Below are 115,343 nucleotides of genomic sequence, written 5' to 3'. Positions count from 1 at the left end.
CTCTTGCCGCAATATATACAGCCTTTTTATTTTCTAAAAGTCCTACAGCTCCTTCTTGTGTGTATTTAAACGAAATTCCTACTACGCTTATATAATCAACATATGCCTTTAATATAGCTGGAACGCTTAAATTCCACATTGGTGCTGCTATCACATATTTATCAGCTTCTGCAAATTGATATGCATATTTAAGTGTTGGATGAGTTTTACTTTCATCATTTTTAGGTCCGAATACTGTATCTAAATCCTTACTTCTTAAGAAATCTATATCTTCTTTATACAAATTTAATGTAACAATTTCATCATCGGGATTATTTTTTTTATATTCATCTATAAATCCATCTGAAATTTTAAAAGTTCTTGATTGACCTTCCGGTTTTGCATTTGCTTTAATATATAATACTTTGCTCATATATCTATCTCCCTTACTATGTTATTCATATATAAGTTTGCACAGCTTTTTCATTTCTATTACTAAAAAGTGAGAGTTTTCTTTTACCTTGATTTCTCCCTATCAGTTGCTCCAATATATTTCAGAAAAAGTGCTTTTATATTATATGTTATTTAGTTTAATGACAGACATATATGAAATATTATTTTTTGAATTTTGATTGATTAAATTATTAATATCTTTTAAAGTATTCTATATACAATTATTACTCTTATATACTTATTCTAATAAATTGAAATTCATCATAAACTAAGAAAATTATTATTGTGTGCAAAATTTTGTTGATATAAATCGTATTAAGTATTGGAGGGGGTAAAAATAAAATGGATGAGTTGGATAATAACAAAAGTTACATTCATTACTTAATAGAAACGTATTCCGATATGCTGATTCGAATTTCGTATTCATATATGAAAAATTTAAGTGATGCCGAAGATATAACCCAAGAAGTTTTTATAAAACTACTTGAAAAACGACCTGATTTTAAGAACGAAACACATGAGAAATCCTGGTTAATTAGAGTTGCTATAAATTTAAGTAAAGATAAATTAAAGTCTTCTTATTTTAAAAATACTACATCATTAGAAGATGATTTTGTTGATACAACTCAGGAGGATACTGATGTAATCGAAGCAGTACTTAGCCTGCCATTAAAATATAGAAGTATAGTTTTTTTATATTATTATGAGAATTATAGTATTTCTGAAATTTCTAATATTTTAAACATAAAGGAATCTACTGTAGGTTCACAACTTAGCAGAGGACGAAAATTGCTAAAATCTATACTAAAGGAGGATTTTGAATATGAATAAAATTAAGAGCTCTTTTTCCAAAATAAAAGCAAGTGAAGAATTTAAAGACAAGCTAAAAATGGAATTGCTAAATAATACTTCACAATTAGAGAAAAAAACAACTGTAAATTATTATCCATTTGGATTAAAAGTTGCTGCTGTATTATTAATATTTTTAGGCACTGCTAGTTTTAAGCTAATTATAAACAATACATATAAACCAAAAAATATAGATGCAGGAAATACGACGTATGTCTCAAAAGATGAAGTAAATAAATTCACTAATGATAATTCAATTTCTTCTCCTGTTTCTAACAAAAATGATAACCATGCTATTGATAATAGTAAATCAAATGTAAAAGCTGAAAACTCTGCTGGTATAAAAAATAGTTCAAGTTCTCATGATAATTCGCCAAGTACTAACAATAAATATAACAACAACAATAATAACAATAATAATAATAAAATTAAATATTCTAAAGAGACACCTTCTGGAAACTCTAACACTAATGAAAATATAGCATCAGTTTCCCAGAATTCTAATAATAATAATAATAACAATAATAATAATTTAACACCTTCAAATGATATAAATTCATCAGAATATGCAACAACTCCGACCACTACTAATAATAATTCTAACAAGAATGGGGCTTTGTCCATTAATTCAACCTTGAGAAGTTTTAGTTCGAATGCAGTATACATTCCAAAATTCCAGATACCAAATATTCAAGAAAAAACTAAATTAGCAAAAATGGTTCCGTTAATTATTTACAATGGAAATGTATATCTCAAATCCCCTATATCGCTAGATTCAAAAAGCTCAAAAAATATTTTAGGAAGAAAAATCGGTACTACGCTAGGTGCATTAAATGAGATTAATCCTGTGAACACCTATTCTAAAAATATAGTTTCTAACATAGGCTCTACTGATGTATATGCAGTAAACGGATATGATGAGGATTTTAGAATAATGACTAATATAACTTTAGCTGATGGGACAAGTCATTCGGAAATTTATGAGTGCCTTAATGGAATTACAATAACTACTGGCAATGACTTTTTCGGAAAACTTAATCTCCCGGGAAATATCGTAAATGCCAGAGTTCAAATTCAAACATTTAGTAATTCGAATAGTGAAAAAGAGAACTTTTATACAGCTAGTGATCCTAGTTTTCTTAATTCTTTTGTTCGAGAACTAGACAATTCAACTCCATATCTACCAGAAAATATAGAGAATTCTTTAGATGATTATAAAAATAATGATAAATGTAAAAAGATATTTTTGGATTTAAAAGATGGTAGTAAAAATATTCCTTTTACGATATTAAGGAATGGTTATATATACTACGGAGAATATCCTACAATCTACTTTAAAATTAGCACTAACTTTATAAATGAAATTTGGGGTACTCCTTCTATAATTGACGCTAATTAATCTGTGAATAAAAAAATAGTAGGGTCTGTCTGTTATATTCCCTACTATTTTTATAAAAGTCTTCTTAACATAATATATTTATCAATATTCTATTTGAACAACTCTATTCTAGTGGCTTTGAATTCATAAATTCTTTAACAATTCCATCACAATTTTCAATATTCACAAAAAATATCACACTATAATATATGTTATTTTCTTTCCAGACATAATTATCCTGAGGCACGATACCTTCTTGTGAACTTTTAAATACTTGATTATTTTCAATTCTTAATTCTTCAACTTTCTTCTCTACATTTCTTTCTTCATTAATTTTAATATACTTATTTTTCATTATTTCATCATAAACTGATGAATTCGCGGACTGGCTAAATGTTATCAAACCATTTTGGTTTGAATAAAAATTATTTATTTCATAGCATGTTTTTTCTTTGTTATTATTAAAATCTCCAACTAATCTAGCAGTAGAGTTAGTTATACTTATATCATCACTAATTCTAATTGGAAATTTAGGATCAAATCCGAGAGCATTTTTTGCTTCTTCTATATCTTCTCTATCATAAATGTTCATTTCTATATTTCCATCATTAAGATTCTTTATGGAATAATTTGAATATTTTGTATCTTCAGGATGCTTTAACGATTTCACTATATTTTTTATATCATCACTTGAAAGTTCTAATGAGTTATTACTACTCTTTTCGCTTTTAGACTCCGATTTATATTCTATGCTATACCATAATCCATCCTCTTTCCATGAAAAATAATTATTAACAGCTTTTATTTCACTTAATTGGTTTTCCATAGCTTTCTTTACCGGAAATGTAGTTGTTAAAATAACACTTAATCCGTTTATATCTCCTACTTTCATTGGTTGCTTGGAGATTTCCACCTGAGAATTTTCTAATGCCTTAGATTTCCCATTTTCTATCACTTTTAATGATTCTGAAGGATCTTGTTCCGATATTTGTAACGAATATATTCCATCTTTATTTCCGTAAACTATTTCTAAAACGTTATCTTTATTAGAAATCCTTTTCAATTGAAGCTCTTGAACTTTGTAGCCCTCTGGAAAAAAATCTGGAACTTTAAATCTAAAGTCCGATACCTGCTCCACTCTTTCTATATCATTATAAAATTTTATAGGTGCATCAATAATAAATTTATGTTGTTCCTTCATCTTATCCATGTTATTTGAACTTATTTCATAAAAACTATTTTCTTGCGTAGCTTTAGCAACTATAAAATTTGTAAAAAATACTGCTGTTATTGCAATGTAACTTAGAATAAATCTTGTTAATTTATTATTATATCTATTTCCCAACACCTTCCCCATTGTATTCCTCCTTTTATTCATTATTGTTTTCCTTTTAGTTATGCATATTTTAAATCATTCCAATAATCTAAGAGTATGGAACCAGACACTTCTTAATCGTAAATAATTTATAGAAATTATTTATAAAGAAATTGAGTTGTCCTTTAGCTTCTTATGATATAATTATTGTAATAATTTTACAATAATTATATCATAACTCTTGGTTTATTAAATTTGTTTTTTTAAAACATTTTTCCTTATTTTACAAACATTTAAGCTGAATTTTTACTTATTTCTTTATCATTATTGTCTCTCAGCGTATAAGTAAATATTAAGGATAATAACTATTCTCTAGTAGAATACACTTATAAAAGAATATAATTACTCTAATGTAATAAAGAACTATTTGTCTATTTATTTCTCCCATATTATAATTAGGTATAAAAATATCTATTATTAGAGCTTAAATACCTAAATAACTAAATTATTTTCGTGGAGGATGATAAAATAATATGATAGATTTACTTTATAAATTATTGCCTATGGTATTCTTACTAATACTGAGTCAAGCTATCTATTTAAAGTTCGATGAAAAATACAAATTTACAGATATAATAAATTCAAAAATTAAAGTTCAACAAAAATGGAAACAATCTATTTGTATACTCTTTTTAGCGATTTCTTTATTATTTATTGCCGCTATTGGTATTTATGTGATTGAAATTCCTACAATTGTTTACTCTATGTTATGTGGTGTTTTAACTGGTACAAGCATTGGTATTTCGAGCAAAATAAAAATTAAAAATAGTTTATAATATGTATTTTCTAAAAAATTTAGTTCATTGAAACTTATCTTAGGCTATTAATCTATATAAACTAAATAATTTTATAATGAATAAATTATCTTATTGAAAACTTATATATAAATTAGGGAGCTGCCGCTAACAGATTTTAATCTGATATCGCCAACTCCCTTTGTATTTTTATTTTTAATTTTCTGCTGAATTTAAATCTATCTTATCAATTTCAAACCAAAAATTAACTCCACCTTCAGCGTTTTCCACTCCATAAGCATTACTATGAAGATCTGCTATCGCCTTTACTATAGATAAGCCTAAGCCATAACCTCCATAAGATCTTGTCCTAGCTTTATCTACTTTATAAAAACTATTCCATATCTTATCCAAATATTCATCTGGTATATGCTTTCCTGTATTAAATACATTTATCCTTATTTTATCTTTAACACTAATCTTAGTTATCCCAATAATCTTATTATTGTCTACATGATTAATTGCATTATTAATGTAGTTTGTAAGTATTTGCTCTATACGAGTCATATCTCCATATACAATCACGCTTTCTCCGGGTTCAAATCTGATTTCTATGCTTTTTTCTTCGAAAGTTGATTTATATCTATTAAGTACATATTCTATTAGTGATACTAAATTAAATTCTGTTTTTTCTATATGAAAATAACCAGATTCAATTTGTGATAAGTTTAATAAATCTCTTACTAATTTGTTCATTTTATCAGTTTCATTCATAATAACATCACAGTAAAATTTCCTATCTTCATCACTTTCTGTAACATTGCTTACAAGACCTTCCGCATAGCCTTGTATTACTGATAGCGGAGTTCTTAACTCATGAGAAACACTTGAGATAAATTCTTTTCTCATTTCATCTATTTTTCTTTCCTTCTCTATATCTTCTTCTAATTTCTTATTCTTTATATTCAATTCCGTAATTGCCCGACTTAGCTCTCCAGATAGATAATTAACGCTTTGTCCAAGCTGCCCGATTTCATCTTTTCCATTTATGCTGCATTTTTTGCTAAAATTGAATTTAGACATATTCTGCGCTATACTATTTAATTCTAGTATTGGTTTTGTAAATCTTTTTGAAAACCAAAATGCCCATAAGCTCCCTAAAAGTATAATTACTCCTCCAATAATTAATATAAATCTATTTGCAATATCAACACTTTCACTTATTGAGACTAATGGAACTCTTATAGCAAGGATGTCACCATTACTTATTTTGGTTACAAGAGTTAGAAAGTCTATTTTAAGTTGAACATCTCTTCTATTTTCAAATGTATACTTGCCCTCACTATATGTATTGTTAATCTTATCATTTTGAACATCAGAATCTGGTGGTGGCTCCATATTAGGTTTAAATTTATTTCCCATATTATCAATTATGTTTTTTTCATTTGGCAGTCGTCTTGAAGATTTATATATTAGCTTACCATCTTTATCTCTAATATCAATGCTGCCACCTACTATATTAGCGGTTCTATCCAATTCATCTTGAATATCATTTGGATCTCCAGTATACATATCAACTAAATGCTTTGCATTATTTTCAAGCATATTTTCTTTATTCTTAATATAGTATTGCTGAAGATATAAGTTATTTAATACCCATAAAGCAGAGATAAAAAAAACTAGCAATAAAGTTATAGATAAAAAAAGTTTTGATCTTACTGACTTACTCATACCTATTCCTCAAATCTATAGCCGTAACCACGTACTGTTTGTATATAATCACTTTTTCTATCTAACTTTATTCTTAATCTATTTATATGTGTATCCACTGTCCTTAAATCTCCATAATAATCATATCCCCATACCTTATCTAATATTTGTTCTCTACTTAATGCTTTTCCATAATTTTCAGAAAGATAAATCAATAGCTCATATTCCTTAGGACTTAAATCAACAACTTCTCCATCTATAACTACTTGATGAGCACTATGGTCTATTGTCAATCCATTAAAATCTTTGAGTTCTTTACTTTTATCTTCTGAATTTGCCCTTCTCAGGACAGCATTAACTCTCGCGATTAATATATTAGGACTAAAAGGTTTTGATATATATTCATCAGCTCCAATATCTAATCCAAAAACTTCATCAAATTCCTCACCTCTTGCAGTTAGCATAATAATCGGAACTTTAGATTTCTTTCTTATCTCTCTGCATACAGTAAACCCATCATATTCTGGCAGCATTACATCAAGAATTATTAAATCTATATTTTCCTCACTAGAAAACAAATTCATAGCTTTCTTTCCATCATCAGCCTCAATTGTTACATACCCTTGTTTTTTTAAAAAATCTGTTACGAGTTTTCTTATTAATGGTTCATCATCAACAACTAATATCCTTTTCCCCTTCATTATATCCCTCCACAAAAATATCAATCATTCTTATTGTAGCTAATTTTTGTTACAAACATGTCACAGATCATTCTTATATCTTAAAATAAACAAATATTAAGATATGCATTATAAATTTTCTTGTCTTATTTAATATAACTAACTGTCTCTAATATTCACTAACTTTATCCTTAACTAGCGATAGCATATCATAAATTTCTGGATATTCAAATAATTCTCCAGATAAGAGCATATTATTAAATTCTTCTATAGATACAAATTTCACGTTACTAACCTCTTCCTTTTGAAGGATTAATTTCGATAATTCAACATTCTTATATACAAAATATATATCCCAAATAGAATTTTCACGAAATATTCTACGAATAAAATTTAATTCATCTTTTTCAATAGATAATCCAATCTCTTCCTTAACTTCTCTTAAAGCCCCTTCCGCTGTGTCCTCTCCACTAACCATACATCCTGTAGTTAGCCCCCACATATTAGGAAGTACATCCTTGTTACTTGACCTTTGTTGAATTAATATTTTGCTGCTGCTATTAATTATCCACACTTCAGTTGCTAAATAATATTCACCATCTTCTAACTTTTCGGACCGTTCTTTTCTTACTCCAGTTTTATATCCTTTACTATTGTATATATCTCTTAATTCCATATTGCATCTCCTATTTAATTAATATAAAGTTGATAATCAATTATATATAGCTTTATTTCTTTTTAAAATATTATAATAAATATACTATCATAAATTATAATATCATATTTCATTTAATGCGAATTTCTTCCATATAAATTATAAATTTTTAAAATAAATATCGCATAATTCAAATGAATTTGCGATATTCTAGCACCTTATGTTTATATGCAATAAATCTAAACTAATTAAATTTGATTTATCAATAGCTAAATACTATTTCATAGAATTTTTTAGCTTTATTATTTCATCAACTCCAACTTTATATCCTCCTGATTCCCTTAAGGATTCACCTATCTTCTCACTGTTAATCTTAAAGTTATCGTCTGATAGTATCTCAGCTACACATTTATTTAGTGCTTCCGGCGTAATTCTATTTTTTTCTATCACAATTCCTGCGCCAAGTTCAGCCACCCTATTAGCCACAAAAGGTTGATCAACCGATTGAGGTATTAAAATTAACGGTATGTTAAAGTATAAGCCTTCATTTGTACTATTCATACCACCATGAGTGATAAATACATCTGCATATTTTAATACTTCTAATTGTGGTACATAGTTACGAACTATAAAGTTGGATGGAATATTTTTAAACATACTTATATCAATTTTCCTGCCTACAGACATAATAACTTTTACATTCATATTGCAAAAAGCTTTAAAGCAACACTCATAGAATTCAATAGAATTATTGAATATAGTTCCTAGAGATATATAAATTACCTTCTTATCCTCATCATTTGATAAATCAAAGTCAATACTTTCTTTTCTATCTATTACTGATGACCCAATAAATTTATAACTTTCATCAAAACTTTCGCTATATGGTTGAAAGTACTTAGATGTATATACAATATTAAGCATTCCTTTCTTTCCAGATCTATCTACCATGCTAGGAAACTTTATATTATACTTCTCTTGTAATTCATTGACAAAGTCCACATAATTATGACTGCTTAGAATTTCTTTAATCTTTGGCTTAGCTCCTTCCATCTTTAACTTAAATTCTTGTGAGATTGGTAGATCTAACAAACTTTTTATTATTTTCTCATTTATTGCAAAAATGCTACTAGAAGAAATTGTTGGTATATTTAATACTCTTCCCACTTCTCCACCTAATACAAACGAAGAATCGTAAATAATATAATCAAATTTTTCATCTAATTTGAAGATCTCTTCGATTATTTCTTTAAAAGTATTAAGGGCATTCAATAGTTTTTCATTAGTTTCTAAATTTAAACTACTGGTAATTAAACTAGATAAATCAAATAAATTTTTATGCCCAATAAACTTAGCACCTGTTTTTTCTATTTTATCTCTAAACTCTTCTCCTTCTATATATGTAACATCTTCTCCCCTATTTATGAGCTCCCTAACTATTCCTATAGTTGGATTAACATGTCCGTGACCTAACATATTTACAAATAAAGCTTTTGACATTTTTTTCACTCCTTTGCCCTTATATATTTATAGTGATAATCCACAAATATTTGTTTATTTGCAAGACTTTCAATTTTAATTTTATATTATCTAATTTTTTATTTAAAAAATCCACGTATTACTAAGAAGTAATCCATGGATTTTTATTTTTAAGAAAGATTTAAAACCTCTTATTGGGTTGGATTTGATATGCTGCCATGCTTATATTTTGGCAATACTCCGCATCAAAGTCTGGTACATCCCAATCTATTTCAGATTTATGGAACACACCTTCATTGTGACTACCTTTTTCTATATATACTTCTCCATCCTGTATTATTGTAACTGGCATCAAGCTTCCAAACTTTACAGCTACTGGACCTTGTATAGTTTCATCGCTCATTTGCATAAATTTTCTATCCTTAGGAATAAAAATTCCGTCACATTGCCAATCACTAGGAATAGTTTCTCCTGAGTGGAGAACATACCATGAATTATCATAGTTTCCTCCATCTGTTTCTCTTCTTGGTCCATATACAATAATAGTTTCAGATGTTGAATTCGTTATTATAGCATTCTGATCCTTATGTTCTAACTTTTTTTTAGTCGCAATAGTCATAGTTGAACTACTCATATTTCTCCTACTTTTATTACTTTTTATCTTACGTTACTAATATACCCAACATTAATTAACTATACTCATACTATAAATTTGTTTTTCCTAACTATTGATATATTCATTTATTTATAAAATGCTTTTATACAAACGGAGAAAATTATATAAAGTTTGCATCATATAGACAATGTATTACGTTTTAATGAATCAAATCTAGATTAGCACTTCTGTCTCTTAAATCTGACAAGTAAGTTATAAAATCATCCCTTAAATCATCGCGTTTTAAAGTAAATTCTATATTAGCTTGAAGGTATCCTAACTTATCACCAACATCATACCTTTTTCCTTCAAAACAATAAGCATATACTGCTTCTTGTCTTGTTAATTCTTTTAGCGCATCTGTCAATTGAATTTCTCCTGATTTTCCTGGTTTGGTACTCTCAAGTATATCAAATATATCTGGCGTTATTATATATCTACCTAAAATAGCTATGTTAGATGGTGCCTCTTCAATTTTAGGCTTTTCCACCATATCACTAACCTTATAAAGTCCTTCATCAATCTCTATCCCTTTTATTATTCCATATTTCGTTATATTACATTCTGAGATTTCTTGAACTCCTAATACTGAAGTCTTATATTTATCGTAGCAATTTATCAATTGTTTTAAGCATGGAACTTCATTATCAACTATATCATCACCAAGCATTACTGCAAAAGGTTCGTTTCCAACAAAATTTTTAGCATGACTTATTGCATCGCCAAGTCCTTTGGGCTCTTTTTGACGTGTATAGTAAATATCTACCATATTAGATATACTTTGTACCATCTTAAGCAACTCGTCTTTTTTACTGTTCTCAAGCTCATCTTCAAGCTCTACAGATTTATCAAAATGATCTTCTATAGCCCGTTTATTTCTCCCTGTTATTATAAGTATTTCCTCAATGCCAGATTCAACGGCTTCTTCTACTATATATTGGATAGTAGGTTTATCTACTATAGGTAACATTTCTTTTGGTTGGGCTTTAGTTGCTGGCAAAAACCTAGTTCCAAGGCCAGCTGCAGGTATTACAGCTTTTCTTACGTTCATAACAATTCACTCTCCTTATTATCAATTTTTAAAGAAAATTTTTTAACAGTGTTATCTATAATAACTTTTACTAAATATAAAACTAATATTACATTAAATAATGAAGTTACTTTCAATAAAACCTCAAAAACTGATGTGTTTGTTTTGAATAAAACCGTGGATATGTTGATATAGCTAGTAATACTAAACCCGATAGCCATTATAAAAAATCTCCTGTCTTTTGAATATATAAATGCTAAAATTGATAATGCTACCGCTGGAAATAAATATCTTTCGTGCATTCCAACCGAAAACGTAAATACTCCTGAAATTTGAAGTAAAGATAATGCCGAAATATACTTTCTGTCATTCCCTTTTATATATAAAATCCATCCAATTAAAGTTGTTAGAATTATAAACATAATTCCAATTGTATGATAGCTAAATATAAAAAATGTAGTATTATCATTTTTATAATTTGCTCCTACTAAACCAAAAAAATTGAACGCATTTACAGAAGCATATGGATATTCTGATATCGTCCTTAAGTAAAGATTAAAAATCCAAATTGGACTTTGTTCGTTTATTGAAAAAGGAATTATAATTGCAATTATGGTTGCTACCGCTGAAACCGCAGCATATATAAAATTTCTAATTTTTCTTTGTCTAACTAATTCAAAGAAAAGTACTGGAAGAAATATAATTCCTTGTGGTTTCATAAGTACAGATAATGCAAACATTACTGATGAAAATACATATTTTTTTTCATATAACAGATATATCGAAATAACAATAAGTAATGTAAATAAAGAATCAACTTGTCCCCAAAATGTGGAATCTATAAAAATTGCTGGATTAAAGGTATAAAATGTAGCTAAAAAAATACTAGTTACTGTATTTAAAAACCTTTTCCCAATTCTATATATAAAATAAGCTGTCGCAACATCTGCTATTATAGATGGAATTTTAAGTAATAATATATAATACGAATTAAACACTTGTATATTTGCAATTCTTCCTATGCAACCTAATATGTATATATATACAGGTGGATAATCGGCTTGTCTAGCATTAGCATAAAATTGTGAAAAACCATTTGCCGCAGTTTCTGCCCAATTTTTAAATAAATTAATATCATTATGTCCATTTACAAGTGTAGAAGCTGAGATTCTCAGAAAAATTCCTGTAAATATTAATATAATTATCATGAATTTTTCATCTTTATAATTAAATTTTATATTTTTTCGTTTAATTAAACAGTAAGCGCTACATGATCCAATTAAAAATAATACTGAATATATAGTGATACTTAAAAGATATCTATCATCCACTCCCCCTCTTTGAATATTGCCATTTACCTCCCCTTGCTTAGCATTTTTATTGTTTCCTCTTTGTTTACTATTAGATCCAAATTTAGTATCACGACCCCCATTTATCCCTACATTTCCATCTTGCTGTGATTTATCATTCATTCCTTTATCAATAGAATCAGCATTTCGTGAACCTATTCCATTCGGACCATATTGGCTATTATCACTTTTGATCTCATTATTTTCTAAATTAGATCCACTATTGTTTAATGAAGGTATATTATCTGGTAAATTTTCGCCATCTCTTATATTTAATATTTTTTTTAATCCACCACTTTGTTCCATAACATTAATACTTTTATAGTTTCTTACCGCATAAATACTAGAAAACATTGATACTAATAATATAAAAATCAAACCTATTCTAAATATATACTTCTTAAAGTTTACTTCATTCATCACTATTGTTTCCTTTCACAATATATAAATATATGTTGCAATTAAGTTTCTATATTCTAGCCTTAATCGATTATTTGCTTTGCGAGAATTTTAATTTTAGATTTATTATTGGAATATATATTAATCATTTTCTTTAAAATTTTAAAAATTTATTCTACTAAAAAAGGGCTTGTTCTTGCAAATATTAAACTATAAGAATTAGTTCTAAAACTACTAAATAGTTAAACTCTTTAGTCTTTATGCAGCTAAATCTTAATAACTTGCACTAATACATGCCCTTTTTATTGTAAAAAACTTATTTTAAAATATTTGCTTCATCCTTTAAATCATATAATTGTTCCTGATTATTTCCTCCTGGGCCTCCCATATTCTGACTTATTGAATTTACATTCTGATTGTCATCTTTTGAATTATTTTTTATATCGTTACTGTCTTTAATATTTGGTTCATTACCTGATACAACATCCTTATATTGACTTTCCGGAACTAATGTTCCATTTTCAGCAACCCATTTTAGAATTTCACTACTTTCGCCTCTGCCCATGCCACCAGTAAGTACATATCTCACTTCTCCATTCTTAACCATCTCTTTAAATTCATCTAAAGAAAGAATCTTATCAGATCCTGAAAATCCACCAAGTGCCATTACTGATTCACCAGTTTGGATTATTATACTATCAGCGCTTTGTGATGATGGTACGACAAGTGAATATTTTTCAGTTGTTATATTACTTTTTAAGAAATCAAGTAACTTCGAATTTTTACCATTGTCACTTCTTTCCTTACCAAAACTTGCTCCGCCTCTTTCACTGTTTGAAAGAAGTTCCAATCCAGCAGTAGGAATAGTACTATTTACACTATGAGTAATTGCTGCACTTGATCCAATAAATGGTACAGTTAAAATACTGACTATAGAAATTCCTAGCAATATTTTTTTCAAATGTATGTCCTTATTATCACTTAAATTAGTATTATTTTTTCTTCTAATAAAGCTCAATAAATTTAATATTGCTAATATTGATGAAGTTAAAAAACACAATAACAAGGCTATTAAAATTATTTTTCTTATACTATCTGATAGATTATTTGAAAAATAAGATAACATCATCATATTAACAAGACCTTCTATAATTAATGATATTGGTAATAACCATGACGCCCATTTTTTTTCATTATATAGTTTCCACATTGTTACTATTCCTATTCCAGCTAATGCTGCAGCCGGAGGTGCCATCATTGTTAAATAATATGGATGGAATAAACCTGTTGTGTAACTGAAATATATGAATTCAGGTACCAACCATAAAATCCATAATGCTAGTGATATTTTTCTTTTATTATCTAACTTTAATCTTAGTTTTTCTTTTATAGCACCAGCTACAAAACCTAACAACGCAAGTGGTAAAAACCAAATTATTTGATCAGATAAACTATTTTTAGAAAATAATCTTGCTATTCCTGCTTTTGTCTGTCCTCCAAAGGTACCTTGAAGTCCACCTTGTCCTCCTAGGCCTCCTGGCATTCCTTCATTAGGTGCTTTCTGCATACTTCCGTCACCTTGTCCATCTCTATTTTCTGCTCCACTTACCATTCTATTAGTGCTTCCATTGTAATTTTCTTTATTCACTTGTTGATTCTGATCATTAATTACTTCAGTATTATTTTGAATTTGTCTATCATCTTTTTTATTATTGCTAGCATTAAATCCTTTATTTGATTTACTGCCAATTCCAAGTCTTTCTAATCCATTGTGACCAACTATAAGTTCCATAACACTATTATCTGTACTACTACCAATATAAGGTCTATTTTGTGCTGGAACTAAATCTACAATTAAAGCCCAAGATAATGATACTGACATAAGAACAAATGTGCCTATAACAATATGAACTATTCTCTTTTTTAATGTTATAGATGAAGAAAGAAGATATGTTATATAAATTGCTGGCCCAATCATATATGCTTCCAGCATTTTTATATTAAAACCAATTCCGACAAGTATTAAACTTAGATAAAGATATTTAGCTTTTCCTTTTTCAGCGGCTAGTGTAAGAGCTAAACATGCAAAGAGCAGTGTTAGAACAAGCAAGTTATCTATTGTATTGTTTCTACTTGCTGCTACAAAAACTGGAGTTACTGAGAGACATAATCCTGAAATAAGTCCAGCGGCACTTCCAAAAGATCTTTTCACTATAAAATATATAAGATAAACTGAAATTACTCCAGCTAATGCTTGTGGTAACAATATACTCCATCCGTTAAATCCAAGTATCTTAGCAAATAAGGCCTGTATCCAGAATCCCATTGGCGGTTTATCAATTGTAACAAAACTCCCTGGATCGAAGGATACAAAAAAGAAATTTTTAAGATTCAAAGTCATGCTCTTTACTCCAGCGGCATAATAACTATTCCCATATCCTTCAATTCCTATATTAGCAAAATTCAATACCGCAGATAATATTAAAATTAAAGATATACTTATATTCTCTTTAGTTAATTTTAGTTTCTTCAAATTTGTTCCCCCTCTATAAAGTCTTTTTCTCTAGATTAATAATATTATATTTTTTACTTGATCTATTATAATTTGTTGTACTAGAAATTACATAAATTGGCCTATCTTTACTTTCATCAAATATTCTTCCAATATACTGACCCATTATCCCAATACAACCTAAAACTACTCCAAACATCATCATGTTAATTCCTATCATCATAGTAAAATTCAACACGCTGCTTTTATTAATTATAGCTTTCGTAATATCAACAAACATTAAAATAATTCCAACCAGCAAAGCTATGATCCCAAAATGTCCTGCAATAATAAGTGGTTTATACGATAGTGCTGTTATACCATCACATGCCAGCTTAAACATCTTTTTTAGAGGATATTTAGTTTCTCCTGCAAATCTTTCCTGTCTTATAAATTCAACATAGGTTTGCTTATAACCAACCCAACTCACGAGTCCTCGTACATATCTATTCCTTTCAGGCAGAGCTATTAATGTATTACACACCTTCCTATCTATAAGTCTGAAATCCCCTGCATCTACTGGAACGTCAACTGTTGTCATACTTCTTAATAATCTATAATAAACTCTTGCCGTAAATTTTTTAAAAAAGGTTTCCCCTTCTCTCTTTACCCTCTTTCCATAGACAACTTCATAACCTTCTTTCCATTTTTCAATCATTTTAAGCATTACTTCTGGTGGATCTTGGAGATCAGCATCTATTACAATAATTGCATCTCCTAATGCTAAATCCATACCTGCAGTTATAGCCGCTTGGTGACCAAAATTTCTTGAAAAATTAATGAGTTTTATATTCTCATCTCTGCTACATATTTCTTCTGCTATTTCTCTTGTTCTATCTTTACTTCCATCATTCACAAATACAATTTCGTAACTTTCATTTGTAGAATCCATAACTTCTTTAAGTCTTTTATAACTTTGATTTATAACAAGTTCCTCATTATATAAAGGTACTATAACAGAATAAACTGTTTTATCATTCATATTTATCACCTCAAATATCTTTTATAAATTAAATGTTGAGTTATAAACTCTTTTAAATCTATATTTACATTCTAGAAAATAATTGTCACAGTTTTGTTACATTCCAATCACAAATTATATACATTTTAAATAAATATTATTATTAGAGATTTACCTATGAACTTATACCAATATATTTATGCGAGGAAGATTTCTCATTAAATGAAAAATAATTCACAAAAAAAGATAGCACCTCATCTTGAAAATGCTATCTTTTTTTCTTTAAATACTATAATTTTAAAGAGATCCTACTTATATATAATTGCTTATATCTTAAATTTGTTCACCACTTCATTTAATTTTTCTGCTAGCAGAGCCTGCTGCTCCGCAGCTTTCGCTAACTGCTCTATCTCAATTGTTGTTTCGCTTACACTATCTTTTATTGTTTCAGCGTTTTCAGATGATTTCTGTGCAATTTCAGCTGTATTTTGTACTGCATTAGTTATTTCATGAATTGTTGCTGTAAGTTCCTCTGACATAGAAGCTATTTCCTCTGACATATTTGCTACAAATTCTGCATCATCATAATATTGATTCCCCATATTCTTCATATCCTCAAATTTAGAATTTACATCTTCTTTTATAAAATCTAATACTTCTACGTTATTATCAGAAAGATTTCTAAACGCAGCTTGTACTTTTACTATTGTATCTTTTATAATAGTAACAGCCTGAGATGCCTCTTCCGCTAACTTCCTAACTTCTTCTGCTACTACCGCAAAACCTTTTCCATTATCTCCTTTACTAAAATACTAATATCATTTTTCATTAAAAATATTGAATTAGCTAGATCTCCAATTTCATCTTTTCGTTTTAAAATCAGTTCAGGAACTGATACTGTAAAATCTCTCTTAGCTAAAACTCTAATGCACTCTACTGATAATTTCAATGGGTTAGCAATTGTTTTAGATATAATAACTGATAAAGTAGCTGCTATCACTACTGACAAAAAACCTAGTATTATAAAAATCTTTCTAGAATAACTAAAACTATTGTTATTTTGAACATTTATTTCTTGTGCTTTATCAGCATTATATATCGCCAAAGCCTTTAAGTTTTTTTGAAATTCATCTACTTTCCCTGTTATTGATTTATATTTTTCTAAAGCCTCTTCTTGCTTCCCATCCATGGCTAACTTTATAATTTCATCTCTTGCTGCTCTATATTCTTTAAGATCATTCTCAACTAAAAGTATAATTTCTAATTCGAATTGATCAACCTCATTCCCTTTATAAGCCTGCCAGTTATTATCATATGCCTTTACTCTATCTTTAATATCATTTAATTTCTTATTTTGTTCTTCAGTATCTTTTACATTCAAAATAATATTATATGTATCTGCCTCTATTGCCCTTGATTGGTTTCTATTATCATTTAACCACTGTACAGGAAGCAATCTATCTTTATACATAGATGTTACATTATAATTTAATTGTAAATTATAATAATATCCAATTCCCCCCATAAAAATAATCAGTAAAATCATTATCCCCGAAAATAAGAAAATTTTCTGTTTAACTTTTAAATTATTAATCATATTTAGTCCCCCTTTAAGCATTAAAAACTAATTTAATCATTTAATCTTTAGCTGTTTAATATTTAATCTATTAAAATATAATAATAGACCAATTGAAACTATCAAGTTTGAACCGGTCTTTTGTAATGTTAACTGCAAACTACTATAATATTTACTAAAAACAGTTAATCACACTCTTTTATTTATTACACCAAATTACATTATGTGACTTTCATTCATCTCATAGCAATTGTTATTTTCTTAATATTAAAGTAATTTTATCATTTAAATAAAAAATAACAATAAATATTATAATTTTCCCATAATTTTTTCATAATAAAAAAGCCCTCAAAAGAGAGCTTTTTATTATGAAAATCAAAAACATTGATTTATACAATTATATTATTTTATTCTTATGTTATTAAATTTATACATCTAAGTACTATAGTTCAACCTTTGTCCCATAATATGTGCATTCAAATAATTTTTCCATTGTAGCATCATCTATTTCTCTAGGATTTGATCCTGTACATGCATCTAACACTGCATTATGAGCAATAAATGAAAGATTTGCCTTAAAATCATCCTCTGTAACCCCATATTCTTTCATTGAATGAGGAATATTTAAATCACTATTCATTTTATTAATCATTCCAATTAATGAATCAGTTAATTCTGAATCTGTACTTCCTTCTAATTTTAATGCTCTAGCAATATCAGCATATCTATCTTCGCATTTTGTTCTATTATATTGAATTACATATGGTAAGAATATAGCATTCGCACATCCATGAGGAATATGGAATACAGCACCAACCTTGTGAGCCATTGAATGAACTATTCCAAGTAATGCATTAGAAAATGCCATTCCTGCTAAACATTGAGCTTCATGCATTAAGTTTCTAGCTTCCTTGTCTCCTTCAAAAGACTTGAGTAAATTTTCTTGTACCATCTGCAATGCTTTAATTGCTAAAGGATCAGAAAAGTTTGATCTAAGCGATGCAGTATATGCTTCTATAGCATGAGTTAGTGCATCCATTCCAGTATGAGCTGTTAATGTTTTTGGCATGGTTTGAGCTAATACTGGATCAACTATTGCTATATCTGGAGTTATGTTAAAGTCAGCTAAAGGATATTTAATCTTTTCTGTGTAATTTGTTATAACTGAGAATGCTGTAACTTCTGTAGCTGTACCACTTGTTGATGGAATAGCTACAAATTTAGCTTTTTGTCTAAGCTCTGGTAAACCAAATGGAACAACCGCTTGTTCAAAAGTAAATTCTGGGTATTCATAGAATATCCACATAGCTTTTGCAGCATCTATTGGCGATCCTCCACCCATAGCAACTATCCAATCAGGTTCGAAGTTTCTCATTGCTTCGGCACCCTTCATTACTGTTTCTACTGATGGATCTGGTTCTACTCCTTCAAATAGCTCTACTTCCATTCCTGCTTCTGTTAAATAATCTTCAACTTGTTTAAGAAAACCAAATCTTTTCATTGATCCTCCACCAACAACTACAAAAGCTTTTTTGCCTTTTAAAGTTTTAAGTACTTCAAGCGCCCCTTCTCCATGATATAAGTCCCTAGGTAAAGTAAAACGTGCCATAAATTTATACCTCCTAAAATTCATCTGTCATATTTATTTGCTTTTAACCACATTAATTATGTAAAGCAATATTTATGCCAAATGTTATTATTTTATCAATTTATTATATAGGTTTATGTAATATTCTGGTATAATTTATCGCATAATTTTTATTTCATACTAATACAAATAAGGATATATTTCCCTGTAAATACAAGGTTCTAATTCATCAATCTACGTGAATTTTTCAAAATATATTAGTAGACTTATTTCTCCATTTATTGAAATTTTATAATCTAATTATTAACAATGTAGTTTTTCTAACACAAATTTACTGTATCAAAAAAATACAATTTATAAATAAAATGTTCAATTTTATTACACTGTATATTTTTAGGACATATATTCCATTCATTTTTTTATGTTTATATATTGTTCATTTTTGATTCATGATAGTTTATCTATTTAATTGCTTGTAGACACTAAAAATAATCCTTTACTTAAATGTTACATTTATATTTACTATCTCACATTTACTCCCAATCCTTATAGGCGGTCCCCACGTTCTTGTGCCACATGAAACTATTATTTGAAATTTATCCATTTTTAGATATCCATAATCAATTTTAAATACTCTTTTCGTTATTAAATTAAAAGGAAAAAACTGTCCTTTATGTGTGTGACCAGATAATTGTAAATCAATTCCTTCACTCACAGGTTCATTTAGGTTATTGGGCTGATGATCAAGCACTATTATAGGTAATTCTCCACTAATTTCATTTACAGTTTCTGATAGTTTTTTTCTTCTTATCCCGCTTATTCTTTCATAAGAGATATCTTCACGCCCTATAACATAAAAACTATCATCAATTTTTACATAACTATCTCGTAATATATTAACTCCTACTTTTTTGAAATTATTTATTCTATTTGATGAATCACCTTTATGATCATAGTCATGATTCCCCAAACATGCATAAATCCCATATTTACTTTTTATTTTTTTAAAATTACTTTGCATCTTAGAAAAATCATAATTTATCATATCTCTATTAGAATCAATTATATCTCCTGCAATTAAAACAATATCTGGTTGTATAGAATTAATTTTATCTATTAGTTTATCTATTCTTTTATCCATTAAATTACCAAGATGAATATCTGATAAAAGTGCTATTTGTAATTTACTTATCTTTCCTGCCTTTTTAGGTAAGTCTATATTATATGGTGTAATTATTGCGTTTTTAGCATTTATCGTTCCATATAGAATTATAATTATTACAGTAAAAAGAACTATCAAAGCAATATAAAATAAAACATTTGCGTTAAGTTTAATATCGCTAGGTATAAACTGTAAAGTCTTGCCTAAAATAAAAAAGCACTCAATCATGCCAATAAATATTGCAAAGTATAATATAACAGCAAGCCAATAAGATGCTATCAAGTAAATTCCATCCTGAAGAAATCTAGGTATATGGCGATTCCATATAACTCCAACTAAGCTTATTATAAATATAATAAAAAAGAAGCTAAAGTACATTTCACTATTAAAAAAAGGGATCATACTATATAAATTTTTCCAAAACCATATGCTAATGTAATAATTTATTCCAGAATATAAAATCAATATAATACTTATCATCATGTATATCATTCTTTTTTACTCCTTATGAATCATCGTAAAATACATTTACGATAATTTTATAAACTTCATTGGTAAAATAAATCTTATCTATTTATTTAGAATAATTATTTTATGTTTAACATTTAGTATATTTTGATACCTTTTATAGAATTGCATTTTTTTAATTAATTCATATAACTTTCGTAATTTAATCTAAATGAGTTGTATCATTTAAACTAACTAACATTGGCATTAAATCATCATTGAAAGTTATTTTATTAATACAAGTATTGCCAAGTGCTACTTTATGATACATTGTCATATCCCAGTCAAATATTCCTATAAGTCCAGCTTTTATTATTCCTCCATGAGCAACAATTACTATCTTCTCACCTTTATGTTTAGATACTATTTCTAGAATACACTTCTTAGCTCTACCTACCGCATTACGTATACTAGAATCTCCACCGCAAATATAACTTTCTTTTTTATCAGTTCTCCAAGCTTTAAAAACATCAGGATATTTTTCACTAATTTGCTTAACAGTTAATCCTTCCCATTCACCAAAATTAATTTCTCTTATCTCAGGCTCTATTATAACTTCTTTATTCGTAATTGATGCTAATATATTTGCTGTTTTAAAAGCTCTACTTAACGGACTAGCATATATCCAATCAAATTCTTCATTAAGTCTATTTTTTAATATTTGCGCTTGTTTTACTCCTTCCTCTGACAACTCTATATCTGTACACCCTTGAAATTTTCCTAAAGCATTCCATTCTGTTTCGCCATGTCTAATAAGTAATAATGTAGTTTTCATAATTTACCTCTTTCCTAACTTCATATTAAATAGATATCTTATCGAATGAATCTCTACTATAATTTTGTATATCTAATAAACTACTAATATTATATTTTTCCTTAATACTATCAAAATACTCTTGGATCAAACTTTTTTCAATCACAGTATTAAATTCACCATATTTGATATTCTTTCCATTAATAGAATTAGTTCTTGTTAATATCCAAGGAGCTTCGCTTTTAGTCATCTCCTTTAATATTTTCCCACTATAACAACCATAAAATTTTATTATACTTTCTACAATATTCCGTTCAAAATTCTCCAACCTTAACTTATCATTAGCCATTATATCTTTATTAACTTTTTCATATCCAAATTGTTCATATCTTTCATATAAACTTGGATAAAACGGACCATCCTTCCAAGCTTCGCAATCTTCTTCAAACATAAAATTACCAGTAAAGACATAATGAAATGCTTGTACATAATATAGAAGTTTTTGGATTGATAAAGCTGTGAAATCTTCACATCTTATCAACAAATATTTTATTACTGCGTCGATTTTTTCTTCTGTCTCATCTTGATCTAAAATATATCTAATAGCTTGTCTACTTTTATTGTAATCTACTGGATTTATTCTTTCCTTATTATTTTGCAATATGATAGAATAATAACTTGTATTTTCATATACTTTTCTTAGTAAATCACTATTGGAGACTCCAATCATATCCCCATCTAAATATCGTTCTATAGTCTTACTATTCCATCCTAATATTAGTGAAAGTGCTTCTGAATTAATTGAATACTTTATTTTAACTTTTTCTATTTCATCCGTACTAATAATATTATAATTCCTTCTATATTCTTTATATAAGTTCATCAAATTATACTCACATATGTCTGACACAAAAATCTCATTACCACAAACGTTACAAACAGCTTCTTTAGCCTTGTAGCTTACCTCTTCTTCTTTTAGTATGGATGTTCTTCTTACTTTATATACTTGATATTCTCTTTCGCTAAAACAATATTCACAAAATGCTGATTTCTTCATGAGTTTATCCCTCCTTTTAGAAATGAAGACAATTCTTTTTATCTAAAAAGATATGTAATAGGCTTGTTTCTTTTATGTAGAGAGACTAATACTCTACTACTATTCACTTCATTACATATTACATTAAATTTCAAATAAATATCTACTATTTCTCTCTTATCCTCAACATTATACAATTCTTTTTGTAAACAAAATACGTAAAGATCATTTTGCTCAACTCCATTTTTTACATTTTGGAGGCCATAACAAAAATCTTTGTAGTCTATACCGCATAGTATACTTATTCTCTTCTTTTCATTTATATTGTATTCTTCTATAAATTGAATATTTTCTGCCTTATTTTCTTCTAAAGATATAGTATACATATCTTCACGAACACAATCTTTAATAATTTCAACTAAATTCCTAATTTGTTCCTTACTATAATCCTTTAGCAGCAATCTTCTTCACCACCTTACTACTTCTAATAATCTAACAAAAGGTTATCATTTTATAGAATTGGTGTCAATCATAGCCAAGATTTCCTTCTAATTAACTATTAATGCTGTTACAAGGTAAATTCTTTAGACTAATCATAAAACATTCATTATGTAACAGCATTAACATGTAATCTGTAATTTTATTTATCCTTCTTGTGGTGCATATTCTGTTTGAATTGATTCTCCTTTTTCTTCCGATACTAAATCATCAGTATATACAACTATTATTTCTTGTATAGATTCATCACTTGTTTTATATACTTTACTTCTTATTTTACTTGAATATTTCCCATTTACCCCATCATTATATATGCTCTTTATCGCATCTACTATTTTAGAGTTATTTCCTTTTATTTTATTAACATCATATCCTTCCATTGAACTCCATATTGCTATCTGAGTAGCGAAATACGCTTCGTTTTCATTGTCTAAATTTAATTCAGCTACAGATCTATTTGGATATCCGGCAGCAATAACATTACGAACTGATTCACTTAAATTACTATTTGACGAAAAATTTTGCCCAGATGGATATTTTTCATTTATCTCTAAGCAATATGCAACATTGTTGCTTCCAGCAACTCTTATTCTTCTCGCTGTAAGATCATAGCCATCGTACTCAACTGTATATAATGGTTCCTTATCAGTAGTTATTTTCACAGTATTAGCATCAGCGCCAACGAAAGCCAAACTCATAAGTACGTTAAAAATAATAAAATAACTTAATACTTTTATGTATTTTTTTAATTTCATTTGTATTCCTCCTATACATTTATCTTCATACATAGTTTCTCTTTTAATACTCTTATATATTCATAAATTAACTATAAAAATATAAATAGTTAAATATATCTACTTTCTTTAATTTTATACTTCTTTTCTTTAAAATAAAAAATGCCATTAGTATTTTCATTAATACTAACAGCATTCTTATAATTAATTTCATTATTTATAAACTTTTATCTTATTCCGCTTCGTTCATTATACCTAATTTATCAAATATCATAAAACTTATACTTAACACCATAGCAACCACTGTTGCTAGCCCCATTCCTTTAAGTTCAATAGTCCCTAAAGTTAATTTTATGCCACTTAATCCTACTATAAATACTACCGAAGTTAATATTAAATTTCTTGATTTAGAAAAATCAACTTTTTCTTCAATAAAAGTTCTTAATCCTGAAGTTGCAATAGTCCCAAATAATAAGAAGCTTATTCCTCCAATAACAGGCGTTGGAATTGTACTAATAAGTGCTGACATTTTCCCAGAAAACCCTAGCAAAATTGATACTAAGCCGGCCCCACATATTACATATACACTATACACTTTAGTTAGAGCTAAAACTCCTATATTTTCACCATAAGTTGTTGTTGGTACAGAACCAAACATTCCCGAAATGATAGTTGATAGCCCGTCTCCAAGTAAAGATCTATGAAGTCCAGGATCTTTTGATAAATCTCTTCCAACAATGCTACTAGTAACTTTTAAATGACCAACATGTTCTGCAATTACTACAAATGTTGCAGGTAGTATAGTTAAAATTGCATTTAAACTGAAATGTGCAACCTTTATATTAGGTAAAACAAAATAATTTGCATTATTTATAGTACTAAAATCTACTAATCCCATAAAGAATGCTGTAATGTATCCAACTACTACCCCTATTAATATAGGTATAACTTTCAAGAATCCTTTTAATAAGATATTACATAAAATCACTGTAGCTAAAGTAACCATCGAAACAATTACCCATGTTATGTTTAAAGTTGGAGAATTACTTAATCCAACCGGAAAACCTGCTTGATCTGCTGCATTACTGGCTAATTCTAAACCTATAATTGTTATTATTGATCCCATAGCAGCTGGTGGAAATAATTTATTTATCCATCCCATACCTGTATATCCAACAATAATCGCTATTATTGAAAATGATATACCTACAAATACAAAACCGCCTTGTATAGTCTGAAAATCATATCCTTGACTATATAAAAGTAATACTGGTGATATAAATGCAAAACTTGATCCTAAATAAGCTGGAATACTTTTTTTAGTAATAAAGGCATAAAGTAATGTACCAATACCATTAAAAAATAGCACTGTTGTTGGATCAATTTTAAAAATAAGTGGTACTAAGACTGAAGCTCCAAACATTGCAAACAAATGTTGGATACTTAATGGAATTGCTCTCTTTAAAGAAACTTTCTCTTTTACATCTATAAAATTTTTTTCGCTTTTTAATGATTTATTATTCATCATATGTTCCCCCTTCTTAGCTTCTCTGAACTAAATTAAAAGTATGCTTTTACAAAAATATCATATATTCATGAGTTTTGTCAACAATTCTGTGCAATTTTTTTAAATATTATTGTTGAAATTTTAATATTAGTTTTTTATTGTTGTCATAATATTGCCACAATATATATTTATACTATTACTTGAAACAAGATAAAACATTATTTTACTCCTATTAAAAATACTATGACCCATATAAGAATAGTTCATTTCACCCTAGTGAACTATTCTTTTTTGTTATGTGAAATATTTTTTATGCTGCACTAATTATACTTTAATAACACTATATCTATTTTAATTATTTAGATTAGTTTCATATTCCTTCCCACAAAACGCCTTTATCAAGCTTACATTTCGTTATAAATTCTATTGCTGCCACACTATGTTCAAGATCACCGTATAATTTTTGTTTCTCTAGGCCTGATATATTATTATTACTTATTAGCAACATCTTGTAGTTTTCTACTATTGTTGTTATTGCGCTTTTTAATGCTTCTTTTTGTTGATCCTTTGTTAGCTTTTCATCTTTTACTTCTCCCATACCCTCACCCCTTTTCTATAACTAAAAATATTCTATAAATTATATAAAATCCCTTTTTCCAATTTGTAGTATTTATGTTATTCTGTATAAGATTTTTATTTATAAAACTGTGTTATCGATATTTTCTAATATAAAACAATTTTTTCATAAACTTAAAATTCAATAAGAATTAATTTATATACTAGCCTTGTCATAATCCTGTAGCAATCTTAAGTTATAATATCAATATAAACAATTTTCATTATTTTTTTTACCTCAAAAAAATATCGTCAACCAATTTTAAGATAGCTTATATTTCTAAATAAGCTATCCTTTTCATTGATTTTTCTTAATAATTTACCAAATTCAAATGATTGGATTTTTTATCTTGTAGTACAATTCGATTCCATCATACCTTCAGTAAATAGTACTATTTAGAACTTTCTATTAAGAATCCTCCTAGATCTCTATCCAATTCTCTAATATGCTTTCTCCACCAACTGGACATCTTTTGTTGTACATTTATAACAAACAATGCTGAGACACCAGCTTTTTCAAAAACTTTTCTTAATTCTCTAAGCTCCTCTTTGAATTCTTCATGTTGCTTATGTTGAATATCGTATTTAGGATAATTGCTCTTTCTTTGCATCTCTTCTTCATCATTAAAATGCTTAATAACGTACTCTTCTAGAAAGCTTAAAGTCTCTATAACCTCATCTTTTCCTTTTCCCTCTCTCATCGCACTTACTAACTTATTAATTCTATCAAACAATTCTTTGTGTTGATGATCTATTTTATCAATACCCACTGACCATTTCTTATCCCAATTAAATTCCATAAAAAACCACCCTTCATTAATGCATAAATTATTCTTAAGTTGATTCTCTTTTTTATAATACCTCCATAATATAATTTTAGTTAAATTGACTCGATATACTTATCAAGATCGAATCTCTTTTACCTAATCATATATTTCTACATTCTTATACAAATACCTTCTTTCTGTAATCTTTATTTTAACTTTTATTTCCACATTTTTCAGCATTAAAAGCATATTTTTCTCTTTTTTATACATGATGTATTGTAAATTTATAACATTGTATAAACTTTTGTGTCGTTAATAATTTACTATCGTAATATATTTCTTAATAGAAATATACTTATTCACTTTTTATTAACGCTTGTATACCATAGAATTATATTTTCACATACTATAATCTACTTTTGAAATATCATGACCTTCTTGTTAATTAATTTATTTTTTTACATAAAAAAAAGACCAAAGAATAATTATATCTCCTTAGTCTAAAATATCATATCTATTTATATACTATTATTCCAGTTATATAACCCAATATTCCCGAAATAGTTATCGCTAATATTTTTAATACTGGAATATTAATTTTTATTTCCATACACTTTAATCCTCTGTCTTTCTATATCTTAAATTCTAACACTTTAATTATAACATGTCCGCTTTAAATTTTCCACTTAAAAAGGATGGTTAATTTATGTTGCTTTCCTCTATAATCTTTTGTTTTTATTTTTGCATAAAAATAACCTTTTATTAGTTAGATTGTTACACCCAACTAATAAAAGGTATTAGTCTTACATAAATTTAGAGTATTAATTGATATGAAAAACTATTAGTTGCTATTAAAATATAGATGAAAGATATTTTCCATTACCTTCAACGTAGCTTTTCACATTACTTCAAGCCAATTAGCTAACTTTATTTTTAAGTCTTAATTTATCAGCTATTATAGCTATAAATTCACTATTTGTTGGCTTACCTTTATCATTATGCACTGTATATCCAAATAACCTGTTAATCGCTTCTATTTGACCTCTTCCCCATGCTACTTCTATTGCATGTCTTATTGCTCTTTCAACTCTTGAAGCTGTTGTATTGTACTTTTTAGCAATTGAAGGATATAACTCTTTAGTTACTGCTGATAATAATTCCATATCGTTTACTACCATTGTTATAGCTTCTCTCAAATACATGTAACCTTTAATATGAGCTGGTACTCCAACTTCATGTATTATATTAGTTATTTCCGTTTCTAAATCAATAGGCGCCTTTGTTTTATTTTCACTTGGAGTAGATATCATTGATGATGCATACGAATTTCTCATATTTGTTTCTTGAACTGCTGCAGAGCTATTAAACATTTCTCTGATTCTCTTTGTAAATACTTCCATGTCAAAAGGTTTTACAGTATAATAATCTGCACCAAGAGTTATTGCCTGTTGAGTAATCTTATCTTGGCCTACTGCTGATAATATTATTATTCTTGGAACCTTTTCCAATTGCATTGTATTTAATTTTTCTAAAACACCTAATCCATCTAAATGTGGCATAATTATATCAAGAATAACTAAATCAGGCTTTCTTTCTACTATTAACTCTAAAGCCTCTCTACCATCTTTTGCAATTCCTGTGACAACTATATCTTTTTGATTAAGTAGATAATCATTTAATATACTGCAAAATTCTTTGTTATCATCAGCAATTAGTACAGATATTTTTGAATCTTCCATATTTTTTCTCTCCTTTTGTCCATTCTTTTATTATGTTTGTATTTTAATATATTATTTAACCCCTATAACCATATCTTATTAAATAGTTCCATCATTGTACAATATAACACAATATATTACTTCTACAAATTATTGTAAGATCCTTGACATTAATAGGGTATGTACGTCTACATTTGCAATAGTAATTTTTCTATTAATATATTCCCTTTTACATAAATATCTCTTAAGTCCGATTAATATTACTTTATCATCTTCCACTATTTGTAAATTATACACTTTTTTTCTCAGAAAGTAAATAGGTTCTGACAAAATACTTTTAAAGTATTTTTTTAAGTAAAAATGTAACTATATATTTCCTAAATTCTCAATTATTAAGCGAATACATATTTATTATATAATTATATTTCTTTTTCTACAATCTATATCGAAATTATATATTAATAATTATTTTAAAATTATGTACTTTTATATAATATAACACTATAAATTAATACTATATTTTCCTATGTTTATTTTATATTCCATAAATTCAAATTATTTTATATCAGACTCAAAACAAAAGCAAATATAGGTAGCGATTTTTAAATACGCTACCTATCATTTGTTTTTATTTTATTATTCCTGCTTCTTGAAGCATCCACTCTATATAAATACCATATCCGGTATCAGGTTTATTTATTAGTACATGAGTGACCGCTCCAACTATTTTATCGTTTTGAATTATAGGACTTCCACTCATTCCCTGAACAATTCCACCTGTTTTTTGTAATAGCCTTGGATCAGTAATTTTTATTACCATGCTTTTCGATCCTGGAATAGATTGATTTAAAGTCTTTTCAATCTCAATGTCGAATTCTTGTGGACCACTCTCATCTACTGTTGTAATTATTTTAGCTTTTCCTACAGATATCTCATCCCTAAACCCAACTTTAAGAGGTTTAATTTTATTATTTAATACTTGAGTATTTTTGATTTCACCAAAAATTCCACTTTGCGTATTTTTTTCAATGTTTCCAGTTGGTGTCTCTTCGTTTAAAAAAATTCCTTTTAATTCACCTGGTGATCCTTTTTCTCCTTTTCTAACACTTATTATAGATGACTCTAATAAGTCTCCTTTCTTTACTAGAAATGGTTCATTTGTGTCTGCATCTGTTATCGGATGTCCTAATGCTCCGAACTTTTTAGTAGTTGGATCAAAAAAAGTCATTGTTCCCACTCCTGCAGTTGAGTCTCTTATCCATAATCCTATTTTATAATCTTTATTATTTTCTTTTTTTAGATGTATTGTTTTTGTGAGATTCTCACCATTTCTTAAAATATCAACCTTTATACTTTCATTATCGCATTCTTTAATTGTTTTTAATAAATCCATGGAATTCTCCATATTTTCACCATTTACTCTTAGTATTACATCACCAATTTCAAGTCCAGCAGCCTTACCAGGACTTTCTTCCTTCTTATTATTGATTTCAATTTCAGAATATCCAACAATAATCACGCCTTCACTATTCACTCTAACTCCGACTGGATTTCCGCCTGGACATATCTCTAAATCTTTAATTTTTTGTACTTCGACAGCTTTCAGAGGAATCATTCCTAAAAATTTTATCTCATACTCATTATCGTTATTACCAATCTTACTTATGGTGTTTCCTATGGGTGCAATTGATTGTACTGTCTTTTCATCTCTTGTATAAATCTTACTTGGTAATTTCCTTATGCTCATCGTGGTAAATAAAATTAGAATAAGGATTGGAGTCATAATTAAACTAGTAGCACATAAAATTTTTCTCTTCATATTTCTCTCCTCCTTTACTTACTAAATTTAATTTTCCCACTGCACTCAAGTCTTATCCTATAAGAACTTTGTTATTGTAGTCAAAAAATTTAGCTTATACTAAATTTTAAAAGTATATAACTTTATTTCTTTTACTTTATATATAAATTTCCAAAATTATAAAAATAAAAAAATAAAACCATGCAATTACATGGTTTTATTTTTACCAATTTTATTTTCTATATGTATTTATTTTTGAATTTCTAGCTTTTTTAGTTCACTTAATTTTATCATTTCCTTAACATTATTTAATGTAGCTTCTGTTACATCGTCTCCTGCTAACATTTTACTTATCTCAAGTTCTTTTTCTTCCTTTTTTAAAACCTTTATCTTTGTAAATGTTTTGTTATCTTTAACTTTTTTCATAACAAAATAATGATGATCAGATAATACAGCAATCTGCGGCAAATGAGTTATGCATAAAACTTGATGCGTATCTGATAATTGATACATCTTTTCTCCAACTCTTTGTGCAACTGCTCCACTTATTCCTGTATCTATTTCGTCAAAAATTAATGTTGGTATTTCATCCTTCTCAGCAAAAACACATTTTAAAGCTAACATTATTCTTGACAGTTCTCCACCTGATAATACTTTTTCAAGCGGCATAAGTGGTTCTCCTGGATTTGTAGATATTAAAAAACTAACATCATCAAATCCCTTTTCATTAAACTCTTCTTGACGAACTATACTTATTTCCATTCTTGATTTTTCAAGACCAACAAACGTAAGTTCTCTTAATATTTTTTCTTCTAAGAATTTACTTTTTCTTACTCTTAGTTCATGAAGAATTAACGCTTCTTTTTCCATTTTAGATAGAATTTCTTTCTCTTTTTCCTTAAGACTTTCTATTATTTGTTCAGAATTTAATATTTCATTATATTCTTTTTTTATTTTTTCATAATAATCTAAGATCTCTGGAATTGTTGGCGCATATTTCTTCTTATAAGTATTTATTTCATAAATTCTAGCATTTACTTTCTCCAACGCATCTTGATCAAAAACAATCTCTTCTGCCATGTCACGGATCTCACGACTAGCTTCTTCTAAAGTATAAAATGCTTCTTCAATTAATTGCTTATTCTTCTTAATCTTTTCAAAATGATTTTCTACATTAGATAGTTCGTGCATTATCTTTGATATGGAATCAATCACATTTAACTCTTCGTTTCCACTAAGCATTCCATATGAGATAGATAAACTATTATTAATTTTTTCAGCATTTGCTAAAATATTATATTCTTCTTTTAAAGTTTCTTCTTCATCCTTTTTTAATTTAGCTTTCTCAATATCTTCAATTTGAAATTTAAGATAGTCTAGCAATTTTTCTCTATCTTGATTGCCACAAATCCTATTAATTTCTTCTCTTATTTTTATTAAATCTGCCCTTAAATCGCTAAATCTACCTATAGGATGTATCATCTCATCTCCTATAAATCCATCTAAATATGATATATGAGTATTTCTTTGTAGAAGTTCTTGATTAGCATGTTGTCCATGAATATCTAAAAGTTTTGCTCTAATTTTTCTAAGTTGTGAAGTAATTAAGCTTTTCCCATTTACCTTTATCAAGTTTTTCCCACTCGCATGACTTTCTCTCGAAATTATTAAGACATCTTCATACTCAATATCTAATTCTTCCAATACCTCAGAAACTTTTGATTTTTCTAATGAAAATAATGCCTCTACATATGTTCTATCTTCACCAGTTCTTATTAAATTTTTCGAGAACTTTCCACCAAGAACAAAGTCGATTGCATCTATCATGATGGACTTTCCTGCTCCAGTTTCTCCTGAAAGTATATTAAACCCTTCACTAAAATTTATCGTCATGTCTTCTATCAACGCAAAATTTTTGATATTTAATTGAATTAGCATTTCATCCCACCCTTAATATTTATGATGACATTCTTTTTCTTATTTTATCAACCAAATCTTCAGCACTTTCCAAACTTCTAACTAAAATGAAAATAGTATTATCTCCTGCTACTGTTCCTGCAATATCCGCACTTTCCAAATTATCAATAGCTTCAGCTGTAATTGGTGCCGACCCTGTTATAGTTTTTATTACAACCATTTTATCTACATTTTCTACTGAAAGCACTGTATTAGCTAAAATATTGCTTAATCTATCAATGATATTTTTTTGTTCTCCTGTAGACACAGCATATTTAGATTTACCATTAGTCGATTGCATTTTTATTAACTTTAAATTCTTTATATCTCTAGATACAGTCGCTTGTGTGACATCAAATCCTTCTTTTTTTAATGCATCTGCCAACTCTTCTTGTGTCTCTATTTCTCTTGAGCCTATGATTTCTAATATTTTAGTATGCCTTTTTGATTTCAAAGTTTCTCACCATCACATTCTTTAGAATTATTCAAAATCTTACTTCTCAAGACTTTAAAATAATCATAATCATCAAATACAAGTAATTTTACACTTTTTTTATTTTTACTTACCTTTACCGAAGTTTCATGATTAATTTTAATAGCCTTTTGACCATCTACAGTCAAATAAATTTTTTCTTCTTCATGGTCCGCATATATATCTATAACACTGTCTCCTTTTAATACGATAGTTTGCATACTTTTAGTATGAGGACATATAGGAGTTATTGTTATAAGTTCTAAATCCGGATATATAAATGGTCCTCCTGCTGAAAATGAGTATGCTGTAGATCCAGTAGGTGTTGCTATAATAAGTCCATCACCTTTGAATGTAGAATATATCTTTCCATCTACAAATATCGTAAATTTCACCATTCTTGAAAGAGTTCCTCTAGCCAGTACCACATCATTTAAAGCCTTAAGTTCTTCTTTATTTTCATCTGATTCAACTTTACAATTTAACATCATTCTGTCAACAAATTTATATTTCCCGTCTTTTAATTTTTCAAGAGCAATATCAATATCTGATATATCTACACTTGACAAAAATCCTAAATTGCCTATATTAATCCCTAAGATAGGTGAATTAAAACTATCATTTAAAGATCTAGCTATTCCAAGGAGTGTACCATCTCCACCCAATACGATAAGTAAATCAATATCTGCTAAATTCTGCTCTTCTATATCGAATGAATTAAAAACTTCAATATTTTTCAAGTTAAACTTTTCCTTAAATTTTTTTACAACCATATTCAATATTCTATTATCTACATCTTTTGATGGATTAATTGCAATCCCAATATTATTCATAGCCCCTCCAAGGAAGTTAAATTTCTATGTGTGAATTTTCAACAACTTCATCTATATCATCTTTTCCAAAATCACTCTTTTTATTTTTATCCTTTGTAAAATACACTAAATATTCTCTATTTCCTTCTGGCCCTTTAATAGGAGAAAAACTCACACCTAAAACATTTAAGTTTTGCTGTAATAAAAAGTCTACAATATCATGCACTACTTCTTTATGTGTGCTTATCTCTCTTACAACGCCTTTTTTTCCTACTTTCTCGCGTCCAGCTTCAAATTGAGGCTTTATAAGTGCAACAACTTCTCCATCATCTTTTAGCAAATTTATTGTCGCAGGCATTATTTTTTTTAATGATATAAAAGATACATCTATAGATGCAAAGTCCAAAGGTTCTCCTATATCTTCTAGAGTAACATATCTTATATTTGTTCTTTCCATACAAACTACTCTTTCGTCAGTTCTAAGTTTCCATGCAAACTGTCCATACCCAACATCTACAGAAAACACTTTAGAAGCACCGTTTTGAAGCATGCAATCAGTGAATCCGCCTGTGGATGCCCCTATATCCATACACACTTTATTCTCTAATGATATGCTATAAGTTTTCATTGCTTTTTCTAATTTAAGTCCACCTCTGCTAACATACTTAAGTGTTTCTCCTCGATATTCAATATTAGCATTAGAACTTACTTTCTCACCAGCCTTATCTACTTTCTGGCCATCAACATAAACTTTACCTTCCATTATACAAGCTTTTGCTTTTTCTCTAGAATTAATTATGCCCTTTTCTACTAAAAGTAAATCAAGTCTTTCTTTTTTTTCCGCCATTTGTTTCTCCTTTTAATCATAAAGCTTCATAACAATCTTGCTTATATTCTCGTAATCTAATTTATATGTTTTGTACAAGATTTCTACATTTCCCTGAGGAATAAATTCATCATCATATCCAAGTGACCTAATAGTTCCTTTATAATCTATTTCACTTAAATAATCTTTTACAGCTGAACCTAACCCGCCTTTTAAAATGTTATCCTCTATTGTTAAAATATTATATCCTTCTTTTTTTATATTTTCTAGTAATTTTTTATCAATTGGCTTAACAAATGTTGCATTAATAACCGTTGGATTTAATCCTTTCTCATATAGGAATTCTTTTGCAAGCATTGCATGTTGAACCATCCTGCCAGTTGCAATAATACAAACCTTAGAACCTCTATTTACTATTTCCCATTGTCCTTCTACCACCTCTTTAATTGGTGAAAGAGTATCAATTATGTTTCCACCCTTTGGATATCTTATTGCAACTGGCGCATTTTTGTTAATTGCCCATTTTAATAAAACATCAACTTCTTCTAGACATTTTGGTACAACTATATGTATATTAGGGATCATAGATAAATAGGATAAATCATTAATACCTTGATGAGTTTCACCGTCTTCTCCAACTATTCCCGCTCTATCTATCGCAAATACTACTGGAAGATTTTGAATACAAACATCATGCAATACCTGGTCAAACGCCCTTTGTAGAAATGTTGAATAAACTGCGAAAACAGGTTTTAAACCATTACTCGCCATCCCAGCAGCAAGAGTAACTGCATGTTCTTCTGCTATTCCAACATCAAAGAATCTATCTCTAAATTTCTGTGAAAAACACTTAAGTCCTGTACCTTCTGGCATAGCTGCTGTAATTGCAACTATTTTTTCATCTTGAGCTCCAAGATTTACTAGTGCCTTTCCAAATGCCTTTGAATAGCTATTCTTTGGTGATGCATTTGATTCACCGCTTTCTAAATTAAATGCTCCTACCGCATGGTACTTACTTGGACTTTCTTCTGCTAGCGCATAACCTTTTCCTTTTTGAGTTAAAATATGTATTATTACTGGTTCGTTTATTTCTTTTGCTTTTATAAACACCTCTGTCATTGCATCGATATCATGCCCATCAATTGGTCCAATATATTTTACCCCCATGTTTTCAAAAAACATAGATGGAACTATTAATTGCTTTATGCTATCTTTAACTTTAGATATTTTTCCCGCTATATTTTTACCTAGATTTGAGTTATCTAAAGATGCATGAATATCAGTCTTTAACTTATTGTATACTGGAGCTATTCTAAGTTTATTTAAATATCGTGATAATCCTCCGACATTTGTTGAAATTGACATCTGGTTATCGTTTAATATAATTATCAATTTTGTTTTTCTAAACCCAACATCATTTAGAGCCTCGATTGCCATTCCACCTGTTAGCGCACCATCACCTATAACAGAGATAACATTATATTTTTCTTTCTTTAAATCTCTTGCCCTTGCAATTCCAAGAGCTGCTGATATTGAAGTACTACTATGGCCTGTGTCAAAATAATCATATTTACTTTCATTTCTCTTAGGAAATCCACTTATTCCATCGTATTTCCTGAGCTTTTTAAACCCTTCTTTTCTTCCAGTCAAAATTTTGTAAATATAACTCTGATGTCCTACATCCCATACTATTTTATCTTTATCAAAACTAAAGGCTTTAAATAAACTTAATGTTAATTCAACAACCCCTAAATTAGATGCTAAATGGCCACCAGTTTTAGAGACACTATCTATTAAAAATTTTCTAATCTCACTACTTAAAACTTTATAATCTTCTTCATTAAGCTTTTTTAAATCTTCTGGAAAATTTAATTTATCCAGTAAGTTCATAATAATCATTCCCTCTATTAATTTTCTCTATTTAAAAGAGTATATGTAAGTTCAACTAAGCAATCTGAATTAACACTCAAACTGTTAAGAATAGATATGCATTCTTTAGTTAAAGTTTCGCATAATTCTTTGCACTTATCTAATCCAAAGACCGATATAAAATTTGTTTTATTATGTTCTTCATCTGCATGTATATTTTTACCTAATATATCACTATCTCCAATAACATCTAATATATCATCTTTTATTTGAAAAACAAGCCCTAGCTTTTCACCATATTCCCTTAATAATCTCAAATCATCTTCAGGCGCTTCAGCTAAAATTGCTCCTGAAACTATTGCCGCTCTAATAAGTGCACCTGTTTTTTTAGCATGCATATATTCTAGCTCATCTTTTGATATCTTCTTTCCTTCTGAAATAATATCTACTACTTGACCGCCTATCATACCTTCTGCGCCTGCCGCAACTGCTATCTCATGTGCTGCTCTTAAAGCATTGTTTTCACTTTTTATCGCATAATCCATCATTATTATCATAGCTTCATTTAATAAAGCATCTCCTGCAAGAACTGCTATATTTTCCTGAAATTTAATATGATTTGTTGGTTTTCCTCTTCTTAAATCGTCATTATCCATACAAGGAAGGTCATCGTGAATTAATGAATATGTATGAATCATTTCCATAGCAGCCGCCATTGGTATAACTTTCCTATAATCTTCTTTGTATATATAATAAGTTAGCGAAAGCAATATTGGTCGTATTCTTTTTCCGCCTATATTCAAACTATAGCTACATGAATCATATATAATTCTATTAAAACTTCCTTTTTCACTGAAGTAATTTTCCAAATATTCATTAATATCTTTTTTTAAATTATTTATCTCCATAATCTTCACTAAACTCCAATTCTTTATCATCTTTAATTATAGAAATTTTAGCTTCATAGGAATCTAAAACCTTATAAATCTTATTTACAAGTTTAACACCTTCTTCATAAGATTTCATAGATTCCTCAAGATTCAAGTCATCTGTTTCTAAATTGCTTAATATATCTTGAAGTTTAGTTAACATTTCTTCATAACTTTCTTTTTTAGCCATATCTCAAACTCCTCATTTTGATGGTATGAATTTTCCTTCTATATTACCATCTTTAAGAATAACTTCTATATTTTTATCTTCATTTAGCTGTTCTTTCGATGTAATAATATTGTTTTCATTATCTTTTATTATAGCATATCCTTTTGAAATTACCTTAATTGGATTATGAGCAAAAAGCAAATTATTTAAATTTTCTACTTTGTTCTTTTCTCCTTTAATTTTCGTTCTCATTGCAAAATTCAACCTATCTTGTAATCTATCCACTTCTAAATATGAATTAGATATTTTAGCCATCGGAGAATGAACCTTTAAAATTCTTTGAGCTCCTGATAAATTATTTCTACAAGTATCTAATCTATCACTTATATACTTATCTAAATTCTTTGAAATATCTAGTAATCTATCTTTTATATTATCACTAAGTGGAACAGCAATCTCGGCTCCTTGAGAAGGTGTTGCTGCCCTGACATCTGCTACAAAATCACAAATCGTAAAATCTATCTCATGCCCTACTGCTGAAATTATGGGTATTTTAGAGTTGAAAATCGCCTTAGCCAACTCCTCTTCATTAAAATTCCATAATTCCTCTATGGAACCTCCGCCTCTGCCTACTATAATTATATCTACTGATTTCTTTCTATTAAAATAACTAATTCCAGAAATGATATCCTTGTAGGCACCTGCACCTTGTACTTTTGCCGGATATAGGACTACATCCACAAGACTGCTTCTTCTAGTTGAAACATTTATAATATCTCTTATTGCCGCCCCTGTTGGCGATGTAACTATTCCTATTCTCTGAGGATACTTTGGTAATTCCTTTTTATATGCTTCATCAAAATATCCTTCTTTAGATAGTTTTTCTTTAAGTTTCTCAAATTTAATGAATAAATCTCCTAATCCTTCTTTTCTTATCTCATCACAATAAAGTTGGAAGCTTCCAGTGGCAGGATATATTGATGCCCTACCTTTAATAATAACTTCCATTCCTTCTTCTAATGGAAAATCTAATAATACTGCATTACTTTTAAACATAACGCAATTTATCCTGCCACTACTATCTTTAAGTGTAAAGTAAATATGCCCACTACTATGATACTTCAAATTAGAAATCTCCCCTTTTACAGAGAGATTACTTAAGATAAAGTCATTGTCTAACATTCTTTTTATATAATTTGTGACCTCTGAAACAGTTAAAGTCTTAATATTCATTTTCCTGTAAAGCCTCACATGCATTTTTTATTAATAAAGTAGTTGTTAACGAGCCAACTCCACCTGGAACTGGAGTTAAGTATCTACATTTATCTATTACCTTATCAAAATCTACATCTCCAGTTATTTTCCCCTCAAAAGATGATGTCCCAACATCTATTACAATCGCATTTTCATTTACGTATGTTTCATCAATGAATTTTGGTCTTCCTATAGCTACCACTAAAATATCTGCATTCTTGCAAACTTCTCTTAGATTCTTAGTTTTTGAATGACAAATTGTAACTGTCGCATTTTCATTCAATAAAAGCTGAGCTACTGGCTTTCCAACTATATTGCTTCTTCCAAGGACTACAACATTCTTCCCTACAATATCTATGTTTAGACTTTTAATTAAGGTAATTACTGAATTAGGTGTACAAGGTAAAAATTTTGGCTCTCCCATATATAGTTTTCCTTGACTCTCAAATGTAAGACAATCAATATCCTTATTAGGAGATATTTGCTTGATAATTTTCTTTTCATCAAAATTATTCGGAAGTGGTAACTGTAGAATAATTCCATGAATATTATTATCTTCATTTAATTTATGTATTTCTGCTATAACATCTTCGTCATTGCAAGTTTCTGGTAAAGTTAATTTTAGAAACTCAACTCCAAGAGAATTAGCTACTTTCTCTTGACTGCCCATATAATAAATAGATCCACCATCATTTCCAACTAATATTGATGCAATTTTAGGAACTTGAAGATTTTTTTCTTTTCTATTATTAACAAAATTTTTTATTTCTTCTTTCACTTTTAATGCAACTTCTTTACCATTAATAATTTGCCCCATTTTATCATTCTACCTACTTTCACTTTGTAATCCTATTTTATATAATTTTAAGTATCTTTATTGCAAATATTCTAAACAAAATTAAGTTATAAATCATGTATATTTAAAATGTATTAGTATATAAAAATTAGTCCTACTTAACCTTATCTAGTACTCCGTTTATAAACGATACACTTTTTTCATCTGAATATCTTCTTGTAATTTCTAAAGCTTCGTTGATGGCAACACCTCTTGGTACTTCCTTATCATATAATAATTCGTATGTTGCAATTCTTAAAATGCTTAAATTAACTTTAGATATTCTTTCAATTTTCCAGTTATGTAAATTCTCTTGTATAACTTTGTCAATTGCTTCTTTATTATTGTTTACACCAATTAACACTTGTTTTACATATGTTAAGTCAATCTCTTTTATATCCCCTTCATAATTCTCTACAAATGCTTCCACTGCATCTTCCATTGTATCTTTGCTCAAAGTCATTCCAAATAGTAACTCCATAGCCTTTTCCCTTGATAATTTTCTGTTCATATATTCCTCCTAAATATGTATCATAGTTAATTATGTACATTTATCATTATACACACTTTTGCTTTCTTTTAAACCTTGGTTAATTTCAGCATAGAAACACCCTCTGAAAGCTTCAGAGGGTGAAAATCAAACTAGTTAGATTCACTTTCTTCCTTTTTTGATATATAAATATTCTGAACATAGATATTAACGGCTTCAACATATAGTCCCGTCATAGCTTCCACGGTTTTCTTAACATTATCTTGCACCTGAGGCACAACTTCCATTATTTTTTTACCATATTCAACTGATACGTTCATATCTATAATTGCTTTATCTTCTTCTAGAGTAACTTTACTTGCTTTAGCGGTGTTCTTTTTACCTTTAAATATGTTTGTTAAGTTGTTTGCAACACCCATTTGAGCATCTAATATTCCATCAATCTCCTGAGCAGCAATTCCTGCAATAACGCTTACTACCTCATCAGAAATTTTAACTACTCCGATATTTTCTTCTCTAACTAAATCTTCCATGTTACTTTAACCTCCTAGGTTTTGTGATAACAAAACATGATAATCTTGTGTTCATTATATCAAATATAATTTAACATTACAAATATATTATGGTTTTTATACTATTTTTGTACTTGTATTATTACGTCTTTAATTTTTGATATCTCTTGAACTATTTCTTGTATAGCTACAGTTTCACTTTCTTGAAGTTCATTAGGTGATTTAACAATTACTGTTGCTTTATCTGATTGTAACATACATAAAGCATCCTCATAACCTTTATTTTTGATACTTAATTCTATTCTTCCTTCACTATCTTTTGTCATTGTTTTTTGTGTTAACTCTTTTGTTGCTTGATCCTTTTGCTCCTTTGATGTATTTGCATCTGAAATTATTGAATTTAAAGTTTGTATTGTAGTTGAATCCTGTTGATCTCTTTCGCTTCGCGCATCATAAAAATAATTTTGTTGACTTAAAGCCTGTGTATCTTGTTCAGTTTTTGATTGATCAGTAGATAAAACCTGGCTTAAATCTGTTGGATCATTTAGCCCTCCGTTATTAAGTTTTGCTGCTAGCATTCCTACACATAATATTAATGCTAATAATGTAAATATAATCCCACATTGTTTCTTTGTCATAATATTCTTCCTCCCATTCTTTTTCTATAAAATTATATGCTACTTCTTCATGCTATATACATTAACCTTATCTAAACTTAAGTTATATAGTTTTGACACAGCTTGTTCTATTCCATATTTTATCTTGCTATTGTCAGCACCTTCTGCAAGTATTATTATCCCAGTAATTTTAGGCTTATAGGTTTTCAAAATAAATGGTTCATTATTCCCATCAGATGTTGTCATTACAGTTTTTGACGTATCTGTGTCTTGATTTGTAACTCTTTTTCCACCCTCGGTATCATTTTCCTCTGTAGTTGACTTTTGATTATTATTATCATACGCCGGAACTTTTTCTCCCCCATTTTCAAAAGACATCATTACCTCAACATCACCAACTCCATTCATTTTCTTTAATATGTTTTTTAAATCATTTTTTTGTTTTTCTTCATAATTTTTTTCATCTGATTCATTATTTATTTTAGTATCATCTACATTTTCTGCATTTGTTTTAGCTGCGGTAGATGATAGTTTATTGCTGCTAAAATTATTGTTGCCAGATGAAAATACATTCATAGCAATAAGTATAAATGCAAGTATTATACAAACTGCTATAAGACTTTTCATCTTTTTCTGCTCTAGTATTTTGCTAAATTCTTTTTTAAATTTATCTTTATCCATATATACCTCCTACTCCTCTAATCCATATACTTCTATTTTCTCCTTTGGAATGTTTAATTCATTGCTTGCAAAATCAGCTATTTCACTATATTCCGCATTTTTTCCTTCGTTATTTTCATCTGCACCTTTGCTTATTACTATTTTTTTTATTTTATTTATTTTATTACTACTTACACCTATCCTAAGTTTCTTTACATTTATAGCTACTTTACTAAAATCCACATCACAATCAACTTCGCTCTTAAAGTTCATCTCTTTGAAATTATTTTTTAAAATGTTATCACAATTTTTATTAAAGTTGGCTACAAATGCTTTTTTTCTCTCATCATCTGTATTACTTTTGCTTAATGTATTTATACTGTCAAAATTAGCTGTATCTCTATCTTTTGAAAATGCTTGTTCATAATTATTAATTACATCTGTAAAGTTTTTTTCTCCACCTTCTACAATTTGCAATATTGGATTTAATATAATTGTTATTAGTATTAATCCCAAGACAAATTTTATATATTTCTTCATCTTACTAGGAGCAATCATCTCTACAGCGCTCATAAATATAAGAACAGTCACAAGGGTAATTACAAATTTTTTTAAAGCTTCCATAAACATATTATTTTATCCTCCAACTATAAACCTACCAGTGGATGCCATGATACCTATTAATATAAAAAACATAAAGCTTACAGTTAATACACATGATATTATAAGCATCATGGAACTTCCCGCTGCCTCCAATGACTTCGTTATTCTAGAATCGCTTATTGGTTCTATTAATGCCGCTGATAATTTATATATAAACTCTATAAGAACTAACTTAATAAGGGGGTGTAAGAGAATTAAGATAATTACAACTAACCCTATTGAACTTATAGCGTTTTTTATTATAAGTGAATATCCAGCAACAGAAGTAATCGCATCCGAAAAGGCTTTTCCAACAATAGGAATAAAGTTGTCTACAGCGAATTTTGCCGTCTTTAGTGTTACTGCATCAATCGTAGTTGATGTAATCCCTCTAATCGTTAATAATCCTATAAAAATTGTTACTATGATTCCCTGAAACCATATGATGATTTGCTTAAACAACTTACACAAATTATTTATTTTATGCTCTGCTGATATGTTATTCGCAAATTCTAATACAAATCCCATTAATATCATTGGAATTATCACATTGGAATAAACTTTAGGTATAAATACAACTGCACCAAGTACTATAGGATCTAATGTAGTAGCCGCTGCTATTCCTCCAGCAAGAGAAATCATAGTCACAAGAATAGGGAGAAGCGCACTCATAAAATCTGAAATATTATTTATTACATCTTTAGCAACTGAAATTGAAATTATAAAACTCTTTGATAACACCATTATTATTAAGGCGTAGCATGCATAAAATGCTACTTGGGATATACTTTCACCTGAAAATGCATCTTGTAGATTTTTTAGTAGTGAACATATTATTGCTATTGTAACTATTGATATTACTAAAGATAATACACTTTTCACTTCTTTAAATATTATGCTTAATGCTGCTTTTAGAAGTGTATCAATTGAAAGATTCCCTTTACCTTCTTTGATATAAGTTTTGACATATTCAACTGGATTTAAATTATTCATGAGCTCAACATCTGTTTTCATTTTGCTTATATATTCATATAGCGAATTAATTTCTTCTTTCGCACTTCCCCCTAATTCATCTATGTTAACTTCATTTTCAGAAGATTGTTTACTTTTATTCTTATCATAAAAGTTTGTGTTATTACCTGTTTCAATATCAACTTTATTATTTACTTCTGCCGCATAAATAGTTCTCGATTCAATAAAAGAATCACCTGTCACAGCCGAAATAAATATGTTAATCATAAGGCTCATTAATACTATAAACGTAACTCTTTTTATCATCTTCATATATAAACACCTACATTATCTGCAATATAGAATTTAATACTGCCATAAGTATCGGAATTGCTAGTACTAAAATCATTATTTTACCTGATAAATCTATTTGAGTCGCAAGGCTATCGGCATTAGCATCCTTACATAATGCACTTGAAAATGATGCTATATATGCTATAGCCAAAATCTTGAGTACTATTCCAATATAGACCATATCAATATTGGCTTTATCTGCAATTTCTTTTACAAAGTCTATCACTTGTCTAAGTGGCTCTATCATAATAAGAAGAATTAATGCACCCGCAGTTAGAACAAGGAATGTATTTAATTCATTTTTAGATTGCTTGAATAATAGCATAATAAATAATGTTATAAACGCTATGCCTACAATTTTTACTATTAACATAATCTGCATCCCTACATTACAAACATAGTTTTAACAGTACTAAATAAATCCCCTATGATCGAAACTATCATAAGCAGAATTATTACAACTCCTGCAATATTTGTTATAGCTGCAATCTCACCTTTTCCACTGCTAGTAAGAACCTTATCTAATACTACTAAAAGTATCCCAGCTCCTCCAATTTTAAAAAGTATAGTTATATCATGCATTTATCTTCCTCCAATCCTTATTTAGTATAATTATTTTAGCTATTATAAATTATTTATAATGACCTCATATCATAAATATGATTATCATTGCTCCCAAACATACTCCAAGATATCTATAAAGCTTTGTATTCTTCTTTGCATTTTCCTCTGCATCACTTAGATTTATTTTTATTCCTTCAATCGCCAATAAGAATATTTTTTCTTGTCCATAAACACCTGATTCTCCAAGAGACTTAAAAAAATCTGACATTATCTTTCTGTCATCACGTTCAAGATAAAATTCATTTTCCAACACTTCAAACTCCTCTAATGCTGCTTCATATACGCTTTCTACATTCCCTTTTAGTAATCTATTAACCACTAATTCAATAAAATTGCTCAGAGGCTTGCACACTTTATGTGATAAATTTCCTAAAGCTTCAGGCAAAGGAGTTGTTCCATAAACTATATCATTTTGGAGAATTGTTAAAGATTTCAATATCTCTTTAAGCTGCTCCTGCCTTTTCTTGAAAGTTTCTCCATATGCAAATCCTATATATGTGCTTATAATAAATATGCATACTATAAGAATTAATTTAAGCACATACTCTCACCTCCTTTTATGCTATACACATTTTCAACTGTTCCAATACCATTTCTATTACTTAATATTATTACTCTTTCCAAAATCTCATTATCTAATAAGTCACTAAGGACCCTTCTCTTATATAGATCTTCTATTGTAAAACCATGGATTGTTGTTATTATATTTACGCCAGAATTGAACGCCATAATAAGTGCTTCTACATCTCCCTTAGTGCCTATTTCATCGCAAATTAGTACTTCCGGAGAAAGACTTCTAATTGCCATGATTAACCCTTCTCTTTTTAAACAGTTATCTAATACATCTGTTCTGATTCCTAAATCGCTTTGAGGAATTCCAAAATAGCAGGCTCCTATTTCACTTCGTTCATCTATCACCGCCACCTTCTTACCAGCAATCCCCAAAGATGGCATTCCACTTGATATATTTCTAGCTATGTCTCGTAAAATTGTTGTCTTTCCACATTTAGGTGGAGAAATTATTATAGTATTATAAACTTTATATGCTGATGTAATATATTTCATAACCTTATTTGAACATCCAATTACTTCTCTGCAAATTCTTATATTTACAGATGAAATATTTCGTATAGTCTTTACTTCACCCTTTTCCATTACACATTCACCAGCTATGCCGATCCTATGTCCACCTTTAATTGTTATAAATCCTTGCCTTATATCTTCTTCATAGGCATATAATGAATAATTGGAAACTTTTTGCATAATACTTTTCATATCTTCCTTTGTAGAAATATAATTAATAATACTTTCTCCATATTTTGAGTAAACTAAAATTGGTTTCCCAATTTTAATTCTAAGCTCATATACCTGTTCTTTATTAAGCCTATCCTTAAGTAAATTGCCTATTTTAGTTGGAAAAATTCCTACTATCTCTTCTTCACCAATCAAAACTCCACTGCCTCCTCCATCGTTCTCTTAATTAATTAATATTTAATATCTCCCCAAAATATTACTGAATTATAATAAAAATATGTAAATTAAAAAATGGCTATCTTAAATTTAACTTTAAGATAGCCATTTTATTTATATATTTAATAATTAATTATCCTTTTATATTCTTTTTACAATAAGGACATGGAATTTCTTCGTTATTGCTTAGGGTAGATTGTTCAATAAAAATTGGTTTATTACAATGAATACAGTTTATTTCCGTATATTCATCTTCGATATCATTTAATTCATCTATAGACATCTCTTCAAATAGTTCATCTTGAATATTTGATAAATCATCATCCATAAATCTAATATTTTCTTCCAATGTTTCTTGATTTACAGTCAACTCTTCTATTCTTTGATTCATAACTTCTAAAATAGAGTATACATTATCAAAACATTCTTTATAATCCTTATTTTCTATTTTAGATAAATTCTTTTTTAAAGCTTCAATCTCTTTGCTAAGCTCTTCCATATCTTTTCACTTCCTTCTCTTTATTTGTAAAAATGTTGAGATTAAATATAAAATAAAGTTGCTAAGCTTCTCGCTTAGCAACTATATAGCTTAAACTCTTTCCATGTATTCGCCAGTTCTAGTGTCTACTCTTATAACATCACCTTCATTAACAAACATAGGAACATTAACTATCGCACCTGTTTCAAGTGTAGCTGGTTTCATTGCATTAGTAGCAGTGTTTCCTTTAACACCTGGTTCAGATTGTGTTATTAATAATTCAACAAAGTTTGGAGCTTCTACTGAGAATGCATCACCTTTAAAGAATTTTATTGTTGCAAACATATTTTCTTTTAAGAATCTTATTGCATCTTCAACTTTTTCATAGTTTAAAGGAATTTGCTCATATGTTTCTTGATCCATGAAGTAATATAATTCTCCATCTGAATAAAGATATTGCATTTCTTTTCTTTCAATTACTGCTTCTTGTAATTTTGTAGTTGGGTTGAATGTTGTATCTGTAACTCCACCTGAAATTACATTTCTAAGTTTAGTTCTTACGAATGCTGCTCCTTTACCTGGCTTAACATGTAAAAATTCTACTACTGTAAATACTTGTCCATCCAATTCAAACGTTGTTCCTTTTCTTATATCTCCTGCTGTTATCATTAAAGATCCCTCCAAATTTATAAAATAAGACATATAATAAATAACACCTCTAAGATGTTCTGTATTCTTTTTGTTACTAAATAAACAACATTACATCAAAGTAATATATTATTCAGTAAATATATTACTTTAGTATTATACAAAACAGACTATCATAATGACTTGTTATTTTTTTAATATGCCTAATTACCGCGTAACTTTTTCCAAATATTAAGCTAATATACTTAATCGTTGACATAACACTCATATTTTATCAAAAGACAATGATAATTGCAATCTTTCTGATTATTTTCCAATAAAATTTTATAATTTTATAGCCTTTTAAACACTTTCCTTAGTGCTTATATCTAATATAATAGAGGTTTCGTCCTTATTTTTATCTATAATATAGTTATTCACATCATAATTTTTTAATTTAGGCAACTCATTTAATAGATCATCTTTACTACCGGATATTTTTATTTTCACATACCATTTACCGTCTTTTTCATTAGCAGAAAGAATATTCTTTTCATTTAAGCAATCTAAATCTCTGTTAATTTGTTTTAAAGTTTTATGATCGTAAAATTTATTTTGATAATTGTGTACTTTGATATTATTAGCTTTTTTTATATTATTTATACATAGTATTTGCGTAAAGGCTAATATTATCATTATGCTTAAAATTATATGATTGAGTAGTCTATTCATATAAGCTTACTCCTAGTTTATATTTTTCATTATCATTTAAATTCATATCATGTATTTCTATAAAACCATTGGAACTTAACTCATCTATATCACTTAAATTATTTACTATTATATCCCCGCCATTATTAGTTATGTGTGCCTCTTCAATATTGTCTTTCATTAAATTTTTTACCCAAATGCTAATATCTTCAAACTTAATCTTACCTTCTTCTAGGTTACTATTTCTATTTAATTTAGAACTTTCTTTAGTTTCACTTATATTTTGAACTACAAACGGAAAAGCAATTAAGTTAATAATTAAAAATAATATTATTACTTTATTCTCCTTTCTAATTGTGTTCATTTCAGCCTTGTTAAAAAATCTTTCTGGAATGAAATCTTTGTTTTTCGTATATATTTTCATTTATAAATTCTCCTATATTCACTTTTTTAGCCTTAGATTTATTATTGTCTGAAATAATATCAACCGTATTGTCATCAACGTATATTCCTTCGAGATCACCTTTCTTTAAAAGTTTCTCTTCAACAATATGTTTATTTTCAGAAACAAATCCATCATGATATAATCTATCCCTAAATGATACATAATAATAGCATGTATCATATTTTATTAGTGCTTTAAAATTTCTATTATTATCTCTAACTATTTTCATCAAAGCATCTTTTATTATAAATTGAATTGGCTTAATTTCTATATTTATTGCCTTCTCCACTACTTTTTCAACTCTCTTAGACCCCTTTATAGAGTATATTGAAATTACATTTCCCTTTTTCTCAAAATCATATAGTATATCTCCATTTTGAGGGAAATCATTTCTAATTTTTGAATCTACAAAGCCGCATAATTTACATCTTCTTACAGAATTCTCAAAATGGCTCACAAATAATTCTTCTTGAAGTATTACCACCTTTATATTTGAAGTTAATAAACCACTTAATTCTCTAAATTCATTAAAATCATATTTTTTTCCATCATATGTGCAATAATTTTTTTTAATAAATATTATTGATTTTCTCATTAAACACCTCTTTTATAAACTCTTAGTCTAAATGCTTTTATAATTATTCACATTATCATAGATGCTATTTGTTATAGTCATCAAAATTATATGTCGGAATTAAAATTATTTTTTCCCCCTTAAAACTGTAAACAATTGATCTTTTTCTTATTACATCATCTTCTTTGTAAGTTGTTAATAGAAGTTTATTATTATCTTTATTGTATTCGATTATATTATCATCTATTTTTTTATTAAAGTTTTCTGAAAACATATCTTCATTCAGTTTCTCACTATTTACTTTCTCTCTATTAATCTCTATCATAAACTTATTTAACACTTGCTCCTCATTTGAATTCAAATCATATCTATCTTTATCAAAATTGTATAAACAGCTTAGTTCATTGTTGTTTTTCATCATTTTGAACATAAAACACCCTAGAATGCTCATTAAGGATAATACTATCATAGTACTTATTAATACAGTTCCTTTTTTCTTCAAATGCACTTAATAAATTCCCTCCCATCTTTGTCATGTAGTATAAAATAAATTAATTTTCCTTTTCCCTTAATTTCAAGATTGTCTATATCTTCAAGCATAGTATTTATTGTTTGTGTAACATCATTTCTTGTATATTTTATAAAAACTTTTCCATCATAAGATTTAATTATTTTATCCATGCTATTAAATTCATCATTCTTTAAAAATTTAATTTGGTTATTATTGACTGTTATCTGCTTAATTCCACCTTCACTTACGATATTATCTAAATCTATAAAAAAATTTTGATAGTTATTATACTTTATACTTAACTGAATTGATTCTAAATACGCTCTATACATGGATGTAAACAAACTTATTCCAGATGCCAAAATCATTGTTGTTAAAAAAATATACGCTAATGATTCAATAATAGTAAATCCTCTCTTCTTTTTAAAAACGTATCCAATTTTATACTTCATCCATCCACCAACTTTTAGTAAACTTTTTTTCCACATTCACTTCATTTTTTCCTACCTTAATATTAGCTACTATTTCTAAATTTAAGCCAATGCCATCCTCACTTATTTTGTTTAACCTAATGTCTTCTCCATCTTCTAATTCATCTAAATTTTTATATATTAATTCTCTACTAAAATCACCATTATATTTAAATCCAATTTTATTTTCTAACATTTCATGTATCTCTTCACTTGATGTATTGTATTTTAATTCATTTTCCAAATTACTTATTGCCCTATCGACTTCTTCTTTTAAAATTCTTTCCCTTAGTATATTAGAATTTTCTATGCTCGTACTTATAATAAATGTAGCAGTCAAAGTTACAATCATTGCAGACGCTAATGTTTCAATTAATATACTGCCCTGCTTTTTCATATTGCTTCACCATTCTTTATACTAATCAAATCCACTCCAACGCCTATCGTTATATCCTGCTTTACACCGCAATTATCTATTATCTTTATTGTATTCCCCCTAGATATTTTTCCATCTGGCGTTACCAATATATTTATATCTCCACTAATGATTTTTATTTCTTTCGAAATATATACAGTCTTCTCTATACTATCCCATCCATCTATAAATTTAATTTCATTTTTACTTGCCATTACAGTTATTTTTCCATAGTTATTCTTTTCTCTACAAACCGCTTTGCCATATGAAAGTAAATTTTGAATCTCATAAATATATTCCGAATTATCTATATTTTTTGATACATTCCGAGCAAATTTACTTAATGATATTCCTACACTAAGTAAAATTGTTAGTATAAAAATACTTACCATAGTTTCTATTAAAGTGAATCCCTCTCTTCTCATTTTCTTATTCCACCCTGAAGATTATTAAACAATGGAAGGACAAATATCAGTAAAAATAAAGCTATGAAGCTTGCCATCATAATTATGAAAATCGGGTTTATCATTTTTAAATATTTTTGTATTTTCTCATTAAGTCTATATTCTAGAGTATTGGCTAATTCTTTAAAACCTTCTTCTATTGTCCCCCCTTCTTCTCTAATCCTTACAATAGCTAACGCATATTTTGAAAAAACTCCACTTTTCTCTAAAGACTCAGTTAGAGTTTCCCCGCTTATAATATTTGAATTTATTTCAGTAATTTTATTTCGTAAATACATAAAACTCATACTATTTTCACAATATTTAAGAGCCTGTGAAATATTTATTCCAGTACTTGTTATTATTGAAAAAAGCAATACCATTATATACTCAAAGAAAGATCTTACTATACTTATTTTCGTTAGCTTGTTTATGCTAATTTGATTAGATAAACACTTTGCTAAAATTATTAATATTACACTCCAAGAAAAAATTGCAGCACCAGTAACTAGATGATTGTCCTTAAAAGCAATACTCATATCATATATGACTTGGCAACCTTTTGGTAATTTGATATTCATAGATTTATAAATTTCGAAGAAATTCGGAATCACTTCATTTACCAAAAATATACTAAGTAATATCATTGAAATAAATACAAACATCGGATAAATACATGCATTTTTAATTTCTTTCTTAATAAATATAGATTTATCATAATAGATACTTAATCCCTTTAACACCTCATATAGTTTTCCTGTATTCTCGCCAATTGAAATAATTCCTATGAAGAATTCTGGATATAAGTCTTTAAACTCCGAAAATCCTTGTGACAAACTACTGCCTTGTTTTATTAACTCTAAAACGCCATATAAACTTTCCTTATATATCTTACTTTGTAATGTATCCGCCACCAAATCTAACGCTTCGGTTATTCTTATTCCATCTTTATAAATCTGTGCTAAACTTCCTGATATTAATGCCAGTTGTTCTTCATTTACTTTATGCTTAATCTTAATCCCTTTTTTTAAGCTAAAATATGTTATATTTTTAAATCCTCTATAACTTGAACTTTCCGAATCATTACTATTCATTCAATCTTTCCCCTTCTATAAATTCTATATAATCACTATTAGATATCTTTCCTTGAAGTAATAACTCTTCCAAATCTTTCTTCATATTTTCATTTGATAGGTATTTGCTATCCTTATATAAATCCACCATCCTTTTTTCACTATTTTCCTGTAAGAAGTGAACCGAACTGATTATTTGTCTTCCTGCATACCCTGAATAATTACACATTTTACAGCCACATTTTTTATATAATATCTTTCCATTCACTGAATTTTCATCATCTATATTCTTACAATCATCACATAAAATCTTAACTAATCTTTGTGATATTATTCCAACTAGCGCATCACTCAATAGATATGGTTTGATCCCCATATTTTCTAATCTTATATAAACTTCCCTTGCTGATTTACAGTGAATAGTGCTATATACTTTATGCCCAGTAATCGATGCTCTTACCGCCATGCTAGCAGTCTCTTCATCTCTTATCTCTCCAATCATAATCACATCTGGGTCCTGTCTCAATATACTTCTAAGGCCATTCGAAAAATCTATGTCCAATTTTTTATTTAGACTCATTTGGTTGATATTAGGCATGACTATCTCAACTGGATCTTCCAAAGTCGTTATATTTAAAGCCTTGGAATCGATTTCCTTCAATATTGTGTAGATTGTAGTAGTTTTACCAGAACCGGTTGGGCCGCTAATTAATATAAGCCCGTTCTTCAAAGATATTATTTTTCTAATCAGTTTAATTTGACTTTCTGAAAATCCTAAGTCCTCAAGATTATAGTCAAAGTTATCACAATATAATATTCTAATTACTAATTTTTCTCCATATACTACAGGTATTGAAGATACTCTTAAATCGTATTTTAGATTATTATAATTAACTATTATTTTTCCATCTTGAGGTCTTCTTTTTTCAGTTATGTCCATATTAGCTTTCAGCTTAATCTTCGATGCAAGAGTTATATATTCATCAGAATCTATTTTGTGCACCAAAACTAAACTACCGTTAATTCTATATCGTACATAAACACAACCATTTTGAGGTTCTATATGAATGTCGCTGGCATTAACCTTTATTGCATTAGTTATCAATATTTCTTCTAATGATTTGTCATCTATACCAAATATTATATTTTTTAAGCTTTCGTAATTTCTCTCTTCGATTTCCTTGATAACTATGTTTTTGTTATATATAAATCTTAGATATTCTTTTGCTTCTTCAGTTACTCCATATGATAAAACTATTACCTCGTCCAATTTTTCCTTTATTGGAATAACTCTATACTTCTCACAAATTTCTTTTTTTAAATTTTTAGCAGTTCCTAAATCTACATCTTCAATTTCATATTCCTTAATTTTAAACACACCTATCTAATTTTATATTTTTTAGTTTCTATTTTAAATTTTGAACCAAAATCTCAGTAATTATTCATTATATTCCAAATAATGTAATCTTTTTTTATCGCCTAAATAATAGAAATTACCAAACTTTTAAATTAAAAATCCTAGACATTAATTAAAATGCCTAGGATTTCATGATAACTTAACGAATCAAATTCTAATACATACTTTTTATTTCTTAACATCACTATATTTTCTTGCAGCTTTCCATGTTTTACCGTACAATGACTTAGGATTTTTATTTGGCTTAACTCCCCTCATTTCTTCTCTAACAATTGCTCTAGCAATAATTTTAAATTTTCTAAACTCTTCTTCAGTAACTTCTTGCCCAAGTAAGTTCTTTGTTATTAATTCACTAGTCTTTTGGTTAATAACTTTATCAAATTTATTCATTTTCTACGCTCCTATATCACAATTTTAAATTCTAAAGATATTATTATCTTTAAAGCTTTAGTTTATCCATTAACTCTTACTTATTCTTTTATTATTCTATAAAACCTTTCATTTGCATTTTAATTGAATTTCTGAAAAAAGCCATTCCTGTTTTCATCTTTTTAAAATTTAATTTTTCATAAAATTTTTCTTTTCCAGGTGAAGCATATAATATAGCATTACATGTAGGAACGCATTCTAAGATTTTATTAACAATCTTACTTCCTATACTCTTACCTTGATATTCAGGTAGCACAGCTATATCATAAATTGCAGATTGATAAACTCCATCAGAGATTGCTCGTCCAAAGCCAATCAACTTATCATTATCAAAAGCAAATACAGCAGCATAACTATTTTCAAATGCTTTCTTATGTATTTCGCCTTCATAATGACTCATCCCTACTTTTTCTAGTATACTAGATACTTCTTCCCAATCTATATTACTACAGTTATATTGTAATTTTAGATCCATTCTACTATCTCCTTTTTTAATATATATGTTGCAATTCGCAATGCATATTTCATAATTCACAATTACAGCTAAAATTCTTTTGATATTTTTAGAATTATGATGAAGAATTATTTTTGCAATATGTATATTATTATTTTTATGATAAGAATAGCATATACTCCTACGTAAGGTAAGAGTCAATACTTTTTTATATTAATAAAGAATCCTCCATCATATAAAAACATGATAAAGAATTCTAAATTTAAATTACTGCGTATATGCTAAAAAAACATATTCTGATGAACTATTCCCTATTTCACTTATACTACCATCTTGAGTGTATGTATAAATTTGCTCTTTCTTGAGATCTCCATTACTAGAACCTATAAACAAAACATCTCCATTTTCACTTACCTCTAATCCTTTTTCTATTTTTACGGTACCCGGAAAATCAAAAACTAATCTTTTTACCTTATTATCTATTAATTCATATAAAGAATTAACATTATTATACGCTTTTCCTGTAAAATACAATTTATCTTTATTTATAATTATATCTGAAATCTCTTCTATGTTATCTGCCAAAAGCTTAACATCCTTTGTTTTTTTGTTTATCATCATTACTTCTCTTTTATTTTCCAGTGTTAATTGTAAAAATACTACATCGTCATCTCTTGATTTTATAAATGCTAAATAGCCTTCATTAATCTTATAAAGTAACTCTTCTTTATTTTCTTTTATATTATAAGTAAATAATCCATTAACGCCATCATTGCTTACTCCATAATAAACCAATGTATCTGTATCATACCAATCATATAATGTTCCCGAAATTGAAACATTAGATTTCATTTCAATTTCTTTATTTCCATTTGTATTGAATATTTTTAACTTAAGCCCATTATCATCTATAAAGTAAGAAATATAATTTCCACCTTTTGATAATTTTAATCCACTATAATTTTCATCTTGGATTTCATATCTATTTCCGTTATTAACTACATAATTTTTACCACTATCTACATATATATAATTAGAACTACTTTTATCATAATCTATGATAACCTTATTTTCCTTTGTCTCCACATACTTACCATTGTCATAATTATATAGTTTATAATTACCGTCTTCGCTTTTTAGAACTGCTCCTATATTTAACTTAATATCCTCTGTCACATTAGGTATGTCTTCTTTTTTAGATGCACATCCTAAGACAAACAGTGGAATTGCAATGAAAGCAAAAATGCTTAAGCACTTTCTTACTAATGAATTCATTTTTTGTTTCCTCGTTTTTTATAATTTTATAAAGAAAGTTCACCCTTGAAAACCACTTCTGCAGGACCTTTCATATAAACATCTTGACCTAAAATTTCTATGATTAACTCTCCTCCAGGAGCTTTAACAAAAATTTCTTTATCCTTATTAACAAGTCCCAACTTCTTGGCAACTACTACTGAAGCACTACATCCTGTTCCACAAGCTAACGTAGCTCCAGCGCCTCTCTCCCATGTATTAACTCTTATATGGGTATCATCAACTATTTTCACAAAATTCACATTACTTCCTTCACCAAAAATATCCAATTTTTCTATCTTTGATCCCTCTTGAATAACATTGTATTCTCTATCACTTTCGAAAATTATTGTATGAGGAACTCCAAGGAGCAACGTAGTCATCTTATACTTTTTATCATCTACTGCAATTTCTTTTTCTATAAGACTTTCCAAATTATTTAAAGGTATATCGCATCCGTTATAAGATGGATTCCCCATATAAACTCTCACATATTTAACCTTTTCATTTTCTAATATTATTTCAATCTCTTTAATTCCATCACCAGTTTCAACTGAAAATTTATCACCCGTAGCTATTTTATGTTCATAAACATATTTTCCAAAACATCTTATAGCATTTCCACACATATTAGCTCTTGAACCATCGGCATTTATTATAACCATTCTAGCATGAGCTAACTCTGATTTTCTGACAATCACAAGACCATCGGCACCAATTCCAAAATGTCTGTCACAAATCTTCTTTGCTAATAAGCATTCATCTTTAATCTTATTATCGAAATCCTCAATAAATACGAAATCATTTCCTGCCCCTTGCATTTTATAAAAGTTCATCTAAATTCCCCCTACTGATTAACTGTATTTCTTATAATTAGTAATTGTATAATTTCATAAGCTTCAACTATTTAATATTAAACTTTTGTATTTAATCATTAATAATATCACCAAGTTTAAATTATAACTTATTTAAAAATTTTTCTATATACTTTTTTAAATTTTTTTATAATATTTGGCTCTTTTTTCATTCTATTATTCTAATTTTACATTTATAATATATAATTTTTTAATATAAGTTTACATTTGGTATTTTAGCAATCCAAAAACTCAATTAGGATTACAATGATAAAACTATATTATAATACATCAATATAACATCTATGCATGAATTTGATTCACCCTTCTTCTCATTTTTGCTATTAATTGATAATTATATGCCTATAATGTTATACTATTTATAGTTACACTAAGAAAGGATGACATAAAATGGCATTAGATGGTATCTACCTATATAGTTTAGTAAATAATTTAGAAAAATCAATATTAAATTCCAAAATAGATAAGATAAATCAACCTGAAAAAGATGAAATTATTCTGACTCTAAGAAAAGATCGCCAGAATATCAAACTTTTAATTTCAGCATCCCCTAGGTTTGCCAGAATACATTTAACAAATAGCACGAAAGAGAATCCTATTAAAGCTCCTATGTATTTAATGGTTCTTAGAAAATATATACTAGGTGGTAGAATTACAAATGTTACTCAAAAAGATAACGATAGAATCTTAATAATAGAAATTGAAAATAGAGACGAACTAGGATTTGATAGTTTATATTCTCTTATAGTTGAAATTATGGGACGACACTCTAATATCACACTTGTTAGAAATAGAGATAATAAAGTTATGGAATCAATAAAACATATAACTGCTGATATAAATAGTTATAGAGTATTATATCCTGGTGTTAATTTTATTTATCCCCCATCTTCTACTAAGTTAAATCCTTTTTCTATTACTTTAGAAGAACTATCCTCTTTTACAAACAAAAATTCTATTGTTTTTGATAATAAATTTTATTTTAATTGTTTCACAGGAATAAGTAATCTATTGTCTAATGATTTATATTATAACATTACAAATCATAATAATTCACCTACAATAAGTGAAATTTATGAAAATTTTAATAAATTCATTTATGATTTAAATCAAAATATCTCTTACAATATGTATACAAATAAATTAGGAATTGTAAAAGATTTTTATTCTCTAAAATTAAATTCACTAAATGAAGATTATTTATCAATTTCATATGATGATCCTAATGTATTAATGGATGCCTTTTATGAGAAGAAAGATAAACAAGATAGATTACAAAATAAATCTACTGATTTACAAAAGCTTATTCATACAAATATTGATAGATGTAATAAGAAATTAAAAATACTTAATGAAACTCTTAGTGAGTGCGATGAAAAAGAATCATTTAGAATAAAAGGTGATCTTTTAACTTCATATATTTATAGTATAAAAAAAGGTGATAGCGAATGTACTCTACTAAATTTTTATAACGAAAATCAAGAAGAATATATTACTATCTCTTTAAACAAAACCAAAACACCTGCTGAAAATATTCAGTATTATTATAAAAAATATAATAAGTTAAAGACATCTGAGGAATACGCTAAAGTTCAACTCAAGAAAAATGATGAAGAAATGAAATATTTAAATTCTGTACTTACTAATATTCTAAATGCTGAAAGCTATAATGAAATTGATGAAATAAAAAACGAACTTATTGAAACTGGATATATAAGATTTAGAAAAAACAACAAGAATTCAAAAAAGGTAAAGACTTCTAAGCCTAATCACTTTGTTTCAAGCGATGGAATTGATATTTATGTTGGTAAGAACAATCTGCAAAATGATTATCTAAGTTTAAAATTTGCAAATAAAAACTATCTGTGGCTCCATGCAAAAGATATTCCTGGATCTCATGTTATAGTTTGCTCTTTTGATGTACCAGACAAAACTCTTGAGGAAGCAGCTATAGTCGCAGGTTACTATAGTAAAGGAAAAAATTCATTAAAATTACCTATTGATTACACAAAAGTTAAAGAATTAAAAAAGCCTAATGGGGCAAAACCTGGAATGGTAATTTACCATACTAATAAAACTCTAATTGTAAACCCTGCTGACTTTAATAACATATTTAATTCATAATCTACTGAAAAAGAGATATATCTTAATCCTAGGATATATCTCTTTTTAGTAAACATATAATATTTTTAGATTTAAATAAACAAATCAAACTTTCTACACGCTTCCTCTAGCAATTCTACATTACTATTAAAAAAGTCTTTCTTTTCTTTTTCAATAGATGCAATCAAAGCATTAATCAGGCTCAATGGTGCAGCAAAAGATTCTATAAACCTTGTTCCCTTGCTTATAGCTGTTAGAGTTATATCAGAATATGGAACAAGCGGAGACAACATACTGTCAGTTATTGATATTGTTGTAGCTCCTTTTCTTTTTAGATGTGTAAAAATTTCTACTGTACTTCTTGCATATTTCTCAAAGGTAATCCCTATAATTACATCTTCATTATTAACTCCACTAATCTGCTTTGGAATTTGCTCTATATGCTCAATTAAATTTACGTTGTTAAACATTAAATCAAGATAATATTTTAAAAACATTCCGAGTACAGCAGAACTTCTTCTTGCTACTATATATATTCTTTTTGCATTTAATAGCAGATTAACAGACTTTCTTAATTCATATATATTTAAGTCCTCCATTGTCAGTTTAATATTATTTACGTCATCTTCAAATATGTTATAAATATCTCTTTCTTCACTATCACTTGAATCAGAATCAATCCTTATACGCTTGGCTTTAGATACTTGCTGTTGCATGGATTCTTGAGTATGTTTTAAAAATTCAGGATAACCTTTGTATCCCAAAAAAATCACAAACCTCGTGACAGTTGCTATGCTTACTCCTGATAATTTAGCTAACTTTTCAACAGTTAGAAAAGGCGTACTATTTGGGTGCGCTAATATATATTTTGCTATTTTTTCTTGTGCTTTGCTCATATTCGGTATTTTTTCTGCCATTTTTTGATATACCTCTGACATAGTTTAAACTCCTTTCTTTTGGCAATTTAAGAGTATCTATCTGACTACTAGTTTCAAGTTCTTTACAATCTCATTTCTCAAATTATTAATTTCTAATATGCATATTACAATTGATTCCCTACATTTTACTTATAACTAAAGATTTGGATTATTAAATTTTCAAATTTAAATTTGTTATTGAAACTGTATATCTTATATGTTTTTATTTCAATTATCATATGCAGAAACTCTTTAACAAAAAAAGACGCTAACAATTCCAACTGATTGTTAGCGTCTTTGCTATCAAATTTTATTTAAATTTATTTTATCACTTTAAGAAAACTTTGTAAATATGTTTTCAAAGCTTTCTGATGCCTTAAACTTTACTTTATTAATTCATTTATTAATATATCACCAGCATTTTTAATTTTATTATTGTCAAAATATTGATAATAATAACATTTTATTTTTCCATTGTATAATTTTCTATTCTTTGTTGATTTTAATCCAAATGTTTTTTCAAATGGCTCAAAGGATGTTAATATGTTAAAATCCCAATCTTCCAGCTTTTTCTTTGCATTTCCCATATGTTTATATAGTATAGGTAATATTTCCTTCTCACCGATTCTTTCTCCATATGGTGGATTTGAAACTACAAATCCATACTTTCTTGAAGTTGAAAATTCCATAAAATCTCTTTTTTGAAATTGTATATATTTATCAACTCCTGCTTTTTTTGCATTTTCCATAGCAACTTTAAGAACTCTATAGTCTATATCGTATCCTATTAGTTTTATATCCTTATTCTTTTCAGATTTCTTTGCACCTTCTCTTACTGAATCAAATATATCTTTAGTAATTGAAGGCCATGTTTCACATACAAAACTTCTGTTTACTCCTGGTGCAATATTTTGAGCTATCATAGCCGCTTCAATTAAGATTGTCCCCGATCCACAAAATGGATCTATTAATTCAAACTCGTCCTTCCATCTTGAGATTAGAAGCATTGAAGCTGCTAAAGTTTCTTTTAATGGTGCTGCTCCAGCAAGTTCTCTATAACCCCTTTTATGTAATCCTGGTCCTGTTGTATCTATAGTAAGCGTAACTCTATCTTTTAAGATAGCTACTTCTATTTTATAAACTGGTCCACTTTCGCTGAATGTCTCTATTCCATAGCTTTCACTCATACTTTTAACAACAGCTTTTTTAACTATAGATTGGCAGTCAGGAACGCTATGAAGCGTTGATTTAATACTTTTGCCAACAACATGCATAACTCCATCTTCAGGAATTATCTTACTCCATTCTACTTTTTTGGTCCCTTGAAAAAGTTCTTCGAAAGATTTAGCTTCAAATTCTGCCATTTTTATAAGTACTCTATCCGCAGTTCTTAAGTGAATATTGCAAATTGCTATATCCATTTCGTCTCCCTCAAAAGTTACTCTTCCATTTTCAATTTTCAAATCTTCATAACCAAGTGCCCTTAATTCTTTTGCAGTTATGCTTTCTATTCCGAAAGTACTTGTTGCAATTAACTCATACATATTTTTGCATTCTCCCTTTTTATCTATTTATCAAATATTTTCACTGAATCTTCTCCATCAATTTCTTTTAGAGATACTGCTATAACCTCATTTTTAGAAGTTGGAATATTTTTGCCCACATAATCTGCTCTAATTGGTAGTTCTTTATGCCCTCTGTCTATAAGAACTGCTAATTGAATACCTCTAGGTCTATTTACATCCATAATTGCATCTATAGCTGCTCTTGCTGTCCTACATGTATATAAAACATCATCAATTATAATTATCTTTTTATCTTTTATTTCAAGACCTAAATCTAAATTCTTAATCTCTAAATCTTCACTTATCTTAGTTAAATCATCTCTGTACAATGTTATATCTACAGATCCAACTGGAACATCTACCCCTTCTATTCCCTTTATATACCTAGCAATTCTTTTTGCAAGCGGATACCCTCTAGTCTTAATTCCAAGTAAAACTAGTTCATCTATTCCTTTATTTCTTTCAATTATTTCATGAGAAATTCTTATTAGTGTTCTATTAACAGCTTTTTCATCTAATAAAACTGATTTTAATTTCATGTTATTCCTCCAATATTTTTATCTTACTTCATTTCTTAATTTTTCTATTATTTCTTGAAAGTATTCTGGCAATTCTGTTGTGAATTCCATATACTCATTTTTGCTTGGATGAACAAAACCTAATGTCTTCGCATGTAACACTTGACCTTTCAATTTGAATCTTTGTTTCTTAAATCCATAAAGAGGATCACCAACTAGCGGAAATCCGATAGATGCCATATGAACTCTTATCTGATGTGTTCTTCCAGTTTCTAATATACATTTTATCAATGTGTAGCCATTGAATCTTTCTAAAACTTCATAATGTGTTACAGCTCTTTTGCCTCCCTCTACAATTCCTATCTTTAATCTATCTCTCTTATTTCTAGCCAAAGGTTTATCAATTATACCTTTATCATTCTTTAGTCTTCCTTCAACCAAAGCATAATATTCTCTCTTCATTGAGTGATCTTTTAATTGATCTGAAAGCTTATTATGAGCTTCATCATTTTTTGCTACAACCAGAACTCCGGATGTATCTTTATCAATTCTGTGAACTATTCCTGGTCTTATAATTCCATTTATGCTCGATAAATCTTTACAATGATAAAGCAGAGCATTAACTAACGTTCCATTATAGTTTCCAGGCGCAGGATGCACAACCATCCCCTGAGATTTATTAACAACAACTACATCTTTATCTTCATAAAGTATATTAATAGGTATTTCTTCAGCCTCTACTTTTAATACTTCAGGTTCGCTAAATGTTACTTCTATTTCATCAAGAGCTCTTAGCTTATAATTACTCTTAGGAGTTTTATTATTAACCTTAATACCATCCTTTTCAATAAGTCCTTGGATAAAAGATCTTGATTTATCAACAAAAATTTCAGCTAAATACTTATCGATTCGCTCTCCTCTATCTTTTTCATCAACTATAAAAACATTTTTCTCCATAAATCAATATCCCTTCCTATTTAGCATATTCTTTCAACATTATAATATAATAACTTAGACTTTACAATTACTTAACACCTTAAATTTATTAGATTAATTTGTATGAATTAACGGTCATACATGAACTTCTCCCCTAAATATATAATTATTTTACATATTTTTTATAATATGCTATTATTTTTATATAAGTATATAAATTCATATACTGTATCAAATTTACATAAATATATATTAACCAGTATGAAAAATGCTACATATGAGCTAAAATTTCATATATTCAAGGGGGATAATTTTATGGATATTATGACAATTTTAAGTGTACTATTTGCATTTATTTGTATTATAGTAGGCTTTATTATTGAAGGGGGAAAACCCATAGCTTTACTGCAGCCAACTGCTGCAATGATAGTTATTGGTGGAACACTAGGTGCCGTAGGAATTTCATTTCCTTCCTCAACATTGAAGAAATTCCCGAAAGTATTATCAATAGCTTTCAAAAAGAAAGAGATTGATCTTAAGGGGTATATAGACTATTTCAAAGGAGTATCACTTAAAACAAGAAGAGATGGGCTTTTGAGTTTAGAATCTGAGCTAACAGATGATGCCTTAGATCCATTTGTAAAAAAAGGGCTACAAATGGTTGTGGATGGTATAGATCCATCCTCTGTGAAAAGCATCTTAAATACCAAGCTCGAACAGCTTTCTACAAGACATGAAAATTGTATTGAAATGTTCACCTCTGCAGGTGGCTATGCTCCTACTATGGGAATAGTAGGAACCATAACGAGTTTAGTTATAATATTGAGCGCTTTAAGTGATGTAGCTGCAATGGGTGAAAAAATTGCTGTTGCATTTGTAGCTACTCTATATGGTCTTGCTACAGCAAATCTTTTTTGGCTTCCTATAGCAAGTAAATTAAGAGAAATAAATAAAGAAGAGATTGCTGAAAAGGAAATGATCATTGAAGCAGTATTACTCATTCAAGAAGGAGTTAATCCAAATACCTTAGTGAGTAAGCTTGTTAGTTATCTAACCGAAGATGAAGCTAAAGATTTAGAAGGAATTTAAAGAGGTATAATTATGAAAAAGAATACAAAAAAAGAAAAAGATGATACTGAGAGATGGATGTTATCTTACCTTGATTTTATAACATTAATGATGATTTTCTTTTTAATGATGTATGCTATTTCTAATGTGGATACTAAAAAATCTCAAGCTCTAGCAAATTCATTGAAAATTGGATTTAATAGTGGTAATGGAGAAAACGTAATAGCAGTATCTGATAGCTCAAATTCTCCTCCTACTGTAATTGATCAACAAAATACTCAGAACAATTCAGACTCTATAGCAGAAGAAGAAAAACTATCCGATGTAAAAAAGAAAGTAGATGATCTTGTCAATGATTCCGAGCTAAAAGGAAGTGTTACTACATCCATTCAAGAAAGAGGACTCATAATAAGCTTCAATGATAGCGTATTCTTTAATAGTGGACAATCTACTATCAAACCTGATTGGCAAGGTAAACTAATATCTATTTCAAAGATTTTAAACGATATTGATAACTATATACATGTTGAAGGACATACTGATAATGTTGCTATTAATAATGATTATTTTCATTCTAACTGGCAGCTTTCAGCTGTAAGAGCCGCAAATGTAGTAGAGTTTCTAATTTCAAAGGGAAACGTTAAACCCGAGAGGTTATCTTCAGTAGGCTATGGAGAGTATAGACCTGTTAAAGATAACAATACCGAAGATGGCAGAGCTGCAAACAGAAGAGTTGATATAGTAATATTAAATACTAAATTTAATAATTCTGAAATCCCAAAGGAATAATATTATAGATAACACAATCACAAACTCTACTTAGACTATGAAATATATTCCAACCAGAAATGAGTAAAATACTTTTGTAACCACAAGGGTCATAATATGGAATGTTTCATTAGTAATTTTGATGGATGTGATTCTTTGGCTATAAGTTGTTCCAAATCTGCTAGTTAAAAGCCTGTTCTTTGAGGCTAGCACTTTGGGTGCAACTTTATAGCCTTAGAATTACCCAGAAACTGGAATAAACGTATTTTACTCATTTCGGCGAGTTATATGCATAAGTTCAGGTCTTAGTTTGGTTATCTGTAATTAAGCAAATATAGAAAAGCTATCCTTAATCGCTTCAGGATAGCTTTTCTATTATTCAAAAAATACATAATCTTCATTTTATTACGTTATGTAAATAAAATATGCATAATTTTTATTCATTATTTCTGTTGGATAGTAAATTTATTCACCTTGAACAAAAAAACTTTTAATCTCATTTAATTCATCATTCAATGAAGGATCATTTTCTTCAGCCTCTATATTTTCACTTAATCCACTCGTAGTGCTTGCAACTTCTTTTTTAACTATTTTTTCTATATTAGTTACTTCATCATCTTCTATAGGATCAGATACATTATAATTTTTTATAAAATCCTTCTCTAAATCATCAAATGTTTCTAACTGTGCATTCATGAAGTTTCTATATTTTGCTCTAAATTTAATAAATTCTTGTTTAACTCTTTCATATTCATCATTTATTTGAATAACATCATTATGTGCCTTATCCATAACCTTCTGAGCAGTTTCGTTAGCATTTTTCATCATAAATTCGGCTTCTTTTTTAGCCGAATTTTTTGCTTGCTCTGCAGCATTTTGAGCTAATATCAATGTATTTTGTATAGTACTTTCGATTTTAGAGTAATGCTCTACCTTTTCATTCAAATTAGCAAGCTTCTCTTTTAGATTTGCATTTTCTTTATAAAGCTCTTCATAGTTATCTACTACTTCATCCAAAAATTCATCAACTTCATCAGAATTATATCCTCTTAATCCCTTTTTAAATTCCTTGTTGTTTATATCCATTGGTGTCAACTTCATACTTTCACCTCTATTATGTATATTTTTTGATAATAATTTTTATCCTTCCACTTTTGCTATTTCCAACAGAATTACCAACTATAAATTTTCCAAAACCTCTTATAGTAATTCTTTCTTGTCCTTTTAGTTCATAACTTTTATCTTTTATCTTAACGTAATCTATAAGCACTCGACCCTGCTCGATCATTGCTTGAGCTTTAGATCTAGATATATTTATAATCTTAGAGACAATTCCATCAATTCTCAAAGAAGAAACTAAAACTACTTCTTCTTCAAAATTAACCTTTGGTAAAAATCCAAAATCATCCACCACTTTTACATTACAAATAACCTTAGAAATTCTGTTTAAATTATATATAATGAAATCTTCTACTTCTTCGTGAACTGGCACATAACATGTATTATTATCTACTAATAAATCACCTATTTTATTTCTTTCTATTCCTAGAGATAGAATTCCGCCCAAAAAATCTCTATGAGTAAGATTAGAAAATTTCGAGGTACTTTCAATTTTAATCAATTTCATAGGAAATGGACTTTTATATATGTTATTAAAAGAAACCATTCTTCTTTCAGAATCATCTAAAAGTCCATTACTTTCAATTTTTAAATCATTGCTAGAGAGGTTTTTCTCAAACCACATCCATATATTTGGTGTATAAAAACTTTTTCCAAATACAGTTATGTTTTTATCTCTAGCTAGTAAATATTTCTCATATAAATTCAACGCATCATTTCTATCATCATCTGCAAAATACTTTGCTATTCTTTCTTTCATAATTTATGGTATAATCCTTTGTAAAAAATTTATAATAATCAATGCAAATATAGGTGAAAAATCCAATGGTAATCCAGGACTTAATCTATATTGTAACTTTCTAATTGGTTCTAAAACGGGACTAACAAAACTGTGTAGTAAATCAATAAATTTATTCCCCTGAATTTGTGGTATCCACGAAACTATACATTCTATGAATATAGCTAGCTCTAATATGTTTAGAAACATATCAATAACTATGTAAACACTATATATCATAATTTATACCTCCTATTTTGACCAATTAAATAGAGCTTTTGAACTTAGTTCATTTTTTAATTCATTTGTTACTTCTACATTTGATGGTGAAAGAATATATACTCCCTTTTCAATTTGTTGTAATTCTCCGCCTAAAGCATAACATGAACCACTGATGAAATCTAATAATCTTTGTGCAATCTTTAGTTCCAAAACCGTTGTGTTTACTAATACTATTCTTCTATTCTTAAGTGCTTCACAAATTTCAGTAGCCTCTTCATAATCGATTGGCTTAGTTATTGTTACCTTTGTAGTCGAAGATGTATGGATATTTACAACCTTACTATTCTTCTTATTGGTAATAACAGGTTCTATTTCGTCTTCATCCTTCACCTGTTCTTCGTATTGTTCTTCTTCGTACTCGTCATACTCCTCGTAGTCCTCAAACCCTAATAAAGATTTAACTTTTGATATAACATTACCCATTATTTTCGCCTCCTAAATTATAATTTCTTTCTCCAAATATTCCTGTTCCTATTCTTACTAAGTTAGAACCTTCTTCTATAGCTGTCATAAAATCATGAGTCATCCCCATTGATAATATTTTCATACTAATATTATTATAATTTTTTTCCTTAAGCTCATCAAATATTTTTTTTGTTTTCTTAAAATATTTTCTATTGCTTTCTTCATCCCCTATTGGAATAATAACCATTATACCTTTTACAGAAACAAATTTGCATTTTTCAATTGCTTCTATGAATTCATATAAATCTTCCTCCAAAATTCCACTTTTGCTTTCCTCTCTTCCAATATTAATTTGGATTAAAGTATTAGCAACCTTGTTAACTTTACTAAACTGCTTTTCAATTTCATTTAGCAAACTAATACTAGATAAAGAATGTATCAAATGTACCTTATCTACTAAATACTTAACTTTATTACTTTGAAGCTGTCCTATAAAATGCCATCGTACATCCTCATGAAAATTTTCGGATTTTTTTACTAATTCTTGAACTTTATTTTCCCCAAAATCTCTCATTCCTGCCATATACGCATCTTCTAGAGCCTCTAATGGCTTCGTTTTTGAAACAGCTAAGAGCGTTACTTGTTCTGGAATTTTGGATCTTAGTTCTTCAATATTTTGCTTAATTCCCATACTATAACACCTTACTAAATTATTCCTTTCTTTATCACTTTGTATAATATTCTATATAAACTTAAAATTTCCTTCCTAAATATCAATTAATTTCATTTTTTACTTTCATCTCTACTCATATATTTTACATTTGAATTTGCTGTCGTTGGCGGCATGATTATTTTATCTACAACTTTAATATCAACATAAAGTTTTCTAAGCATTAATTGTTTAACATGGCTTCCATCTTCAAGTAAAGCCGCCTTCAATTTTTCTGGATCTCCTATGGCATATATATTAAAAGGAGCATACTCCATTCCACCATCATCAAACCCTAAAAATGCCCAATTACAAATTACTCCAGACCATGGAAGTATTCTATGGTTATTAACACTAATCGCCTCAGCTCCAGCCACTCTAAGTTCATTTAAAACAAGCGCCATATCATTATCATGTAAAAGCTTATTATTTATTTCATCTGTATTTTCTTCAAGAGCATTTGTAGTTCCATCATTTATCTTAAGTATAATTCCTGGTCCCTCTACGTTATTTGACCCAATAAATGATTTATAATCACTAATTTGAGTTTTCATATCATCAAGGATCTTATCATTTTTTTTATCATTCTGAGCATAATTCCTAATCTTATCTTTTTTCTCATTATTATCTTCTTGAAGATTTCCAATGTCTCTATATAATGCTGCCCTTTCTTCAACAGCATTTTGGTACTCTGTTGCATTTAATTGACTATAGGACTGAATACCTTTAAAATTAAAATTCATTGATATTAAAACCCCTAATATTATGGTTGCAATGAAAACAAAGAAAAAACCTTTATTATTTTTCATCACATCACCTCTCTATTTATCATCATGATTTTCTTTATCTATAGAATTATTTCTAGACCTATTTCTTCTTCTTATTTTAAATTCTTCTAATAATAGTCTGCGTATTATTGCGAAGTTATCAAATATTCTTCCTCCGAAAACTATTACCGCCGCCATATATATAGGTATTCCAAGCTTATCACCTAAATAAGCAAGTCCTGCTGCAAGTAATGCATTTCCAAAAAATCCAGATATGAATATATCTGCTTGAAAGTTTTTAGAGAGATTTCCTCTGACTGCTCCAAAAACTGAATCCAAACATGCTAGTATTGCAACAGACATGTATGGTGACAATTTATCAGATATATTAACATCTAATACAAATCCAAGTATTATTCCGATTAGTAGTCCTATAATTGCTATCAAATTAACTCTCTCCTATTCTTTAACTGATTTAATAAAGTCACTCTTCAATGACTGTTTTGATTTTCCTATAAATATATCATCTTCTGATTTAACTTCATTATTGTAGTTAGGAAGAGCAAGATATTCTAATGAACCTGGGAAAGAAATTCCAACGTTAAGTCTGCCCTTGTCTCCAATTGCCTTAATTATAATTTTATCTCTAGGATAAACTTTCCCAGTCGAACCTATGGCTATTCCATTTCCAGCAGTTTTTATTCCCGTTTGTGGTGTTATTCTAATATCATTTATAGATATTGCCTCAGCTCCTGAATACCAAAGTAAGTTAACTATATGAACCAATTCATCTTCTCCTAGATCTCTGCTACTATCATTTGTCGTAGAACCAAAAATAGATGTTTTAGGTGTTATTGTAAGAACAATGCCCTGCCCTTTAACATCAACTATACCTAAATGCATTCTAGCCTCATCAAGTTGATTTTTTATATCTTGCCCCATGTCACCATTTTTAGCTGCTGTTTCTTCCATTTGTTTTAACTGATCGGATAACTTTGAATTTGTTGACGCTAATTCTTCTTTTTCTTTTTTTAGAGATTCAACTTCTGAAATAATATCGTTTTTATCATAATTACTAATTTTTGACTCTATATTCTTATTTGATAATACCTTAAATTGATATGCCAATAAAAAGCCTAAAAGTCCACAAACAATTGCTATAAATAATTGTGATCTAGATATCTTCATTAATTACCTACCTTTCTTCCTTATAATATACAGGCGTACCATTAAATCCTACATCTACATATCCCTTAACAATCCCTATATCAGGATTTTGAATTATATGTAATAATTTATTCATTTTATCTGGTATATTTTCATCATTACCAAGTCTTCCTTCTACTTCACCAACATATACCTTTATGTTAGTAAAATCACTTATATCAACATAATCAATTTTATAATTTGTCGGATTGATCTTTATAATTTGATAAAAAATATCTAAAAAATCTAATACTCTACTGTCATCTATCATCTTTTGTCCTAGCGCTACATCTTTTAAATCTATTCCTTTAACATTAACTAAACTTCTGTTTTCAACGCTATCTGTTTTTTCAAGTAAATTTCCATCATTATCCAAAACATATTTATATCCATCTTTTTCAACATAATAAATCCCCTCTTTTTCTGAGATCTTTATATTAACTTGTTTAGGATACGACTTGCTTATTTCAACATTTTCTACGTATGGATTCTTTTTAGCATTGCTTATTATATTTTGTTTATTTATAAATAGAATATTCTGTCCTATTAGATTCTCTGTACCATTCTTAACATCTTCTCCACTCATTACTGGATTACCTAAAATAGAAACCTTTTTAATAATGAAAAAATTCGATTTTATTGCAAAAATTGTTCCCACTATAAATAGGACTATAATAGTCATAATTATTTTCCTTATTAGTCTTCTTCTTTGCGACCTCAAGATCAATTTATTATTATTCGTTTTTACCATACCCATCCCTATTCTTATCTATGCCTTATATATTCTAACACTTATTATTTTATAATCTTTAGTATAAATTTCATATATAATAATACCACTTTAACGATATATTTTCATCTAAAATTTAAAACTACTTTAAATAATTACCTAAAAAATACAGGGCAAAGACTTGTATTCTAATTCTTTGCCCTGTATTTTCTTATATTTCCTTAAATTCATCTTTTCCTTCAGTTTGCCTTGATATGTTTAAAAGTATTCCTATTGCCGTCATATTTATTACTAATGAAGTTCCCCCATAACTAATAAACGGTAGCGGAACCCCTGTAACTGGCATCGATCCTGTAACAACTGCAATATTTATTAAAGATTGAACTGCTACAACTCCAGTTATGCCTATTGCAAGAAGAGTACCATATGTGTCTCTAGCTTTCATCGCTACACTTATTCCTCTCCAAACAAATATTACAAAAAGTAATATTATACATATACATCCAATAAGCCCCAATTCCTCGCCGATAATGGAGAAAATAAAATCATTATGTGGCTCTGGCATATACAAAGTTTTTTGCCTTGATTGGCCAAGACCAAGCCCTGTAACCCCTCCAGCACCTAATGCATAAAATGATTGTATAAGTTGATATCCATCTCCTATTGGATCTTTCCATGGATTTGTAAAACTCATTAACCTTTTCATTCTATACGGTTCTAATACTGTAAATGCAACTGCTGCTGCAACTAATGCTGGCGCAACAATTCCAAATAAATGCTTTATTCTTCCACCTGCTGCAAACAAAACAAGAAATGTAACTATCATTATAACAGAAGCTATACTTAAATTTTTTTCAGCTAATACAATAGCTGCATAAAATCCTGATGTAGCTAAATAAGGAACTATTCCAGTTTTAAAATCTTTTACTCCTTCACCTTTCACTTCAAGGCTTCTTGCTAAAAAGAGCACCACAACATATTTTGCAAGCTCAGATGGTTGAAAGCTTAACGGACCTAAATTAATCCATCTTTGCGCTCCATTAGTTCCTGGAAAAAGAAATACTGCTAATAGTATAGGTATAGTCGCTATCATTATTATAGCCGTATATTTCTTTATCTTATGATAATCAACACTCATCGCTACTGCCATCGCTATAACTCCAACAACCCCTGCCATTAATTCTTTTTTCAGAAAAAACATGCTATCTTTATACATAAACATAGCATAATAAGAACTTGCAGAATATACCATAACCACACCAATTGTTAAAAGTAATGCTACTGTATAAAATATTCCATAATCTATTTCACCCATTTTTGATTTTCTTTTGGACCCAATGACCTTCATACATAAATCCTCCAAATCTACTACTTAACTTAAAGTGCTACAAAGCCAATTATACATAAAATTGCTGTAATGCTTGAAAAAATTGTTACTATTTTTACTTCACTCCACCCAACTTGCTCAAAGTGATGATGGATCGGAGACATTCTAAATACTCTTTTACCTGTTAATTTAAATGATGTAACTTGAATTATAACAGACAATGTTTCGATTAAATATATTCCTCCAACTATAATCACAAACAACTCCATTTTTAACATTAATGCTATTGTTCCAATAACTCCCCCTAGAGCTAGCGAACCTGTATCACCCATAAATATCTTTGCAGGGAAAGCATTAAATTTTAAAAATCCAAGTAATGCTCCAGCTAATGCTATTGCAAAAACTGCTACTTCAACATTCTGTGTTCTAAAACCAATGATAGCAAAGAAAGTTAACACTATAACCGTAACTGAAGTTGCAAGTCCATCTATTCCGTCAGTTAAGTTTACAGCATTAGTTACTGCTGCATAATATACTACTATAAATGGTATGTATAGTATTCCTAAATTCAATCTAAAATTTTGATTTATAAATGGAATCAAAATATCTGTACCCACATTTGTATATCCATACCATGCTAAAGCTACTGAAAATAAGACTAGCAAAATCATCTTTTGCGCTGCTCTTAATCCTAGATTATCTTTATGAATTATTTTTAAAATATCATCTAAAAATCCAATAAATCCAAAAGCTAAAAATGAATAAAGTAATATCATTTCTCTACTCATAGGTTTTTGCCCCATAATTAATATAGCTGTAGCTGTAGCTATAAAAAATATAAGCCCTCCCATTGTTGGTGTTCCAGATTTTTTCTGATGACTTTTAGGTCCTTCTTTTCTTATATTTTGACCAAATTTCAACTTGTGTAATATCGGTATAAATATTGGTCCAAGTACTATTGAAAATAAGAACCCCATAATTAATGGTGCTAAAATTTTTGAGTTAATTAATAAGTTTATTGCTTCCCCCATCCAGTGTTGCCTAAAATATCCGAAAGAAAATAATCATGCTAAGTAATTATTTTCTTGAAGATCCTAATTAAGGCAAGTCACCTCCTTCGTGTTATTTTAAATTCTATAGATATTTGGTTATTTCCTCAAATTTTGCACTTCTAGATGCTTTAATTAAAATAGTATCATTTACTTTAATCATATCAGTTAACCTCTGCATTAATTCTTGTTTACTCTCAAACACCATTGTACGCTCTCCAAAGCCTTTCTTATAATACTCTTTAAATTCACCAGTAGTCAATAAAATATCTGCCTTATCTTTCGCAAATTCACCAACTTGGATATGTGCTTCTTCCGCATAATCTCCAAGTTCACCCATAGTTCCAAGTACTGCGATTTTCCTTGATCCAGAATAATTTTTTAGCACTTCAAGTGCAGCTTTCATTGAATCTGGATTAGCATTATAAGAATCATTTATAATAGTAAACTTATCTTTATTTATAACTTCAAGTCTCATAGAAGTAGCATTAAAATTCCCTAACCCCTTTTCCATCTCTTCAAAAGTCAACCCAAAATTTCTTGCTATTTGTATTCCTATAAGTGCGTTTAAAACATTATGTTCTCCGACCATATTTAGAGTAAATCTATAATTTTCATTATCATCAGTAACTACATCAAACGAAGTATTTTCAGATGTTAATTTTATATTCTTAGAGTAAAGATTATAAGTAGAATCATAACCTACTCTCTCTAAATTAAACTTATCACACTCAACTATTGTTTTTAGCATATCATTTTCACAGTTCACTATTAATGAGTTTTTGTTTTCAAAGAAATCTGTTATAGACATCTTCTCTTTAAGTATATTTTCTCTAGTCTTCAAATATTCTATATGAGCCACTCCAATATTAGTTATTGCACCAACATCCGGAAGTGCAATACTCGCCAACTTGTTTATCTCTCCAAAATTACTCATTCCCATTTCAAGGACAGCTATATCATACTCTTTAGAAAGTTCAAATATCATAAGTGGTAATCCAATTTCGTTATTGAAATTTCCTTGAGTTTTAAAAACTTTGTATTTTCCACTTAGAAATGCAGCTACTAAATCTTTTGTTGAAGTCTTACCAGTAGATCCTGTTATCCCAACTACCTTTACTCCAATTTTCTTTCTGTAAAACCTAGCCAAATCTCCTAAAGCTTCTTTAGTATCTTTTACTTTAATAATAGTTCCCCTATTTTTTAACTCTTCAATTTTAAACTTCACATCATCAATTATTATTATAGATGCCCCTTTTTCGATAGCTTGTATTGTATAATCATTGCCATTAAAATTCTCTCCTTTTAATGCAATGAATAAATTATTTTCCTGAATTTTTCTAGTATCAGTTGAAATCTTATTAAAAATACCTTCGTTATTTTTAACTATTATTTCTCCATCCACTGCCTTAATTATTTCCGCTAAATTTAAATCCAAGTTCATCCACCCCTTATTTTCCTGTTAACTTCATCACCAAAATAACAATCCTAAATATCGCTTAAATCCGTCATTGTTACATTATGAATAAGCTACCTAATTGTTCATGTTATCTAATATTTCTTTTACAATTTCTCTTTCATCAAAATGTATAGTTTCATCTTTCAATACTTGGTAAGTTTCATGACCCTTACCCGCAATAACTATTACGTCATTATCTAGAGCTATATCTATAGATTTTTTTATTGCTTCTTTTCTATTTTCTATTACAAAATAATTATCCTTATCAATTCCAGCTTCAATATCTTTTATTATACTTAGAGGTTCCTCACTTCTAGGGTTATCTGATGTCACAATTGTAATATCTGCAATATCTGTAGATATTTTACCCATTTCAGGCCTTTTTACCTTATCCCTGTCTCCCCCACAACCAAATACAGATATCAATCTTCCTTTTGTAAATGCCTTAGCTGTCTTTAATATATTTTCTAAACCATCTGGAGTATGTGCATAATCTATGATGATTTCATAACCTAAATTATATTCTTTTGCTACTCTTTCACATCTTCCCAAAACTACTACATTTTCAATGCCGCTTTTTATATCCTTTATAGGCATACCTAATTTAAAACACGCTGCTATTGCACCTAACGCATTATATATATTATATTCACCTGGTATATTTAAAACAAATTGCTCATCTTCTTTCAAGTTGAGTTTAAATTTGATTTCTCTACTTCCCATTTCTTCATCAAAAGCTTTAAAATCTGAAATGCTTTTTACTGAGAATGAATATATATCATCACATTTTAAATTGTTTAAATCACTAATTACTTGTCTCCCGTAATTATCGTCAACATTAACAATTTTTATTCTAGATCTTTCAAACAATTTAAACTTTGCCTTATAATAATTTTCAAAAGTCTTGTGAAAATCCAAATGATCTCTAGTCAAATTAGTAAATATTCCAACCTGAAATTCAATACCATAAACTCTATCTAATGCTAATGAATGGGAAGACACTTCCATAACACAATACTCTACACCTTTATCAACCATTTCAGAAAATAATTCTTGAAGCTCTAAGGATTCTGGAGTTGTTCTTTCAGTATGAATTTTTTCATCACCTATAAAATTTGCAATAGTTCCGATAAGACCAACTTTTTTATTACTTTCTTCTAAAATATGCTTAATCATAAAAGCTGTAGTAGTTTTCCCATTAGTTCCAGTAACTCCAATTATCTTCATTTTAGAACTAGGATTATCATAATAATTTGCTCCCATTAATGCTAATGCTTTTCTTGTATCATTGCATTTAATAATGGTAATATTCTCATCCTTTATTTCTATATCATCTTGGATTACTATAACTTTTGCTCCGTTTTCAATAGCTTTTTCTATATATTTATGGCCATCAGTTGCATATCCTTTTACACAGACAAAAACATCATCATTGCCAGCTTTTCTGCTATCATAGTTTATTTTGTTAACTTCAATATCAATATCACCCTGAATTGATTCATAATCTATTCCTTTTAAAATACTTTTCAAATTCATATTGAATTCCTCCTAATTAACTTATGGTATATGAATATTTTAATTTATTTTTTATATTAATAATTATTACGTTTAAGAAAATTAAATGCACAATTATTATCTAATCTCAACGAATATGATTTATTTTGTATGTAATGATCCTATGAACTATGAAATCCATTAATTAGAACTTATATGATAAAAAAATATAGCATGCGAGCACCCCCACATGCTAGTATTTTATCATTCGCCAATTTACTTTAAATTTTCCGCAAAAAGCGATTTTAATTTAAATTTCCTATATATCTACCATTATTCTTAATCTTCATAATACGAACTTAAAATCAACTCGGCAGTTGTTCCTTTAGGTATAACTTCACCTTCTGAAATATTCTGTACTGAAACAACTCCATTTCCTTCAAAAGTTGCTGTTATTCCAAGATTTTTTAATAAAGTAGTCGCATCCTCTTTTGAATATCCCCTAACATTTGGCATTACAACATTATTATTATAAGTCGCATCCCCACTTGTGTAAAGAGTTATTTTAGAACCTTCCTTTACTGATGAACCTGGATATGGCTTCATACTTAATATTGTTTCTTCATTTCCATCTATATTAAAATCTAGGCCTTTATCCTTTAATACTTTCTCAGCATCTGAAACTTTCATGTTTCTAACTTCTGGGATAATAATATCCTTAACAATTTTCTCATTAGAAGATGCACTATCTAAATAGTTAAAGATACCTGTAAACAGCATTTTTGCATATGGTACTGCTACTTGTGAAGCATAGTATTCACCGTTACTAGGCTCATCAACAGTTATCATAACTGTAACTTTAGGATCATTAGCTGGAGCCATTCCCACAAATGAAGATATATATTTGCCTTCTCCATACTTACCACCAACAACCTTTTCTGCAGTTCCTGTTTTACCCCCAATGTGATATCCCTCTATAAAAGTTCCAGTTGCTGTTCCTCCAGTTACAACACCTTCAAGATAACTTCTAAGTTCTGCTGTTTTTTCTGCACTTGCGACTGTAGCAGTCGTAGGTTTAAAAGTTTCATCAACAATCTTAACACTATTTTCATCATTATGAGTAATTTCTTTCATTACGTGAGGTTGAATTAGAGTACCTCCATTAGCAATAGCATTAAATGCAGCCATATATTGAACAGAATTTACTGTATTAGTCTGTCCAAATGATATTGTTGCAAGATCCGCTTCTGAAACTTTATCGATTGGTTTCACAATTCCAGATGCCTCCCCTGGTAAGTCAATTCCACTTACTTTTCCGAATCCGAACTTATTAATAGATTCATACAATTTGTCTTTACCAATCATTTGTCCTAATTTTACAAAACACACATTTGATGAATTCTGAATGATTTGAAGTAAATTTTGAAGTTTATTTTCTCGTTCCGCATCCTTCACTACAATTCCACCTACAGATATTGATCCATTATCCACAAATTGTGTATCTTTATTTGCAACATTGTTTTCTAGACCAGATATAGTAGTGATTACTTTAAATATTGATCCTGGTTCAAACGTATCACTTACCAATCTATTTCTCCACATTTTCTGTATCTTATCAGTGAGGTCTGCTCCATCAAATTTACTTGCTCCATCATATGGATTATTAGGATCAAAATCTGGTTTATTTACCATTCCTAGAACTTCTCCAGTCTTAGGATTCATTACTAATATCGAAACTTCTTTAGCTTTATCATCTTTATAGGCTTTTTGTGCTATATTTTCAACAATGTTTTGGATATTTTCATCGATAGTTAAAGTAACATCTTTTCCATTTACAGGTTCCGTATATTGAGAAACTGTATAAGGCAAATCTTCATTATTTTTATCAAGCTCCGCAACCTTCATTCCAGGAATTCCTGACAAATATGAATTATATTGAAGTTCTACACCACTTAATCCTTTGCCATCAGGATCAGTAGTTCCTAAAACATGCGATAGAAAATTATTATTAGGATAATATCTTTTAGTATCTTGCGAAACTATAATTCCATTTATATTAAGTTCTTTTACTTTATCCGCTATATCTTTTTCTATTTTTCGTGCTACAGTCACAGAAAATGCATCTGCCCCACTTGGAAGCTTCTTTTCTAAATCCGCTTTTATTTCTGACACATCCATATTCAATACTTTCGCAATTACGGGTGCAATATCATCGTTTGTTAAGCCACTTCCTTCTGTAGGGATCGGAATTCCTACACTTTTCATATTGGTAAGCTCTTTATTGGGAATGGATTTTACAGATCTTTTCAAGTAATTCCTTATCGAATTTAAATCAAAATCCACTCTATAGACATTAGCAGATACAGCTAGCTCATTTCCATTTCTATCCAGAACCTCTCCTCTTTTAGCATCTATTTTCACTTCACTTGTCCACTGTTCTTCAGCTCTTGCAGAATAGTCTTTTCCATCAACCATCATTATATAAGAGAGTCTAATTATTAATATAGCAAAAATAGCTGTTAATGAAAAAGCGACACTTCTCGTTCTCTTTCGTATTTTTACTTTACTTACATGTTTTTTCTTTTTCAATACCTGTTCCTCCATTTATTTTCCTCTGAATAAAACACTAATTTAGATATTCACCTATTAGCTGAGTATTGCTTTTAACAATTCTAATAAAATACGTAAATATATAACGGATATTATTACTAAAAAATATTAGTATGCGAGAATTCTCACATACTAATATTTTTTCATTTGTATAATTCATACCAAACCCCTTACAAAACATACCCGTTTCGTTTTAAAGTTTTAGTATTAATTTATTCTCACTTTTTAATCCTTATAGTCTGAACTTAATGTCAACTTAACAGTTGTTCCCTTTGTTATAACTTCACCTTGAGAAATATCTTGTTCTGAGACTGCTCCACTTCCTTCAAAGGCAGGCACTATTCCAAGCTTCTTCAATAGTGTATTAGCATCTTCCTTTGAATATCCCCTAACATCAGGCATTACAACATTATTATTATTTGTTCCATCGCTACTTGTATAAAGATTTATTTTTGACCCTTCTTTTACCGAATATCCTGGATATGGTGTTAAGTTTACTACTGACTCCCCATCACCATCTATATTAAAATCTAACTTGGCATCCTTCAACGCTTTTTTAGCATCATCAACTTTCATTCCTCTAACTTCTGGGATAATAACATCTCTAGTAATTTGTCCCATATTTTCATCAGAAAATTTGTTATTAAGGTAATTAAAAATATCAGTAAATAATGGTTTTGCTGGCGGTACAGCTACTTGTGCCGCATAATAAGCACCATTACTTGGTTCATCAATAGTTACCATCATAGTAATTTTAGGATCATCCACAGGCGCCATTCCAACAAATGAAGATATATACTTACCTTCTTGATATCTTCCATCAATAACTTTCTGAGCCGTACCTGTTTTACCGCCTATATGGTAACCTTCTATAAATGTTCCTGTTCCAGATCCCCCAGTAATAACCCTTTCAAGATAACTTCTAAGTTCTGCTGTCTTTTCAGTACTTGCAACTGTTGTTGTCTTGGGCTTAAAAGCTTCATCGACAATATTAACATTATTTTCATCTTCATGAGTGATTTCTTTCATTACATGTGGTTGTATCAAAGTTCCGCCATTAGCAATAGCATTAAACGCAGTCATATATTGAACTGAATTAACCGTATTAGTTTGACCAAAAGATATTGTAGCAAGATCTGCCTCAGAAACCTTATCAACTGGTTTAACAATTCCTTTTGCTTCTCCAGGTAAATCAATTCCACTCGCTTTTCCAAAACCGAATTTATTAATATATTCACATAATTTTTCTTTTCCAATCATTGCCCCAAGCTCCATGAAGCCTACATTACATGAATTTTGAATTATGTCTGGGAATACTTCTGCTCCATGCCCCTGAGTTCTCCAGCACTTAGGAGTAATTCCTCCAACTTTTAATGAACCTCCACAATAAAACTTACTATCCTTATTTACAATGTTTTCTTCAAGACCTGTAATAGCTGTTACTACCTTAAATATTGAACCAGGTTCAAAAGTATCATTTACAAGCCTATTTCTCCACATTTTTTGTACTTTGTCATCTGAATTTGCCCCATCAAATTTATCTGCACCATCACGCGGATTATTAGGATCAAAATCAGGTTTGTTTACCATTGCTAAAACTTCACCTGTTTTAGGATCCATAACAAGAATTGAGACTGCCTTAGCTTTTGTATCATTATAAGCTTGTGTGGCAGCTTTTTCCGCAAAATTTTGTATATTCTCATCAATTGTAAGTGTAACATCTTTACCGTTTACCGGTGCTGTAAACTGAGATATTGTATAAGGTAAATCTCTATTATTTTTATCAAGTTCTGCTATCTTCATTCCAGGAATTCCTGATAAATACGAATTATATTGAAGCTCTACTCCTGTAAGCCCTTTACCATCAACATTAGTACTTCCAAGTACATGTGATAAGAAATTATTATTTGGATAATATCTTTTAGTATCTGGTGATACTAAAACTCCACTTATATTAAGATCTTTTACCTTATCTGCCTGTTCTTTTTCTATCCTTCTAATTAAAGTAGCAGATCCAGCCTTTGCTCCACTTGGAAGCCTTGTTTCAAGCTTATCTTTTACTTTATCTACATCTAAATCTAATGCCTTTGCAATAACAGGCGCAATATCATCAGTTTTTAATCCATCATCTCCAGAAGGTATTGGAATTCCTACACTTTTCATATGCTCTATTTCTGTTTTTGATAAATCCTTTAATCCTCTTGATAAATATGCTCTTATAGAGTTCAAATCGAAGTCTACTCTATAAACATTCGCAGATACCGCTAATTCTTTACCATTCCTATCTAATATCCTTCCTCTTATGGCATCTATTTTTACCTCACTTGTCCACTGTTCTTCTGCTCTTGCTGCATAATCAGCTCTTTTAACTATCATTATATAAGAAAGTCTAAGAGTTAATATTACAAAAACAATTGTCAACGCAAAAGCTGCTATACTCATCCTTTGGCGCATCTTTGCCCTATCTTTATAATTCTTTTTTTTCAACTTTTATTTCCCCCATGCACACTTTCTTTTACATAAAACCCAAAAGAACCAAGATAAAGCCAATTAATTTTCTAATATAATTACTTATTTTTTATTATTTTAAGTAACTTATTATTTTATTAAACTTATTAATTTAGAGAATATGTTCTTACTTTTAGCAGTATTTTCGGAACTTTTAGGTTTTAAATCTTCAAAATAATTCTGTGAAAAATCAACTTTTATAGTTTGTTCTTTTTTGGGAATAGCCATTGCCAATTTGCTTTCAGCATTTTTTTGAATATTATTTAATGAAGAAAATTTCAATATTTTTACTTTTAATGCCTCATTATCTTCTTGTGTTTGTTTTATTTGAGTATCCAAGTTTCTCGCATTGCTTTCCATAGTATAAACCTTGTTATCTCCGTGAATAGTAATAAACCCTAAACTAAATATGACAACTGCCACAGTTAGTAAGTATTTCCTATCATTTTTTCTCCTGTTTTTTAATAGGATATTTTTACTTATAATTTGTTTTCTTCTTTGTATTTGTTTATATTTTTTATCCGGTTTACGTACTCTTGTTTTTCTTTCTGGAGCTAATACTGTATTCCCTTTTATATAATCATATTCTCTTCTTCCCAATTTATTCACATCCCAACTCATTTATAACATAATAATAATTATAATTTCTCAATTACTCTAAGCTTAGCGCTTCTACTCCTTGGATTTTCTTCAATCTCTTCTTTAGTTGGTGCAATACCTTTTTTAGCTATATTTTTAACTAATGGCGATTTTCCACATATACACATTGGAAATTCTTTTGGACAAGTACATGGATTCTCTAATTCTCTAAACTTTAATTTCACTATTCTATCTTCCAAAGAATGGAAAGTTATAATAGCCATTCTTCCACCCTTATTTAATCTATTCACTCCATCCTCTATAGTTTTATTAAGTATCTTTAATTCTGAATTAACTTCTATTCTAATTGCCTGAAAAGTTCTTTTAGCCGGATGAGGCCCTTCTCTTCTCATCTTTGCTGGAATTGCAGCCTTGATAATGTCTACAAGTTCAAAAGTTGTTTCTATAGGCTTCTCAATTCTTCTATTTATAATAAAATTCGCAATCCTTTTAGCAAATCTTTCTTCACCATAGTCCTTTATTATTTTATATAAGCTGTCCTCATCGTAATTATTTACAATATTGTACGCTGAAAAATCATTTTCTCTATTCATTCTCATATCTAACGGAGCATCTTTCATATAACTAAAACCTCTTGATGCTTCATCAAGTTGATATGATGAAACTCCAAGATCCATCAAGATTCCATCAACCTTTTCAATATCTAGATCGTTTAAAATACTATCAATATTATAAAAATTGCTATGAACATACTTTACATTTTCAAAATCTTTAAGTTTTTCTTTTGCTGCCTTTAGAGCGTCTTGGTCTTGATCTATCCCAATAAGCATCCCATCTTTAGAAAGATTGCTTAAGATATGAGATGAGTGTCCTGCTCCTCCTAAAGTACCATCAACATAAATCCCATTTTCCTTTATGTTTAATGCCTCTATACATTCATTTAATAAAACCGATACATGTTTAAATTCCATAATAAAAACTCCTTATATTCCTAAATCATTCATTTTTTCTGCAATTGAATCAAAGTCTATATTTGATTCGTTATATTCGCTCCACTTTTCCTTGCTCCATATTTCTACTCTAGATAATACTCCAATACTTACTATGTCCTTTTCTATACCTGCATATTCCTTTAAATTTTGTGGAATCAATCCTCTTCCTTGCTTGTCTAACTCGACTTCACAAGCTCCAGAAAAAAAGAACCTCACAAAGGATCTAGCATCCTTATTTGTTAAAGGTAAAGTTTTTAATTTATCCTCCAATATTCTCCATTCATCAAGCGGATAAGCATACAAACACCCATCAAGTCCTTTGGTAATAACAAATTTATTACCAAGTCCATCTCTTAGCTTTGCTGGAACAATTATTCTATTTTTAGGATCTAACGCATGTTGATATTCCCCAATGAACAATATTCTCAGCTCCTACTTTTATTGATTAGGTAATTTCCCTCTATTTTAAACCACTTAACACCACTTTTAACCACTTTATCTATACTTATTCTATAGAAACATGATATTTCCTTCTTTAAACTTATATTTTTTTGTATAAATAAAAATAGCTGCTTCAAAAATAATAAAACTTATTTCTGAAGCAGCTTTCATGGAGCAAAGCTTGAGTTATTATATTTTAATCTCTTAATGTAGCTCCAAGCTTATATTCTAAAGATTTTAGGATTTTTTCATGAACTTTATTAACATCTTTATCTGTTAATGTTTTATTTTCATCTCTGTACCAGATTGCATAAGCTATACTCTTTTTACCATCTGGAATTTGTTTTCCTTTATATATATCAAATAATTCTACTTTTTCAACTAAATTTCCACCAGCTCTTTTTATTGTATCATCAATTTCTTGGACCAAAAGACTATCATCAACAAGTAATGCAATATCTCGTGTTACTGCTGGGAATTTTGGAAGTGCTTTATATTTTTTATCCATATCAGCATTTTCATATAAAACATCCAAATCTAATTCTGCTACATAACAAGGCACATCCAAACCGTAATTTTCGCATACATCTAAATGAACTTCTCCTAAAGTTCCAGCATTAGTTCTGCCAACAACTATCTTAGCTGTTTTTCCAGGATGGTAACTTACATTTTCGCTCTCTCTTTCATATTTAACACTCTTTATACCTAATCCATCAGTTATATTTTCAACAACACCTTTAAGATCTAAGTAGTCACAATCTCCATAAATACCTATAGTTAAAATATTCTTTTCTGTTGGAAGTTTTGTTTCATCCACATTTGGAATGTAAACTTTCCCCATTTCAAACAATCTTACATATGAGTTATTTCTAGAATAATTTCTTCCAAGTGATTCCATCATTGATGGAAGTGTTGAAGTTCTCATCACACTATAATCTTCCCCTAATGGATTTCTTATCTTAACTACATTTCTAAGGTCACTATCTTCTGGTAAATTAATTTTATCAAAAACCTTTGGAGATACAAACGAATAACTGATAGATTGATTTAATCCACTTCCTGTAGCAAGCATCACTACTCTATTATCTAATAATCCTTTTCTATATCTTGGCTCTCTTTCCGTAGAAACTTTAAAAATTGTTGTAGGAATTTTTTCATATCCATAAATTCTTGCAATTTCCTCAGCTATATCTTCTCTAATTGCAATATCAACTCTAAAAGTTGGAGCTGTCACAACTAAGTTATCACCATTTATTTCTGTAAATAAATCAACACTATCTAAACATCTCTTCATCTCTTCTTTAGAAAGATCTGTTCCAAGGAAGCTGTTTACCCAATTTGATTCAACAGTTACAGTTGATACTTCTTTCTTGTTATTGTAAACATCTATAGTACCTTCCATAACTTCTCCGGCATCTAATTCACAGATTAATCTACATGCTCTATTTAATGCAATTTCAGCTAAGTTAGGATCTATATCTTTTTCAAATCTCCCAGACGCTTCTGTTCTTAGATTTAATTTCTTTGAATTTACTCTTATGTTAGTTCCATCAAAATTTGCACATTCAAAAACAACTTCTGTAGTATCTTCTTTTATTTCTGAGTTTAAACCACCCATTATTCCAGCAAGACCGATAATATTTTCTCCATCTTTAATGCAAAGCATCGAATCATCTAATTCTCTTTCTACTTCATCTAAAGTTGTAAACTTTTCTCCTCTCTTTGCTCTTTCAATTACTATTTTATTCGTAGCAATTTCTCTTTTATCAAAAGCATGCATTGGTTCACCAGTTTCAAGCATAACAAAATTTGTTATATCAACTATATTATTTATTGGTCTTATACCAGCTTCAAGAAGTCTCTCTTGCATCCAGCCTGGTGATGGCTGAACTTTAACATTTTTCACGCCTCTTGCCATATACCTATTGCAAAGAGTATCTTTAACTTCAACAGTTAACTCTTCATTTATATTTTTAGAATTTTTAATTTTATATTCTAAATTTGGCATTTTATAAGTTTTTCTAAGAGCTGCTGCTGTTTCTCTTGCCATCCCTACCATACTTAGGCAGTCAGGTCTGTTTGAAGTAATTTCAAAATCTAAGATAGCTTTATTTAATCCTAAAAGTTCCTTAATATCAACTCCAAGCTTAGTATCAGTAGGTAAGATCATCAATCCATGAACTGGCTCATCTCCAGCTGTACCTAATTCTTCTTCTGAGCAGAACATACCATTAGATACTACTCCTCTAAGTTTTCCTTTTTTTATTTTAGTTCCGTCAGCAAGTGTTGAACCATGAAGAGCAACCGGCACAACATCTTGCTCTTTCATGTTCGTTGCTGCTGTAACTATTTGTATTTGTTCACTTCCTATATCAACTTGACATATGCTTAACTTATCTGCATCAGGATGTTTTTCAATATTAGTAATTTTTCCTGTAACTACATTTTGAATTACATCTCCTTGGATAACAAGTTCTTCTAGTTGTGAACCAGTTAAAGTTAATTTATCTCCTAATTCCTTAGGACTAACATTTATATCAACATAATCTTTAAGCCAATTATATGGTACTTTCATTTTGTTTCCTCCTTTTATTGCTGGGTATAGAATAATATTTTAATCCAATTTCTTCACTAACCCTCATTTTTAATATTCAAAAAATCTTAGTTGTAGCATAACTGCTTTTTTAAGGTGATAAGTTCGTAATTGAAACATAACTGCTTTTTTTAAGTTAATAAGTTTTTAATTGCAGCATAGCTGCTTTTTTCATATGGGCATATCTTTAGAATATATATGGTAATATTCTTCAGAATAAATATTCCTAAGAATGTATATTCTTAAATTCTTGAATTTCAAATAAAACTAAGCTTTTAGAATTGATTTAAGAATCTCATATCACTTTCATATAATAATCTTATATCATCTATCCCATACTTTAGCATTACCATTCTATCAACACCAAAACCAAAAGCAAATCCACTATATACTTCTGGATCAAGTCCGCAGTTTCTAAGAACATTTGGATGAACCATTCCGCAACCTAAAAGTTCTATCCAACCGCTGCCTTTACATACTCTACAGCCTTCACCGCCACACACAAAGCATGTTGCATCCATTTCAGCAGATGGCTCTGTAAATGGGAAGTGATGTGGTCTGAATTTAGTTTGAACCTTGTCTCCAAACATTTTTTTTGCAAATAATTCTAATGTTCCTTTTAAATCAGCAAATGTAACTCCTTTATCTATAACTAATCCTTCCATTTGATAGAATATAGGTGAATGTGTAGCATCTACTGAATCTGATCTATATACTTTACCAGGGGAAATCATCTTTATTGGTGGTTTTTGATTTTCCATAGTTCTAACTTGAATTGGTGAAGTCTGAGTTCTAAGTACTATATTATCATTTATATATAAAGTATCTTGTTCACTTCTAGCCGGATGATCCTTAGGGATATTTAGAGCTTCAAAATTATAATGATCATATTCAACTTCAGGTCCATCTTCAATTGTGAACCCCATTGAAACGAAAATTTCTTCCATACTTTGAAGAGTCAAATCTAACGGATGCCTCTTTCCTATAACTTTCTTTCTTCCTGGAAGAGAAATATCTATAGTTTCACCAGCAAGCTTTTCAGCCTTTTCTTTATCTTTAATAGCTTTTAACACGCTTTCTAATTTTTCTTCAACAGCAGCTTTAGCTTCATTAACTAATTTTCCTACAATAGGTCTTTCTTCTGGAGAAAGATTCCCCATACCTCTTAATATTGTAGTAAGCTCCCCTTTTTTTCCTAAGAACTTAACTCTAATTTCTTCTAATTCACTGCTAGTTTTAACAGCTTCAATTTTGCTTAATGCAAGTTCTTGTAATTCTTTAAGTTTTTCTTTCATTATTGTTTCTCCTTTCAATAAGACATATAAAAATAATAATAGACCTATAAATATTTCTTTTAAAATCATTTGTTGGTAATTAAAAAGATTTTTTGCATAAAAAAAAACGCCACCTCATAAAAAGGGACGAATTATCCGCGTTACCACCCTAATTGGAACTAAAAAGTACCCAACTCAATTTAATTAACGACTCTTCTTGCCGCTAGCTACTACTATAAATTTCACAGCTAGAACTCCTGAGCGAACTTCAATATTATATTATTTAAGAAGGCTTACAGTCTATGACCTTCTCTCCCTTAAAACTTTTCTAATATCTACTCTCTCATTCACAGTTTTTCAATGTTCAATTAATACAACTCATTATACAAATAAATATATAAAATATCAATACTATTTTCAAAATTTATATATAAATCCACTGCTTTTTTAATATACCATATTTATAAGTATATTACCAAATCAAATTAAATATTTTATCTTAACATGATTATTCTATTTTAAATATAAAGCCTCTGAACACCAGATGTTTCCTATAAATATTTATATATTTTAAAATTTACATAGATAAATATATAAATTTTAAAATTTTTTCATATTAATATAGATTCCTAGAAATATTCAAATCTACTTTCATTCTTAAATAGTTTCAAATTTTCCTAGAAACCTATTAATATACTTTCCTATTTTAATAAGATTTAATCACAATTGATTTTGTCTTACTTTCTCATACATTATAACAGATGAAGCTACTGCTACATTTAAAGATTCAGCATTGCCTGGCATTGGTATCTTAACCTTAGTATCCGCCATCTCTAACACTTCTCTACTTACTCCATTTCCTTCATTCCCAACAGTTAAGAGAACTCTCCCTCTTAAATCTGCTTGAAAGAAATTTTTATCTGTATCTAAGGATGTCACTACTAAATTAAAACCTTTCCCCTTTAATTCTTTTACCAAAGAGAGATTCTCATCATCATAATAAATAGGAATATAAAATATAGATCCCATTGTAGATCTAATTGTCTTTTCATTATATATATCCACAGTACCCTTTGTTAATATAATTTCTTGTACTCCAGCTGCATGTGCAGTTCTTATTATAGTCCCTAGATTCCCTGGATCTTGCACCTTGTCACAAAGCAAGTAAAAATCTCCATCGAATTTCGATTCCATTGTATTCATTTTTATAACTGCAAGTATTCCTTGAGGATTTTCTGTAGAAATAAGTTCTTTAAATAAATTGCTAGAAATTTCATAAATCTTAATTTCACCATTTATATATTTCCCCAAAAATTCGTCTACTTTATCATGTGCATCTTCAGTCACAATTAGGTAATCCACATCGACTTTGGCCTTAAATGCCTCTTGAACTAATCTAAATCCTTCAATTATATATCTACTTGTTTTAGTCCTATTTTTTCTTTCTTTAAGCTTTTTTGTATTCTTAAATAAATTATTTTCTTTACTTTCTATATATATCAAAGTTTTACACCTCAAAACTATAGGATTATGGAAAAATAATAGTATTATTATTTATATTTGAATATAAAAATAAAATGCGGCATAAGCCGCATTTTATGTACTAAGCATTTAATTGTTTCTTAGCAACTTCTACTAATTCAGTAAATGCCTTTGGATCATTTATAGCTATTTCAGATAACATCTTTCTGTTGATGTCTATTCCAGCTAATTTGATTCCATTCATGAATTTAGAATATGATAAGTTGTTTATTCTTGTAGCCGCGTTAATTCTAGCTATCCATAAACTTCTATAATCTCTCTTCTTATTCTTTCTTCCAACATAAGAATTTCTTAATGCTCTTATTACTGATTCATTAGCAGTTTTATATAACTTACTTTTTCCACCGTAGTATCCTTTTGCAAGTTTTAAAACTTTTTTATGATTTTTACGAGAATTCTTCGCTCTCTTTACTCTTGCCATTACTTAAACCTCCTGCATTACCCCTATATTATAGGTATGGTAATAATTTCTTCATTACTTTTAATTGTGAATCTGAAACATATCCAGCTTTTCTAAGATGTCTCTTAGTTTTTGAACTCTTCTTTGTTAAGATATGGCTTCTAAATGCCTTACCTCTCTTAAGTTTTCCTGTACCTGTTTTTCTGAATCTTTTTGCTGCACCTCTATGAGTTTTCATTTTTGGCATGATTAAATCCTCCTCTCAAGTTACGCCTTTTTAGGCCCTAAAACCATTGTCATATTTCTGCCTTCTCTTTTAGGTCTTTTTTCTACTAGGCAGACATCTTCTAATTTAGCTGCAAAGTTATCAAGAATTTTTTGTCCCATGTGGGCAAGTTCCATTTCCCTACCTCTAAATCTTACAGTGATTTTAACTTTATCTCCTTCTAATAGGAACTTTCTGGCATTTTTTGCTTTTATATCAATGTCATGTTCCTCAATAGTTAGACTACATCTTACTTCTTTAATAGATATGATTTTTTGCTTTTTCTTAGCATCTTTTTCTTTTTTAGATTGCTCATATACATACTTACCATAGTCCATAATTCTACAAACTGGTGGTTTCGCAGTAGGAGACATCATAACTAAATCCATATCTTTTTCTTCAGCAAGTTTTTTTGCTTCAATAGTTGGGACAATCCCTAATGGTTCCCCGTTACTTCCTATTAGTCTAATCTCTTTTTCTCTAATCTCTTCATTCATAGAAAAATCTTTATTAATATTTTTCACCTCCGAAAAACTATATACATAATAAAAAGACGGCATAACTGCCGCCTCAAATTATCAATACTCAATGTATAGACACACATAAAACCCATACTAGTAAATTCAACACTGCAGGGTGAGAAACGGCTGTTTCTTCTTAACATGTATGAGTATATCATTGTTGTTAATCCATGTCAATATTTTTTTGCTATTATTTGACCAATTTTATTATAGTCGCTATTTGCTTCATAAAAATGAACCTTATCTCCAAATACATTTTGAATAGTATCTAAAAATTCTTTATTGCTACATTTTTCTTTTCCATAGATATTTATATTTTCAGGTGCACTTGTTATTAGTCCGCTAATTAATATATCTTCCATATTTAATTCAGCTTTATTTTGATCTGTTGCGATTTCACTGAAAAAATCGTAATATAAATCTTTGCCTTCCTTATCTCTTACTATATAATTATTATCTTCTACTATTATATTTATTTCTTCTATTTTACATTCCTGTATTTCTACAAAGTACTTTAGTAGTTTTATAAATTCCTTATATTCTTTTTCCACCATATATCTTTCTACTACTTTATCTATAACTTTTTCTATATCCTCTCTTAATTTTCTCATCCTAAAAGTTATAAATCCATCTATATTAATCTCTTGTTTTTCACTTATGCAGTCTCTAATCTTTTCTACCATAGAATTAATTTTATTTAAACAAAATATAGTATCCTCATTTGCATCTACTTCTTCATACTTTAACACCTTTAGTATTTGATCTTCAACCTCTAATATTTCAGATTGCTTTAAGAAAAAATAATTATCCGTTATAAATTCAAACATTTCCTTTTTTCTATAATTATCAATAACTATTCTATATAAAATATTACTAACATATAAGTTAATAATCTCTTTTACTTTTTCATTATAACAATTTTCTTCACAAATTATCTTTATTATATGAGTTTTTCCTTCTATACTTTCAACAAATCCTATTAAAATCTCCTTCTTCTTTAGTAGCTCTTTTAGCTCTTGCAGGTCACGGGAAAAAGTCAAGTCTTCACTATAAGCTAATTTTAAAATAAGCATGGATTTCACTCCCTTCTTAATATTAGTATGTATTAAAAATTTGAGGATATGCAAAATTCATATGATATATTTCTAGTTGATAAAATATTAATTTTTATACATTCTAGCAGTTACTTAATTGACATATCTGTCTTTAAAGCGCAAAATATAATTTAAAATAATAATTTCAGTATTGATTATTTTGCCTTTAAATATCAGTTATACATTCTTATAAGGAGAATTTATATGCATTGTTTTGTCGATTATAGAATTACTAAAGAAGAATTACTTAGCCTTTCCAAACTAGACCTAAAACCAATATTAGTCCCTAAATGTAATGATGTTTATGATGCCATAAATGGTCATCCTGATATTCAATTAAATGTACTAAAAAATGATTCATTTAATAAGATAATTATCCAACGAAATATCTCAGAAAATTTCAAAGAGATCCTTAAATTAAACGACATAAATTATATTGTTTCAAAAAACACATTGTCCAATACATATCCAAACGATATTATTTTAAATTCTTTAATTTTAGAAAACTATTTTATACATACTTTAAAATATAGCGATGAAAATCTCTTAAACTCTCAAAATTCAAAAATACACATTGATGTTCCTCAAGGTTACACAAAATGTTCTATTCTCCCTGTTAGAGAAAAAGCCTTAATCACAAGTGATAAAGGGATTTTTAATTCTCTTAAAAATTACGATTTTGACATCCTTCTGCTTCCTCCCGGAGATATACTACTACCTTCACTAAATTATGGTTTTATAGGCGGGGTCGGTGGTATGGTCTTTAATAATAAGATGGCTTTCTTTGGTGATTTAGATAGTTACACATGGGGAGATCAAATAAAGAAATTTCTTTTTAAATATGACATCTTACCCATTGCACTAAGAAAAGGGAAATTAATAGATCGAGGTAGTCTATTTACCCTATAACCATGTCCACTATATAATATGATTTCTACTTTTTTATGTTACTTTTAAATAAATATAAAGAAGATAGCATTCACACTAATAATGTAATTACTATCTTCTTTATATTCACCTTGTCATTCTATTCTTTATTTCATCAGTCAATTTTTCTGCTTTTGACTTTACTAATTCTCCTACGTTTCTCATTTCATTCCCCATATCTTCTGCCAAACCTTTCATTTCGTAACCCATTTTTTCTGCCATTTCTTTTATTTCCTTAGTTAAATCTAACATCATAGTATCTCCTTTCATATAATAATTTACGCAATTTATAATACCATCAATAAAAATTTTTTTTATACCAAAAGTTTACCCCAAAATAGGAATATTATTATAGAAATTCGGCTAAATTAATTTTTACTTACAAACAAAAATAACTTTTATCTAAATATAAAAATTAAGCTAATAGATATTTTCTTATCCATTAGCTTAGTTTCACGCCTTTTCTCTTACTATTCAGCAAAATGTTAATTTACTAACTAATTATTCTAAAAGTTCTTTAGACATTCTATTGTAGTCAGAATCATGTAAATTCATAACATTTGGTTATATTCTTAAGTTATTTTTATACTCAGTTCTAAAAATACAATAATACAATGTGGTTACCTCTTTATTATTTAAAAATTTTAATCTCTCGAACTTTTTAAATTTATATTTGAATCCGCACTTTTCAATTACTCTTTTTGAGTTGTTGTTAAAATCAAAATGTGCGCACCAAATTAATTCTAAATTTAGTTTATTAAACCCATAGTCCACTAAAGATTTTACAGCTTCAGGAACGATTTCTTTTCCCCAGTATCTAGGATTGAGAGCATACCCCACTTCTTTCTGATTTAGTTTCAACAAATTATTATCAGGCTTTCTATCATGAAGCCCTATGCTACCAATAACTTTATTTTCTGATTTTAAAACTATAGCATATGTTTCATTATTTCTAATAAACATTCTTATTATTTTTCTACTTTCATCCTCATCTTTATGCGGCATCCAACCAGCGTTAGGACCCACCAACTCACTTTTGGCATATTCATATAAATCTTTGTAATCATCCTCTTTCCATGTTCTTAATAGCAATCTATCAGTAACCAAATCCTCCATCTTGCTTCCCCCTTATATAATCTGGTCAAATATCTAATTACGCCTCCAGCATATCCTCTTTTCGTTTCTAGCACATTGAATTAAAAGTTTTATCAAGTAAAGTCTCTAAACAATTATCAACATTCTTTAATTTATAGACACACGAATTTTATTACTAAAATTATAACATATTATGTAAATATACAACCATAATTTATAACCAAGGTGCTTTGGGCAATTGATAAATATTAGCTTTAATGAATTTTACTATTTTATGAATATATTGTTATAGTTTCAATACTCTTCTCATCTATATTTTTAATATACACAAATTTTCTTAAATTTACTTTGACATACTAGCTTTTTATACTTTAAACTATTATGGATACGCAACTACAAAAAGTGATTATAAGCTTATTATTTTTCTCTTATTTTAGGAGTCTTTTTACTTAGTTGCAAATTTTATAAGTTTTTTGGAGGTAATTGATGAGCATACTTACTGTTAAAAATATGAATCACGGATTTGGAGATAGAGCTATTTTTGAAGATGTTTCATTTAGATTATTAAAAGGTGAACATGTTGGTCTTATTGGTGCTAATGGAGAAGGTAAATCTACATTTATGAATATAGTAACTGGTAAGCTAATGCCTGATGAAGGGAATGTTATTTGGTCTAATAATGTTAGAGTTGGTTACATGGATCAGCATGCAGCATTAATGAAAGGTCAAAGTATAAGAGATGCCTTAAGAGATGCTTTTAAATATCTTTTTGATCTAGAAGCAGAAATGAATTCTTTATATGAAAAGATGGGGGATTGTACTGAGGATGAGTTAAATAAAATGCTGGAAAGAACTGCTGTAATTCAAGACATGCTTGATCATAACGGATTTTATGTTATTGATCCAAAAGTTGAAGAAGTTGCAAAAGGTCTTGGGCTTTTAGACCTAGGGTTAGACAAAGACGTTGATGATTTATCTGGTGGACAAAGAACAAAAATTCTTTTAGGAAAACTATTATTACAATCTCCTGATATTTTACTTTTAGATGAGCCTACAAACTACTTGGATGAAGAACATATCGAATGGCTAAAAAGATATCTTCAATCATATGAAAATGCGTTTATATTAATATCCCATGATGTTCCATTTATAAATTCAGTAGTTAATTTAATATATCATGTAGATGAAAGAAAGCTTACACGATATGTTGGAGATTATGATGAATTCCAAAGGATATATGCAATAAATAAAGAAAAATTAGAAGCTGCTTATGAAAAGCAACAAAAAGAAATCTCGAGACTTGAAGATTTCGTAGCAAGAAATAAAGCTAATGTTGCTACTGCAAATATGGCTAAGTCTAGACAAAAGAAGCTAGATAAGATGGATATAATTGAACTTTCAAAAGAAAAGCCAAAGCCAGAATTCAACTTCAAATCTGCTAGAGCTTCAGGCAAAGCTATTTTTGAAACTAAAGATTTAGTTATAGGTTATGACTCTCCTCTTACAAAACCATTAAATTTATATATGGAAAGAGGACAAAAAATAGCATTAGTCGGGGCTAACGGGCTTGGTAAATCAACTCTTCTAAAAAGTTTACTTGGTATAATAAAACCAATAAGCGGAGAAGTTCATTTAGGAGATTATCAATACATAGGTTATTTCGAACAAGAAGATAGAGGCAATAATAGCAATACTTGTATAGATGAATTATGGCAGGAATTCCCTGGATATACTCAATATCAAATAAGAGCTGCTCTTGCTAAATGTGGACTTACAACTAAGCAATTAGAATCACAAATAAGAGTTCTATCTGGTGGTGAGGCTGCAAAAGTTAGACTTTGTAAAATTATAAATAATGAAACTAATATATTAATACTTGACGAACCTACTAATCACTTAGATGTTGACGCAAAGGATGAGTTGAAAAGAGCACTTAAAGAATACAAAGGAACAATTCTGTTAGTTTCGCATGAACCTGAATTTTATAGAGATATAATAACAGAAACTTGGAATTGCGAAGATTGGACAACTAAAATAATATAGTCAGTTAATAAAAAAATGTAGTCAGTTTATTAAAACTGGCTATTTTTTATGTTTCAACCTAAATTTCTCTATAAAACTTATCAATAATTCTATTTTTATAGGCTTTATCTAGATTATCTACTAAGTCATAGAAGACATAATATAAATATAATTAATAACAACCTCTCTTTTCATTACTATACTCTTCTACTATAATAATATTTAAGAGATAAAAACACTGTTTCTGTTGGTAGTCAGAACCTATATTATAATATAGCAGTAACCTGCCCTCCTGGGGTTGTCCATTCTCTGTGAATTTATATACTACAGGAGGATTTAATTATGATAACAATAATTAAATTAACAGTTCTTTTTGATGATCCATTTTGGATTGGTGTCTTTGAAAGTATTGAAAATGGCGAATATAAGGTATGCAAAGTCACCTTCGGCTCAGAGCCAAAAGACGTGGAAGTCTACGAGCTCATACTGAAAAATTTCTATCGTCTAAATTTTAGTTCGCCAGTATTGTCTGACGACTTTAACTCATCAACAAAGAAGCCTAATCCTAAAAGGCTTCAAAGAAGCATTAGAAAAGAGGTTGATGTTAAAAGCATAGGAACTAAAGCCCAAATGGCAATACAATTACAGCATGAACAAAGCAAAATTGTACACAAACAAAAATCAAAAGAACAAAAGGAGCAAGAAGAGCAAAGAAAATTCGAGTTAAGAAAAAAGAAAAAGCTTGAAAAGCATAAAGGACATTAACAATAAAAGTTCTTTATGAAAATCATATGTCTTAACTATATATTATGAATTTTTTCCTATCCAATAATGCTCAGAAATAACAAGTTAAAAATGCTATTAACACTTTAATACTAATAAATATATATTTTTGATAAATATATATTTATTTCATTATAGTATTACAGCATCATCTTAACTTGTTATTTTTTATCATTCCTTATTCCTAGAGTTACCTTTTGATTTAAATTCACAAAACTTATTGTCTTAAAAACTCTTACTTGACATAAAATACTAACATGTTATCATAAAACTATTAGCTAAAAGCAATATACATATAAAGGGGATATTACAAAAATGATGACACTTGATAAATTTGAAGAAGCATATGAAATCGTACAAAAAGTAATCTTAAAAACCAAGTTAGTGTTTAGCGACTATTACTCAGATATTACAGGAAATAAAGTTTACTTTAAGCCTGAAAATATGCAAAAAACGGGGGCGTATAAAATCAGAGGGGCATACTATAAGATTAGCACGCTTTCAGAGGAAGATAGAAACAAAGGTCTTGTGACAGCTTCTGCTGGCAATCATGCTCAAGGGGTGGCTTATGCTGCCAAAGCCTACAACACAAAAGCAATAATTGTAATGCCAACCACTACTCCTCTAATGAAAGTTAATCGCACAAAAGCCTATGGCGCAGAAGTCATTTTACACGGAGATGTTTATGACGAGGCTTGCAATTACGCCTTAAAACTTGCTGAAGAAGAAGGTTATACTTTTATTCATCCTTTTGATGACTTAGACGTAGCAACTGGTCAGGGCTCAATAGCAATGGAGATCATAAAAGAATTACCAACTGTTGATATAATCTTAGTTCCAATAGGTGGCGGCGGACTTGCTACAGGTGTTTCTACACTTGCAAAACTTCTAAACCCTAATATAAGAGTTATAGGGGTAGAGCCTGCTGGCGCAAACTGCATGCAAGTTTCTTTAAAGAATGGAGATGTAACTACTCTTCCTTCAGTAGATACAATAGCTGATGGTACTGCCGTTAAAACCCCTGGTTCTAAGATTTTTCCATATATACAACAAAATCTCGACGATATCATAACTATCGAGGATCACGAACTTATAGGAGCGTTCCTAGATATGCTCGAAAATCACAAAATGCTTGCTGAAAACTCAGGTTTATTAACTGTAGCAGCTTTAAAACACTTAGATGTAAAAGATAAAAAGATTGTATCAATTATAAGCGGTGGTAATATGGATGTAATTACCTTTGCATCCCTAGTGCAACATGGTTTAATAGAAAGAGAACGTATTTGTACAGTTTCTGTTTTACTTCCAGATAAACCTGGAGAATTAACCAATGTATCTAAGGTAATTGCTGAAGCTCATGGTAATATAATCAAACTTGATCACAATCAATTTGTAAGCATTAATCGTAACAGTGCAGTTGAACTTGATATCACAATGGAAACCTTCGGACATGATCACAAAGAAGCAATTATTAAAGCTCTCAAAGATAGCGGATATGATCCTAAAGTTATTCAACCTAAAATGATTTATCAATAAAATCCATAAAAATCTTAGTTGCCTGTGAAGTCATAGATTTCACAAACATGATATTTAATGCTAACATTATAATTTTCTTAATATAACAAAAAACATTTAAAGAATTTATTCTTTAAATGTTTTTTGTTATATTAAGTATTTCTTTTCAGCCTCAATTACTTTACGAATAACATCTATACTTCCTAATATATCATTACTTATATTTAGCGAATGGTCAGCTCCTTCTATTTCAATCATCTCTACACCATTAATTCTTTTTATTTTTTCAATAGATTCTATATTTATTAGCGGATCATTTGTTCCACTTATTACTAACGAATTTTCCTTTATTCCAACTCCTAAAGTATCATCTATAGGCGTTAAGTAAATATGCTTAACTTCATAACCACTACTCTCATCACAAAGTAGAGTATGTACAATAGTTCCTATGCTTTTAGATATGAATACTATCTTGGTGTAATTCCCTTTTAATGCTGATTTAAAGATACATATAGATTCCTTTATTAAGTGCTGGAACTCCTTTTCTATAAGCAAGTTTTTTCTTGCAATCTGAAAACCATATTCTAAAGAAAGAACATCATAACCTAACTCTAGAGCTAATTTCTTCGAATAATCTAAAAGAGGTCTATCTAATGTATAGCCAATTCCTGGCATCAACACAGTTAGCGTTGTACTAGATTGACTTATTACTTTACTTTCTAAATTAACTCCCCAATAAGAATTTATTAACTCTTCATTCATAAATTTAGTGTTCCTTTCTCAAACTTAATTAAATTCAATTCTCTTTAATTTCTTCCAAAACGCTCTTAACATCAACCAATTCCTTACATATTTTAAACGCTAGCTTCTTTGTCTTATCATCTAATATCTTCATATCTGGAACATGAACTCCTGCCATACTCGCCGCATGGGCTGCTGTTATTCCAGCATCTGAATCTTCAACAACTAAGCAGTTATTTGGTTTAACATTTAGCCCTTCTGCTGCTCTTAAAAATATTTCTGGATCAGGTTTAGAATTTTCAACTTGATCTCCACAAACTATATAATTAACTTTTCCCTTTATTTTTGCTCTTTCCAATAATTCAATGGCCCTTTGTCTTCTTGTTGAAGTAGCTACCGCTATTTTATAATTTTCATTATTTAGGTAGTCTAATAGTTCATGTACTCCAGGCTTGATTTTAACACCATTTTTATCAGTAAATTCCAATGCTAATTTAGATTTTTTCTTATATATCTCATCGAAAGGAAAGTCCTTCCCAAACTCTTCCTGCAATGCCTCTTTTATACCCTCAACATTTCTTCCTATGAATTTTACATAAATCTTTTCATCCATTTCATATTGATAATCTTTTAAAACTTCCTGATAACATTTGAGCGATATTCTTTCCGAATCTATTAATACCCCATCCATATCAAATATTACTGCATCTACCTTTTTCATACGTATCTTCTCCTTTTTATGAATTACTACCAACTTGTCTATAATAATTAATAAATGCCTTTTTAAATTTATTCAAACTTAAAAAGACACACTTTATTTAATATTACTTAAAAATTATGTACTGCTATTCTTTATATATAAAATTCCTTACTCTTTCCAGTAGCATGCTTAAAGCAACTGCATTACAACCACCCTCTGGAATTATTATGTCTGCCCTTCTCTTACTTGGATCAACAAACTCCTCATGCATAGGTTTCACTGTACCTAAATATTGATTGATTACAGAATCTAAATCTCTTCCTCTTTCTTTTACATCTCTTAGCAATCTTCTTATTATTCTAACATCACCAGCTGTATCTACAAAAACTTTAATATCCATCAAATCGCAAAGTTCTTCATTTTCAAATATTAATATACCTTCAACTATTACAACTTTAGCTGGTTTTACTTCTACAGTTTCGTTCAATCTTGTATGTTCAACAAAAGAATATACCGGATGATATATTGTATTTCCCGCTTTTAATTGTCTAAGCTGCTCTATTAGTAGATCTGTATCAAAGGAATTAGGATGATCATAATTAAGTTTTTTTCTTTCTTCCAAAGAAATTCCCTCATTAGATTTATAATAGTAATCATGACAAAGAATTACTATATCATCACTAAAAGCTTCTCTTATATTTTGAGCCAAAGTAGTTTTACCTGATCCGCTTCCTCCAGCTATGCCTATTATCATTATATCTTGCATTTTTTCCTCCATAAGTAATCTAATATAATTATACTTATAATTAATTTTAATAAATACATATTACTACACTTATTAGATTTTATTACAAAATAAAAAAAAAGACAACTCCTATAACTGCGATATCAAATCATATACTACAGTTAATAGAAGTTTATTTTTTACTAACTTTATTATAAATGTTAGCTCATCACAATACATTTTTTTGTAGTGGAGATGACTTTTTATATAAATATACTGTAAGATTTTTATTTTCTTTATTAACATTTTTCAGGACAACAGCATTTTCGTTAATGTTTTCATTATCTCTATCATCAAAGAACTCAATTGCTTTATTAACGCTCTTAATCTCTCCATCACCATTTTTATAAAGCACAGAAAATTTTTCATTAAAACTTCTATAATAATTATTTACTCTCGTATTTTTATGCTCATCCCTATTATATATTTCACAGTTTATATTATTATCATTTTCAAAGAAAGTAATTTCACTATTATCTATTATAAGTTCTTCTTTGTTATCTATATTTGTTTTATCCTTGAAAGTTATATTTTTTAAAGCAAATTCAATATTTGTTACTAAAGCTTCATATTTATCTAACATGTTTACCAATTGTTCATACTCAACGATATCTTCTCCATATTTAACTTTAAAATCATTTAACATATCCTCTACTTTACCTTTATTATATATCCCTTTAAAAGATAAATCCTTTGCTATTTCATTTACTATATTATTTATGCTTTTATATTTAATAAACTGCAACATTCTAATAATAAAAAACATAGACAATATACAACAAGGCACTGATATTATCGGAAAGTCGATTAACAAAGCTCCAAGAAATATTAAAAATATAAAGTTTCTACTTGCATCTTTATATACTGCAATTCCTTCCAAAAACACGGGATTATAAGCCAAAATCTTATCAGCAAGTAAATTCTTATTTTTCCGTTTTATTTTTCTTTCACTTTTTATAACTTTTTTATTATGAACCCCCACGCCAGCAACCCCCTCTTTTCTGTAATCATTTCCTTAATTTTACATCACATATTATTTATTATCAAGCTGTTGTTTTACTTATATTTCTATATTTTTTTACATTTTTTACATTTAATTTATTTTTTGTATTATTATTACTTATCATAATTTCTTTAAATATGTATTTTTCAATTTACTTTTTACCTTTAATTGTCATATAAATTTTTACGTTATATAGTTATCAAAAAATTAATATTACATTCTAAAAAAACACAAATATTATTGACATGAAATAATAGATATGATATATTTAAGTTTTATTTTTTTTAATAATGTGTTATAATAATAGAACAACCATTTAAGGAGGTGTGTTTTTTGTTTTTGATAGGAGATAAAGTCGTTTATCCAATGCAAGGCATAGGCACTGTTGAAAGAATAGAAAATAAGATTTTTTCAGGAAATACCAAGGAATACATAATAGTAAAGATTACGTCAAATAATTTAGAAATTATGATTCCAAGTGATAAGGCATCTAACTCAAATTTAAGAAAAGTTTGTGATAACTCTACCTTAGATCATATATTGCTCACTCTTGAAAATAAAAGTAGTGAATTTGAACTTGCATCATCCAAGGAAAGATATCAAGCTAATGCAAAAAAAATAAGATCTGGATTACTTAAAGATAGTGCAGAAGTAGTTTACGATCTAATTCTTATGAATAAGAAAAAATCACTTAGTTCAAGTGAAAAACAATTATTTAATACTGCTTACAAATTTTTAGTTGAAGAAGTTTCAGTTATAAAAAATATTAGTGAAATTGAAGCTACAAGCTTTTTAAATTTGAACCTTAATTAATTTTTGTTTAGATTAACTATTACAAAATAACCTATATACTGAAAATAGATTTGAATAAACCTGCTAAATAATATAGGTATAATTAATATATTATTTAGCAGGTTTATTTATTTTCTATTTAATTAATAATATAACTAATATTGTTATTATTTTTTCTACAGCTTACGAATAATATTGTATCACTTAGCAAAAAATTAATATGTAAATTTATTGTTTAAGGGAGGTTTTTATTATGCCAAAAGATAGTCAACCTGATAACAAACATGCTAGAATGGAAAAATGCAATCATCAAACTCCTATAACTCAAGAAAATATGAACCACAATCCAAACAGAAAAAGACATTCAGTTAAAAGAGAAGGAGTTCAAAATGACCATATAAATTAGTGTATGGTTTGTCAATTAATAGTATCCTATATATACCATAAAGGTATCAATTATACCAATATATAATAAAAAAGCTATAAGAATAATATCTTATAGCTTATCTTTGCAAACAGAAACTATCTTCTGTTGTTTTGTTGCTTTCTAGCTCTTCTACAATCTGCACATCTTACAGGATCATTTTCGAATCCTTTTTCTTTGTAGAATTCTTGTTCTCCAACTGTGAATATAAATTCTTTTCCACAATCTTTACATACTAATGTTTTATCTTCCATTTTCAATTCCTCCAAATTTAAAGACTTAGTTAAATAATACTTTCTCATAAGGAGAAATTTTAATATAATTAAATCTTTGATATATTTTTTTATTCCCTTTAGGAACTATTTTAGTATATCATAGCTCCCTTTTAATTGCAATACTTAATTTTAATTATTTTCTTCCTATTCCTTTTTCTGTTCCTCACTGTTAACAAAAGAAAGATTACTAAATGAATTGGTTATAATATATCTATTATCTCCAACTTTAATAAACTTCATTTCCACTGAGTCACCAGCCTGAGTTAATGCAACCTCTCTAGATATCTCCGTTGAAACCGAGAAAATATTTTCATTATTTTTTAATTTAATGTCATAAATACTCGTACCTTCTTTAATAACTAGACCTATCCTCTCTACTTCTCCTCTTATAACTTCTTCCTGATTTCCACTTTCGAGAGAAATATTAGTATTGGTTAATCCCTCTAAATATTTATTTAAAGTAGCTTGAAGTGTATCTCCAACTCCTACAGTGTTATAATTTTTTACATTCACCATGGCATATTGCTTAACTAATCCATTAGAATCTTTCAGCGTCATAAAATATGTCGGCTCATTTTGTATGTTTATCAGATATGGAAAAGTAGCTTTATAACCATACTGTTGTACTTTTCCTTCTGCTGATCTCATGCCTGCTTCTTCTGTAGCACCAGCCGTTTTATACATTTTAGTTTCTCCGGTTCTTGTATTTGTAAGCATAAATCCTACAAGTGATTCATCACTTCCTACTGACGTTATACCTGTATAATAGTAGCAGACACCCTTATCGTATATAATATTCACACCATCTGTTGTTGTCTTAAGTTTATCTTTATCCGTAAAATTCAAAACACCATGAACCAATTCTCCCCATTTGTTAATATACCTATTAATATATTTCATCGGCTGTATTCTGTCTACCCATTCTGGTAGATTATCAATATTATAAATAGTTGATTCACCTGTCTGAGCATCCATCACTAATGCACCTATGGCCTTTTCTTCTGTAATGCCCACGCCAGTATCATATCTTGTAATGACCCAATATGGTCTGCCGCTGTCATCTAATTCAAAAGTATAATCTGTGTGCCCTGCTTTCATATCTCTAAAGTAAGCTGCTCTATTTAAATCACTAAGAAAATATGCAGAATTTAAATATTTAAGCCTAATATCTTTTCCATCAAGCTGGGTAACCAACTCTACATCATTTTGATTTGTAGCACTTACCTTAATATACCCTATCGTTCCTTCTCTATTGCTAATCCATTTAAGAAAAGAAGAATGCTCAAGTGGTCCAACATAACACAGTTGACCATTTACACTTTGTAATGTCAATTGACCAACACTCACTTGACTCCCAAGACTAGTAATTTCACCTAATTTCTTATCAGCTAGCTTGTATGCAAGTTCTTTATCAATAATAGGCAACTGGTTTATATCAATATATTCTATTTGGCTAGAAAAATCCATTTCTTCTATATTTCCTATTAAATTCCTATGAGCATTATAACTAATTAAAGGACTATATATGATAATTGCACCAACATATAACAAGGCAACAATAATTGCCGTAGATATATATTTTTTATTTCTAATTAATACTCCATATACCAGTGTACACGCCACAAATATTCCTGTTATTATTAAAATATTAAGACTTAAATCTAAAACCATAGAACTACTAAAAATTAAGATTAGTCCTATAATTAAGTATGCGCTTAATAATATCTTTGAATATCTAATTAAATCTCTATTATTACCCATCCTTTTCCTCCACACTGTATTTTATTTCTTTTGCTTAAATTATAACACAAAGAATGGAATTAAAAAGCCTCTGTATTTATGAAGCTATATAAATACAGAGGTTCATATATTATTAAAAGGTAATATTTCTAATAACATAGCATATAAAGTGTGGAAACTATATTACTTGAATACTTAGATATATGCAATAGCAAATTATTCCTCGCACTCTAGAAACATTCCTTTTGGGGGCAAATAGTTTAAATTCTCATTTTTCACTTCCTATAACAATCAAAAAGAGATAAATAAAGTCCCATCAATTGTTTGAAACCTCATTATCTCTAACCTATTAAATACACTAATATAGTAACAAATATTAAATTTATATTCAACATTTGTTTAAAACTCTTAAAAAAAGTAAGTAAAAATATCTTTTTACTATATTATCTTAACTTTTTTTCACATATACTTACATTATAAAAGAAATATTTTACAAGCATATACATGTTGCAATTCATACTTCACAATGTATAATTTATAATTACTGTTAAAATTCTTGTAATATTTTTAGAATTACGATGAAGGATTATTTTTGCAATATAATTAAAATCTATAATTTTAATTATAGATATCTGAAAATTCTATATTAATTTTTTCAATACAATCTCCGCCTATAGAGCTGCAAAGCGAATATTGCTCTTCTGCATTTTTTACTAGTTTGCATGGGATATATATAACAAATTCAGTGCCATAATTTATTTTACTTTTTACAGATATTACTCCACCATGCAGTTCAACTAAGGACTTTACAAGAGAAAGTCCTATTCCACTTCCTTCATGATCTCTAGCTAGAGATTTATCTACCTGTATAAATCTTTCAAATATCGAATTTAATTTATCTTGCGGAATACCTCTTCCTGTATCTTTAATTTTTATACAAATTTTATCATAGGAATCTTCAATACTAACAGTTATTTTTCCACCACTTGAAGTAAATTTTACTGCATTTGATAGTATATTCAAAATAATTCTTTCAATTTTTTCCGGATCACATGACATAATTTTTTCTTCCACGTTCGTATCAAATATAAGAGACAGTCCCTTATTCTCAATATAGTCAGCCACTGATAAAGTTATATTCTCTATAAGAGCGATAATATCAATATTATGTTCATTGATATTAAAATACCCAGAATCAATTTTTGTTATATCTATAATATTATTAATAAGTCGTAAAATACGATAACAATTCTGTTTCATTATTTTAGTATATTTATATTTATCAATACTTCTATTTTCAAATATACAATCTTTTAACCTAAGTTCATGTATTTGCAGCGCCGAGAAAATAACACTAATCGGTGTTCTTAATTCATGAGATATATTAGAAAAAAATTCTGTTCTTATTCTGTCGTATTCCTTAATTTCATATAATTTTTTCCTCTCTTCTTCAACACTTTTTTGCAATTCTTCCATACGCTTTTTCTCTGTCACATCTATGGCTACTTTCATGAATAATTTATGTCCATCCTCTAAATCCCCAATATATGCTGAATAAAAATTGCAAATTCTTATACTTCCATCATGTGTCCTTATAGAAAACTCCCCATTGTTTTGCCTTTTCTCTGAATTAAATAATTTTTTTATATTTGTACTGCTCAATTCCTCTTTAAAAGCCTCTGAAATATCTGCCCATTCTGAAATCATTGGAATATCTTCAAGTCTATATCCGGTAATATCACTCCATGATCTATTGATCTTCTTTACAAATCCATCTTCGGTATATAACATTATTGGCACTGGTGCCTCTTCTATAGAATGCCGTAATTGTCTCTCACTTTCCTTTAACGCTTCCTCTGTTCTAGTTCTTTCATTCATTTCTTCTTCCAATATAATATTGAATTCTTTTAACTCAAATGTTATATCATATAATTGATTGTCTTTTTCAATAACTTCATTAACTAAATCACTATTTCTTTTTAATAAAATCCTATTCCAACTCTCTAATTGAGTAGATATTGTATCATAATTGCCTTTATGAAATTTTATCTTATGCTCCATAAACTTAATTCTTAAATGCATTTCAATTCTATTTATGACTTCCTCATATTCAAGTGGGGTGCTTAAATAATCATTTCCTCCAACAATATATATTTTATTTCTATCAATTGCTTCTCCACATGTGTTTATAAAAATAATTGGAACATCTCTTAAATCCTCTTCTTTTCTCATAATTTCACATAATTGATACCCATTAACGGATTCCAAATTTACATTTATTAGAATTATATCTGGTATATTTTCCTTTATTGACTTTACAATTGATTCACTTTTTTTCACACTTTTTATATTTACATATCCTCTATAATTAAGAAATTTTATTAACACCCGTGAATCTTCAAAGTATTCATGAACAATAAGAATATTAGCTTTATAAAAAAAGTTTTCTAAATTCTTCATTACTTATAGCCTCTCTTCAAAACATTGTAATATTCCATAAAAAGTATATATTTAAATTTCCTATCTTTTTCTCAGTTTATTTTCCTGACTTTAAATTAAAAATTAGCATTGTAGATGTGTCATTTATATGACCTATATACTGTTCTCCATAAGCTGAAAATCCTATAGTAGGAATATCTTTAAATATTTTAGCATATTCATCTGACAAATTTTTCTTTTTTAATTCCAACGTTCTATGTATACATTGAAAATTTATAATCCCATCAATTTTTCCTAATTCACTGGCTTTATTTTCAATTGTCCTTCTTGTATCATCAATAATATTTGTAGCTTTTAAAAGTTTAACCTCCATTCCTTCAAGTATATTACAATAAAACATCATACTTGTCCCTATAACTCTCTGAGGTGATCTTATAAAAAAATCATTATCTTCAATCATCAATCCTAGCGGGTTACTCATAAAATATTTTGAAATTTCTTCAATATTATCAGCTTTCACAGCATCTGCATATTCAAGCGCAGCTGGTCTATTATTAAATTCAATTACTTGTCTTTTCTCTTCGTCCACTTTATTTGCAACGAAGCTATAGTCCAAAGATTCAAAACTTTGTGTTTTTATAACACTAAACTCAGCATCATCGCTTATCCTTATTAAAATTAAAGCTACTGAATCTGTAGAAGTATATCCATTTACAGAAACATAGGTCTCTACAAACTCATTATTATCCGCAGCTGAACCGCCAACAAAGAACACATTAGTCCTATCACCTATCAGATCCATTATTTTTTCCTCTTTCATGCTTAATCCATCTATTAATGTTATACCAACAAATTTTTCTGAGCTCATATTATATAAACTTTCTTTATAGTATTCTTCAAAAGAAGTAAAAGCAAGCTCTAAATTTAAATTTTTCTTTATATTTTCAACCAATTCAACTTTTATATCAGAAATGATATTAGAGTTAATAGCCATTGCAACAATGGAATTATCCAACATTTCTCCGCTTGCAAGTTCTCCTGCCGTAGAGCACCCTATAACAATGCATCCCTTAAATTCTTCTTCCATAAGTAAACTTATCTTTTGTTGATTATAATTAGAAGATGCAAAAAATATTACTAATTTTATGTCGTTAATATTTAATTGATTTTTTATATCCTTTACTGCATCCTCCTCCGTTATTTTACTTGAGGATGATGATCTTATACTTTTTTCAATATTATCTAAATTATTTACATTTAATTGCCTAGCAATATCAAGAAGTTTATTAATTATTGTCATATCATCTGGAGAATTTATATCAAATTTATTGGGATTAATTCCTTTTAGAATTAATTTAGCTATAGTCATTTCCGTAATAGCAGGATTCCCTTTTGATCTTTGTTGAATGATTTCGTCAATCATCTTTTTTATTTTTCCGGGCAAAAATGACCACCCCTTTCTTTCCACTAAATAAATAATCTATTATTCAAATCGGCTCATATATTGTCCAATTTTTCAAATATAAAGTAATTATAACATATTTTTTCTATATTTTACTTAATTTTCGTATCATATTTTTTAAGATTTTTCAAAAAACTTTTAATTAAAAAAAATGCCACTTATTACATTTAATAAGTGGCATTAACATTAATCTTTACTAGAATATTATCTATTTTTCCAACAAACGAAGCTGTATGTTCAGGCTATAATTTATTTAAAATCCTCTATTCTTATTATGTTATCTATTTTGTAAACAGATTTTAAGCTAGTAATTTCTTCAACCGCACCATCAATTTGAGCCTCACTAGTTCTGTGAGTAACTAATACAATAGTTACCTGACCATCTTCTTCGTCACCTTTTTGTATCACAGACCTTATACTTACATTATGTTTTCCAAGTATTGCAGTAATTTCTCCAAGAACCCCTGATTCATCCAAAACAGTTGCTCTTATATAAAATTTACTTTCAACTGAACCCATGTCTAAAATTTCTCTTTCCCATAGGTTATTCTTTACTACTGGATTCGGATTTTCTGTTTCAACATTATTTCTTACAATAGAAACAATATCACTCACTACCGCACTGCCAGTTGGAAGATCTCCTGCTCCTCTTCCGTAAAACATTAAATCTCCTACTGCATTTCCTCTTATAAATACAGCATTGTATGAATCATAAACATTCGAAAGCGGGTGTTTCTTCGGAATCATTGTAGGATGAACTCTAAGTTCAACTTTGCCATTAGTTTCTTTTGCTATAGCAAGTAATTTAATTCCCATTTTAAATTCCTTAGCATATTTCATATCAACAGCTTCAATTTTTGTAATTCCTTCTCTATATACATTTTTCACATCTATCTTGGACCCAAAAGCTAATGAAGCAAGTATTGCTAATTTATATTGTGCATCATACCCTTCAATATCTGATGTAGGATCAGCTTCAGCATATCCTTTTTCTTGTGCTTCCTTTAATACGTCATCGAAATCAGCACTTTCAAGTTCCATCTTACTTAAGATGTAATTAGTTGTTCCATTTACTATTCCATAAAGAGTTTCTATTTTATTTGCAGTTAAGCTTTCATCTATTCCCTTTATAATTGGAATCCCCCCAGCTACACTAGCCTCATAACTAAACATAATTCCGTTTTCATCAGCTTTTTCAAAAAGTTCATCTCCACCAGTTGCTAATAACATTTTATTTGCAGTTACTATATGCTTTTTGTTTTCCATGCATCTTAGCATATACTCTCTAGCGGGTTCCATTCCTCCCATGACTTCAACGACAATTTTAATGCTACTATCTTTTAATATTTCATTAAAATCAGTTGTTACAAGTTCGTCCGATATTTCAATACCTCTTGGTTTATTTTTATCTCTAACAAGAACTTTTGCTATTTCTACTTCATATCCACATCTTTTCATAATTTCTTCTTTGTTAGAGTTTAAAATCATCCAAACACCACGACCAACATTCCCCAATCCTAGTAGTGCTATTTTTACTTTTTTCATTCTGCGCCCCCCTTAAGTTACGACTATTATAAATAATAGTATACGTATTTATTATAATTCTTATATTAATTTTTGGCTATATTTTTTTGTCTAATATTTTGTACGTCAAATAAAAAATTATTACTTATAATTCCACTATTCGAAAATGTTTTCTCAATAAAAAAATATTTTATCATGTTATGTAGCTGCAATTTAAATAAGAAAATTACTTTTTTATCTCTAAATAAAAATTGGCACGAGTTACTTGTTGATACGGATATATCCATAAGACTCCTATTCCAAAAGTCAGAATTGACATAATCCACCACCCAACAAAACTTAACTCAAGGAGTAACAAGCGAATCTTATATCCCCTCATAATTGATAGACTCTGCTTTAAACATTCTATTATAGACTTATTGTTATCTTCACATAATATGAAGAACGCTTGTGAAAACATAAGCGAGACTATAATACCAGGGATTATCAAAAACATTGTTGCAATAGATACAGTCAAATTAATCAATATCCATAATCCTAAGGTCTTAAAGTAAATATTAATGCCTACAAATAAATCATTAAACTTTTCCTCATTATTACTGAATGCCAAATTTAATACAAATTTGCATGTTCCTAACGTAGCCATTCCACCTAAGAAAACACTAACACATTCACCAATAGCAGTAAGAAGACCTCCATCTGGTTGAAGCAACTTCATCGCAACGTAAAATCCACTTATTATTATTAAACTTACAAATAAAGTTGTTATTGCTATTCCCCATTTTCCTTTTAATTGTTTTTTCGACTTTCTCTTTAGTTCAGATATCTTCATTCTAAATCCTCCAATCAGAAATTGTAACAATATTATATTCTATTAAAATCCAGTCAACTTATTTTTAAAAAAATCCAAATATAATTGGTAAAAATATTCCCGGCAACAAATTTGCAACTTTAATTTTACTTATCCCAAGCATATTAAAACCAAGTCCTACGATTAACAGACTTCCTACTGCTGACATATTAGAAATTACATTATCAGTGAGTATTGTTGAAAGTCCTCCTGCAAGCAAAGTTATACTTCCTTGATATATAAAAATTGCGATTGATGATAACATCACACCTCCCCCAAGAGATGATGCAAATATTATTGATGACACTCCATCTAGTATTGATTTAGCAAAAAGAGTTGAGTTATTTCCTTGTAATCCACTTTCAAGAGACCCCACCACTGCCATTGCTCCAACACAAAATAATAAGCTAGATGTAACAAATCCTTCTGATATAGATATTTTATCGTTAGAATTATTTTTCCTTTTTCCATTTATTTTTCTCTCAATCATATTTCCCAAATCATTTAATCTTCTATCAATATCTATAATTTCTCCTATAAGAGCACCTAGTGCAATACAGATTATTATTTGCAATGTATCTTTTCCCTTGAGAGCACCAGATATACCTATGTATAATACACATAAGGCTAAACCATTCATTATTGTGCTACTAATCTTCTCAGTTAATCTACCTTTTACTATTAACCCTATTAAGCACCCACCTATTATTGCTAACGAATTAACTATTGTTCCTAACATTTTTCTTCCCCCAACTTTTTTATTATTTTATTTTCCGATTAATTATAACATATATGACTTATTACCCCTACTTTGCGATTTATAAATAAGGAATTTAATTTCATGAATTTAGCTAATTAAACTCAATTACCAAAAAATACAACGTGTCAAATAAATTATCTTGTACAAACTAATTTATGAAATCATTAATATAGATTTCTAAATAATATTATTCCATTGGAATAGAAAACATTAAGATAATTTTCATTCGTATATTATATTTATTGTATTATTTTAGGTTAACTTTTATCAAAGTAAGACCTTATAGGAGATGATAATTATGGCAAGAATGAGAGAACCTAGATTCAAGTTGTGTAGGCGCTTGGGATTAAATGTTAGTGGACATCCCAAAGCTATGAAAAGAGCCAACAATGGCAGTGCTAGAAACGCAAAAAAGCTCTCGGCTTATGGCCTTCAACTACTTGAAAAGCAAAGACTCAGAGCATACTATGGTGTAATGGAAAAACAGTTTGCCACCTATGTACGAAAAGCGTTAAAAGATAAAGAACCTACTGGTTATGCTCTAATAAAAAGGTTAGAATGTAGATTAGATAACTTAGTTTACAGACTGGGCCTTTCGTCTTCTATTGCACAAGCTCGCCAAATGGTAGTTCATGGGCATATTTTAGTTAATGATAAAAAGGTAGATATTCCTTCTTATGAAGTAAATATAGGTGATATAATTTCTTTAAAAGAAAAATCCAGAAATAATGACTTGTTTAGGGATACTTTTTTATCAAATACTCTTAATACCTATCCGTATCTAGCCAAGGATCAAGATAATTTTTCAGGAACTCTTATAAGATACCCTTTAAGAGAAGAAGTTCCTATTGAAATCAATGATTCATTAATTGTAGAATTCTATTCTAAACTCTAACATAATTAATCATAAATTTAAAATGTATTTTTTTAAATATTATGATAACATCGAGAGGAGGAATTTATCATTGGAATTTAATATAAAACAAAATACTCTTGAAAAAAGACCTTATAGAAGCTTTTCTTTTTGGGAAGAAAAAATTCTAAATGAAGAAAATTTATGGGAGGGTTATTTTGATAATAAAGAGATAACTAACACCTCAAAAGTAATTTACACTGGAATTTTTGATCTTGAAAAAAACATTCTCCAATGCGGTTGGGCTGCTTATCCTTGCGGCTATAGTCTATTAGGATTTTTGCAACATGTATTCTTGCCAACATCTTTTTTTACTTGGTTTGACCGTAAATCTGATGGTTTTCTCATTCCAATATCAGATTTTGATACTGTTATTAATGAGACTTTAAAATACAATGATTCAAATATGGATTTAACTTCTCTAAATTCAATGAAAAATTCATATGATTTTTTGAATAATTTTTGGGACTGCGATTCTGAATCATTAAACCAAAAATTGAAGTCTTTTTCTAAAAAGTTTAATGCGACTTGGAATAACATTCCTAACCAAAGGCTATTTATAGAAATTTTTGATGACCCATGTGACATATTTAATTTTGTAAAGGACTCTATATCATGGGAATCAAAAGAATTCATAGAAGAGGATATTTCTATGAGCTTAGAGGCTCTTAAATTCGCCTGCGATAATGCAGTTGAAGAACCACTATTAAGCAGGAGGCTTATTGATATCCTAAATACCAATGCTCCAATACTCTTCTAATAATAACTATTTGTAAATTGACACAAGACAATTAAAAGTCTTATCTATATAAATTAATCCTATATAATAATATAAACTTAAATAAAAACTCTTATACTTTCATTCGTATAAGAGTCTTTTATAATTAATTAATTCTATTCTTTATCATTTTTTTCTTCTTTTGGTAGTATTGCTATACCAAGTTCAGTTAATTGCTTTTCATCAACTATATTTGGTGCTTCACTTAAGTAACAATATGCATTTTGGTTCTTAGGGAATGCAATAACATCTTTGATATTTTCTGTCCCTGCTAAGAACATAATCATTCTATCAAGACCAAATGCTAAACCGCCATGTGGTGGTGGTCCAAATTTAAATGCTTGTAATAGGTATCCAAATCTTTCATTCACTACTTCATCTGTTAGTCCAAGTGCTCTAAACATTCTTTCTTGAAGAGCTGTATCATGAATTCTTATAGAACCTCCACCTAGTTCTTCACCATTTAATACTAAGTCATAAGCCTTAGAACGTACATTTCCTGGATCTGATTCGATAAAATCTAAATCCTCATCCATTGGTGCAGTAAATGGATGATGACAAGCTTTATATCTTTCTTCTTCTTCACTATATTCAAATAGTGGGAATTCAGTAATCCATGTGAAATTAAATTCATTCTTATCCTTAATCAAATCAAATTGCTTAGCAAGTTCTAATCTTAACGCACCTAAACTTTGGAATACCACTGAATTTTTATCTGCTACTATAAGTATAGCATCTCCAGTTTCAGCATTCATAGTTTTTACTATAGAATTTGTTACATCATCAGTTAAGAACTTAGCTATTGATGATTTAACACCATCTTCTTTAATTTGAATCCAAGCAAGACCTTTAGCCTTGTAAGTCTTAACAAACTCCCCTAATTTATCTAAAGGCTTTCTTCCAAGGTCTGCTCCACCTTTTAAACATAAAGCTCTAACAGATCCACCAGCTTCTATTGCTGATTTAAATACAACAAAATCTAAATCCTTAACATCTTCTGTTATATTAGTTATTTCCATCCCAAATCTTAAATCTGGTTTATCAGATCCGTATTTTTCCATAGCATCTTTAAATGTCATTCTTTTTATTGGAAGCTGAACATCTACACCTGCTACTTTTTTAAATACATGAGCAATTAACCCTTCGTTTACTGCCATTATATCTTCTTGTTCTACAAAACTTAATTCCATATCAACTTGAGTAAATTCTGGTTGTCTATTCGCTCTTAGGTCTTCATCTCTAAAGCATTTAGCTATTTGATAATATCTATCAAATCCAGATACCATTAATAACTGCTTAAATATTTGTGGTGACTGTGGAAGCGCATAGAACATTCCAGGATAATTTCTTGAAGGTACTAAGTAATCTCTAGCTCCCTCTGGAGAACTCTTTGATAAAATAGGAGTTTCTACATCTAAGAAGTTATTTTCTTCTAAATAATCACGTATAGCTTTTGTAGTTTTACTTCTAATTTCAAATATTTTGTGCATATCAGATCTTCTTAAGTCTAAATATCTATATTTTAATCTGATATTTTCTGCAGCGTCTAAATCTTCTTTTATATATATTGGTGGAGTTTCTGATTCTGAAAGTATCTTTATATTTTCACATTTTAATTCAACAAAACCAGTTGGCATGTTTTCATTAACGCTTTCTCTTTTAACAACTTCCCCTGTTACTGCTACGCAGTATTCAGATCTTACTCCTTTTGCCTTTTCAAAAGCTTCTGCATTAATTTCCTCACCAAATACAACTTGCATTATACCTGTCTTATCTCTTAAATCAACAAATTCAAGTGCTCCAAGCTTTCTGTTTCTTTGAACCCATCCCATTAATGTTATTTTTTTACCTACATGTTCTTCTCTAGGTTCACCGCACATCATTGTACGTTTTAATCCATTTAAAGATTCACCCATTACTAAAATCCTCCCTTAGTTTAACTTATTCTTATTTAACTATTTTAGCTATTTCCATCAAGTCTTCTAATGAAACTTCAAAAATCTCACCATCGCTCATTCTTTTCAAATTAACTTTTCTATTTGTTAATTCATCTTCACCTAAAATAGTAGTAAATGCTGCTCCTAATTTGTTTGCATACTTCATTTCAGCTTTCACGCTTCTACCCATGTGATTTATCTCACACTTCACACCTAAAGCCCTTAAATCACTAGCCAGCTTAAAAGCATACTTACTTTCCGCTTCTCCTCTAGCACCAATATATAAATCAAATAATTTTTCTTTAGGTATTTCTATATTTTCTTTTTCTAAAGTCATAATTAATCTTTCAACACCCATACCAAATCCAACTGCTGGCATATCTGGTCCACCAAGTTCTTCTATAAGCTTATCATACCTTCCTCCTCCACATACAGTAAAATCAGAAGTTAAGATTTCAAATATAGTTTTTGTGTAATAGTCTAATCCCCTTACGATGCCTGGATCTATTGTATAAGGAAGTCCTAAGATATCTAAATATTCTTTGACTTTATTAAAATGTGTACTACACTCTTCACAAACATAATCCAATATTATCGGCGCATTTTTAGTAATTTCATGACATTTCTTCTCTTTACAATCCAATATTCTCATAGGATTTTTTTCAAATCTATCTTTACAAGTGTCACAAAGTCCATCATAATTATCAGCTAAAAATTTCTTAAGCGCTTCATTATATTTAGGTCTACAACTTGGGCAACCTAAATTATTTATATTTAAACTTAAACTTTTTAATCCTAATTCTTTTAATGTATCCATAGCGACTGCTATAACTTCCGCATCCATTGAAGCTGCATTTGAGCCAAACACTTCTAATCCACATTGATGAAATTGTCTAAGCCTTCCTTTTTGGACATTTTCATATCTAAACGCTGGTGTAATATAGTATAATTTTGTTGGCTGAGCTTCGTTAAATAATCTATTTTCCACAAATGCCCTTACTGCTGATGCAGTTCCTTCTGGTTTCAATGTTATACTTCTATTTCCCTTGTCATTGAAAGTATACATTTCTTTCTGAACTATATCTGTTGTATCCCCAACACTTCTTAAAAATAATTCTGTGTGTTCGAACATCGGAGTTCTAATTTCTCTAATTCCATATGTTTTAGCAACCTTTCTAAAGGCACTTTCTATATAATGCCACTTATAGGCATCTTCAGGCAACATATCCTTGGTGCCTTTTGGTGCTTGCATTTCAATCGCCATTGATCTTTTCCTCCTATTTGACTAAACAAATTTACAATATTCTAATTTATTACAGTTAATTATGTATACAATGTATCAAGCAACGCTTTCTTTTTCTCAATCATTTCATCAATTCTAGATACATATTCATGAAGATCTTTTAAGTTTGGAAATCTTTCAAGTCTATCTTCCTCTAAAAATATCACTTTACTTACAGCTGCTGCTCCCAGTGCAATTACTGTTTGTTTTTCCTCAATCATTTGAATATTGTATATACATTCTTTGCCTTCTTTAGCATAACCTAAATTCTCCATATTTCCAACCATATTTTTTTGCCTATACATATAATATGGTGAAATACCTAAATTTTCTGCCAGATTCCTACTTTCTTCATACATTTTTATAATTTCATCTTGGGACGTAATTTGTATTCCTTTTTTCA

At 28.8% G+C, this 115,343-nt stretch carries 115 protein-coding genes, 3 pseudogenes and 1 other annotated feature (2 of these 119 only partly in view); of the genes and pseudogenes, 15 read left to right on the top strand and 103 right to left on the bottom strand.

All coding sequences use genetic code 11. The annotated features are described in order from the left end of the window. On the bottom strand, window positions 1-412 hold the 5' portion of the coding sequence (locus tag F3K33_RS08590) for an FMN-dependent NADH-azoreductase (RefSeq protein WP_039770505.1). It extends 185 nt beyond the left edge of the window; only the first 412 of its 597 coding nucleotides appear in the window; it begins with the start codon at window positions 410-412; its stop codon lies off the left edge, out of view. Between the two features lie 362 nt (window positions 413-774). Here F3K33_RS08590 and F3K33_RS08585 point away from each other — a divergent pair, with 362 nt between their 5' ends. Continuing rightward, window positions 775-1,263, top strand: a complete 489-nt coding sequence (locus F3K33_RS08585; protein WP_039770507.1) for an RNA polymerase sigma factor — start codon at window positions 775-777, stop codon at window positions 1,261-1,263. Continuing rightward, on the top strand, window positions 1,256-2,680 hold the full coding sequence (locus F3K33_RS08580) for a hypothetical protein (RefSeq protein ID WP_039770509.1): 1,425 nt from the start codon (window positions 1,256-1,258) through the stop codon (window positions 2,678-2,680). Before F3K33_RS08585 ends, F3K33_RS08580 begins: the two co-directional genes overlap by 8 nt. 103 nt (window positions 2,681-2,783) lie before the next feature. On the opposite strand, the gene F3K33_RS08575 is transcribed toward F3K33_RS08580, so the two are convergent. Then, complete coding sequence (locus tag F3K33_RS08575) at window positions 2,784-4,016, bottom strand: hypothetical protein (protein ID WP_039770511.1); 1,233 nt, start codon at window positions 4,014-4,016, stop codon at window positions 2,784-2,786. Window positions 4,017-4,507: 491 nt separating this feature from the next. On the opposite strand from F3K33_RS08575, the gene F3K33_RS08570 reads away from it, so the two are divergent. Further along, entirely contained in the window at window positions 4,508-4,810 is a 303-nt protein-coding gene (locus tag F3K33_RS08570; protein ID WP_039770513.1) for a hypothetical protein, read from the top strand. Between the two features lie 174 nt (window positions 4,811-4,984). On the opposite strand, the gene F3K33_RS08565 is transcribed toward F3K33_RS08570, so the two are convergent. The 56 genes and pseudogenes from F3K33_RS08565 to dapF form a co-directional block, all read right to left on the bottom strand. Next, window positions 4,985-6,499 carry a sensor histidine kinase gene (locus tag F3K33_RS08565; protein ID WP_039770516.1) on the bottom strand — a complete coding sequence of 505 codons (1,515 nt, stop codon included), beginning with the start codon at window positions 6,497-6,499 and terminating at the stop codon, window positions 4,985-4,987. Between the two features lie 2 nt (window positions 6,500-6,501). Beyond that, window positions 6,502-7,179 carry a response regulator gene (locus F3K33_RS08560; protein WP_039770518.1) on the bottom strand — a complete coding sequence of 226 codons (678 nt, stop codon included), beginning with the start codon at window positions 7,177-7,179 and terminating at the stop codon, window positions 6,502-6,504. A gap of 148 nt (window positions 7,180-7,327) precedes the next feature. Continuing rightward, window positions 7,328-7,834: an NUDIX hydrolase gene (locus tag F3K33_RS08555; protein ID WP_039770520.1), complete on the bottom strand. Its 507-nt coding sequence runs from the start codon at window positions 7,832-7,834 to the stop codon at window positions 7,328-7,330. A 255-nt stretch (window positions 7,835-8,089) separates the two neighbouring features. After that, window positions 8,090-9,313 (bottom strand): macrolide family glycosyltransferase, encoded by a 1,224-nt coding sequence (locus tag F3K33_RS08550; protein WP_039770522.1) that lies wholly within the window; start codon window positions 9,311-9,313, stop codon window positions 8,090-8,092. Between the two features lie 160 nt (window positions 9,314-9,473). Next, window positions 9,474-9,926, bottom strand: a complete 453-nt coding sequence (locus F3K33_RS08545) for a hypothetical protein (protein WP_011969052.1) — start codon at window positions 9,924-9,926, stop codon at window positions 9,474-9,476. 181 nt (window positions 9,927-10,107) lie between these two features. After that, window positions 10,108-10,998 carry a UTP--glucose-1-phosphate uridylyltransferase GalU gene (gene galU, locus F3K33_RS08540; RefSeq protein ID WP_039770524.1) on the bottom strand — a complete coding sequence of 297 codons (891 nt, stop codon included), beginning with the start codon at window positions 10,996-10,998 and terminating at the stop codon, window positions 10,108-10,110. Then, window positions 10,995-12,746, bottom strand: coding sequence for a glycosyltransferase family 39 protein (locus tag F3K33_RS08535; RefSeq protein ID WP_039770526.1), 1,752 nt, complete (start codon window positions 12,744-12,746; stop codon window positions 10,995-10,997). Before F3K33_RS08535 ends, galU begins: the two co-directional genes overlap by 4 nt. Before the next feature lie 295 nt (window positions 12,747-13,041). Continuing rightward, complete coding sequence (locus F3K33_RS08530) at window positions 13,042-15,258, bottom strand: glycosyltransferase family 39 protein (RefSeq protein WP_039770528.1); 2,217 nt, start codon at window positions 15,256-15,258, stop codon at window positions 13,042-13,044. A 13-nt stretch (window positions 15,259-15,271) separates the two neighbouring features. Further along, window positions 15,272-16,258: a glycosyltransferase family 2 protein gene (locus F3K33_RS08525; protein ID WP_039770530.1), complete on the bottom strand. Its 987-nt coding sequence runs from the start codon at window positions 16,256-16,258 to the stop codon at window positions 15,272-15,274. 305 nt (window positions 16,259-16,563) lie between these two features. Beyond that, a pseudogene (locus tag F3K33_RS26710) lies at window positions 16,564-16,977 on the bottom strand (methyl-accepting chemotaxis protein); the annotation flags it as partial. Window positions 16,978-17,009: 32 nt separating this feature from the next. Next, complete coding sequence (locus F3K33_RS26705; RefSeq protein WP_243141313.1) at window positions 17,010-17,834, bottom strand: MCP four helix bundle domain-containing protein; 825 nt, start codon at window positions 17,832-17,834, stop codon at window positions 17,010-17,012. A 421-nt stretch (window positions 17,835-18,255) separates the two neighbouring features. After that, complete coding sequence (locus F3K33_RS08515) at window positions 18,256-19,422, bottom strand: iron-containing alcohol dehydrogenase (protein WP_023974698.1); 1,167 nt, start codon at window positions 19,420-19,422, stop codon at window positions 18,256-18,258. 475 nt (window positions 19,423-19,897) lie between these two features. Beyond that, entirely contained in the window at window positions 19,898-20,845 is a 948-nt protein-coding gene (locus tag F3K33_RS08510) for a metallophosphoesterase (RefSeq protein ID WP_236892176.1), read from the bottom strand. Window positions 20,846-21,233: 388 nt separating this feature from the next. After that, a complete protein-coding gene (locus tag F3K33_RS08505) occupies window positions 21,234-21,845 on the bottom strand; it encodes a histidine phosphatase family protein (protein WP_039770533.1) in 612 nt (203 codons plus the stop codon). A 25-nt stretch (window positions 21,846-21,870) separates the two neighbouring features. Then, a complete protein-coding gene (locus F3K33_RS08500; protein ID WP_039770535.1) occupies window positions 21,871-22,881 on the bottom strand; it encodes a type II toxin-antitoxin system antitoxin SocA domain-containing protein in 1,011 nt (336 codons plus the stop codon). 38 nt (window positions 22,882-22,919) lie between these two features. After that, window positions 22,920-23,321 (bottom strand): hypothetical protein, encoded by a 402-nt coding sequence (locus F3K33_RS08495; protein WP_039770537.1) that lies wholly within the window; start codon window positions 23,319-23,321, stop codon window positions 22,920-22,922. 183 nt (window positions 23,322-23,504) lie between these two features. Next, window positions 23,505-24,113, bottom strand: coding sequence for a thioester domain-containing protein (locus F3K33_RS08490; protein WP_026015633.1), 609 nt, complete (start codon window positions 24,111-24,113; stop codon window positions 23,505-23,507). Window positions 24,114-24,324: 211 nt separating this feature from the next. Then, window positions 24,325-25,617 carry a uracil permease gene (gene uraA, locus F3K33_RS08485; RefSeq protein ID WP_170816438.1) on the bottom strand — a complete coding sequence of 431 codons (1,293 nt, stop codon included), beginning with the start codon at window positions 25,615-25,617 and terminating at the stop codon, window positions 24,325-24,327. A 352-nt stretch (window positions 25,618-25,969) separates the two neighbouring features. Next, the gene (locus F3K33_RS08480; RefSeq protein WP_017208908.1) at window positions 25,970-26,197 is read right to left on the bottom strand and encodes a hypothetical protein; all 228 of its coding nucleotides are present in this window, start codon (window positions 26,195-26,197) and stop codon (window positions 25,970-25,972) included. Between the two features lie 409 nt (window positions 26,198-26,606). After that, the gene (locus tag F3K33_RS08475) at window positions 26,607-27,014 is read right to left on the bottom strand and encodes a bacteriohemerythrin (RefSeq protein ID WP_011969037.1); all 408 of its coding nucleotides are present in this window, start codon (window positions 27,012-27,014) and stop codon (window positions 26,607-26,609) included. Between the two features lie 884 nt (window positions 27,015-27,898). Then, complete coding sequence (gene spo0A, locus F3K33_RS08470; protein ID WP_011969036.1) at window positions 27,899-28,720, bottom strand: sporulation transcription factor Spo0A; 822 nt, start codon at window positions 28,718-28,720, stop codon at window positions 27,899-27,901. A gap of 607 nt (window positions 28,721-29,327) precedes the next feature. Beyond that, entirely contained in the window at window positions 29,328-30,518 is a 1,191-nt protein-coding gene (gene spoIVB, locus F3K33_RS08465) for a SpoIVB peptidase (RefSeq protein WP_017208905.1), read from the bottom strand. A gap of 228 nt (window positions 30,519-30,746) precedes the next feature. Further along, complete coding sequence (gene recN, locus F3K33_RS08460) at window positions 30,747-32,435, bottom strand: DNA repair protein RecN (protein ID WP_023974705.1); 1,689 nt, start codon at window positions 32,433-32,435, stop codon at window positions 30,747-30,749. A gap of 19 nt (window positions 32,436-32,454) precedes the next feature. Further along, the gene (locus F3K33_RS08455; RefSeq protein WP_011969033.1) at window positions 32,455-32,907 is read right to left on the bottom strand and encodes an arginine repressor; all 453 of its coding nucleotides are present in this window, start codon (window positions 32,905-32,907) and stop codon (window positions 32,455-32,457) included. After that, window positions 32,904-33,758 (bottom strand): NAD(+)/NADH kinase, encoded by an 855-nt coding sequence (locus F3K33_RS08450; protein WP_011969032.1) that lies wholly within the window; start codon window positions 33,756-33,758, stop codon window positions 32,904-32,906. Before F3K33_RS08450 ends, F3K33_RS08455 begins: the two co-directional genes overlap by 4 nt. Before the next feature lie 16 nt (window positions 33,759-33,774). Then, complete coding sequence (locus F3K33_RS08445; protein WP_023974707.1) at window positions 33,775-34,584, bottom strand: TlyA family RNA methyltransferase; 810 nt, start codon at window positions 34,582-34,584, stop codon at window positions 33,775-33,777. 12 nt (window positions 34,585-34,596) lie between these two features. Continuing rightward, a complete protein-coding gene (gene dxs / locus F3K33_RS08440) occupies window positions 34,597-36,453 on the bottom strand; it encodes a 1-deoxy-D-xylulose-5-phosphate synthase (RefSeq protein ID WP_039770546.1) in 1,857 nt (618 codons plus the stop codon). Between the two features lie 17 nt (window positions 36,454-36,470). Next, window positions 36,471-37,340 (bottom strand): polyprenyl synthetase family protein, encoded by an 870-nt coding sequence (locus F3K33_RS08435; RefSeq protein ID WP_039770548.1) that lies wholly within the window; start codon window positions 37,338-37,340, stop codon window positions 36,471-36,473. After that, window positions 37,327-37,551, bottom strand: coding sequence for an exodeoxyribonuclease VII small subunit (locus F3K33_RS08430; RefSeq protein WP_039770549.1), 225 nt, complete (start codon window positions 37,549-37,551; stop codon window positions 37,327-37,329). Before F3K33_RS08430 ends, F3K33_RS08435 begins: the two co-directional genes overlap by 14 nt. Before the next feature lie 12 nt (window positions 37,552-37,563). Continuing rightward, entirely contained in the window at window positions 37,564-38,763 is a 1,200-nt protein-coding gene (gene xseA / locus F3K33_RS08425) for an exodeoxyribonuclease VII large subunit (RefSeq protein WP_017208899.1), read from the bottom strand. Further along, window positions 38,753-39,601: a bifunctional methylenetetrahydrofolate dehydrogenase/methenyltetrahydrofolate cyclohydrolase gene (locus tag F3K33_RS08420; protein ID WP_023974711.1), complete on the bottom strand. Its 849-nt coding sequence runs from the start codon at window positions 39,599-39,601 to the stop codon at window positions 38,753-38,755. Before F3K33_RS08420 ends, xseA begins: the two co-directional genes overlap by 11 nt. A 133-nt stretch (window positions 39,602-39,734) precedes the next feature. Then, on the bottom strand, window positions 39,735-40,130 hold the full coding sequence (gene nusB / locus F3K33_RS08415; RefSeq protein ID WP_039770551.1) for a transcription antitermination factor NusB: 396 nt from the start codon (window positions 40,128-40,130) through the stop codon (window positions 39,735-39,737). A 131-nt stretch (window positions 40,131-40,261) separates the two neighbouring features. Beyond that, window positions 40,262-40,642, bottom strand: a complete 381-nt coding sequence (locus F3K33_RS08410; RefSeq protein WP_011969024.1) for an Asp23/Gls24 family envelope stress response protein — start codon at window positions 40,640-40,642, stop codon at window positions 40,262-40,264. Between the two features lie 101 nt (window positions 40,643-40,743). Further along, window positions 40,744-41,259 (bottom strand): SpoIIIAH-like family protein, encoded by a 516-nt coding sequence (locus F3K33_RS08405; protein WP_011969023.1) that lies wholly within the window; start codon window positions 41,257-41,259, stop codon window positions 40,744-40,746. A 39-nt stretch (window positions 41,260-41,298) separates the two neighbouring features. Then, window positions 41,299-41,919: a stage III sporulation protein AG gene (spoIIIAG, locus tag F3K33_RS08400; protein WP_011969022.1), complete on the bottom strand. Its 621-nt coding sequence runs from the start codon at window positions 41,917-41,919 to the stop codon at window positions 41,299-41,301. Window positions 41,920-41,928: 9 nt separating this feature from the next. After that, window positions 41,929-42,528: a stage III sporulation protein AF gene (gene spoIIIAF / locus F3K33_RS08395; protein WP_039770559.1), complete on the bottom strand. Its 600-nt coding sequence runs from the start codon at window positions 42,526-42,528 to the stop codon at window positions 41,929-41,931. 6 nt (window positions 42,529-42,534) lie between these two features. Next, window positions 42,535-43,824, bottom strand: a complete 1,290-nt coding sequence (gene spoIIIAE / locus F3K33_RS08390) for a stage III sporulation protein AE (protein ID WP_039770562.1) — start codon at window positions 43,822-43,824, stop codon at window positions 42,535-42,537. A gap of 10 nt (window positions 43,825-43,834) precedes the next feature. After that, entirely contained in the window at window positions 43,835-44,218 is a 384-nt protein-coding gene (gene spoIIIAD / locus F3K33_RS08385) for a stage III sporulation protein AD (RefSeq protein WP_011969019.1), read from the bottom strand. A gap of 11 nt (window positions 44,219-44,229) precedes the next feature. Further along, window positions 44,230-44,427: a stage III sporulation protein AC gene (gene spoIIIAC, locus F3K33_RS08380; protein ID WP_011969018.1), complete on the bottom strand. Its 198-nt coding sequence runs from the start codon at window positions 44,425-44,427 to the stop codon at window positions 44,230-44,232. A gap of 64 nt (window positions 44,428-44,491) precedes the next feature. Beyond that, window positions 44,492-45,010: a stage III sporulation protein SpoIIIAB gene (spoIIIAB, locus tag F3K33_RS08375; protein ID WP_023974715.1), complete on the bottom strand. Its 519-nt coding sequence runs from the start codon at window positions 45,008-45,010 to the stop codon at window positions 44,492-44,494. After that, a complete protein-coding gene (gene spoIIIAA, locus F3K33_RS08370) occupies window positions 44,998-45,918 on the bottom strand; it encodes a stage III sporulation protein AA (protein ID WP_023974716.1) in 921 nt (306 codons plus the stop codon). Before spoIIIAA ends, spoIIIAB begins: the two co-directional genes overlap by 13 nt. 154 nt (window positions 45,919-46,072) lie before the next feature. Then, window positions 46,073-46,438 (bottom strand): CD1247 N-terminal domain-containing protein, encoded by a 366-nt coding sequence (locus tag F3K33_RS08365; RefSeq protein WP_011969015.1) that lies wholly within the window; start codon window positions 46,436-46,438, stop codon window positions 46,073-46,075. 90 nt (window positions 46,439-46,528) lie between these two features. Beyond that, a complete protein-coding gene (gene efp / locus F3K33_RS08360; RefSeq protein WP_023974718.1) occupies window positions 46,529-47,086 on the bottom strand; it encodes an elongation factor P in 558 nt (185 codons plus the stop codon). A gap of 321 nt (window positions 47,087-47,407) precedes the next feature. Then, window positions 47,408-47,776, bottom strand: coding sequence for a hypothetical protein (locus F3K33_RS08355; protein ID WP_017208892.1), 369 nt, complete (start codon window positions 47,774-47,776; stop codon window positions 47,408-47,410). Next, window positions 47,769-48,179 (bottom strand): hypothetical protein, encoded by a 411-nt coding sequence (locus F3K33_RS08350; protein ID WP_017208891.1) that lies wholly within the window; start codon window positions 48,177-48,179, stop codon window positions 47,769-47,771. The genes F3K33_RS08355 and F3K33_RS08350 overlap by 8 nt, the downstream gene beginning before the upstream one ends. After that, window positions 48,130-48,795: a hypothetical protein gene (locus F3K33_RS08345; RefSeq protein WP_023974719.1), complete on the bottom strand. Its 666-nt coding sequence runs from the start codon at window positions 48,793-48,795 to the stop codon at window positions 48,130-48,132. Before F3K33_RS08345 ends, F3K33_RS08350 begins: the two co-directional genes overlap by 50 nt. A gap of 64 nt (window positions 48,796-48,859) precedes the next feature. Continuing rightward, window positions 48,860-49,282 carry a hypothetical protein gene (locus F3K33_RS08340; protein WP_023974720.1) on the bottom strand — a complete coding sequence of 141 codons (423 nt, stop codon included), beginning with the start codon at window positions 49,280-49,282 and terminating at the stop codon, window positions 48,860-48,862. Further along, a complete protein-coding gene (locus F3K33_RS08335) occupies window positions 49,273-49,737 on the bottom strand; it encodes a hypothetical protein (protein ID WP_023974721.1) in 465 nt (154 codons plus the stop codon). The genes F3K33_RS08340 and F3K33_RS08335 overlap by 10 nt, the downstream gene beginning before the upstream one ends. Then, a complete protein-coding gene (locus tag F3K33_RS08330) occupies window positions 49,727-50,152 on the bottom strand; it encodes a hypothetical protein (protein WP_039770571.1) in 426 nt (141 codons plus the stop codon). The genes F3K33_RS08335 and F3K33_RS08330 overlap by 11 nt, the downstream gene beginning before the upstream one ends. Beyond that, window positions 50,149-50,595: a type II secretion system protein gene (locus F3K33_RS08325; protein ID WP_039770574.1), complete on the bottom strand. Its 447-nt coding sequence runs from the start codon at window positions 50,593-50,595 to the stop codon at window positions 50,149-50,151. Before F3K33_RS08325 ends, F3K33_RS08330 begins: the two co-directional genes overlap by 4 nt. After that, the gene (locus F3K33_RS08320; protein ID WP_023974724.1) at window positions 50,592-51,707 is read right to left on the bottom strand and encodes a type II secretion system F family protein; all 1,116 of its coding nucleotides are present in this window, start codon (window positions 51,705-51,707) and stop codon (window positions 50,592-50,594) included. Before F3K33_RS08320 ends, F3K33_RS08325 begins: the two co-directional genes overlap by 4 nt. Beyond that, window positions 51,700-53,064 (bottom strand): GspE/PulE family protein, encoded by a 1,365-nt coding sequence (locus F3K33_RS08315; protein ID WP_172462727.1) that lies wholly within the window; start codon window positions 53,062-53,064, stop codon window positions 51,700-51,702. Before F3K33_RS08315 ends, F3K33_RS08320 begins: the two co-directional genes overlap by 8 nt. Before the next feature lie 207 nt (window positions 53,065-53,271). Continuing rightward, complete coding sequence (locus F3K33_RS08310; RefSeq protein WP_023974726.1) at window positions 53,272-53,493, bottom strand: hypothetical protein; 222 nt, start codon at window positions 53,491-53,493, stop codon at window positions 53,272-53,274. A 91-nt stretch (window positions 53,494-53,584) separates the two neighbouring features. Beyond that, a complete protein-coding gene (locus tag F3K33_RS08305) occupies window positions 53,585-54,007 on the bottom strand; it encodes a GNAT family N-acetyltransferase (protein ID WP_023974727.1) in 423 nt (140 codons plus the stop codon). Between the two features lie 246 nt (window positions 54,008-54,253). Next, a complete protein-coding gene (locus tag F3K33_RS08300; RefSeq protein ID WP_017208882.1) occupies window positions 54,254-55,261 on the bottom strand; it encodes a hypothetical protein in 1,008 nt (335 codons plus the stop codon). Window positions 55,262-55,287: 26 nt separating this feature from the next. Continuing rightward, the gene (gene dapF, locus F3K33_RS08295; RefSeq protein ID WP_039770578.1) at window positions 55,288-56,115 is read right to left on the bottom strand and encodes a diaminopimelate epimerase; all 828 of its coding nucleotides are present in this window, start codon (window positions 56,113-56,115) and stop codon (window positions 55,288-55,290) included. A 429-nt stretch (window positions 56,116-56,544) separates the two neighbouring features. Here dapF and F3K33_RS08290 point away from each other — a divergent pair, with 429 nt between their 5' ends. After that, on the top strand, window positions 56,545-58,278 hold the full coding sequence (locus tag F3K33_RS08290; RefSeq protein ID WP_039770580.1) for an Rqc2 family fibronectin-binding protein: 1,734 nt from the start codon (window positions 56,545-56,547) through the stop codon (window positions 58,276-58,278). A gap of 71 nt (window positions 58,279-58,349) precedes the next feature. Here F3K33_RS08290 and F3K33_RS08285 read toward each other — a convergent pair whose 3' ends face one another. The 4 genes from F3K33_RS08285 to F3K33_RS08270 form a co-directional block, all read right to left on the bottom strand. Beyond that, complete coding sequence (locus F3K33_RS08285) at window positions 58,350-59,195, bottom strand: MurR/RpiR family transcriptional regulator (protein WP_017208879.1); 846 nt, start codon at window positions 59,193-59,195, stop codon at window positions 58,350-58,352. A gap of 362 nt (window positions 59,196-59,557) precedes the next feature. Further along, complete coding sequence (locus F3K33_RS08280) at window positions 59,558-60,718, bottom strand: THUMP domain-containing class I SAM-dependent RNA methyltransferase (RefSeq protein WP_039770581.1); 1,161 nt, start codon at window positions 60,716-60,718, stop codon at window positions 59,558-59,560. Between the two features lie 23 nt (window positions 60,719-60,741). Then, window positions 60,742-61,278, bottom strand: a complete 537-nt coding sequence (gene pyrR, locus F3K33_RS08275) for a bifunctional pyr operon transcriptional regulator/uracil phosphoribosyltransferase PyrR (protein WP_039770583.1) — start codon at window positions 61,276-61,278, stop codon at window positions 60,742-60,744. An 18-nt stretch (window positions 61,279-61,296) separates the two neighbouring features. Further along, window positions 61,297-62,214: an RluA family pseudouridine synthase gene (locus F3K33_RS08270; RefSeq protein ID WP_039770585.1), complete on the bottom strand. Its 918-nt coding sequence runs from the start codon at window positions 62,212-62,214 to the stop codon at window positions 61,297-61,299. A 294-nt stretch (window positions 62,215-62,508) separates the two neighbouring features. Here F3K33_RS08270 and F3K33_RS08265 point away from each other — a divergent pair, with 294 nt between their 5' ends. Together F3K33_RS08265 and F3K33_RS08260 are read left to right on the top strand one after the other, a co-directional pair. Further along, complete coding sequence (locus tag F3K33_RS08265) at window positions 62,509-63,282, top strand: flagellar motor protein (RefSeq protein WP_011968920.1); 774 nt, start codon at window positions 62,509-62,511, stop codon at window positions 63,280-63,282. A gap of 12 nt (window positions 63,283-63,294) precedes the next feature. Continuing rightward, the gene (locus F3K33_RS08260) at window positions 63,295-64,050 is read left to right on the top strand and encodes an OmpA/MotB family protein (RefSeq protein WP_039770587.1); all 756 of its coding nucleotides are present in this window, start codon (window positions 63,295-63,297) and stop codon (window positions 64,048-64,050) included. A gap of 444 nt (window positions 64,051-64,494) precedes the next feature. Here F3K33_RS08260 and F3K33_RS08255 read toward each other — a convergent pair whose 3' ends face one another. Then, a complete protein-coding gene (locus F3K33_RS08255; RefSeq protein WP_039770589.1) occupies window positions 64,495-65,130 on the bottom strand; it encodes a DivIVA domain-containing protein in 636 nt (211 codons plus the stop codon). On the opposite strand from F3K33_RS08255, the pseudogene F3K33_RS27125 reads away from it, so the two are divergent. Continuing rightward, window positions 65,030-65,257: pseudogene (locus F3K33_RS27125) on the top strand (hypothetical protein); the annotation flags it as partial. The gene F3K33_RS08255 and the pseudogene F3K33_RS27125 sit on opposite strands and share 101 nt — an antisense overlap. Window positions 65,258-65,296: 39 nt before the next feature. On the opposite strand, the pseudogene F3K33_RS27120 reads toward F3K33_RS27125, so the two are convergent. The 24 genes and pseudogenes from F3K33_RS27120 to ytxC all read right to left on the bottom strand — a co-directional run. After that, window positions 65,297-65,656, bottom strand: a pseudogene (locus F3K33_RS27120) (YlmH/Sll1252 family protein); the annotation flags it as partial. 255 nt (window positions 65,657-65,911) lie between these two features. Next, the gene (locus tag F3K33_RS08245) at window positions 65,912-66,166 is read right to left on the bottom strand and encodes a YggT family protein (RefSeq protein WP_011968916.1); all 255 of its coding nucleotides are present in this window, start codon (window positions 66,164-66,166) and stop codon (window positions 65,912-65,914) included. 12 nt (window positions 66,167-66,178) lie between these two features. Then, entirely contained in the window at window positions 66,179-66,631 is a 453-nt protein-coding gene (locus F3K33_RS08240; RefSeq protein ID WP_011968915.1) for a cell division protein SepF, read from the bottom strand. After that, window positions 66,624-67,304 carry a YggS family pyridoxal phosphate-dependent enzyme gene (locus F3K33_RS08235; protein WP_039770591.1) on the bottom strand — a complete coding sequence of 227 codons (681 nt, stop codon included), beginning with the start codon at window positions 67,302-67,304 and terminating at the stop codon, window positions 66,624-66,626. The genes F3K33_RS08240 and F3K33_RS08235 overlap by 8 nt, the downstream gene beginning before the upstream one ends. 92 nt (window positions 67,305-67,396) lie before the next feature. Beyond that, window positions 67,397-68,131 carry a DUF881 domain-containing protein gene (locus F3K33_RS08230; protein ID WP_011968913.1) on the bottom strand — a complete coding sequence of 245 codons (735 nt, stop codon included), beginning with the start codon at window positions 68,129-68,131 and terminating at the stop codon, window positions 67,397-67,399. Window positions 68,132-68,143: 12 nt separating this feature from the next. Further along, window positions 68,144-68,536, bottom strand: a complete 393-nt coding sequence (locus F3K33_RS08225) for a small basic family protein (protein WP_011968912.1) — start codon at window positions 68,534-68,536, stop codon at window positions 68,144-68,146. Window positions 68,537-68,548: 12 nt separating this feature from the next. Continuing rightward, window positions 68,549-69,277: a DUF881 domain-containing protein gene (locus tag F3K33_RS08220; RefSeq protein ID WP_011968911.1), complete on the bottom strand. Its 729-nt coding sequence runs from the start codon at window positions 69,275-69,277 to the stop codon at window positions 68,549-68,551. Window positions 69,278-69,284: 7 nt separating this feature from the next. Further along, the gene (locus tag F3K33_RS08215; protein WP_039770593.1) at window positions 69,285-70,046 is read right to left on the bottom strand and encodes a cell division protein FtsQ/DivIB; all 762 of its coding nucleotides are present in this window, start codon (window positions 70,044-70,046) and stop codon (window positions 69,285-69,287) included. Window positions 70,047-70,236: 190 nt separating this feature from the next. After that, window positions 70,237-71,373, bottom strand: a complete 1,137-nt coding sequence (spoVE, locus tag F3K33_RS08210) for a stage V sporulation protein E (RefSeq protein ID WP_017208869.1) — start codon at window positions 71,371-71,373, stop codon at window positions 70,237-70,239. A 29-nt stretch (window positions 71,374-71,402) separates the two neighbouring features. Then, entirely contained in the window at window positions 71,403-72,383 is a 981-nt protein-coding gene (gene mraY / locus F3K33_RS08205) for a phospho-N-acetylmuramoyl-pentapeptide-transferase (RefSeq protein WP_011968908.1), read from the bottom strand. Window positions 72,384-72,486: 103 nt separating this feature from the next. Continuing rightward, the gene (locus tag F3K33_RS08200) at window positions 72,487-73,839 is read right to left on the bottom strand and encodes a UDP-N-acetylmuramoyl-tripeptide--D-alanyl-D-alanine ligase (protein WP_039770595.1); all 1,353 of its coding nucleotides are present in this window, start codon (window positions 73,837-73,839) and stop codon (window positions 72,487-72,489) included. Between the two features lie 96 nt (window positions 73,840-73,935). Beyond that, window positions 73,936-75,396: a UDP-N-acetylmuramoyl-L-alanyl-D-glutamate--2,6-diaminopimelate ligase gene (locus F3K33_RS08195; protein WP_039770597.1), complete on the bottom strand. Its 1,461-nt coding sequence runs from the start codon at window positions 75,394-75,396 to the stop codon at window positions 73,936-73,938. 297 nt (window positions 75,397-75,693) lie between these two features. Continuing rightward, window positions 75,694-77,943 (bottom strand): stage V sporulation protein D, encoded by a 2,250-nt coding sequence (locus F3K33_RS08190; RefSeq protein WP_470294977.1) that lies wholly within the window; start codon window positions 77,941-77,943, stop codon window positions 75,694-75,696. Window positions 77,944-78,189: 246 nt separating this feature from the next. Further along, window positions 78,190-80,451 (bottom strand): stage V sporulation protein D, encoded by a 2,262-nt coding sequence (locus tag F3K33_RS08185; RefSeq protein WP_023974740.1) that lies wholly within the window; start codon window positions 80,449-80,451, stop codon window positions 78,190-78,192. A 111-nt stretch (window positions 80,452-80,562) separates the two neighbouring features. Next, on the bottom strand, window positions 80,563-81,081 hold the full coding sequence (locus F3K33_RS08180) for an FtsB/FtsL family cell division protein (protein ID WP_023974741.1): 519 nt from the start codon (window positions 81,079-81,081) through the stop codon (window positions 80,563-80,565). Window positions 81,082-81,110: 29 nt separating this feature from the next. Then, window positions 81,111-82,043 carry a 16S rRNA (cytosine(1402)-N(4))-methyltransferase RsmH gene (gene rsmH, locus F3K33_RS08175; RefSeq protein WP_011968902.1) on the bottom strand — a complete coding sequence of 311 codons (933 nt, stop codon included), beginning with the start codon at window positions 82,041-82,043 and terminating at the stop codon, window positions 81,111-81,113. A 12-nt stretch (window positions 82,044-82,055) separates the two neighbouring features. Further along, on the bottom strand, window positions 82,056-82,484 hold the full coding sequence (gene mraZ / locus F3K33_RS08170) for a division/cell wall cluster transcriptional repressor MraZ (protein WP_011968901.1): 429 nt from the start codon (window positions 82,482-82,484) through the stop codon (window positions 82,056-82,058). A gap of 217 nt (window positions 82,485-82,701) precedes the next feature. Next, complete coding sequence (pheT, locus tag F3K33_RS08165) at window positions 82,702-85,080, bottom strand: phenylalanine--tRNA ligase subunit beta (RefSeq protein ID WP_011968900.1); 2,379 nt, start codon at window positions 85,078-85,080, stop codon at window positions 82,702-82,704. Between the two features lie 293 nt (window positions 85,081-85,373). Continuing rightward, window positions 85,374-86,393 (bottom strand): phenylalanine--tRNA ligase subunit alpha, encoded by a 1,020-nt coding sequence (gene pheS, locus F3K33_RS08160; RefSeq protein ID WP_011968899.1) that lies wholly within the window; start codon window positions 86,391-86,393, stop codon window positions 85,374-85,376. 119 nt (window positions 86,394-86,512) lie between these two features. After that, window positions 86,513-86,732 (bottom strand) — a binding site (T-box leader). Between the two features lie 360 nt (window positions 86,733-87,092). Then, the gene (locus F3K33_RS08155) at window positions 87,093-87,875 is read right to left on the bottom strand and encodes a TrmH family RNA methyltransferase (protein ID WP_011968898.1); all 783 of its coding nucleotides are present in this window, start codon (window positions 87,873-87,875) and stop codon (window positions 87,093-87,095) included. A 100-nt stretch (window positions 87,876-87,975) separates the two neighbouring features. Further along, a complete protein-coding gene (gene rplT / locus F3K33_RS08150; RefSeq protein WP_011968897.1) occupies window positions 87,976-88,335 on the bottom strand; it encodes a 50S ribosomal protein L20 in 360 nt (119 codons plus the stop codon). A 28-nt stretch (window positions 88,336-88,363) separates the two neighbouring features. Further along, entirely contained in the window at window positions 88,364-88,561 is a 198-nt protein-coding gene (rpmI, locus tag F3K33_RS08145; protein ID WP_011968896.1) for a 50S ribosomal protein L35, read from the bottom strand. A gap of 20 nt (window positions 88,562-88,581) precedes the next feature. After that, window positions 88,582-89,139 (bottom strand): translation initiation factor IF-3, encoded by a 558-nt coding sequence (gene infC, locus F3K33_RS08140; protein WP_011968895.1) that lies wholly within the window; start codon window positions 89,137-89,139, stop codon window positions 88,582-88,584. 134 nt (window positions 89,140-89,273) lie between these two features. After that, window positions 89,274-90,173: a putative sporulation protein YtxC gene (gene ytxC, locus F3K33_RS08135; protein ID WP_011968894.1), complete on the bottom strand. Its 900-nt coding sequence runs from the start codon at window positions 90,171-90,173 to the stop codon at window positions 89,274-89,276. Between the two features lie 225 nt (window positions 90,174-90,398). Here ytxC and F3K33_RS08130 point away from each other — a divergent pair, with 225 nt between their 5' ends. Then, complete coding sequence (locus tag F3K33_RS08130) at window positions 90,399-91,103, top strand: DUF6873 family GME fold protein (protein ID WP_039770600.1); 705 nt, start codon at window positions 90,399-90,401, stop codon at window positions 91,101-91,103. 105 nt (window positions 91,104-91,208) lie between these two features. Here the strand turns inward: F3K33_RS08130 and F3K33_RS08125 are convergent, their stop codons facing one another. Together F3K33_RS08125 and F3K33_RS08120 are read right to left on the bottom strand one after the other, a co-directional pair. After that, window positions 91,209-91,376, bottom strand: coding sequence for a hypothetical protein (locus F3K33_RS08125; RefSeq protein WP_241394152.1), 168 nt, complete (start codon window positions 91,374-91,376; stop codon window positions 91,209-91,211). Between the two features lie 309 nt (window positions 91,377-91,685). Further along, window positions 91,686-92,237 carry a GNAT family N-acetyltransferase gene (locus F3K33_RS08120; protein WP_011968891.1) on the bottom strand — a complete coding sequence of 184 codons (552 nt, stop codon included), beginning with the start codon at window positions 92,235-92,237 and terminating at the stop codon, window positions 91,686-91,688. Between the two features lie 465 nt (window positions 92,238-92,702). On the opposite strand from F3K33_RS08120, the gene F3K33_RS08115 reads away from it, so the two are divergent. From F3K33_RS08115 to ilvA, 3 genes are all read left to right on the top strand, one after another. Beyond that, the gene (locus F3K33_RS08115) at window positions 92,703-94,259 is read left to right on the top strand and encodes an ABC-F family ATP-binding cassette domain-containing protein (RefSeq protein ID WP_011968890.1); all 1,557 of its coding nucleotides are present in this window, start codon (window positions 92,703-92,705) and stop codon (window positions 94,257-94,259) included. A gap of 321 nt (window positions 94,260-94,580) precedes the next feature. Beyond that, a complete protein-coding gene (locus tag F3K33_RS08110) occupies window positions 94,581-95,003 on the top strand; it encodes a YjdF family protein (protein WP_011968889.1) in 423 nt (140 codons plus the stop codon). A 333-nt stretch (window positions 95,004-95,336) separates the two neighbouring features. After that, complete coding sequence (gene ilvA / locus F3K33_RS08105) at window positions 95,337-96,557, top strand: threonine ammonia-lyase (protein WP_011968888.1); 1,221 nt, start codon at window positions 95,337-95,339, stop codon at window positions 96,555-96,557. A gap of 126 nt (window positions 96,558-96,683) precedes the next feature. On the opposite strand, the gene F3K33_RS08100 is transcribed toward ilvA, so the two are convergent. From F3K33_RS08100 to F3K33_RS08085, 4 genes are all read right to left on the bottom strand, one after another. After that, a complete protein-coding gene (locus F3K33_RS08100; RefSeq protein ID WP_011968887.1) occupies window positions 96,684-97,298 on the bottom strand; it encodes an alpha/beta fold hydrolase in 615 nt (204 codons plus the stop codon). Between the two features lie 34 nt (window positions 97,299-97,332). Further along, on the bottom strand, window positions 97,333-97,998 hold the full coding sequence (locus F3K33_RS08095; RefSeq protein WP_011968886.1) for an HAD family hydrolase: 666 nt from the start codon (window positions 97,996-97,998) through the stop codon (window positions 97,333-97,335). A 124-nt stretch (window positions 97,999-98,122) separates the two neighbouring features. After that, window positions 98,123-98,743 carry a uridine kinase gene (gene udk, locus F3K33_RS08090; RefSeq protein WP_011968885.1) on the bottom strand — a complete coding sequence of 207 codons (621 nt, stop codon included), beginning with the start codon at window positions 98,741-98,743 and terminating at the stop codon, window positions 98,123-98,125. A 187-nt stretch (window positions 98,744-98,930) separates the two neighbouring features. Further along, window positions 98,931-99,743 carry a hypothetical protein gene (locus F3K33_RS08085; RefSeq protein WP_011968884.1) on the bottom strand — a complete coding sequence of 271 codons (813 nt, stop codon included), beginning with the start codon at window positions 99,741-99,743 and terminating at the stop codon, window positions 98,931-98,933. A 354-nt stretch (window positions 99,744-100,097) separates the two neighbouring features. On the opposite strand from F3K33_RS08085, the gene F3K33_RS08080 reads away from it, so the two are divergent. Together F3K33_RS08080 and F3K33_RS26310 are read left to right on the top strand one after the other, a co-directional pair. Then, a complete protein-coding gene (locus F3K33_RS08080; protein WP_011968883.1) occupies window positions 100,098-100,577 on the top strand; it encodes a CarD family transcriptional regulator in 480 nt (159 codons plus the stop codon). Between the two features lie 232 nt (window positions 100,578-100,809). After that, a complete protein-coding gene (locus tag F3K33_RS26310; RefSeq protein ID WP_011968882.1) occupies window positions 100,810-100,962 on the top strand; it encodes a hypothetical protein in 153 nt (50 codons plus the stop codon). Between the two features lie 116 nt (window positions 100,963-101,078). Here F3K33_RS26310 and F3K33_RS08075 read toward each other — a convergent pair whose 3' ends face one another. The 7 genes from F3K33_RS08075 to F3K33_RS08045 all read right to left on the bottom strand — a co-directional run bounded on the left by F3K33_RS08075 (window position 101,079) and on the right by F3K33_RS08045 (window position 110,009). Beyond that, window positions 101,079-101,234 carry a zinc-ribbon domain-containing protein gene (locus F3K33_RS08075; protein ID WP_011968881.1) on the bottom strand — a complete coding sequence of 52 codons (156 nt, stop codon included), beginning with the start codon at window positions 101,232-101,234 and terminating at the stop codon, window positions 101,079-101,081. A 165-nt stretch (window positions 101,235-101,399) separates the two neighbouring features. Continuing rightward, window positions 101,400-103,016 (bottom strand): hypothetical protein, encoded by a 1,617-nt coding sequence (locus tag F3K33_RS08070; protein WP_039770601.1) that lies wholly within the window; start codon window positions 103,014-103,016, stop codon window positions 101,400-101,402. 597 nt (window positions 103,017-103,613) lie between these two features. After that, window positions 103,614-105,455, bottom strand: a complete 1,842-nt coding sequence (locus F3K33_RS08065) for an ATP-binding protein (RefSeq protein ID WP_039770602.1) — start codon at window positions 105,453-105,455, stop codon at window positions 103,614-103,616. Window positions 105,456-105,531: 76 nt separating this feature from the next. Further along, the gene (locus F3K33_RS08060) at window positions 105,532-106,878 is read right to left on the bottom strand and encodes an FIST signal transduction protein (protein WP_011968878.1); all 1,347 of its coding nucleotides are present in this window, start codon (window positions 106,876-106,878) and stop codon (window positions 105,532-105,534) included. A gap of 267 nt (window positions 106,879-107,145) precedes the next feature. Beyond that, window positions 107,146-108,441: a homoserine dehydrogenase gene (locus tag F3K33_RS08055; RefSeq protein ID WP_039770604.1), complete on the bottom strand. Its 1,296-nt coding sequence runs from the start codon at window positions 108,439-108,441 to the stop codon at window positions 107,146-107,148. Window positions 108,442-108,646: 205 nt separating this feature from the next. After that, the gene (locus tag F3K33_RS08050) at window positions 108,647-109,252 is read right to left on the bottom strand and encodes a DUF975 family protein (RefSeq protein ID WP_023976274.1); all 606 of its coding nucleotides are present in this window, start codon (window positions 109,250-109,252) and stop codon (window positions 108,647-108,649) included. A gap of 64 nt (window positions 109,253-109,316) precedes the next feature. Next, entirely contained in the window at window positions 109,317-110,009 is a 693-nt protein-coding gene (locus F3K33_RS08045) for a DUF554 domain-containing protein (RefSeq protein ID WP_039770606.1), read from the bottom strand. Between the two features lie 319 nt (window positions 110,010-110,328). Between F3K33_RS08045 and rpsD the strand changes: the two genes are divergently transcribed. Beyond that, window positions 110,329-110,925: a 30S ribosomal protein S4 gene (rpsD, locus tag F3K33_RS08040; RefSeq protein ID WP_039770608.1), complete on the top strand. Its 597-nt coding sequence runs from the start codon at window positions 110,329-110,331 to the stop codon at window positions 110,923-110,925. Window positions 110,926-110,995: 70 nt separating this feature from the next. Then, window positions 110,996-111,703, top strand: coding sequence for a hypothetical protein (locus F3K33_RS08035; protein WP_011968874.1), 708 nt, complete (start codon window positions 110,996-110,998; stop codon window positions 111,701-111,703). 134 nt (window positions 111,704-111,837) lie between these two features. Here the strand turns inward: F3K33_RS08035 and aspS are convergent, their stop codons facing one another. The 3 genes in view from aspS to F3K33_RS08020 are tightly spaced (at most 59 nt apart) and all read right to left on the bottom strand, a layout consistent with a single transcriptional unit that may run on beyond the window. Next, window positions 111,838-113,637, bottom strand: coding sequence for an aspartate--tRNA ligase (gene aspS / locus F3K33_RS08030; RefSeq protein ID WP_039770610.1), 1,800 nt, complete (start codon window positions 113,635-113,637; stop codon window positions 111,838-111,840). Between the two features lie 31 nt (window positions 113,638-113,668). Continuing rightward, on the bottom strand, window positions 113,669-114,922 hold the full coding sequence (gene hisS, locus F3K33_RS08025) for a histidine--tRNA ligase (protein ID WP_011968872.1): 1,254 nt from the start codon (window positions 114,920-114,922) through the stop codon (window positions 113,669-113,671). Window positions 114,923-114,981: 59 nt separating this feature from the next. Further along, window positions 114,982-115,343, bottom strand: the final stretch of a protein-coding gene (locus F3K33_RS08020) for a coproporphyrinogen III oxidase (protein ID WP_011968871.1). The gene runs 1,066 nt beyond the window's last position; only the last 362 of its 1,428 coding nucleotides appear in the window; its start codon lies off the right edge, out of view; its stop codon occupies window positions 114,982-114,984.

The sequence above is a fragment of the Clostridium beijerinckii genome, assembly GCF_008705175.1.
Classification (GTDB): Bacteria; Bacillota; Clostridia; order Clostridiales; family Clostridiaceae; genus Clostridium; species Clostridium beijerinckii.
This window is presented reverse-complemented; position numbering and strand designations above follow the sequence as displayed.

Bases quoted from the DNA above. Each gene is read 5' to 3' on its own strand.
- F3K33_RS08405 (WP_011969023.1), bottom strand. From the start codon at position 41,259: ATGACAAAGAAACAATGTGGGATTATATTTACATTATTAGCATTAATA.
- F3K33_RS08560 (WP_039770518.1), bottom strand. From the start codon at position 7,179: ATGAAGGGGAAAAGGATATTAGTTGTTGATGATGAACCATTAATAAGA.
- F3K33_RS08110 (WP_011968889.1), top strand. From the start codon at position 94,581: ATGATAACAATAATTAAATTAACAGTTCTTTTTGATGATCCATTTTGG.
- F3K33_RS08220 (WP_011968911.1), bottom strand. From the start codon at position 69,277: ATGAAGATATCTAGATCACAATTATTTATAGCAATTGTTTGTGGACTT.
- mraY (WP_011968908.1), bottom strand. From the start codon at position 72,383: ATGGGGGAAGCAATAAACTTATTAATTAACTCAAAAATTTTAGCACCA.
- F3K33_RS08585 (WP_039770507.1), top strand. From the start codon at position 775: ATGGATGAGTTGGATAATAACAAAAGTTACATTCATTACTTAATAGAA.
- F3K33_RS08490 (WP_026015633.1), bottom strand. From the start codon at position 24,113: ATGAAATTAAAAAAATACATAAAAGTATTAAGTTATTTTATTATTTTT.
- spo0A (WP_011969036.1), bottom strand. From the start codon at position 28,720: ATGGAAGATTCAAAAATATCTGTACTAATTGCTGATGATAACAAAGAA.
- pheT (WP_011968900.1), bottom strand. From the start codon at position 85,080: ATGAAAGTACCATATAATTGGCTTAAAGATTATGTTGATATAAATGTT.
- F3K33_RS08450 (WP_011969032.1), bottom strand. From the start codon at position 33,758: ATGAATAATATTGGGATTGCAATTAATCCATCAAAAGATGTAGATAAT.
- F3K33_RS08095 (WP_011968886.1), bottom strand. From the start codon at position 97,998: ATGAAAAAGGTAGATGCAGTAATATTTGATATGGATGGGGTATTAATA.
- efp (WP_023974718.1), bottom strand. From the start codon at position 47,086: ATGATAACAGCAGGAGATATAAGAAAAGGAACAACGTTTGAATTGGAT.
- F3K33_RS08480 (WP_017208908.1), bottom strand. From the start codon at position 26,197: ATGGGAGAAGTAAAAGATGAAAAGCTAACAAAGGATCAACAAAAAGAA.
- F3K33_RS08120 (WP_011968891.1), bottom strand. From the start codon at position 92,237: ATGGAGGATTTGGTTACTGATAGATTGCTATTAAGAACATGGAAAGAG.
- F3K33_RS08050 (WP_023976274.1), bottom strand. From the start codon at position 109,252: ATGAAGATATCTGAACTAAAGAGAAAGTCGAAAAAACAATTAAAAGGA.
- F3K33_RS08555 (WP_039770520.1), bottom strand. From the start codon at position 7,834: ATGGAATTAAGAGATATATACAATAGTAAAGGATATAAAACTGGAGTA.
- F3K33_RS08525 (WP_039770530.1), bottom strand. From the start codon at position 16,258: ATGAATGATAAAACAGTTTATTCTGTTATAGTACCTTTATATAATGAG.
- F3K33_RS08270 (WP_039770585.1), bottom strand. From the start codon at position 62,214: ATGGAGAAAAATGTTTTTATAGTTGATGAAAAAGATAGAGGAGAGCGA.
- F3K33_RS08335 (WP_023974721.1), bottom strand. From the start codon at position 49,737: ATGAAGTATAAAATTGGATACGTTTTTAAAAAGAAGAGAGGATTTACT.
- F3K33_RS08240 (WP_011968915.1), bottom strand. From the start codon at position 66,631: ATGGGTAATGTTATATCAAAAGTTAAATCTTTATTAGGGTTTGAGGAC.
- spoVE (WP_017208869.1), bottom strand. From the start codon at position 71,373: ATGAAGGTCATTGGGTCCAAAAGAAAATCAAAAATGGGTGAAATAGAT.
- rpsD (WP_039770608.1), top strand. From the start codon at position 110,329: ATGGCAAGAATGAGAGAACCTAGATTCAAGTTGTGTAGGCGCTTGGGA.
- pheS (WP_011968899.1), bottom strand. From the start codon at position 86,393: ATGAAAGAAAAACTTAAAGAATTACAAGAACTTGCATTAAGCAAAATT.
- infC (WP_011968895.1), bottom strand. From the start codon at position 89,139: ATGCCGTCTTTTTATTATGTATATAGTTTTTCGGAGGTGAAAAATATT.
- F3K33_RS08300 (WP_017208882.1), bottom strand. From the start codon at position 55,261: ATGAATTCATTAGTAAGAAAGTGCTTAAGCATTTTTGCTTTCATTGCA.
- udk (WP_011968885.1), bottom strand. From the start codon at position 98,743: ATGCAAGATATAATGATAATAGGCATAGCTGGAGGAAGCGGATCAGGT.
- F3K33_RS08550 (WP_039770522.1), bottom strand. From the start codon at position 9,313: ATGTCAAAAGCTTTATTTGTAAATATGTTAGGTCACGGACATGTTAAT.
- F3K33_RS08235 (WP_039770591.1), bottom strand. From the start codon at position 67,304: ATGGGAATTAAGCAAAATATTGAAGAACTAAGATCCAAAATTCCAGAA.
- F3K33_RS08130 (WP_039770600.1), top strand. From the start codon at position 90,399: ATGCATTGTTTTGTCGATTATAGAATTACTAAAGAAGAATTACTTAGC.
- F3K33_RS08505 (WP_039770533.1), bottom strand. From the start codon at position 21,845: ATGAAAACTACATTATTACTTATTAGACATGGCGAAACAGAATGGAAT.
- spoIIIAE (WP_039770562.1), bottom strand. From the start codon at position 43,824: ATGAAGATGATAAAAAGAGTTACGTTTATAGTATTAATGAGCCTTATG.
- F3K33_RS08075 (WP_011968881.1), bottom strand. From the start codon at position 101,234: ATGGAAGATAAAACATTAGTATGTAAAGATTGTGGAAAAGAATTTATA.
- F3K33_RS08365 (WP_011969015.1), bottom strand. From the start codon at position 46,438: ATGGAAGAGCTTAGCAAAGAGATTGAAGCTTTAAAAAAGAATTTATCT.
- F3K33_RS08445 (WP_023974707.1), bottom strand. From the start codon at position 34,584: ATGGCGGAAAAAAAAGAAAGACTTGATTTACTTTTAGTAGAAAAGGGC.
- F3K33_RS08565 (WP_039770516.1), bottom strand. From the start codon at position 6,499: ATGAGTAAGTCAGTAAGATCAAAACTTTTTTTATCTATAACTTTATTG.
- F3K33_RS08285 (WP_017208879.1), bottom strand. From the start codon at position 59,195: ATGTCAGAGGTATATCAAAAAATGGCAGAAAAAATACCGAATATGAGC.
- pyrR (WP_039770583.1), bottom strand. From the start codon at position 61,278: ATGAAATTAAAATCAGTTTTATTAGATGAAAAAGCTGTTAATAGAACA.
- uraA (WP_170816438.1), bottom strand. From the start codon at position 25,617: ATGAATAATAAATCATTAAAAAGCGAAAAAAATTTTATAGATGTAAAA.
- aspS (WP_039770610.1), bottom strand. From the start codon at position 113,637: ATGGGTGAATCTTTAAATGGATTAAAACGTACAATGATGTGCGGTGAA.
- F3K33_RS08305 (WP_023974727.1), bottom strand. From the start codon at position 54,007: ATGGATCTAAAATTACAATATAACTGTAGTAATATAGATTGGGAAGAA.
- F3K33_RS08055 (WP_039770604.1), bottom strand. From the start codon at position 108,441: ATGAAAAAAGTAAAAATAGCACTACTAGGATTGGGGAATGTTGGTCGT.
- F3K33_RS26310 (WP_011968882.1), top strand. From the start codon at position 100,810: ATGCCAAAAGATAGTCAACCTGATAACAAACATGCTAGAATGGAAAAA.
- ytxC (WP_011968894.1), bottom strand. From the start codon at position 90,173: ATGCTTATTTTAAAATTAGCTTATAGTGAAGACTTGACTTTTTCCCGT.
- F3K33_RS08255 (WP_039770589.1), bottom strand. From the start codon at position 65,130: ATGAAGTTGACACCAATGGATATAAACAACAAGGAATTTAAAAAGGGA.
- F3K33_RS08215 (WP_039770593.1), bottom strand. From the start codon at position 70,046: ATGGTAAAAACGAATAATAATAAATTGATCTTGAGGTCGCAAAGAAGA.
- F3K33_RS08230 (WP_011968913.1), bottom strand. From the start codon at position 68,131: ATGAAAAATAATAAAGGTTTTTTCTTTGTTTTCATTGCAACCATAATA.
- F3K33_RS08330 (WP_039770571.1), bottom strand. From the start codon at position 50,152: ATGAAAAAGCAGGGCAGTATATTAATTGAAACATTAGCGTCTGCAATG.
- F3K33_RS08475 (WP_011969037.1), bottom strand. From the start codon at position 27,014: ATGGAATTTAATTGGGATAAGAAATGGTCAGTGGGTATTGATAAAATA.
- F3K33_RS08310 (WP_023974726.1), bottom strand. From the start codon at position 53,493: ATGAATAAATTTGATAAAGTTATTAACCAAAAGACTAGTGAATTAATA.
- F3K33_RS08325 (WP_039770574.1), bottom strand. From the start codon at position 50,595: ATGAGAAGAGAGGGATTCACTTTAATAGAAACTATGGTAAGTATTTTT.
- F3K33_RS08500 (WP_039770535.1), bottom strand. From the start codon at position 22,881: ATGAAGAAATCAGCATTTTGTGAATATTGTTTTAGCGAAAGAGAATAT.
- F3K33_RS08115 (WP_011968890.1), top strand. From the start codon at position 92,703: ATGAGCATACTTACTGTTAAAAATATGAATCACGGATTTGGAGATAGA.
- dapF (WP_039770578.1), bottom strand. From the start codon at position 56,115: ATGAACTTTTATAAAATGCAAGGGGCAGGAAATGATTTCGTATTTATT.
- F3K33_RS08260 (WP_039770587.1), top strand. From the start codon at position 63,295: ATGAAAAAGAATACAAAAAAAGAAAAAGATGATACTGAGAGATGGATG.
- F3K33_RS08195 (WP_039770597.1), bottom strand. From the start codon at position 75,396: ATGAATTTGAAAAGTATTTTAAAAGGAATAGATTATGAATCAATTCAG.
- F3K33_RS08070 (WP_039770601.1), bottom strand. From the start codon at position 103,016: ATGGGTAATAATAGAGATTTAATTAGATATTCAAAGATATTATTAAGC.
- F3K33_RS08045 (WP_039770606.1), bottom strand. From the start codon at position 110,009: ATGTTAGGAACAATAGTTAATTCGTTAGCAATAATAGGTGGGTGCTTA.
- F3K33_RS08065 (WP_039770602.1), bottom strand. From the start codon at position 105,455: ATGAAGAATTTAGAAAACTTTTTTTATAAAGCTAATATTCTTATTGTT.
- galU (WP_039770524.1), bottom strand. From the start codon at position 10,998: ATGAACGTAAGAAAAGCTGTAATACCTGCAGCTGGCCTTGGAACTAGG.
- F3K33_RS08265 (WP_011968920.1), top strand. From the start codon at position 62,509: ATGGATATTATGACAATTTTAAGTGTACTATTTGCATTTATTTGTATT.
- F3K33_RS08515 (WP_023974698.1), bottom strand. From the start codon at position 19,422: ATGGCACGTTTTACTTTACCTAGGGACTTATATCATGGAGAAGGGGCG.
- spoIIIAC (WP_011969018.1), bottom strand. From the start codon at position 44,427: ATGCATGATATAACTATACTTTTTAAAATTGGAGGAGCTGGGATACTT.
- F3K33_RS08100 (WP_011968887.1), bottom strand. From the start codon at position 97,298: ATGAATGAAGAGTTAATAAATTCTTATTGGGGAGTTAATTTAGAAAGT.
- rsmH (WP_011968902.1), bottom strand. From the start codon at position 82,043: ATGGAATTTAAACATGTATCGGTTTTATTAAATGAATGTATAGAGGCA.
- F3K33_RS08245 (WP_011968916.1), bottom strand. From the start codon at position 66,166: ATGATATATAGTGTTTACATAGTTATTGATATGTTTCTAAACATATTA.
- F3K33_RS08125 (WP_241394152.1), bottom strand. From the start codon at position 91,376: ATGATGTTAGATTTAACTAAGGAAATAAAAGAAATGGCAGAAAAAATG.
- F3K33_RS08345 (WP_023974719.1), bottom strand. From the start codon at position 48,795: ATGAGAAAATCAATAATATTTATTAAAAAAAATTATTGCACATATGAT.
- rpmI (WP_011968896.1), bottom strand. From the start codon at position 88,561: ATGCCAAAAATGAAAACTCATAGAGGTGCAGCAAAAAGATTCAGAAAA.
- F3K33_RS08430 (WP_039770549.1), bottom strand. From the start codon at position 37,551: ATGGCTAAAAAAGAAAGTTATGAAGAAATGTTAACTAAACTTCAAGAT.
- F3K33_RS08350 (WP_017208891.1), bottom strand. From the start codon at position 48,179: ATGAAAATATATACGAAAAACAAAGATTTCATTCCAGAAAGATTTTTT.
- F3K33_RS08575 (WP_039770511.1), bottom strand. From the start codon at position 4,016: ATGGGGAAGGTGTTGGGAAATAGATATAATAATAAATTAACAAGATTT.
- ilvA (WP_011968888.1), top strand. From the start codon at position 95,337: ATGATGACACTTGATAAATTTGAAGAAGCATATGAAATCGTACAAAAA.
- F3K33_RS08535 (WP_039770526.1), bottom strand. From the start codon at position 12,746: ATGAATGAAGTAAACTTTAAGAAGTATATATTTAGAATAGGTTTGATT.
- F3K33_RS08355 (WP_017208892.1), bottom strand. From the start codon at position 47,776: ATGAATAGACTACTCAATCATATAATTTTAAGCATAATGATAATATTA.
- spoIIIAF (WP_039770559.1), bottom strand. From the start codon at position 42,528: ATGTTTATGGAAGCTTTAAAAAAATTTGTAATTACCCTTGTGACTGTT.
- rplT (WP_011968897.1), bottom strand. From the start codon at position 88,335: ATGGCAAGAGTAAAGAGAGCGAAGAATTCTCGTAAAAATCATAAAAAA.
- spoIVB (WP_017208905.1), bottom strand. From the start codon at position 30,518: ATGAAGAGAAAAATTTTATGTGCTACTAGTTTAATTATGACTCCAATC.
- F3K33_RS08280 (WP_039770581.1), bottom strand. From the start codon at position 60,718: ATGTATGAGTTAATTGCAACAAGTACTTTCGGAATAGAAAGCATAACT.
- hisS (WP_011968872.1), bottom strand. From the start codon at position 114,922: ATGGCGATTGAAATGCAAGCACCAAAAGGCACCAAGGATATGTTGCCT.
- nusB (WP_039770551.1), bottom strand. From the start codon at position 40,130: ATGAACAGAAAATTATCAAGGGAAAAGGCTATGGAGTTACTATTTGGA.
- spoIIIAG (WP_011969022.1), bottom strand. From the start codon at position 41,919: ATGGATAAAGATAAATTTAAAAAAGAATTTAGCAAAATACTAGAGCAG.
- F3K33_RS08320 (WP_023974724.1), bottom strand. From the start codon at position 51,707: ATGAATAGTAATGATTCGGAAAGTTCAAGTTATAGAGGATTTAAAAAT.
- F3K33_RS08545 (WP_011969052.1), bottom strand. From the start codon at position 9,926: ATGAGTAGTTCAACTATGACTATTGCGACTAAAAAAAAGTTAGAACAT.
- F3K33_RS08420 (WP_023974711.1), bottom strand. From the start codon at position 39,601: ATGGGGCAAATTATTAATGGTAAAGAAGTTGCATTAAAAGTGAAAGAA.
- F3K33_RS08580 (WP_039770509.1), top strand. From the start codon at position 1,256: ATGAATAAAATTAAGAGCTCTTTTTCCAAAATAAAAGCAAGTGAAGAA.
- dxs (WP_039770546.1), bottom strand. From the start codon at position 36,453: ATGAACTTACTGGATAAATTAAATTTTCCAGAAGATTTAAAAAAGCTT.
- F3K33_RS08410 (WP_011969024.1), bottom strand. From the start codon at position 40,642: ATGGAAGATTTAGTTAGAGAAGAAAATATCGGAGTAGTTAAAATTTCT.
- F3K33_RS08435 (WP_039770548.1), bottom strand. From the start codon at position 37,340: ATGGAGATAAATAATTTAAAAAAAGATATTAATGAATATTTGGAAAAT.
- recN (WP_023974705.1), bottom strand. From the start codon at position 32,435: ATGCTAATTCAATTAAATATCAAAAATTTTGCGTTGATAGAAGACATG.
- spoIIIAD (WP_011969019.1), bottom strand. From the start codon at position 44,218: ATGTTAATAGTAAAAATTGTAGGCATAGCGTTTATAACATTATTTATT.
- F3K33_RS08570 (WP_039770513.1), top strand. From the start codon at position 4,508: ATGATAGATTTACTTTATAAATTATTGCCTATGGTATTCTTACTAATA.
- xseA (WP_017208899.1), bottom strand. From the start codon at position 38,763: ATGAATATTAAGACTTTAACTGTTTCAGAGGTCACAAATTATATAAAA.
- F3K33_RS08290 (WP_039770580.1), top strand. From the start codon at position 56,545: ATGGCATTAGATGGTATCTACCTATATAGTTTAGTAAATAATTTAGAA.
- F3K33_RS26705 (WP_243141313.1), bottom strand. From the start codon at position 17,834: ATGATTAATAATTTAAAAGTTAAACAGAAAATTTTCTTATTTTCGGGG.